This window comes from Idiomarina seosinensis (assembly GCF_003987275.1).
GTDB lineage: Bacteria > Pseudomonadota > Gammaproteobacteria > Enterobacterales > Alteromonadaceae > Idiomarina > Idiomarina seosinensis.
Genome location: NZ_PIQF01000004.1, coordinates 57,672 through 173,014 on the forward strand (window position 1 = coordinate 57,672; position 115,343 = coordinate 173,014).

General features: G+C 47.5%; 114 protein-coding genes (2 of these 114 cut by a window edge). 61 read left to right on the top strand and 53 right to left on the bottom strand.

The features are described 5' to 3' along the window. The 3 genes in view from CWI81_RS11180 to yjjG are tightly spaced (at most 15 nt apart) and all read left to right on the top strand, a layout consistent with a single transcriptional unit that may run on beyond the window. On the top strand, window positions 1-131 hold the 3' end of the coding sequence (locus tag CWI81_RS11180) for a PepSY domain-containing protein (RefSeq protein ID WP_126785397.1). 1,471 nt of this gene lie to the left of the window's left edge; the window shows 131 of its 1,602 coding nt (coding positions 1,472-1,602); its start codon lies off the left edge, out of view; its stop codon occupies window positions 129-131. 13 nt (window positions 132-144) lie between these two features. Then, on the top strand, window positions 145-585 hold the full coding sequence (locus CWI81_RS11185) for a nucleoside deaminase (RefSeq protein WP_126785398.1): 441 nt from the start codon (window positions 145-147) through the stop codon (window positions 583-585). A 15-nt stretch (window positions 586-600) separates the two neighbouring features. Continuing rightward, complete coding sequence (yjjG, locus tag CWI81_RS11190) at window positions 601-1,278, top strand: pyrimidine 5'-nucleotidase (RefSeq protein WP_126785581.1); 678 nt, start codon at window positions 601-603, stop codon at window positions 1,276-1,278. 2 nt (window positions 1,279-1,280) lie between these two features. Here yjjG and CWI81_RS11195 read toward each other — a convergent pair whose 3' ends face one another. Then, window positions 1,281-1,739 carry a methyltransferase family protein gene (locus tag CWI81_RS11195; RefSeq protein ID WP_126785399.1) on the bottom strand — a complete coding sequence of 153 codons (459 nt, stop codon included), beginning with the start codon at window positions 1,737-1,739 and terminating at the stop codon, window positions 1,281-1,283. A 15-nt stretch (window positions 1,740-1,754) separates the two neighbouring features. Between CWI81_RS11195 and CWI81_RS11200 the strand changes: the two genes are divergently transcribed. After that, a complete protein-coding gene (locus tag CWI81_RS11200) occupies window positions 1,755-2,303 on the top strand; it encodes a DUF1415 domain-containing protein (protein ID WP_126785400.1) in 549 nt (182 codons plus the stop codon). On the opposite strand, the gene CWI81_RS11205 is transcribed toward CWI81_RS11200, so the two are convergent. The 13 genes from CWI81_RS11205 to CWI81_RS11265 all read right to left on the bottom strand — a co-directional run bounded on the left by CWI81_RS11205 (window position 2,287) and on the right by CWI81_RS11265 (window position 13,748). After that, the gene (locus tag CWI81_RS11205; RefSeq protein ID WP_126785401.1) at window positions 2,287-3,315 is read right to left on the bottom strand and encodes a phospholipase A; all 1,029 of its coding nucleotides are present in this window, start codon (window positions 3,313-3,315) and stop codon (window positions 2,287-2,289) included. The genes CWI81_RS11200 and CWI81_RS11205 overlap by 17 nt on opposite strands. Window positions 3,316-3,393: 78 nt before the next feature. Further along, complete coding sequence (locus CWI81_RS11210; protein ID WP_126785402.1) at window positions 3,394-4,578, bottom strand: BaiN/RdsA family NAD(P)/FAD-dependent oxidoreductase; 1,185 nt, start codon at window positions 4,576-4,578, stop codon at window positions 3,394-3,396. 10 nt (window positions 4,579-4,588) lie between these two features. Continuing rightward, complete coding sequence (locus tag CWI81_RS11215) at window positions 4,589-5,068, bottom strand: peroxiredoxin (protein ID WP_126785403.1); 480 nt, start codon at window positions 5,066-5,068, stop codon at window positions 4,589-4,591. Further along, window positions 5,065-5,739 carry a class I SAM-dependent methyltransferase gene (locus tag CWI81_RS11220; RefSeq protein ID WP_126785404.1) on the bottom strand — a complete coding sequence of 225 codons (675 nt, stop codon included), beginning with the start codon at window positions 5,737-5,739 and terminating at the stop codon, window positions 5,065-5,067. Before CWI81_RS11220 ends, CWI81_RS11215 begins: the two co-directional genes overlap by 4 nt. Next, window positions 5,739-6,179, bottom strand: a complete 441-nt coding sequence (locus tag CWI81_RS11225) for a GNAT family N-acetyltransferase (RefSeq protein WP_126785405.1) — start codon at window positions 6,177-6,179, stop codon at window positions 5,739-5,741. Before CWI81_RS11225 ends, CWI81_RS11220 begins: the two co-directional genes overlap by 1 nt. Further along, window positions 6,176-7,036 (bottom strand): Dam family site-specific DNA-(adenine-N6)-methyltransferase, encoded by an 861-nt coding sequence (locus CWI81_RS11230; protein ID WP_126785406.1) that lies wholly within the window; start codon window positions 7,034-7,036, stop codon window positions 6,176-6,178. The genes CWI81_RS11225 and CWI81_RS11230 overlap by 4 nt, the downstream gene beginning before the upstream one ends. A 57-nt stretch (window positions 7,037-7,093) precedes the next feature. Next, window positions 7,094-8,599, bottom strand: coding sequence for an AAA family ATPase (locus CWI81_RS11235; RefSeq protein WP_126785407.1), 1,506 nt, complete (start codon window positions 8,597-8,599; stop codon window positions 7,094-7,096). Between the two features lie 22 nt (window positions 8,600-8,621). Then, window positions 8,622-9,692, bottom strand: coding sequence for a 3-dehydroquinate synthase (gene aroB / locus CWI81_RS11240; protein ID WP_126785408.1), 1,071 nt, complete (start codon window positions 9,690-9,692; stop codon window positions 8,622-8,624). 27 nt (window positions 9,693-9,719) lie between these two features. Further along, a complete protein-coding gene (gene aroK / locus CWI81_RS11245; protein ID WP_126785409.1) occupies window positions 9,720-10,250 on the bottom strand; it encodes a shikimate kinase AroK in 531 nt (176 codons plus the stop codon). Window positions 10,251-10,370: 120 nt separating this feature from the next. Continuing rightward, on the bottom strand, window positions 10,371-11,660 hold the full coding sequence (gene pilQ, locus CWI81_RS11250; protein WP_126785410.1) for a type IV pilus secretin PilQ: 1,290 nt from the start codon (window positions 11,658-11,660) through the stop codon (window positions 10,371-10,373). Continuing rightward, on the bottom strand, window positions 11,657-12,466 hold the full coding sequence (locus CWI81_RS11255; RefSeq protein ID WP_126785411.1) for a hypothetical protein: 810 nt from the start codon (window positions 12,464-12,466) through the stop codon (window positions 11,657-11,659). The genes pilQ and CWI81_RS11255 overlap by 4 nt, the downstream gene beginning before the upstream one ends. Continuing rightward, on the bottom strand, window positions 12,463-12,972 hold the full coding sequence (locus tag CWI81_RS11260; protein ID WP_126785412.1) for a hypothetical protein: 510 nt from the start codon (window positions 12,970-12,972) through the stop codon (window positions 12,463-12,465). Before CWI81_RS11260 ends, CWI81_RS11255 begins: the two co-directional genes overlap by 4 nt. After that, a complete protein-coding gene (locus tag CWI81_RS11265; protein WP_126785413.1) occupies window positions 12,960-13,748 on the bottom strand; it encodes a hypothetical protein in 789 nt (262 codons plus the stop codon). Before CWI81_RS11265 ends, CWI81_RS11260 begins: the two co-directional genes overlap by 13 nt. A 129-nt stretch (window positions 13,749-13,877) precedes the next feature. On the opposite strand from CWI81_RS11265, the gene CWI81_RS11270 reads away from it, so the two are divergent. After that, window positions 13,878-16,337, top strand: a complete 2,460-nt coding sequence (locus CWI81_RS11270; protein WP_126785414.1) for a penicillin-binding protein 1A — start codon at window positions 13,878-13,880, stop codon at window positions 16,335-16,337. On the opposite strand, the gene CWI81_RS11275 is transcribed toward CWI81_RS11270, so the two are convergent. After that, window positions 16,334-18,775 carry a bifunctional aspartate kinase/homoserine dehydrogenase II gene (locus tag CWI81_RS11275; RefSeq protein WP_126785415.1) on the bottom strand — a complete coding sequence of 814 codons (2,442 nt, stop codon included), beginning with the start codon at window positions 18,773-18,775 and terminating at the stop codon, window positions 16,334-16,336. The two genes, CWI81_RS11270 and CWI81_RS11275, sit on opposite strands and share 4 nt — an antisense overlap. 172 nt (window positions 18,776-18,947) lie before the next feature. Here CWI81_RS11275 and metJ point away from each other — a divergent pair, with 172 nt between their 5' ends. After that, on the top strand, window positions 18,948-19,274 hold the full coding sequence (metJ, locus tag CWI81_RS11280) for a met regulon transcriptional regulator MetJ (protein WP_126785416.1): 327 nt from the start codon (window positions 18,948-18,950) through the stop codon (window positions 19,272-19,274). Here the strand turns inward: metJ and CWI81_RS11285 are convergent. Together CWI81_RS11285 and rpmE are read right to left on the bottom strand one after the other, a co-directional pair. Next, window positions 19,271-20,515, bottom strand: coding sequence for a malic enzyme-like NAD(P)-binding protein (locus CWI81_RS11285; RefSeq protein ID WP_126785417.1), 1,245 nt, complete (start codon window positions 20,513-20,515; stop codon window positions 19,271-19,273). The two genes, metJ and CWI81_RS11285, sit on opposite strands and share 4 nt — an antisense overlap. Window positions 20,516-20,770: 255 nt before the next feature. Then, window positions 20,771-20,983 (bottom strand): 50S ribosomal protein L31, encoded by a 213-nt coding sequence (rpmE, locus tag CWI81_RS11290; RefSeq protein WP_126785418.1) that lies wholly within the window; start codon window positions 20,981-20,983, stop codon window positions 20,771-20,773. A gap of 169 nt (window positions 20,984-21,152) precedes the next feature. Here rpmE and priA point away from each other — a divergent pair, with 169 nt between their 5' ends. From priA to hslU, 5 genes are all read left to right on the top strand, one after another. Further along, entirely contained in the window at window positions 21,153-23,345 is a 2,193-nt protein-coding gene (gene priA, locus CWI81_RS11295; RefSeq protein ID WP_126785419.1) for a primosomal protein N', read from the top strand. A 74-nt stretch (window positions 23,346-23,419) separates the two neighbouring features. Next, entirely contained in the window at window positions 23,420-25,162 is a 1,743-nt protein-coding gene (gene argS / locus CWI81_RS11300; protein WP_126785420.1) for an arginine--tRNA ligase, read from the top strand. A gap of 4 nt (window positions 25,163-25,166) precedes the next feature. Further along, the gene (locus tag CWI81_RS11305) at window positions 25,167-25,736 is read left to right on the top strand and encodes an SPOR domain-containing protein (protein ID WP_126785421.1); all 570 of its coding nucleotides are present in this window, start codon (window positions 25,167-25,169) and stop codon (window positions 25,734-25,736) included. A 93-nt stretch (window positions 25,737-25,829) separates the two neighbouring features. After that, a complete protein-coding gene (hslV, locus tag CWI81_RS11310; protein WP_126785422.1) occupies window positions 25,830-26,375 on the top strand; it encodes an ATP-dependent protease subunit HslV in 546 nt (181 codons plus the stop codon). 17 nt (window positions 26,376-26,392) lie between these two features. Then, complete coding sequence (gene hslU / locus CWI81_RS11315) at window positions 26,393-27,745, top strand: ATP-dependent protease ATPase subunit HslU (protein ID WP_126785423.1); 1,353 nt, start codon at window positions 26,393-26,395, stop codon at window positions 27,743-27,745. A gap of 3 nt (window positions 27,746-27,748) precedes the next feature. Here hslU and CWI81_RS11320 read toward each other — a convergent pair whose 3' ends face one another. Continuing rightward, on the bottom strand, window positions 27,749-29,824 hold the full coding sequence (locus tag CWI81_RS11320; RefSeq protein ID WP_126785424.1) for a putative bifunctional diguanylate cyclase/phosphodiesterase: 2,076 nt from the start codon (window positions 29,822-29,824) through the stop codon (window positions 27,749-27,751). Between the two features lie 176 nt (window positions 29,825-30,000). On the opposite strand from CWI81_RS11320, the gene rraA reads away from it, so the two are divergent. Next, on the top strand, window positions 30,001-30,486 hold the full coding sequence (rraA, locus tag CWI81_RS11325) for a ribonuclease E activity regulator RraA (protein WP_126785582.1): 486 nt from the start codon (window positions 30,001-30,003) through the stop codon (window positions 30,484-30,486). Further along, window positions 30,483-31,532, top strand: coding sequence for a formimidoylglutamase (locus CWI81_RS11330; RefSeq protein WP_126785425.1), 1,050 nt, complete (start codon window positions 30,483-30,485; stop codon window positions 31,530-31,532). Before rraA ends, CWI81_RS11330 begins: the two co-directional genes overlap by 4 nt. Here CWI81_RS11330 and hutI read toward each other — a convergent pair. Further along, window positions 31,495-32,715 carry an imidazolonepropionase gene (hutI, locus tag CWI81_RS11335; protein WP_126785583.1) on the bottom strand — a complete coding sequence of 407 codons (1,221 nt, stop codon included), beginning with the start codon at window positions 32,713-32,715 and terminating at the stop codon, window positions 31,495-31,497. The two genes, CWI81_RS11330 and hutI, sit on opposite strands and share 38 nt — an antisense overlap. 113 nt (window positions 32,716-32,828) lie before the next feature. Here hutI and hutC point away from each other — a divergent pair, with 113 nt between their 5' ends. From hutC to hutH, 3 genes are read left to right on the top strand one after another with little or no spacing between them, the layout of a single operon-like run. After that, window positions 32,829-33,548 carry a histidine utilization repressor gene (hutC, locus tag CWI81_RS11340; RefSeq protein ID WP_126785426.1) on the top strand — a complete coding sequence of 240 codons (720 nt, stop codon included), beginning with the start codon at window positions 32,829-32,831 and terminating at the stop codon, window positions 33,546-33,548. A 16-nt stretch (window positions 33,549-33,564) separates the two neighbouring features. After that, entirely contained in the window at window positions 33,565-35,241 is a 1,677-nt protein-coding gene (gene hutU, locus CWI81_RS11345) for a urocanate hydratase (RefSeq protein ID WP_126785427.1), read from the top strand. 9 nt (window positions 35,242-35,250) lie between these two features. Then, window positions 35,251-36,780 carry a histidine ammonia-lyase gene (hutH, locus tag CWI81_RS11350; protein ID WP_126785428.1) on the top strand — a complete coding sequence of 510 codons (1,530 nt, stop codon included), beginning with the start codon at window positions 35,251-35,253 and terminating at the stop codon, window positions 36,778-36,780. 10 nt (window positions 36,781-36,790) lie between these two features. On the opposite strand, the gene CWI81_RS11355 is transcribed toward hutH, so the two are convergent. Genes CWI81_RS11355 through CWI81_RS11365 form a run of 3 tightly spaced genes read right to left on the bottom strand, consistent with a single transcriptional unit; the run spans window position 36,791 to window position 38,989 of the window. Then, window positions 36,791-37,699, bottom strand: coding sequence for a bifunctional GNAT family N-acetyltransferase/hotdog fold thioesterase (locus CWI81_RS11355; RefSeq protein ID WP_126785429.1), 909 nt, complete (start codon window positions 37,697-37,699; stop codon window positions 36,791-36,793). Beyond that, complete coding sequence (dtd, locus tag CWI81_RS11360; protein ID WP_126785430.1) at window positions 37,699-38,139, bottom strand: D-aminoacyl-tRNA deacylase; 441 nt, start codon at window positions 38,137-38,139, stop codon at window positions 37,699-37,701. The genes CWI81_RS11355 and dtd overlap by 1 nt, the downstream gene beginning before the upstream one ends. Window positions 38,140-38,143: 4 nt before the next feature. Then, a complete protein-coding gene (locus tag CWI81_RS11365; protein ID WP_126785431.1) occupies window positions 38,144-38,989 on the bottom strand; it encodes a virulence factor BrkB family protein in 846 nt (281 codons plus the stop codon). Window positions 38,990-39,061: 72 nt separating this feature from the next. Here CWI81_RS11365 and CWI81_RS11370 point away from each other — a divergent pair, with 72 nt between their 5' ends. The 4 genes from CWI81_RS11370 to CWI81_RS11385 all read left to right on the top strand — a co-directional run bounded on the left by CWI81_RS11370 (window position 39,062) and on the right by CWI81_RS11385 (window position 41,310). Then, a complete protein-coding gene (locus tag CWI81_RS11370; protein ID WP_126785432.1) occupies window positions 39,062-39,778 on the top strand; it encodes an SDR family NAD(P)-dependent oxidoreductase in 717 nt (238 codons plus the stop codon). Between the two features lie 82 nt (window positions 39,779-39,860). Beyond that, a complete protein-coding gene (locus tag CWI81_RS11375) occupies window positions 39,861-40,100 on the top strand; it encodes a YqaE/Pmp3 family membrane protein (RefSeq protein ID WP_126785433.1) in 240 nt (79 codons plus the stop codon). Further along, window positions 40,097-40,741, top strand: coding sequence for a DUF2959 domain-containing protein (locus tag CWI81_RS11380; RefSeq protein WP_126785434.1), 645 nt, complete (start codon window positions 40,097-40,099; stop codon window positions 40,739-40,741). Before CWI81_RS11375 ends, CWI81_RS11380 begins: the two co-directional genes overlap by 4 nt. A gap of 56 nt (window positions 40,742-40,797) precedes the next feature. Continuing rightward, window positions 40,798-41,310 (top strand): NADPH-dependent FMN reductase, encoded by a 513-nt coding sequence (locus tag CWI81_RS11385; RefSeq protein ID WP_126785435.1) that lies wholly within the window; start codon window positions 40,798-40,800, stop codon window positions 41,308-41,310. Here CWI81_RS11385 and CWI81_RS11390 read toward each other — a convergent pair. Continuing rightward, entirely contained in the window at window positions 41,307-41,927 is a 621-nt protein-coding gene (locus CWI81_RS11390) for a TetR family transcriptional regulator (protein WP_126785436.1), read from the bottom strand. The two genes, CWI81_RS11385 and CWI81_RS11390, sit on opposite strands and share 4 nt — an antisense overlap. 186 nt (window positions 41,928-42,113) lie before the next feature. Between CWI81_RS11390 and CWI81_RS11395 the strand changes: the two genes are divergently transcribed. After that, window positions 42,114-42,395, top strand: a complete 282-nt coding sequence (locus CWI81_RS11395) for a DUF3081 domain-containing protein (protein WP_126785437.1) — start codon at window positions 42,114-42,116, stop codon at window positions 42,393-42,395. Then, window positions 42,392-43,057 carry a PAQR family membrane homeostasis protein TrhA gene (trhA, locus tag CWI81_RS11400; protein ID WP_126785438.1) on the top strand — a complete coding sequence of 222 codons (666 nt, stop codon included), beginning with the start codon at window positions 42,392-42,394 and terminating at the stop codon, window positions 43,055-43,057. The genes CWI81_RS11395 and trhA overlap by 4 nt, the downstream gene beginning before the upstream one ends. Window positions 43,058-43,105: 48 nt before the next feature. On the opposite strand, the gene typA is transcribed toward trhA, so the two are convergent. Next, a complete protein-coding gene (gene typA, locus CWI81_RS11405; protein WP_126785439.1) occupies window positions 43,106-44,944 on the bottom strand; it encodes a translational GTPase TypA in 1,839 nt (612 codons plus the stop codon). A 344-nt stretch (window positions 44,945-45,288) separates the two neighbouring features. Between typA and glnA the strand changes: the two genes are divergently transcribed. The 6 genes from glnA (at window position 45,289) to CWI81_RS11435 (ending at window position 52,376) form a co-directional block, all read left to right on the top strand. Beyond that, entirely contained in the window at window positions 45,289-46,698 is a 1,410-nt protein-coding gene (gene glnA / locus CWI81_RS11410; protein ID WP_126785440.1) for a glutamate--ammonia ligase, read from the top strand. Window positions 46,699-46,782: 84 nt separating this feature from the next. After that, on the top strand, window positions 46,783-47,865 hold the full coding sequence (gene glnL, locus CWI81_RS11415) for a nitrogen regulation protein NR(II) (RefSeq protein WP_126785441.1): 1,083 nt from the start codon (window positions 46,783-46,785) through the stop codon (window positions 47,863-47,865). After that, entirely contained in the window at window positions 47,849-49,261 is a 1,413-nt protein-coding gene (ntrC, locus tag CWI81_RS11420; RefSeq protein ID WP_126785442.1) for a nitrogen regulation protein NR(I), read from the top strand. The genes glnL and ntrC overlap by 17 nt, the downstream gene beginning before the upstream one ends. A gap of 80 nt (window positions 49,262-49,341) precedes the next feature. Further along, complete coding sequence (locus CWI81_RS11425; protein WP_126785443.1) at window positions 49,342-50,019, top strand: response regulator transcription factor; 678 nt, start codon at window positions 49,342-49,344, stop codon at window positions 50,017-50,019. Further along, entirely contained in the window at window positions 50,016-51,371 is a 1,356-nt protein-coding gene (locus CWI81_RS11430; RefSeq protein ID WP_126785444.1) for a sensor histidine kinase, read from the top strand. Before CWI81_RS11425 ends, CWI81_RS11430 begins: the two co-directional genes overlap by 4 nt. A gap of 15 nt (window positions 51,372-51,386) precedes the next feature. Then, on the top strand, window positions 51,387-52,376 hold the full coding sequence (locus CWI81_RS11435) for an alpha/beta fold hydrolase (protein WP_126785445.1): 990 nt from the start codon (window positions 51,387-51,389) through the stop codon (window positions 52,374-52,376). Here the strand turns inward: CWI81_RS11435 and fieF are convergent. Continuing rightward, the gene (gene fieF / locus CWI81_RS11440; protein WP_126785446.1) at window positions 52,366-53,283 is read right to left on the bottom strand and encodes a cation efflux pump FieF; all 918 of its coding nucleotides are present in this window, start codon (window positions 53,281-53,283) and stop codon (window positions 52,366-52,368) included. The two genes, CWI81_RS11435 and fieF, sit on opposite strands and share 11 nt — an antisense overlap. Before the next feature lie 77 nt (window positions 53,284-53,360). On the opposite strand from fieF, the gene CWI81_RS11445 reads away from it, so the two are divergent. Then, window positions 53,361-53,825, top strand: a complete 465-nt coding sequence (locus CWI81_RS11445; protein WP_126785447.1) for a tRNA (cytidine(34)-2'-O)-methyltransferase — start codon at window positions 53,361-53,363, stop codon at window positions 53,823-53,825. Here the strand turns inward: CWI81_RS11445 and CWI81_RS11450 are convergent. Beyond that, on the bottom strand, window positions 53,822-55,147 hold the full coding sequence (locus CWI81_RS11450; RefSeq protein WP_126785448.1) for an ABC transporter substrate-binding protein: 1,326 nt from the start codon (window positions 55,145-55,147) through the stop codon (window positions 53,822-53,824). The two genes, CWI81_RS11445 and CWI81_RS11450, sit on opposite strands and share 4 nt — an antisense overlap. Before the next feature lie 130 nt (window positions 55,148-55,277). On the opposite strand from CWI81_RS11450, the gene CWI81_RS11455 reads away from it, so the two are divergent. Beyond that, a complete protein-coding gene (locus CWI81_RS11455) occupies window positions 55,278-56,957 on the top strand; it encodes a cyanophycinase (RefSeq protein WP_126785449.1) in 1,680 nt (559 codons plus the stop codon). A 55-nt stretch (window positions 56,958-57,012) separates the two neighbouring features. Here CWI81_RS11455 and pyrE read toward each other — a convergent pair whose 3' ends face one another. Further along, window positions 57,013-57,657: an orotate phosphoribosyltransferase gene (gene pyrE, locus CWI81_RS11460; RefSeq protein ID WP_126785450.1), complete on the bottom strand. Its 645-nt coding sequence runs from the start codon at window positions 57,655-57,657 to the stop codon at window positions 57,013-57,015. Between the two features lie 36 nt (window positions 57,658-57,693). Beyond that, window positions 57,694-58,407: a ribonuclease PH gene (gene rph / locus CWI81_RS11465; protein WP_126785451.1), complete on the bottom strand. Its 714-nt coding sequence runs from the start codon at window positions 58,405-58,407 to the stop codon at window positions 57,694-57,696. Window positions 58,408-58,544: 137 nt separating this feature from the next. Here rph and smrA point away from each other — a divergent pair, with 137 nt between their 5' ends. Together smrA and CWI81_RS11475 are read left to right on the top strand one after the other, a co-directional pair. Further along, the gene (gene smrA / locus CWI81_RS11470; RefSeq protein ID WP_126785452.1) at window positions 58,545-59,132 is read left to right on the top strand and encodes a DNA endonuclease SmrA; all 588 of its coding nucleotides are present in this window, start codon (window positions 58,545-58,547) and stop codon (window positions 59,130-59,132) included. A 15-nt stretch (window positions 59,133-59,147) separates the two neighbouring features. Continuing rightward, a complete protein-coding gene (locus CWI81_RS11475; RefSeq protein ID WP_126785453.1) occupies window positions 59,148-60,011 on the top strand; it encodes a YicC/YloC family endoribonuclease in 864 nt (287 codons plus the stop codon). 21 nt (window positions 60,012-60,032) lie between these two features. Here the strand turns inward: CWI81_RS11475 and CWI81_RS11480 are convergent, their stop codons facing one another. Both CWI81_RS11480 and CWI81_RS11485 read right to left on the bottom strand, forming a co-directional pair. Beyond that, a complete protein-coding gene (locus tag CWI81_RS11480) occupies window positions 60,033-60,797 on the bottom strand; it encodes a phytanoyl-CoA dioxygenase family protein (RefSeq protein ID WP_126785454.1) in 765 nt (254 codons plus the stop codon). A 48-nt stretch (window positions 60,798-60,845) separates the two neighbouring features. Next, window positions 60,846-61,874, bottom strand: coding sequence for a sodium:calcium antiporter (locus tag CWI81_RS11485; RefSeq protein WP_126785455.1), 1,029 nt, complete (start codon window positions 61,872-61,874; stop codon window positions 60,846-60,848). A 125-nt stretch (window positions 61,875-61,999) separates the two neighbouring features. On the opposite strand from CWI81_RS11485, the gene CWI81_RS11490 reads away from it, so the two are divergent. The 4 genes from CWI81_RS11490 (at window position 62,000) to CWI81_RS11505 (ending at window position 65,693) form a co-directional block, all read left to right on the top strand. Then, entirely contained in the window at window positions 62,000-62,296 is a 297-nt protein-coding gene (locus CWI81_RS11490; RefSeq protein ID WP_126785456.1) for a hypothetical protein, read from the top strand. 17 nt (window positions 62,297-62,313) lie between these two features. Next, a complete protein-coding gene (locus CWI81_RS11495) occupies window positions 62,314-62,733 on the top strand; it encodes a nuclear transport factor 2 family protein (protein WP_126785457.1) in 420 nt (139 codons plus the stop codon). Window positions 62,734-62,859: 126 nt separating this feature from the next. Then, window positions 62,860-64,728 (top strand): DUF885 domain-containing protein, encoded by a 1,869-nt coding sequence (locus tag CWI81_RS11500; RefSeq protein ID WP_126785458.1) that lies wholly within the window; start codon window positions 62,860-62,862, stop codon window positions 64,726-64,728. 53 nt (window positions 64,729-64,781) lie between these two features. Next, the gene (locus CWI81_RS11505) at window positions 64,782-65,693 is read left to right on the top strand and encodes a prenyltransferase (protein WP_126785459.1); all 912 of its coding nucleotides are present in this window, start codon (window positions 64,782-64,784) and stop codon (window positions 65,691-65,693) included. Here CWI81_RS11505 and CWI81_RS11510 read toward each other — a convergent pair. The 4 genes from CWI81_RS11510 to CWI81_RS11525 are packed head-to-tail and all read right to left on the bottom strand — an operon-like array spanning window position 65,671 to window position 68,435. Beyond that, window positions 65,671-65,949, bottom strand: a complete 279-nt coding sequence (locus tag CWI81_RS11510) for a peptidylprolyl isomerase (protein WP_126785460.1) — start codon at window positions 65,947-65,949, stop codon at window positions 65,671-65,673. The two genes, CWI81_RS11505 and CWI81_RS11510, sit on opposite strands and share 23 nt — an antisense overlap. A 14-nt stretch (window positions 65,950-65,963) precedes the next feature. Continuing rightward, window positions 65,964-66,569, bottom strand: coding sequence for a methyltransferase family protein (locus tag CWI81_RS11515; RefSeq protein ID WP_198678678.1), 606 nt, complete (start codon window positions 66,567-66,569; stop codon window positions 65,964-65,966). 11 nt (window positions 66,570-66,580) lie between these two features. Continuing rightward, complete coding sequence (gene upp, locus CWI81_RS11520) at window positions 66,581-67,210, bottom strand: uracil phosphoribosyltransferase (RefSeq protein WP_126785461.1); 630 nt, start codon at window positions 67,208-67,210, stop codon at window positions 66,581-66,583. Between the two features lie 49 nt (window positions 67,211-67,259). Next, the gene (locus CWI81_RS11525; RefSeq protein ID WP_126785462.1) at window positions 67,260-68,435 is read right to left on the bottom strand and encodes an MFS transporter; all 1,176 of its coding nucleotides are present in this window, start codon (window positions 68,433-68,435) and stop codon (window positions 67,260-67,262) included. A gap of 72 nt (window positions 68,436-68,507) precedes the next feature. On the opposite strand from CWI81_RS11525, the gene CWI81_RS11530 reads away from it, so the two are divergent. Further along, window positions 68,508-68,765: a YkoF family thiamine/hydroxymethylpyrimidine-binding protein gene (locus CWI81_RS11530; protein WP_126785585.1), complete on the top strand. Its 258-nt coding sequence runs from the start codon at window positions 68,508-68,510 to the stop codon at window positions 68,763-68,765. Window positions 68,766-68,768: 3 nt separating this feature from the next. Here CWI81_RS11530 and CWI81_RS11535 read toward each other — a convergent pair whose 3' ends face one another. Then, a complete protein-coding gene (locus CWI81_RS11535; protein ID WP_126785463.1) occupies window positions 68,769-69,785 on the bottom strand; it encodes a GGDEF domain-containing protein in 1,017 nt (338 codons plus the stop codon). A gap of 74 nt (window positions 69,786-69,859) precedes the next feature. Continuing rightward, window positions 69,860-70,306, bottom strand: coding sequence for a nuclear transport factor 2 family protein (locus CWI81_RS11540; RefSeq protein ID WP_126785464.1), 447 nt, complete (start codon window positions 70,304-70,306; stop codon window positions 69,860-69,862). 83 nt (window positions 70,307-70,389) lie between these two features. Here CWI81_RS11540 and CWI81_RS11545 point away from each other — a divergent pair, with 83 nt between their 5' ends. After that, window positions 70,390-70,809, top strand: a complete 420-nt coding sequence (locus tag CWI81_RS11545) for a secondary thiamine-phosphate synthase enzyme YjbQ (RefSeq protein ID WP_126785465.1) — start codon at window positions 70,390-70,392, stop codon at window positions 70,807-70,809. Window positions 70,810-70,814: 5 nt separating this feature from the next. Here CWI81_RS11545 and CWI81_RS11550 read toward each other — a convergent pair whose 3' ends face one another. Further along, complete coding sequence (locus CWI81_RS11550; RefSeq protein WP_126785466.1) at window positions 70,815-72,125, bottom strand: methyl-accepting chemotaxis protein; 1,311 nt, start codon at window positions 72,123-72,125, stop codon at window positions 70,815-70,817. A 70-nt stretch (window positions 72,126-72,195) separates the two neighbouring features. Here CWI81_RS11550 and CWI81_RS11555 point away from each other — a divergent pair, with 70 nt between their 5' ends. Then, window positions 72,196-73,101 (top strand): LOG family protein, encoded by a 906-nt coding sequence (locus CWI81_RS11555; protein WP_241970426.1) that lies wholly within the window; start codon window positions 72,196-72,198, stop codon window positions 73,099-73,101. Between the two features lie 9 nt (window positions 73,102-73,110). On the opposite strand, the gene CWI81_RS11560 is transcribed toward CWI81_RS11555, so the two are convergent. The 7 genes from CWI81_RS11560 to CWI81_RS11590 form a co-directional block, all read right to left on the bottom strand. Next, complete coding sequence (locus CWI81_RS11560; RefSeq protein WP_198678679.1) at window positions 73,111-73,881, bottom strand: SDR family NAD(P)-dependent oxidoreductase; 771 nt, start codon at window positions 73,879-73,881, stop codon at window positions 73,111-73,113. Window positions 73,882-73,903: 22 nt separating this feature from the next. Beyond that, window positions 73,904-75,055 carry a poly-gamma-glutamate system protein gene (pgsW, locus tag CWI81_RS11565; protein WP_126785467.1) on the bottom strand — a complete coding sequence of 384 codons (1,152 nt, stop codon included), beginning with the start codon at window positions 75,053-75,055 and terminating at the stop codon, window positions 73,904-73,906. Window positions 75,056-75,067: 12 nt separating this feature from the next. Further along, window positions 75,068-75,643: a poly-gamma-glutamate biosynthesis protein PgsC gene (gene pgsC, locus CWI81_RS11570; protein WP_126785468.1), complete on the bottom strand. Its 576-nt coding sequence runs from the start codon at window positions 75,641-75,643 to the stop codon at window positions 75,068-75,070. Then, window positions 75,640-76,845 (bottom strand): poly-gamma-glutamate synthase PgsB, encoded by a 1,206-nt coding sequence (gene pgsB / locus CWI81_RS11575; protein ID WP_126785469.1) that lies wholly within the window; start codon window positions 76,843-76,845, stop codon window positions 75,640-75,642. Before pgsB ends, pgsC begins: the two co-directional genes overlap by 4 nt. A 97-nt stretch (window positions 76,846-76,942) precedes the next feature. Beyond that, on the bottom strand, window positions 76,943-78,151 hold the full coding sequence (locus CWI81_RS11580) for an alkaline phosphatase family protein (protein WP_126785470.1): 1,209 nt from the start codon (window positions 78,149-78,151) through the stop codon (window positions 76,943-76,945). Between the two features lie 24 nt (window positions 78,152-78,175). Then, window positions 78,176-78,514 carry a zinc ribbon domain-containing protein YjdM gene (locus CWI81_RS11585; protein WP_126785471.1) on the bottom strand — a complete coding sequence of 113 codons (339 nt, stop codon included), beginning with the start codon at window positions 78,512-78,514 and terminating at the stop codon, window positions 78,176-78,178. A 62-nt stretch (window positions 78,515-78,576) separates the two neighbouring features. Continuing rightward, window positions 78,577-79,941: an SLC13 family permease gene (locus CWI81_RS11590; protein ID WP_126785472.1), complete on the bottom strand. Its 1,365-nt coding sequence runs from the start codon at window positions 79,939-79,941 to the stop codon at window positions 78,577-78,579. Window positions 79,942-80,016: 75 nt separating this feature from the next. Between CWI81_RS11590 and CWI81_RS11595 the strand changes: the two genes are divergently transcribed. After that, window positions 80,017-80,916, top strand: a complete 900-nt coding sequence (locus CWI81_RS11595) for an ATP-grasp domain-containing protein (RefSeq protein WP_126785473.1) — start codon at window positions 80,017-80,019, stop codon at window positions 80,914-80,916. Between the two features lie 50 nt (window positions 80,917-80,966). On the opposite strand, the gene CWI81_RS11600 is transcribed toward CWI81_RS11595, so the two are convergent. Further along, on the bottom strand, window positions 80,967-83,108 hold the full coding sequence (locus CWI81_RS11600) for a TonB-dependent receptor family protein (protein WP_126785474.1): 2,142 nt from the start codon (window positions 83,106-83,108) through the stop codon (window positions 80,967-80,969). A gap of 170 nt (window positions 83,109-83,278) precedes the next feature. Here CWI81_RS11600 and CWI81_RS11605 point away from each other — a divergent pair, with 170 nt between their 5' ends. Genes CWI81_RS11605 through CWI81_RS11620 form a run of 4 tightly spaced genes read left to right on the top strand, consistent with a single transcriptional unit; the run spans window position 83,279 to window position 86,501 of the window. Beyond that, window positions 83,279-83,785 carry a GAF domain-containing protein gene (locus tag CWI81_RS11605; protein ID WP_126785475.1) on the top strand — a complete coding sequence of 169 codons (507 nt, stop codon included), beginning with the start codon at window positions 83,279-83,281 and terminating at the stop codon, window positions 83,783-83,785. 30 nt (window positions 83,786-83,815) lie between these two features. Further along, window positions 83,816-84,745 (top strand): META domain-containing protein, encoded by a 930-nt coding sequence (locus tag CWI81_RS11610; RefSeq protein WP_126785476.1) that lies wholly within the window; start codon window positions 83,816-83,818, stop codon window positions 84,743-84,745. 27 nt (window positions 84,746-84,772) lie between these two features. After that, window positions 84,773-85,210, top strand: a complete 438-nt coding sequence (locus CWI81_RS11615; protein WP_126785477.1) for an Rrf2 family transcriptional regulator — start codon at window positions 84,773-84,775, stop codon at window positions 85,208-85,210. Window positions 85,211-85,232: 22 nt separating this feature from the next. Beyond that, a complete protein-coding gene (locus CWI81_RS11620) occupies window positions 85,233-86,501 on the top strand; it encodes a metal-dependent hydrolase family protein (protein ID WP_126785478.1) in 1,269 nt (422 codons plus the stop codon). On the opposite strand, the gene CWI81_RS11625 is transcribed toward CWI81_RS11620, so the two are convergent. The 4 genes from CWI81_RS11625 to CWI81_RS11640 all read right to left on the bottom strand — a co-directional run bounded on the left by CWI81_RS11625 (window position 86,502) and on the right by CWI81_RS11640 (window position 93,726). Continuing rightward, a complete protein-coding gene (locus CWI81_RS11625; protein ID WP_126785479.1) occupies window positions 86,502-87,395 on the bottom strand; it encodes a MaoC family dehydratase in 894 nt (297 codons plus the stop codon). A gap of 4 nt (window positions 87,396-87,399) precedes the next feature. Further along, window positions 87,400-90,468 (bottom strand): AAA family ATPase, encoded by a 3,069-nt coding sequence (locus tag CWI81_RS11630; protein ID WP_126785480.1) that lies wholly within the window; start codon window positions 90,466-90,468, stop codon window positions 87,400-87,402. Next, entirely contained in the window at window positions 90,465-91,607 is a 1,143-nt protein-coding gene (locus CWI81_RS11635; RefSeq protein WP_126785481.1) for an exonuclease SbcCD subunit D, read from the bottom strand. Before CWI81_RS11635 ends, CWI81_RS11630 begins: the two co-directional genes overlap by 4 nt. Window positions 91,608-91,686: 79 nt before the next feature. Then, window positions 91,687-93,726, bottom strand: coding sequence for a BCCT family transporter (locus CWI81_RS11640; protein ID WP_126785482.1), 2,040 nt, complete (start codon window positions 93,724-93,726; stop codon window positions 91,687-91,689). 153 nt (window positions 93,727-93,879) lie between these two features. On the opposite strand from CWI81_RS11640, the gene CWI81_RS11645 reads away from it, so the two are divergent. Next, on the top strand, window positions 93,880-94,470 hold the full coding sequence (locus CWI81_RS11645; RefSeq protein WP_126785483.1) for a TetR/AcrR family transcriptional regulator: 591 nt from the start codon (window positions 93,880-93,882) through the stop codon (window positions 94,468-94,470). On the opposite strand, the gene CWI81_RS11650 is transcribed toward CWI81_RS11645, so the two are convergent. Then, entirely contained in the window at window positions 94,471-95,679 is a 1,209-nt protein-coding gene (locus CWI81_RS11650; RefSeq protein ID WP_241970427.1) for a cyanate transporter, read from the bottom strand. It lies immediately after the preceding gene. Between the two features lie 149 nt (window positions 95,680-95,828). On the opposite strand from CWI81_RS11650, the gene gmk reads away from it, so the two are divergent. From gmk to CWI81_RS11670, 4 genes are all read left to right on the top strand, one after another. Beyond that, window positions 95,829-96,455, top strand: coding sequence for a guanylate kinase (gene gmk / locus CWI81_RS11655; RefSeq protein ID WP_126785484.1), 627 nt, complete (start codon window positions 95,829-95,831; stop codon window positions 96,453-96,455). A 68-nt stretch (window positions 96,456-96,523) separates the two neighbouring features. Next, a complete protein-coding gene (rpoZ, locus tag CWI81_RS11660; protein ID WP_126785485.1) occupies window positions 96,524-96,796 on the top strand; it encodes a DNA-directed RNA polymerase subunit omega in 273 nt (90 codons plus the stop codon). A gap of 112 nt (window positions 96,797-96,908) precedes the next feature. Beyond that, complete coding sequence (gene spoT / locus CWI81_RS11665; protein ID WP_126785486.1) at window positions 96,909-99,014, top strand: bifunctional GTP diphosphokinase/guanosine-3',5'-bis pyrophosphate 3'-pyrophosphohydrolase; 2,106 nt, start codon at window positions 96,909-96,911, stop codon at window positions 99,012-99,014. 2 nt (window positions 99,015-99,016) lie between these two features. Then, window positions 99,017-99,409 (top strand): RidA family protein, encoded by a 393-nt coding sequence (locus CWI81_RS11670; RefSeq protein ID WP_126785487.1) that lies wholly within the window; start codon window positions 99,017-99,019, stop codon window positions 99,407-99,409. Window positions 99,410-99,442: 33 nt separating this feature from the next. Here CWI81_RS11670 and CWI81_RS11675 read toward each other — a convergent pair whose 3' ends face one another. Continuing rightward, window positions 99,443-100,792 (bottom strand): Na+/H+ antiporter NhaC family protein, encoded by a 1,350-nt coding sequence (locus CWI81_RS11675; protein WP_126785488.1) that lies wholly within the window; start codon window positions 100,790-100,792, stop codon window positions 99,443-99,445. A 121-nt stretch (window positions 100,793-100,913) separates the two neighbouring features. Between CWI81_RS11675 and CWI81_RS11680 the strand changes: the two genes are divergently transcribed. Genes CWI81_RS11680 through hemB form a run of 12 tightly spaced genes read left to right on the top strand, consistent with a single transcriptional unit; the run spans window position 100,914 to window position 113,270 of the window. Further along, window positions 100,914-102,443, top strand: coding sequence for a bifunctional GNAT family N-acetyltransferase/carbon-nitrogen hydrolase family protein (locus tag CWI81_RS11680; protein WP_126785489.1), 1,530 nt, complete (start codon window positions 100,914-100,916; stop codon window positions 102,441-102,443). A 39-nt stretch (window positions 102,444-102,482) separates the two neighbouring features. Continuing rightward, on the top strand, window positions 102,483-103,166 hold the full coding sequence (gene trmH / locus CWI81_RS11685) for a tRNA (guanosine(18)-2'-O)-methyltransferase TrmH (protein WP_126785490.1): 684 nt from the start codon (window positions 102,483-102,485) through the stop codon (window positions 103,164-103,166). Beyond that, window positions 103,167-105,254: an ATP-dependent DNA helicase RecG gene (recG, locus tag CWI81_RS11690; RefSeq protein ID WP_126785491.1), complete on the top strand. Its 2,088-nt coding sequence runs from the start codon at window positions 103,167-103,169 to the stop codon at window positions 105,252-105,254. 59 nt (window positions 105,255-105,313) lie between these two features. Next, on the top strand, window positions 105,314-106,069 hold the full coding sequence (gene ubiE, locus CWI81_RS11695; protein ID WP_126785492.1) for a bifunctional demethylmenaquinone methyltransferase/2-methoxy-6-polyprenyl-1,4-benzoquinol methylase UbiE: 756 nt from the start codon (window positions 105,314-105,316) through the stop codon (window positions 106,067-106,069). Next, on the top strand, window positions 106,069-106,680 hold the full coding sequence (locus CWI81_RS11700; protein WP_126785493.1) for a ubiquinone biosynthesis accessory factor UbiJ: 612 nt from the start codon (window positions 106,069-106,071) through the stop codon (window positions 106,678-106,680). The genes ubiE and CWI81_RS11700 overlap by 1 nt, the downstream gene beginning before the upstream one ends. Then, the gene (gene ubiB / locus CWI81_RS11705) at window positions 106,673-108,325 is read left to right on the top strand and encodes a ubiquinone biosynthesis regulatory protein kinase UbiB (protein ID WP_126785494.1); all 1,653 of its coding nucleotides are present in this window, start codon (window positions 106,673-106,675) and stop codon (window positions 108,323-108,325) included. Before CWI81_RS11700 ends, ubiB begins: the two co-directional genes overlap by 8 nt. 15 nt (window positions 108,326-108,340) lie before the next feature. After that, window positions 108,341-108,589, top strand: a complete 249-nt coding sequence (gene tatA, locus CWI81_RS11710) for a twin-arginine translocase TatA/TatE family subunit (protein WP_126785495.1) — start codon at window positions 108,341-108,343, stop codon at window positions 108,587-108,589. 3 nt (window positions 108,590-108,592) lie between these two features. Continuing rightward, window positions 108,593-108,937 carry a Sec-independent protein translocase protein TatB gene (gene tatB / locus CWI81_RS11715; protein ID WP_126785496.1) on the top strand — a complete coding sequence of 115 codons (345 nt, stop codon included), beginning with the start codon at window positions 108,593-108,595 and terminating at the stop codon, window positions 108,935-108,937. After that, window positions 108,934-109,680 (top strand): twin-arginine translocase subunit TatC, encoded by a 747-nt coding sequence (tatC, locus tag CWI81_RS11720; protein WP_126785497.1) that lies wholly within the window; start codon window positions 108,934-108,936, stop codon window positions 109,678-109,680. Before tatB ends, tatC begins: the two co-directional genes overlap by 4 nt. Further along, window positions 109,619-110,485, top strand: coding sequence for a TatD family hydrolase (locus tag CWI81_RS11725; protein ID WP_241970428.1), 867 nt, complete (start codon window positions 109,619-109,621; stop codon window positions 110,483-110,485). Before tatC ends, CWI81_RS11725 begins: the two co-directional genes overlap by 62 nt. Continuing rightward, window positions 110,482-112,251 carry a sensor domain-containing diguanylate cyclase gene (locus CWI81_RS11730; protein ID WP_126785498.1) on the top strand — a complete coding sequence of 590 codons (1,770 nt, stop codon included), beginning with the start codon at window positions 110,482-110,484 and terminating at the stop codon, window positions 112,249-112,251. The genes CWI81_RS11725 and CWI81_RS11730 overlap by 4 nt, the downstream gene beginning before the upstream one ends. 17 nt (window positions 112,252-112,268) lie before the next feature. Then, window positions 112,269-113,270 carry a porphobilinogen synthase gene (gene hemB, locus CWI81_RS11735; protein WP_126785499.1) on the top strand — a complete coding sequence of 334 codons (1,002 nt, stop codon included), beginning with the start codon at window positions 112,269-112,271 and terminating at the stop codon, window positions 113,268-113,270. A 7-nt stretch (window positions 113,271-113,277) separates the two neighbouring features. Here hemB and CWI81_RS11740 read toward each other — a convergent pair whose 3' ends face one another. Beyond that, the gene (locus tag CWI81_RS11740) at window positions 113,278-114,204 is read right to left on the bottom strand and encodes a Ppx/GppA phosphatase family protein (protein ID WP_126785500.1); all 927 of its coding nucleotides are present in this window, start codon (window positions 114,202-114,204) and stop codon (window positions 113,278-113,280) included. A gap of 1 nt (window position 114,205) precedes the next feature. Continuing rightward, window positions 114,206-115,343: the 3' portion of an ATP-dependent RNA helicase RhlB gene (rhlB, locus tag CWI81_RS11745; RefSeq protein WP_126785501.1), read on the bottom strand. 131 nt of this gene lie beyond the right edge of the window; only the last 1,138 of its 1,269 coding nucleotides appear in the window; its start codon lies beyond the right edge, outside the window; the stop codon is at window positions 114,206-114,208.

Consider the following 115,343-nt stretch of genomic DNA (forward strand, 5'->3'; position numbering starts at 1 on the left):
AGAACGTTGGTGTGGACAAAGTGGATGTTTATCTTTGTGGCCCACCGGCTATGCTTAACCAAACGTTGAATGGGCTGCGTGAACTTGGAGTGCCCGCTGAGCGGGTTCGTTACGACGACTTTGGTATTTAATGAGGAATTATTTATGGATAAGTTTATGGAAGCCGCATTAGCTGAAGCCAAGCGGAGTATGGAAACTGGCGGCATCCCGATTGGCTCAGTGATAGTGCATGACGAAAAAATAATTGGCCGGGGTCATAACCAGCGGGTACAAAAAGGAAGTTCGGTACTTCACGGCGAAATGGATGCATTAGAGAATGCGGGTCGGCAACCGGCTTCGGTCTATAAAAATAGTGTGCTATATACCACACTGTCGCCCTGCCCTATGTGTACTGGTGCGATTCTACTTTACGGGATTCCGGAAGTGGTTATCGGCGAGAATCAAACCTTTATGGGCGAGGAGGAACTGTTAAAATCGCGTGGAGTAAAGGTGACGGTTTTGCAGGCGGAACCATGTACCGCTTTAATGAAACGCTTTATTGAGCAGTCGCCGCAGCTGTGGAATGAAGATATTGGTTGTGAATAGATTACGGGAGTTATGATGTCGTACGATTGGGTGGTGTTTGATGCCGATGAGACTTTATTTACGTTTGATGCAAGAAGAGGTTTGAGCACTCTATTCGGTCGTTACGGTATGGATTTTGATGATCAGGTTTTTCACCAGTTTAAATCCGTTAACCAGCCACTCTGGAAAGGCTTTCAAGATGGAGAGCTGACCGCTAAGGATATTAAACAACGCCGTTTTGTTCCGTGGGAGCGAGAGTTTGGTAAGTCATCGGAAGCTATTAATACCGAGTTTATGAGTTGTATGGCGGGTATCACTGAAACTATTGAGGGAACGGAGCAGTTGCTGGATAGCCTGCATGGTAAGGCTAAAATGGGCATTATTACCAACGGCTTTGTGGAGTTACAGCAGGAGCGACTGGAAAAAACCAGTACCCATCATTACTTTGACTTTTTAGTGGTTTCCGAAGCAATTGGTATCGCCAAGCCAGATCCTGAGATCTTTCATCATGTTCATAAACACTATATGCAGGAGCAACCTGCGCCAGAGCGTATTTTGATGGTGGGGGACAACGCGCATTCAGACATTCTCGGCGGATTAAATGCCGGCTGGCATACCTGCTGGTTTAACCGGGACGGTAGTGACAAACCCGAAGACATAAACCCACACCACACCATCACCCATCTCGATCAGCTGACTCGTTTACTGAGTTAGCGTTAGAACCAGCGGTTGGCGGTTTTACGGTAGTCTGTGTATTGCTTACCGAAAAGCTGAGTTAATGCTCGTTCCTCCGGTTTTATCTGAAATTGATTGAGATAAAACATGTACAGGGGCAAGCCGAGGAGAGCAGCCATATTACCGAGCCATAAACCCCAGGCAAACAATAGTAATAAGAAACCAAGGTACATAGGATTACGGGTATATTTGTAGACTCCCGACGTTACCAGACTAGAGCTCTTATCTGGAGTTCTCGGATCAGGAGTCGTCTGTGCCCGCTTAAAGCTAATGACACCCAGTAATGGCACAACAATACCCAAAAAGCCGATGACCGCGATGGTCCAAAGAGGCACAGCGGAAAAGCTGACCTGCGGTGTGAATAGCATTACAAACCACATTAAAATGGCGATAATGGCAACGACAATTACCGGTGGTATTTTTAATTCTAAAAACTTCATGGCAGCAGGACTTAAATGGCAAGCGATAATGAAATTATGAGGCAGACCCAGGCCTGGGTTCAACAATTGATTGTTAAATATAACATTTGCCCATTTGCGCGGCGCGAAGTTGAGCGTCAATCAATTCGTTATGCTGTGAGTCATGAGAGTGATTTTGAGTCGACTTTGGATCGGGTGGTCGCCGAGTGTCAGTTTTTAGACGAGCATGTTGATACCGAAACGACGATGTTAATGCTCCCTGCGTTTACGTCATTCGATGAGTTTCTTGACTTGATTGCCGTTTCACAGCAACTGCTATCGATGAGCGGTTATGACGGCGTTTATCAGCTAGCTCACTTCCATCCTGACTATTGTTTTGAGGGAGAGCAGCCGGCCGACCCAGCTAATTATACCAATCGCGCCCCCCACCCCACGTTACACTTTCTGCGTGAGGCATCAATGGAAAGGGCATTAATGGCTACTGAAAACCCGGAACAAATTCCTCAGCGGAATATTGAGTTTGCTCGCCGCCGCGGCAGCGAATTTTTTAAACGAATTTTAGCTGACGTTAAAGCACGTTATTAAGCGCGATACCGATACCAAACCGAGTTTGTTTATGGTTGTAATCGATTAGGCTCTCGCCGTAACCGGTAAATAAAGATGTGTAGCCAATAAATTTGCCCCATAACGGAAAGGTCCAGTTAAGTTCTGCGGAACCGCGGCCGGTCTCTATGGCATGTTTTAAGCGGAATATGTATTCAAAGTCACCATCACTGTAGGCGGTCGAAAACTCGTAATTACCTACGTAGTCTTCAATGTTCGGATTATCATCACCACTGGCCTCTAATGGATCGCTTTTAGCGTCCTCTTGTAGGCGAATCCATGGCTTAACGGAAAATACGAAGTCACCTTTTTCAACAATTAGTTGCGCATAAAACCGGTTCCAGCTTCTCGACAGAGGCTGGCTTCTGCCATTGGACAGATGTTCAGCGCCAAACACTAAAGCGGTATTGGTACCTAGCGGATGCCAGCCTGTTGGTGTCGCATAAAAGAACTCGGGCATGTAGTTAGTTTCGCGGAAGGGCTTAGAGATATTATCCGAGTAAATTTGCCACCAAGACTGAACAGTAAACCCAAAGAATAACTTGTCACCTTCAAACAGCAGGCTTTCCTTATTAAAAGGAACCTTAAAGCTCATCTGAAATTTTGCTTCGTAGTCCTCCAGGTTCCCCCGGTAACCCTCGAGCTCTGCGTACTGTATTCGGTTTATGTTGTTGCTGCTCAGCACCGGCAGCATATAATTGCGTCGGTGAGGCGTTAATACATAAGGGTCGAACTGGGTAACCTCTTCGCTTTGTACACGTCGTGTTAATGCGCCGGGCTCAGATTCAACCGCATCAAATTCTACCACCTCGTTATCTTTTGCCGCTCGAAGCTGTTGTTCGCAGCTAGCACGAATGTCAGCCACTGTGGTCTGGGCATCCGTTGTGTTCATTTTATCCAGCAAACATTGCTGCATGTCGGAAAGATCCTGGGCACTTACCGATAGGGCGCTTAATGCAAATGGCAACGATGCCAGCCAAACTGATGTTTTCATGGTATTACTTTCCCGACTAAATTTATTTACAGCATAGCCATCATACGTTAAATAATCGCTGTAAAGATCGTTTTTACACTAAACAGCCTCGGCTGCTGCGTAGGCACTTGCCCAGGCCCATTGGAAATTATAGCCGCCTAGCCAGCCGGTAACATCGACCACTTCGCCAATAAAGTACAGTCCCGGTTGCTTCTTACTTTCCATTGTTTTCGAGCTGATTTCATCGACGTTGACGCCACCTATAGTCACTTCTGCGGTTCGATAGCCCTCTGTGCCATTAGGTTTTAATTGCCAATGGTTCAGTGTTTCGGCGACTGCCTCTAGTTGAGCGTTGGAAGTGTCGGCAAGCCTTTGATCGACTGGCCATTGATGCTCATCGGCCAGTGCCTGCATTACCCGTTTCGGGAAGTGGGCCTGGATTACGGTTGCCAGGCGAGTTTTAGGTTGTTGCGCTTGTTGCTCTTTAAGCCACGGGTAGGCTTCGATATCCGGTAAAAGATCGATGCTAACGCTCTCTCCCGGCTGCCAGTAAGACGATACCTGTAAAATAGCTGGACCGCTAATGCCGCGATGGGTAAACAGCATAGATTCACGGAAATACCCGTCATTAGCAGCGGCAGTAACCGGTACGGAGACCCCCGAGAGTTCACCGAACCGCTGCTTTTGTTGCTCATGCAGGGTAAAGGGGACCAACCCTGCGCGCACCGGCACAATCGAATGGCCGAACTGTTCGGCAAGCTGATAGCCAAAGGGGGTTGCCCCCAGCTTCGGCATGGATAGACCACCGCAGGCAACGACAAGCTGGCGACTATTGTAGTCACCCTGGCTGGTGCTAAGCCGGTAGTTGTCGTCGTTATAGTCTACGCCCAGCACTTCTGTTCGCAGCTGCACTTTGGCACCAAATTTTTCGCACTCAGCCAGCAGCATTTTAACAATGTCTTTGGCTGAGTTGTCGCAAAACAATTGGCCCAGAGTTTTCTCGTGATAGGCAATATCGTATTGCGCGACCAGGTTGATAAAATCCCACTGCGTATACCGGCTTAATGCTGATTTACAAAAGTGAGGATTGCTGGATAAGTAATTTTCGGGACTGGCGTATAGATTAGTAAAGTTACACCGCCCACCGCCGGAGATAAGAATTTTTTTACCAGCCTGCTTAGCGTGATCAATCAATAGCACACTGCGGCCGCGTCGGGCTGCGTTGGCAGCACAATGAAGGCCCGCGGCTCCGGCTCCAATAATGATCACATCGTATTTCTGCATGGCTGACTTACTAGCTCAATTGCTCAAGTACATATTCTGCTTTACTGACGTCGAACTGCTTATCGTCCTCTACGAATAGATGTTCAACGATGCCATCCTCAATGACCATAGCGTAGCGCTTTGAACGAATACCACCAAAAGCACCAGTGTCAGAGGCGAGCCCAAGCTTTTCGCTGTATTCGCCATTACCATCCGATAATAACCGAACCTTATCTCCGATCCCCAATGATTCGCCCCAGGCACGCATCACAAATGCGTCATTAACGGCCAGGCAGTTAATACTTTGAACGCCTTTAGTAGCCAACTCTTCAGCGAGATCAACGTAGCCAGGTAAATGCTTCTCCGAACAGGTCGGAGTAAATGCGCCCGGTACAGCGAATACAATATGACGCCCTTTAGCGAAGAGTTCCTTTGGATCGTAATGTTGAATACCTAACTCGCCTTTGCTGGTTAATGTTCCGCTGGGGAGTTGGTCGTTTTCGTTTATCATGAGTTGAATCCTTGATTGATATATATGTCGAAACGATGTTTCTTACTCTTTAGCTGACGGTTTGGTTCAGTGCCAGCCAGGTAAGGAGCACTCGCCGGACGTTTTACCACGACTCGATAGCGAGCGACAGATAGTGCGGGTTGCAGTAAAGTGTCGGCGTCTTCGTCCTGACCGACAAGCTGCTGGAACATCTGCATATCTTTTTTAACTTGCGCCTTTTGCTTGCCTGTCTTTGGGTACATAGGGTCAAGATAAACCACATCGCAGCTATCCGGATCTAAGTCAGCGATATGCTGTTGATTGAGCAGCTCCATGCGCTGTGCCGCTAACCCTATATTATCGGACATTAGCTGCGCTCGTTGCAAAGCATCGGCAAGTAACTCTCTAACCATTGGGTGGCGCTCAATAAGTTGAACATGACATCCGAACTGGGCCAGAACTAAGGCATCACGCGCTAAACCGGCTGTGGCATCGATAACGGACGGTTGGAACTTTCCTGTCACCCCGACGGCTTTAGCAATGGCTTCCGACTTAAGTGATGAGTGTTGCGCCCGGTAGGCTGCTTTGCCCTGATGGAAGTCGATAATTAAGGGGCGCATTGGCTGCGAAGCCTCTCGCCAAAATAAACCCAGGCCGTCTTCCGTTTGTTTCAATTCAAAAGCATTTGCCATTAGCGGTCCATATCAACATGGGGGATATCATCCTCCAGGTACTCTGGGCCAATCGCTTTAAAGCCAAAGCTTTGGTAAAAGGCTAGCAAGTATGTTTGAGCACCGACGCGTATGGTTGCTTGAGGAGCCTGTTGCTCCAAATAATCGATCGCTCGTTGCATCAGCTCCCGGCCTAGCCCACTGCGTCTTACCGACGAATGCGTAAGTACACGACCGATCCGGCCATAAGACTGTTGTTCATCGGGTTTATAAATACGGGCATAGGCCACTATCAAACCATCGTCGTCAGTAGCCACTAGGTGCAGCGCCTGTTCGTCTTCGCCATCAGCATCTAAATAAGGACATGTTTGTTCCACCACAAACACTTCTTGGCGAAGTTTAAGAATCTGATAAAGCTGACGTAGCGAAAGCTCGTCAAACGCGTAAATAAACCAGTTCATGTACCTACTTTCTGCATCTTTTGAGTGAGTGGAATGACATTCGTTGTTGAATAAAGCGCTAACAGCTCTCCCACCGGTTTACGGCAGTCACCTTTTTGACTGATGCTTCTGGACACTGATAGCTGTTGCAGCTGTGCTTTCTCGTACAGAGCTCGCGTTAACGGGGTATCGTGGTTACTGATCAATACCGGGATGTGCCTCTTATGAGCCGCTCTCAATGCGTGCCTGGCTAGCTCACTTTGATCGCCTAAGCCAAAGCCGCCGGTTGCGTAACTGGTAAAGTTAGAGCTTTGAACCAAGGGCGCATAGGGAGGATCACAGTAGATGACATCGCCTTTACGAGCACGCCTGAATACTTGCTCGAAGGAGCTGCAAATAAATTTTGCGCGCTTGGCTTTTTCCGCAAAAAACTCAATTTCTGCGGCAGGGAAATAGGGCTTACGGTAATCGCCGAAAGGTACGTTAAAAATGCCTTTACTGTTGTATCGGCAAAGCCCGTTATAACCATGACGGTTCATGTATAAAAATAGTAGCGACCGGTAATAGGGATCAACGGACTGGTTAAACTCTTTCCGGAGGGCGTAATAGGCGTCACTGCGATTATTGCGGTCACTGAACAACCGTCGCGCGTCTTCAATAAAGGTTTTGGGCCGGCGCTTAACGAATTGATACAGCGTAATTAGGTCAGGGTTTATATCGTTGAGCAGATATCGGTCGTAATCGGTATTCAAGAACACTGAACCCGCCCCGACAAAAGGTTCGATAAGCTTTTTACCCGTCGGCAACTGGTTCTTGATGGGCTCGACTAGTGAGTATTTACCCCCTGCCCATTTTAAAAAAGCCCTGTTCTTCTTCATTGACCGACCTATGGTGAAACTTAAAGCTAGTGTAACCGAAAGGCCGGACGATGAAAATTACTGTGCTTGAGACTGAGCGATTTCTTTTTGCATGGTGCCGGTAGATTTTGCCCACGGTTCCATACTCTGCACGTTAGCGGGCAACTGCTGTACCGCCGACCGAGCTTGATCAAGCGAGTCAAAGTTACCGTAAACGATGACATAGGCACCGTCATTGCGCTGATAGACATCGGTTATGTCGGTTAGCTGATAATCCTGACGGAACTCGGTCAATAACTGTTGATTACTGATTATTGCTATTTGCAGAGCGTAAGACTCCGGATTTCGGTCTAATATTGCAGCTGACTGGAAAGGTAAATTTAGGGCCTCGGGAGCCTGCTCCGCAGGTTCAGGAGTCGTCGCTTTTTCCACCTTTTCTGAAGGCTGTTTTATCAGGCCAACTTCAAGCTCTCGTGGATCATTCTCTGCGGCGGCTCCTCTGTTTAAGTTGTCCAAAGCTTCGCGATAAGAGATCGCTAAATCTTCTGGCATCAATGCCAGGCTTTCTGCCGTTATTGGTTCAAACTCCGGTAGTTGATTGACTGCAGCTGCTGGCTCAGCAACTTCGGCAGTTTCAGCTGGTTTATCAGTTTCAGTTGGATTTGTTTCTTCTTCGGTACTAGTAGCAGGCGTATTGGCTGTGCCTAAGTAGCTGATTAAAGTGTCATGATTTAGGTAACCCGCGGCAGCAATACTTAATAACGCTGCGATTAGCAACACGACACCCAGTTTAACCGGGCGGCCTGAACCTTCAGTGCTGTTGTTGAGAGAAACCTGGTCATCATCAAGCTGCGTTTCATCATCAACTGTGGTGGATGGCTGGTCTTCTTTATAACGTTGCGCTTGAGTTGCAAGGGCTAACTGTAAGCGCTGTTGTATTTCTCCAGGATAACCATTAATGGTGCTGAGAAATTGTTGAATTCTATCCAAGTTCCAAAGGCGGCGCTGTCGCTCAGGTAGTAATGCCTGAATGAACCGCACTTGCTCTTCTTTGCTCATCGGTTGAACTTCGAGCATGACCGGGCCTTGCACGCGCAAGTGTGGCGCTGGCTTTTGTTGATAGGCCCAACGGCTGTCTGCGACTACAACAACACTTACTTTCTGGCCAATTGCAGATAGTTGATTAACGGTAGAAATACACTCGGCTAAAAAGCCGTCGGGTAGTTTTTCGCCGCTATCAATAACAATGACGGCATGACGGAGGGGAGCCTGACGCTGAATCTGCCGACTTAATGTCTCATCACTTAAACTGATGGTGCCGAATAACTGATTCAGAATTTGAGCGCGCAGTCGATCCACCGTCGAACGATCATTGGCGGTAATAAAAGCACATTCGGCATAGTTTGAGGCTTGCTCTAAAAATAGCTCGGCAATCGTAGTCTTACCCGAGCCGTCACCACCGTGCAGCATGATCAAAGAGTCATTTTGCTGACATTGCTGATGCAATTGTTCAATGATCGCCTGTTGGCTAGTTTTTACTTTTACCGGTGCTGCGACAATATGTTGTTGAGCCACTGCTTGCATAACTGTGTTCCTGTTTGATGCGTTAGCAACATTCAGTGATCACAGCCGCTATCTTGTTTTCATCCAAGTCTTTAAAGACTGCTGCAGAACCAATACTGGTTGGCAGAATGAAATGCAGTTTTCCGTCTTTTACCTTTTTGTCCCGTTGCATATATTCAAGCCACTGAGACCATTCCATGTGTGGGCCTTTTGTCGGCAAGCCAAAGGCACTCATTAAGTCATAGATTCGACGGAAATCTGACGCTGACAGTTGCTGTGTCACTTCCGCTAACTTCGATGCAATAATGGTGCCAGCAGCAACAGCTTCGCCGTGAGTCCATTCGCCATAGTGAGTCGCAGCTTCTATCGCATGACCGAAGGTGTGTCCTAAATTAAGCAAGGCTCTAACACCTTTTTCGCGCTCATCCAGCGCTACAATTTCAGCTTTTATTTCGCAACTGCGTTTAATGGCATAGATAAGCGAGTCGGTGTCGCGGCTTTTTAGCTCTGACGTATGATGTTCAAGCCAATTAAAAAAGTCATTGTCATAGATAATGCCGTATTTGATGACTTCGGCAAGGCCACTTTTATAGTGTCGTTCGGGTAATGTTTGTAGGCAATCGGTATCGATTAATACCGCCTGGGGTTGATAAAAAGCGCCGATCAGGTTTTTCCCTTGCGGATGATTGACTGCAGTTTTACCGCCGACAGAAGAATCGACTTGTGCCAATAAAGTGGTGGGGATTTGATAAAAGTCGACACCGCGTTGAAAGGTGGCTGCAACAAAACCTGCTAAATCCCCAACAACTCCGCCACCGAGCGCAACAATTGCCGAATCGCGATTAAACCCAGCATTAATGAGCTGATCCATGACTTCACTATAAACCGAGAGACTTTTGTATTGTTCACCATCTGGCATCTCAAAGACAGTGACGTGGTGCTCTGCCAGTTTATTAAGTAAAGGGTGCAAATAGTACTGGGCAACGGTGGGGTTAGTGATAACGCAGATTTGTCGATTTTTGTCGGGTATTGAAGTGCTGAGCTGCCCCAACTTTCCAGCTTCGATGTAAATAGGGTAGCTGCGCTCATTTAGGTTAACTTTTACGGTTGCCATGGCGCAGCTCCTTATTGTTAATTGCTATTAACTTAAACCGTTAATGCCAAGTTGTTCTATAATTTCGTTAACCACAACTTTAGCACTTTGCTCGTCGGTTCTCACCGTGATGTCAGCAATCTCTTCGTATAAAGGATCGCGTGCCTCGGCTAGCTCTTCTAGCACTTTACGTGGGTCATCAGCCTCAGCGATAAGTGGACGACGCTTGTCGCGCTGGGTTCTGGCCAGCTGCTTGTCGATAGTGGTTTTCAGGTATACGACCACGCCGCGCGCAGAAAGTCGATTACGGCTTTCCTTGCTCATTACCGAGCCACCACCGGTTGCCAGCACAATGCCCATGTTTTCAGTGAGATCTTCGATTACTTTTTCTTCTCGTGCACGGAAGCCTTCTTCGCCTTCCAGCTCGAATACCCAGCTGATGTCAGCACCAGTGCGGCGCTCAATCTCAGTATCAGAATCGTAGAAATCTAGATGGAGTTGTCTGGCGATTTGACGACCAATCGTACTTTTGCCGGCGCCCATAGGGCCAACAAGAAAAATATTACGTTTCTCAGCCATATTCCTGCTTACGTCACTGTTAAAATTAGCTGTAACTCACGAATCCGGAGTGTCTAGAGACGTCCCCCAACCCAACGAAAAGAAGCGCGATTATCGCAATTCAGCTCCACTTTAGCAACTCTATTCGGTATCCGCTAAAATCGTTGGCGTCACAAATATTACAAGCTCCCGTTTCTCTTTGTGATATTGCTGGTGTTGGAACAGCGGTCCAACAATTGGCAATGCCGATAAAATGGGTACAGAACTGTCATCATTCAACTCCAGAGTTTGAAATATTCCGCCCAGTACGATGGTTTCGCCATCTTTAACCAGCACTTGTGTTCCCATCTCCTGAGTATCAATCGCGACAGCCGGTCCTGTCGGGGTAGAAACCGTATCGCCCCGCGTATTTTGAGTAATGGTTAAGTCGAGTAACACATGGTTATTCGGGGTGATTTGAGGGGTAACACGTAAGCCCATAACGGCTTTTTTAAACTGTACGGCGGTCGCTCCCGAAGCGGCGCTCTCAACATATGGTATTTCAGTACCTTGCTCAATGTAAGCTGGCTGCTGGTTGGCGGTGAAAATTTTAGGACTGGCAATAATGTCTCCCTTGTTTTCTCGCTCTAATGCGGTCAGCTCCAGATCCAATAACAGGCTATCGCTCAGTCGAGCAACGTTTAAACCAACCGTTGCTGCGGGCTGCACTGCTGGCAGTGAAATCTGCATACCTTTAATAAAGGTCGAGGCCGACTCTGGTGGTGTTTTTAAGCCAAACTCTGATGCGCCCCAGCGTACCCCGAACTCTTCAGCAACATTGGTTTTTAGGCTGACCATTCGGGCTTCTATCATTACCTGTCTGACTGGCCGGTCGAGGCGTTTAATCAGCGATTTAATGACGTTTAGCTGCTGCTCTTGCTCTGTAACGATTAGCGTATTTGTTCGTTCATCTACGGTGATCGAACCGTTTGCTGATAAAAAACTTTGTGGAGAGCCTTTCAACAATTCGGCGAGTTCGACTGCTCGGGCAAAGTTAATAGTAATTAGTTCTGTCGAGGTCTTTTCGCTGTGTGTCTGGGCTTGCGGCTGCGTGCTTATCCACAGCACATTGCCATTAATATTGACGAACAAACCATTACTCGACGCCAGGCTGGATATAGCATCGACCCAGCGAACATTTTTTAGCTGTAAGCTTGAACTACCGTTAATGGTATCGCCCATGATCAGGTTTAATGCCAATTTATCAGCGAGAATTTGGAAAATCTCGCGCAGCGGGGTGTCTGCTAAGGTAAGGTCGACTTTTACCTGTTGTTGCTCAGGAGACAACAAATGCTCCCATGTGGCCGTTCCGGCGTTACTGACGGAAGGTAGAAAAGTTAACAGAATAGAACCGTAAATAAGGTTTTTGAGCGTTGCTGGCAGTTGCCTCATAAAACATCCTTTAAGTTTAATTCAACCTTGTGATTGAGCCAGCACTGGCTTTGTTGTCGCCATTGCTGCAGCAACACGTTGTCGTTGTTAATAGCGATGATCTGGCTGAGCGGCTGTTGTAACCAGTCACCTTTTTGTAGTGCCAGCCAATGACCTTCTGTATTTAAGAAATAGGCTTGGGCTGCGTCGTGTTTGGCGCGATTACGCACCACCGCGATTAATCGAAGGTTATTGTATGTTGGCAGGTTTTGCCGATGCACTGGCGTTAAAAAAGCTGGCAAAGTTTGGCATGTAGCGTGGTTATCAGTATGAGTTAAAGTGGTTAGCGGCTTTATAAAAGCGCTCTCGGAGTTTTGACTAAAATGCCATTTTAACTGGCCCTGGTTATCATTGGTGCGGGTCAACGAGAGCATTTGGTGAGTATAAGGTGTCGGTTGATATATACGCGTAAATCTGATGAACGAGTTGAGGTATTGGAATAGCTCTGAGGGTTGGCCGGCAATCGTTGCCCGAAAACTGGCATGGCTGGCGGGGTCGTGTTGCAAGGTTAGCTGAAGGCTAAACTGATCGGCCCACTCAGCGAGCAGCCATTCGAGTGCTGGAGTCGCAGCCTTAGGTGTGATGGGTTGCAGCGCGGATGACGCTGCTTGCACTGAAGCAAGCCGTTTTAACTGTTGTCGTTGTAATGACAGCTGTTCAGCAAGCTGCTGCTTGTGCAGGTGAGTGTAAAAATAGGTCAGCGCAATGATGACCGACACAGACATGAGTAAAACAATAATAGAGGCGTAGTTGCGACTGATGATCACTGCGATGGCTCATCTCTCTGAATCATCGAAAAATAACCATTACGCGGGAAATCAACGTTCACCACGCTATCTTGCCATGCGTCACGCAATGATGCGGCAAGTGATTTAACGGAGCCGATAGCCTGATAGGTGCCGGTTATTTTGAGCTCGCCCGGAAGCCAGGTTAGGTCTTGCAGCTGTAGATCTTCAATAGTAGCTGTGTTGAGCGAGATAAAATGTTGGAGTACCGATATTTGTTGGCGGTTGGCTTGCTCGGTTTGTTGTTGCTGTTTCAGCGCATTTGCCGCTTGCTGGTAGCGCTGCTCCAGTGCTGCTAAATGTTCAAGCCGTGCTTGATTGGTCAATACCGCTTGTTGCAACGGTTTAACTAAGGGCTGATAGCTTACGCTGTATACTATTCCAATAAGAGTTATGCACAGCACACAATAACCTAGCCATTTCTTTTGAATCGCCAGTTGATGACGAAAGCCAGGTTGTCGCCAATTAATTAAATTTAGTGATGCCACTGATTAAATCCTCGCAACGCCAGACCCAGAAGGGGAATGTGCTTGTCTGCGGTTAGCGATGTTGAGTCGGTGCTTAACTGAGCCGGAATTTTTAGCTGAATAAACAGTGGACTGGTCACTAGTTCAGCGAGGGTTCTGCATAAGTCGCTAGGGCCAAAGAAAAATATCGGGCAATTTAATTGGGTTAGAGCGCTTACCTCGCTGATGGAACTAAAGTTCAGCGATTGCAGGTCGCCGCGTAAGCAGTTCATAACAATGGCCAATGGTTGAGCGAGTTGGATGACTAACCATTGTTGGCAAGGATATTTTAAATAGCGGGTTGGCCAGTGTTCTGGTAACAGAAAATTGACGGCGCGTAATACCGATTGAAAGGCTGGTTCTACGACTGTTATAGGCTTATTTAGTAACGCAAGTAGTTGTTTTTTCTTAGCGACTTGCGCCGGATGACCGGTAACGACAACCGTGTTTTCAAGCTGTTGTTGATGATCAATGACCATTGGCTGGTCGCCGGTTGGAGTAACACCAAGCGTTTCGGCAACAACTTCTCTGACTTCATTTGCTGATGGTTTACTCGCTATTTGTTGGTAATGAACTGCTCGATGTTCCATCACCGTCATTAGCGATTGGCAGTTCAGCTTTTTGTTGAGTGGTTGGTCTAGTGGGTGTGAAAAGAGCTGGTGAACGCTAATGGCGCTACCAATCGCTTTAAGCTGCAGTAACACCAATTTCTCGTCGACAATATCTACTGCCAGCCGATGGCTTAAAGAGATAGCCATTGTTCACTCCGTAAAGGTTTAGAAAATAATCTGCAAGCGTAGTGTTTAGCGCAAAAATCAGCCATAATTAGAAGTCGTTAAAGCTTGTATGAAATTAAAGGGCGCGGTTGTCTTAAATGGAGTCTGCGATTGAAGTTTTTTAAACGCCTGATCATAGTATTTATCGCACTTGGGATACTCGGTGTTACGGCCGTCGCGGGTCTATACTTTTACCTGAAGCCAGAGTTACCAAGTGTTGCGACGCTAAGGGATGTCCAGTTGCAAACACCAATGCAGGTGTTTACTAAAGACGGTGAACTTATTTCCCAATTTGGCGAAAAGCGGCGGATCCCGGTTGCTCTGGAAGATGTTCCGCAGGACATGGTAGATGCTTTTCTCGCAACGGAAGATAGCCGCTTTTATCAACATTTCGGTGTCGATCCTATCGGCGTGATGCGCGCATTTTGGGTGCTTCTTACTACCGGCGATATTAAAGAGGGCGCTAGTACCATAACGATGCAGCTGGCGCGGAACTTCTTTCTGAGCTTTGACCGTGCCTGGATGCGAAAAATCAAAGAGACCTTTATTGCACTGCATATTGAACAGCTGTTGGATAAAGATGAAATACTCGAGCTATATTTAAATAAGATTACCTTTGGTCACCGAGCTCATGGTATCGGTGCCGCAGCACAAGTTTATTACGGGAAGTCGTTAGAACAACTAACTCTGGCGCAAATAGCGACCATTGCGGGTCTGCCCAAAGCACCTTCCAACCTTAATCCCATTAGCCACCCGGAAGCATCGAAAGCCCGTCGGCGTGTCGTGTTGCTGCGGATGCTGGACGAAAATAAAATTACCCGAAGTGAGTTTGAGCAAGCCGCCAGCGCTCCTGTAACGGCGCGTCGCCATGGTGCCGAAGTTACTGTAGATGCGCCTTATCTGGCGGAGATGGTTCGGCAGGAAATGATTGACCGCTATGGTGAAGAGAAGGCATACAATGCGGGTTATAACGTTTATACAACGGTAAACAGCCGTATTCAGTTAGCTGCTCGCCAAGCGGTTTGGGATAATCTGCATGCGTATGATGAACGGCACGGCTATCGCGGACCTATCAGTATTTTGTGGTCCGCAGAAAAAAATGAAAGTCCTTCATCAGCTGAACAAATTAGTGCCTACCTGGAACAGTTAAAGAGTATTGGCATGGTAACACCGGCAGTCGTTACCGAAGTCGCTGAGCAATCAGCAACATTAGAGGTCAAAGGGCATGGCGCCATCACTCTTCCCTGGGAAGGCATGCATTGGGCTCGAGAATATATTAATGAGGAAAAGCAGGGGCCCGCTCCTGAAACGACTAAGGATATTATGCGAGCTGGGCATGTAGTTTGGCTTCGGCGAGCAGGAGAAGAAAATAACTGGCGCTTAGCGCAGTTACCAGAGCCCAGCTCCGCGATTGCTTCGCTACAGCCGGATGATGGCGCCGTTGCTGCGGTGGTTGGTGGCTATAGCTTTACTTTAAGTCAGTATAACCGCGCGTTACAGGCAGAGCGGCAGGTCGGTTCGAATATTAAGCCGTTGATTTATTCGGCGGCATTTGAAGAAGGTTTGACCTTGGCAACTCTGGTCAATGATGCGCCTATAAACCAATGGAATCCGGGATCTGGAATTGCCTGGAGACCAAAAAACTCGCCAGATGTCTATGAAGGCCCGATTCGCCTTCGGAAAGGTTTAGCCAAGTCTAAAAACGTGGTTTCGGTGCGATTGCTACGTGAAGTTGGCGTGGAAAAAACAGCGGATCACATTGCTAAATTTGGCCTGGATCGGAGTGATGTTCCGGAAAACGAATCGATATCGCTTGGTTCATTGTCTATGACTCCCATGCAAGTGGCCCGTTCTTATGCGGTATTTGCTAATGGTGGTTATTTAGTTGAGCCTTACGTGATTGAACGTATTGAGCAAGGTAATGGAGAGGTGATCTTTGAAGCCAATCCCAAACGGGCATGCACAGACTGTGACAACCCGGCTCCCCAGATTATCTCCGAACAAAATGCATTTTTAGTCGCTCAGGCGATGAATTCTGCCGTGTGGGGCGGCGGGAGCTGGGCCCACGATACGGGTTGGAATGGCACATCGTGGAGAATTCAGCGCTCTAAACCGATTATTAACGAGGTTGGACGGGCGATTGCCGGTAAAACAGGTACCACTAATGATGTCAGGGACACTTGGTTTTCTGGTTTTACTAGTGGCCTGGTGACAACTACGTGGGTAGGTTTTGACGATGTCTCACGGCAGCTTGGCAGAACGACAATGCATCCACTTTTGGATAGCAAACAGCAATCCATATCGGGTGGTGAAGCGGGTGCTAAAACAGCTCTCCCCGGCTGGATATTATTTATGGAGGAAGCCGTATCGGCCTACCCTTCTGATAATTTAATGATCCCACCAGGTGTGGTTAATGTCCGTATTGATTTGGAAACGGGCAAGCTATCTCATCGAACGGACTATACGACACGGTTTGAATACTTTATCAGCGGTACCGAGCCGAAAGAGTACATCGATCGTAGCGAATCAAACGGTAATATTTTCGATGACGATGGGGACGGACTGTTTTAGTTAGCCGCGCCCAACCTTGCCAGCAGTTGGTTTAAATCTGACTGGACGCCGCCGGCGGTAACATGCTTACCGGCTCCGGGGCCGCTAATAACAAGCGGCATTTCAGAGTACCAGTCGGTGTAAATAACAAAAATATTTTCGCCGGGAATTAAGTTAGCCAACATATCGCCCTTAGGGATGTACTCCACCCCTATCTGCGCTTTTACACGTCGCTCTTCGGTTACGGAAAAGCTTGCTAACAAACGTGGCACCTTACCATCCACTGCGGCTTCCTCTAGCATGGCATTCATCGGCTTATCCAGCTCGTCTAAGCGTTGCATAAATTCAGTGGCGCTGATATCTCGCAAGTGCTCTGGTACCAGGCTATTAACTGTTATGTCTTCCCAGTCCAGGCGCAGACCTATTTCGCGGGCGAGAATGAGTAACTTGCGAACTAAGTCCTGGCACGATAAATCTTCCCTCGGATCCGGCTCGGTAAAGCCTTGCGCTTTTGCCTCAGCAACCAACTCGCTAAACAGTGTATCTTTGGTAAAATTCTCAAATAGCCAGGACATAGTTCCTGAGAAAATGCCTGAGATACTGCGTATCTCATCGCCCTGGCTACGTAAGTCATTAATCGCATAATTTAACGGCAATCCAGCCCCGACGGTGGTGTTGTATAGCCATTGCCGTTTATATTCATGTTGAATGGTGCGGATTTCACGGTAAAGCGGTTCTTCTGCAGATCCAGCGCGTTTATTGGCACTAATAACATGCAGGCCGTTAGCAAACAGACTGGGGTATAGTTGAGCAATGGGCTTGGCGTCGGTTAGGTCCAGTAACACCAGTTCGTCGTAGGGAGCATTGGGCAGTTCACGCAGCAGCTCTGTCAGTACGTAAGGTCGCGACAGACGGTCGAAACTCGTTGACCACTCGTTAAGTTCAACACCGCTATAGTCAAGCCATAGCTTTTTCGAGTTAGCAATACCAATGACCCGCACATCCATCATTTGATTGATGCGGTCACGTTGCTGTTTAAACAGCTCCAGCCAGGCGCTGCCAATATTGCCTCTTCCTAATACCAAAACACCAAGGCTACGCCGGTAATTAAACAACTGGCTGTGTAAGCGATTTAGCAAGCGACTGTCTAGCTGTTGCTCGAGAATCGCAATGGCTGAATTGCCATTGTCACCCATCCCAAAACGCCGAACTTTTTGTTCGCCTAATTGCAGCTTAAAGGTGGTGTATTGGTCGGTTTCCTGAATTCGATTGCCTACCAATGCCACCATGGAGTAGCCATGAATCTCGGTAATCGCATTACCCATATCAAGCTGTTCGAGCCAGCGACGCATGTAATCCAGGTGGTTTTGATGAAACACCAGATATTGGTGATGCTGATCCGGCTCGGTCCAACTGAATAGTGGCTCTAGATCAAGTTGTTCGAGTTGTTTTACTAACTTACGATCGTCCAGTTTAACTTTAAACAGCACGACTTCTGATAGTGATGTAAAGACCTTACCTCTGGGCTCTGTATGCTCGAATTGACCGATACGCGTTTGCTGGTTTTCGACTTTCAAGCTGGAGCGTACAGAGATCACCATACGTTCTCGATCCACCGGTTGGAAAGTACGGGGGTGCAATACGGGACTGCCCAAACGAGCGAGCTCCTCAGCTTCAGACCAATCCAGAGATGGTAAGCTGACGACACGTTCAATTTTCCGAGGGTCGGCAGAGTACACACCGGCAACATCTTTCCAGATAGTGACCTGTTTAACGTTGAGTAGGCTGCCGACAAGGGTGGCGGAATAATCACTGCCATTACGCCCCAAGGTCAGACTCTCGTCGTTTAAACCGCGCGCGATAAAACCAGTTACGATAAAGCGGGTGCCGGGGAATGGTGCGACACGCTCAAGTATAGCGTTACGCGATTGCTGTTGCTGGATAATCGGCTCGGGCGCGTCTTCGGCACGAAGAAAGTCGCGAGCATCTATGTGCTCTGCTTTGGTGCCCTGTTTTTTAAGCAGGGCAGCCAACAATCGTGCTGACCATAACTCGCCGTAGGCCAGTAACTCGGCATCGTGAGATATTTTTTCTTCCCCGGCGATAACCTTTCTAAAACGTTGAAAGTCTTGTTGGGAGACAGTAATCAACTGTTGCTGTAAGTCACCGCTGAGCAGCTCTGTAATTAATCCAAGTTGAAAGCTCTCAAGTTGATCGAGCAAAATTTCGGCGGTATCACCGGGATGTCGTAAGGCATTAATAATTGCCAGGATCCGGTTGGTGGTATCGCCGGCAGCTGATACTACGACCAAGTCGCTGGCACCAGCATATTCAGTAACGATACGAGCTACGCGTCTATAGCAAAAAGCGTCGGCTAAACTACTACCGCCAAACTTATGAACCTGCACGTTATCCGCCGCAGTCTGAATTTGTGCTTCGCTTAGCCCTTTTATGCCCATTTACAGAGTCCTCTTTACCGCGCTATTCGTTTGCTTATGAGTAAGGCTAAAATATTGTGTCGCAAATGTCAGCAACTTTTGGCCATCTAGATGGATAAAATTTGACGTAGCGATGGGATTGGGTACAATTCATTATATCTTATAAGGTTTTTTTATACAGCAGGATAAAACAATGAAGTGGAACGGTGAGTACATTTATCCATACGCAGAACATGGTCGTAAAAGCCAACAGGTTAAAAAGGTGACTGTCTCAATCCCGACGCGAGTATTGAAAGTACTGACTGATGAGCGTACCCGGCGTCAAATCAATAACTTACGCCATGCTACGAATAGCGAGCTACTGTGCGAAGCCTTTTTACACGCTTTTACCGGCCAGCCCTTACCGACGGACCAGGATTTGGATAAGTCTAACCCGGAGAAAGTACCGGAAGACGTCCGTAAGGAACTGGAAGCACGTGGCTTACCGGTTCCTACAGACGATGAGCTGGACCAATCTTAGTCGTTCATATAGTTAGCTGGGAGATCAATTCGCGCTGCGCCTGAGCTCACCGCAGCTTCTGCGACGGCCCGGGCCACACGCTGACACAAGCGTGGGTCAATTGGTTTTGGAATAATGTAATCTGGGCCGAATTGTAACTTGTCGACGCCGGCAGCTTGTAACACGCTGTCAGGAACCTCTTCTTTGGCAAGTTGACGAATCGCTTCTACCGCTGCGACTTTCATCTCATCCGTAATAGCGGTTGCTCGCACGTCCAGCGCCCCGCGGAACATGAACGGAAAACATAAAACGTTATTCACCTGGTTGGGATAATCGGAGCGGCCAGTACCAATGATAACGTCTGCTCTGGCCTGCTTTGCAAGCTCTGGTTTTATTTCTGGATCAGGGTTCGAGCAGGCAAACACGATGGGCTTGTCAGCCATTAATTTTAGCGTTTCTGGCTCTAATAGGTCAGGGCCTGAAACGCCTAAGAATAAGTCGGCACCTTCAATCACATCTTCCAGGGTTCTTTTGTCGGTGTTATTGGCAAACAGAGCTTTATACTCGTTTAAATCATCACGACGAGTGTGAATAACACCTTTTGAATCGAGCATATAAATGTGTTCGCGTTGAGCGCCACATTTAATTAATAGCTCCATACAGGCAATAGCAGCAGCACCGGCTCCCATGCAAACGATGTGCGTGTTTTTTAATTGCTTACCTTGAATTTCAAGAGCATTAAGCATGCCTGCTGCGGTTACGATGGCGGTACCGTGTTGATCATCATGGAAAATAGGCACATTGCACTTTTCAATCAGAGCTTGTTCAATTTCGAAACACTCAGGTGCTTTAATATCTTCCAGGTTGATGCCGCCAAAAGAGTCCGCGATATTCGCCACCGTATTGATAAAGTCCTGAGTGGTACGGTGAGTTACCTCGATGTCTATAGCATCCAATCCCGCAAAGCGTTTAAATAGTAAAGCTTTGCCCTCCATAACCGGTTTCGATGCCAGCGGACCGAGGTTGCCGAGACCCAGAATCGCGGTGCCGTTACTGATGACGGCGACCATGTTGCCTTTTGCCGTATATTTGTACGCATTATCTGGATCTTCCGCGATCTCTCGAACAGGCTCAGCGACGCCGGGGCTGTAAGCAAGCGCTAAGTCTTTGCTGGAGTTTGCGGGCTTAGTTAATTCGACAGAGATTTTGCCTGGAGTCGGGTATTGGTGATAATCCAACGCTTGCTGGCGGAAGTCAGACATAGAAGTAAAGCCTTATATCGCAAATAAGTAATGGCTTTATAGTCTAACGACTTCGTCGATAATAACAAATCTTACCTGATGAAATGGACTTATGGCTGGGGTCTAACTTTTAACGTGTTTAAAAAGAAACCAGTTAACTTTTCTTTAACATTGCAGGGTGTAGCCAACTAGCCCAATAAAAAAGGCGCTAAATAGCGCCTTTTTTGGAAAACTCTCACAGAAGCTTTATTTTCCGAAGTTTTGTTTTCTCGGTGATTATTTCTTACCGAGTGAACCGAAACGCTTCTTAAATTTGTCGACACGGCCACCAGTGTCCATTACACGTTGCTTACCAGTGTAGAATGGGTGGCACTCTGAACATACGTCGACCAGTAGGTCTTCGGTGCGAGTAGAACGTGTTTCAAACTTGTTGCCACACGAACAAGTAACCGAAATGGCCTCGTACTTAGGGTGGATATCTTTTCTCATGGGATTACCTCAATTATGGGCCGCATCGCTATCCGATCATATACCGCCGGACACCATGCGTAAAAAAACAACAGTTATCAAGAGCGCGGCATTCTATGTGATCAGCGGCTATTGATCAAGTAAAATATCAACGCTTGTATTATCAAAAAGGGCAACCCAAAATAGCGCTATGACAGCGACTCAACGATTTTTCGAAGTTTCTTTGCCGGTGCCGTTGCGGCAAACCTTTAGTTACCAGACAGATAACCAGGGTTTGCCAATCGGAGCCCGGGTGCGCGTGCCTTTTGGTCAGCGGCAGTTAGTCGGCTATGTGGTCGCAGAACAAAGCGCTGACGATCTTGGCGAGTATCAGGTTAAAGAAATTATCGAAGTTATCGATCAGCAAACCATCTGGACCGACGATATTTGGCAGTTGATCGTGTGGAGCGCTGATTATTATCATCACAGCTTAGGTGAAGTTGCTGCTAACGCACTGCCGGTGCTGCTCCGTAAAGGGAATGAGGCAAGCTACCCGGCGACTGAGTATTGGCGCTTAACTGAGGCTGGTAAAAAAGTTGATTTAGAGGGTCTAAAGCGCGCGCCCAAGCAAATTAAGCTGTTACAGACGTTGGCTGAAAGTGCCTGTACCCGCAGCTCGATCAGCGAGCAGGGGATTAGCCGAACAGTGATGACGGTTGTTGCCGACAAGGGCTGGATAACATCATTTACTGAACGCGATTCAAAGACCACTTCGGGGTGGGAGTTTGGCAGTGCTAATCAACCGTTAACTTTGAATAAGCAACAAGCAGTTGCGGTAACCACCATAAATCAGCAGCAGAGGTATGCCGCCTTATTATTACAAGGGGTCACCGGCAGCGGTAAGACAGAAGTCTATTTGCAGGCAATGACGGATGTATTGCAACGGCAACAACAAGTACTAGTACTTGTTCCTGAAATTGGCTTAACTCCCCAAACATTGCGTCGCTTTCAGCAACGTTTTGATGTGCCGATTGTTATGCTGCACTCGGGATTAAGCGATTCAGAGCGCTTAAAAGCGTGGCTTGATAGTCGGTCAGGTAAGGCTGCTATTATCATCGGTACTCGGTCAGCGGTGTTTACGCCGTGTAAAAACCTGGGAATGATTATTATTGATGAAGAGCATGATTTATCGTTTAAGCAGCAGGACGGGTTTCGGTACCACGCGCGTGACGTTGCCGTAAAGCGAGCTCAGTTGCTTGATATCCCGATTGTATTAGGCACAGCAACGCCTGCGCTTGAAACATTAAACAACGCAGTAAATAGTCGTTTTCATTGGCTCAAACTTGATCAGCGAGCAGGTGGTGCAGAAAACGTCAAACACCAGGTGTTGGATTTAAAACAGCAGACTATTGAGGCTGGTGTATCGGCGCCGCTACAAAAACAAATCGGCAGCGAGTTAGAGCGTGGTAACCAGGTTCTGCTATTTCTAAATCGTCGTGGTTTTGCACCAGCGCTGATGTGTCATGAATGTGGCTGGATAGCGCAGTGCAAACGATGTGACGCCTACTACACAGTGCATAAGACTTATCACCAGCTGCATTGCCATCATTGTGGAAGCCAGCGACCGATTGCTAAACAGTGCGGCGATTGCGGTTCAACTCATTTGATTACGCATGGCGTGGGTACTGAACAGCTCGAGCAAAGTTTACAGAAGCAATTCCCCGACTATGGTGTGTTGCGAATTGATCGAGACTCAACTCGTCGTAAAGGTGAGCTAGGGCGACAACTTCAGGCTGCAACGGATAATCGTTACCAGATCCTGGTCGGTACCCAGATGCTGGCTAAAGGGCATCACTTTCCCGATGTCACGCTGGTTGCATTGTTAGACGTTGATGGTGCTTTATACAGTGCCGACTTCAGAGCTTCCGAACGGTTGGCACAGTTATTTACTCAAGTGGCTGGTCGCGCTGGGCGAGCCCGCAAAGCCGGAAAAGTCGTGCTGCAGACACATCACCCTGAACATGATTTAATCCAGGATCTACTTAATAACGGCTACCAGGACTTTGCACTGACGGCATTAGCCGAACGGCAGATGAGCCTGTTACCACCATTTGGACATATGGCGTTGTTTCGGGCCGAAGCGGTTAACCGTCAGCATGTGGTCACTGCTTTGCAAGAGTTAGCTCAGTTAATGCCGATCGCTGATGGTGCTCAACTATTAGGGCCCATGCCAGCACTAATGGAGCGAAAAGCCGGGCGCTACCGCTATCAGTTAACATTGCATTGCCGTAGTCGTAAACTACGTTATCAGTTACTGGAGCACTTGTTGCCACAGATTAATGAGTTGGCATCTTGGCGAAAAATTCGCTGGTCGCTCGATGTTGACCCTCAAGACTTCACATAACGACCAGAAAACGAGTAAACTAACCGGTCTGGTACTTATCTTTTTTTCCGTTAATTTTACAGGTAGTCGAGTCGATGAAAGAACAACTGGAACAGTTACTAGCTGATGCTATTGGTCAAATAAAAGCCGATGGCGTGTTGCCCGCCGATCAAACGGTCAATATTCAGCTCGACCGACCTAGAGATAAGTCTCACGGTGACTTTGCAACCAACTTGGCGCTGATGTTGGCGAAGCCGGCTAAGTCTAATCCACGTCAATTAGCTGAGCAGATTATTGCGGCGATTCCGCAAAATACGTTGCTGGAAAAGGCCGAAATTGCCGGTCCCGGGTTTATTAATTTCAGCATTGCTCAGGATCAGCTTAAAGGCCAGTTGCAGGCAATGTACGACAGCAAGCGTATGGCAGTCGCAGAAGCTGAAAATAAGCGTACTATCGTTATTGATTACTCCTCTCCTAACCTAGCCAAAGAGATGCATGTTGGGCACCTCCGCTCAGCGATTATTGGTGATGCCACATCTCGTGTTGCAGAGTTCCTGGGCCATAAAGTCATTCGCCAAAATCATGTTGGCGACTGGGGGACTCAATTTGGGATGCTGCTGGCGCATATGGAGCAATTGGATAATCAGTCGGCAGAGTATGAGCTTAGTAATTTGGAAACATTTTATAAAGCAGCAAAACAGCGGTTTGACGATAGTGAAGAGTTTGCCAACCGAGCGCGCGAACTGGTGGTTAAGCTGCAATCTGGTGACGACTACTGCCTGCGCCTTTGGAATCAGTTTATTGAGGTATCGTTGAGTCACTGTCAGGAAGTTTATGACCGGTTGGGGGTAAAACTGACGCGTGACGATGCTATGGCTGAAAGCGCCTACAACGACAAGTTACCTGGCGTTATTGAACACCTGCGAGAGAAGCAGCTGCTGGTAGAGGACCAAGGGGCACAATGTGTCTTTTTGGATGAGTTTAAGGGTAAAGAAGGTGAGCCTTTACCGATTATCGTGCAGAAAAAAGGTGGTGGTTACTTGTATGCAACTACCGACCTGGCCGCCATTGAATATCGTCAGAAGCAGCTTGGCGGTGATTACTTGATGTATTTTGTCGATGCCCGTCAATCACTGCATTTTGAACAGATATTTACCCTGGCCCGCAAAGCCGGCTTCATCGAGGGTGATATCCGTACCGAACACTTTGGTTTTGGTACCGTAATGGGACGGGACGGCAAACCCTATAAAAGCCGTGATGGTGGTGTGACTAAGCTGGCCGATCTTTTAGATGAAGCAGAGCGCCGGGCTTTATCGTTGTTGCAACAAAAAGACAGTGATTTGAGCGAACAACAACAGCAACAAATAGCCAAAGTTGTTGGCATCAGTTCCGTTAAGTATGCGGACCTATCGAAAAACCGTACCAGTGACTACATCTTCGACTGGGACTTAATGTTAACTTTCGAGGGTAATACAGCGCCTTACCTATTGTACGCTTATACCCGAGTTAACAGCATCTTTAATCGTCTCGGAGACAGCGGTTTTGATCAGGGTGCCGAATTTGTTCTGAATGATGAACGTGAAGTTGCATTGGCGAATCAACTGGTGCGTTTTAACGAAGTTGTTCATCAAGTTTACGATAAAGCGATGCCACACTTTTTATGTGGTTACTTATTTGATCTGGCGGGCCGTTTTTCGAGCTTTTATGAGGCCTGTCCGATACTCAACCAAGAGGATTTGGCTATTCGCAATAGTCGCTTAAAGCTTGCGCGCTTAACGGCCAATACTTTATCGCAAGGGTTAGAACTCTTGGGTATTCCAACACTGGAAAAAATGTAAGCGAATGGATTACGCCAATCGCAAGCCTAAAAAAGCCCCTAAGAAAGGGGCTGGCAAAAAGCCTAAAAAGCAGACGCAGCGTGGAGCAACCAGCCGCAATACAGGGCAACGACAAGTTCCCTGGTTGATTATCGTGATAGCTGTCGCATTGATTGCAGCCTTTACCTACAGCTTGATCAAAATAAATGGTAGCTCTGGTTCAGCGGAGTCGACGCCGGTTATTCAACCGCCACCAGAGGACTTACTGCCAGAAAAACCGGAAGAGCGCTGGCAGTATATTGATGAACTCGAGCATAAAGAAGTTGAGGTGGATGTGCCCGAGCGTGAGTTGGGTCCTCCTAAACTGATGCAATGTGGTTCTTTTCGACAAAAAGCCGATGCTGACCGGTTGCGTGCGCAAATTGCAATGGTTGGTCTGGAAAGTCAGGTTCGTGCAACCGAGGGCAGCAACGGTCTCTGGTATCGGGTAATATTAGGCCCTTACGAAACAAAACGAGACGCGGAGCGTGATCGGCATAAGCTGCAACGTGCTCAGGTCTTTGGTTGTGCTATCTGGAACTGGAATTTAGATTAGCCAACACCTTGAAATCCTCGCTTTAGGCCCTCAGATAGTTGTCAATGACGTCGCGCAGCGACACCATAGGAATTAACTAAAGAGGGCCAAACATTGACTACGATAGTATCTGTTCGCCGCGATGACAAAGTTGTTATTGGCGGAGATGGTCAAGTGTCACTGGGTAATACAGTGATGAAATCTAATGCGCGTAAAGTACGCCGCTTATACAACGATCAAGTGCTAGCAGGGTTTGCTGGCGGCACCGCTGACGCTTTCACTTTATTTGAACGGTTTGAGTCGAAACTCGAGCAGCATCAAGGCAATTTGATGCGTGCGGCGGTAGAGCTCGCCAAAGACTGGCGGACTGATCGGGCATTACGCAAGCTAGAAGCCTTATTAGCCGTTGCGGATAAGGAAACATCATTAATCATTACCGGTAATGGTGACGTGGTACAACCTGAAAATGATCTTATTGCTATTGGTTCTGGTGGTCCATACGCACAGTCGGCTGCTAGGGCTTTATTGGAAAATACCGAGCTGGATGCGCGCGCTATTGTAGAAAAGGCATTAACCATTGCCGGAGACATATGCGTTTACACCAATGGCAGTCAAACTATTGAAGAGCAGCAATCGATAGCTGCTTCCAAAAATAAATAAACAGGGGAAAATAAACGATGTCTGATATGACCCCGAGAGAGATTGTTGATGAACTTAATCAACACATCATAGGGCAAGATAAAGCAAAGCGTGCTGTCTCGGTTGCATTACGTAACCGCTGGCGGCGCATGCAGTTGGATGACGATTTACGACAGGAAGTGACGCCTAAGAACATTTTAATGATCGGCCCAACCGGGGTTGGTAAAACCGAAATCGCCCGGCGTCTGGCCAAGCTTGCTAATGCTCCGTTCATAAAGGTTGAAGCGACTAAGTTTACCGAAGTTGGTTACGTGGGCAAAGAAATAGAGTCCATTATCAAAGATTTGACCGACGTAGCCGTTAAACAAAAGCGCGAAGAAATGATGAAGAAAGTTCGTTATCGCGCAGAGGAAGCGGCCGAAGATCGTATTTTGGACGTATTGTTACCTCCGGCACGCTCGGCGTCGTCAGGTTGGGGTAAAGAACAAGACTCGGCAGCTCCTAGTGAAGAAGAACGGAAGTCGCGGCAGGTATTCCGCAAGAAATTACGTGAAGGAGAGCTCGACGATAAAGAGATTGAGCTGGATTTAGCGATGTCGCAGATGGGTGTGGAAATAATGGCGCCTCCGGGTATGGAGGAAATGACCTCTCAACTGCAGAATATGTTCCAGAACATGGGCAACGATAAAACCAAAAAACGCAAAATGAAGATAAAAGATGCGTTTAAGCAGTTGGTTGATGAAGAAGCTGCGAAATTATTAAATCCCGATGAGGTTAAAGAAGCCGCGATTAATTCGGTAGAGCAAAATGGCATCGTCTTTTTAGATGAGGTCGATAAGATCTGTAAGCGCGGAGATACGTCAGGGCCGGATGTTTCGCGTGAGGGTGTGCAACGGGACTTACTGCCGCTGGTAGAGGGAACCACGGTCAATACCAAGCACGGTATGATCCGCACTGACCATATCTTATTCATAGCGTCCGGTGCTTTTCAGATGAGCAAACCGTCCGATCTGATCCCTGAATTGCAAGGGCGGTTGCCGATTCGGGTCGAGCTGGATGCGCTAACAAGCCATGACTTTGTACGTATCCTGACAGAGCCTAACGCATCGTTAACCACTCAGTATCGAGCGCTGCTGAACACCGAAGGAGTAAAAGTAGAGTTTACTGATGACGGTATCCAGCGTATTGCGGAAATTGCCTATCATGTTAATGAAACGACAGAGAATATTGGTGCTCGCCGCTTACATACCGTGTTAGAAAGGCTGATGGAAGAAGTTTCATTTAACGCGACCGATCACTCGGGTGACACTATATCGGTTGATGCGGATTATGTAGAGCAACACATTGGTGAATTGTCTAAAGACGAGGATCTAAGCCGCTTTATCCTGTAACAGCTAAGCTGGGGTGGTCGCTGCTAAAGAATCGCGCAGTGGCTCTCTCCCAGCCTCTAATTCCGACTCTATCATCTGTTCTGCAAACTCAATACGCATTGGTGGCGAATAGAAATAGCCTTGCATCATATCGCAACCGAGCTGCTGCAGAATGTTCTGCTGATCGTCTGTTTCTATCCCCTCTGCGATAACTCGTTTACCCAAGCCGTGTGCCAGACGAATCATGGCTTTAAGAATAGTGGCGTCAGTACGGTTCTGCTGCAGTTCACTGACAAAGCTGCGATCGATTTTTATCTTGCTAATCGGAAGTGAACGCAAATAGGCGAGTGACGAGTGACCCGTACCAAAGTCGTCGATGGCCACCGTAAACCCAAGCGTGCGTAATTTGTTGATAACACTCATGCCGTTATGTAGATCCGACATGGCTATAGTCTCTGTAATTTCAAGCTCAAGGCTACCTGGGGTGATTTGATATTTTCTGATCAAACTTTGTAATTGATCGATCAATTGAAAGTGCTGGAACTGTTGCGCAGACAGGTTTACAGCGATGGGCCAGCAGTGCGCAAACTGCTGCTCCCATTTTCGCAGGATTGAGGCTGTCTTTTCCAAAACCCAGGTATCTAAGGTTTCAGTCAAACCCAGTTGCTCTATGTAGGGTAGAAACTCAGCGGGTGCAAGCAAACCGCGCTCAGGGTGTTGCCAGCGAATCAAAGCTTCGAAACCGCACAACTGTTGATGATCGAAGTCAAACTGAGGCTGCAAGTACAGAACGAACTGGTCTTCTTTAAAAGCGCGTTTTAGTACTGGCTCCATATCCATTAACTGAGCAAACATATCGTCCATTCCGCGTTCAAAGAAAACCACCTCCGTTTGGTGCAATTTCTTCGATTCGGTAAGGGCAATGGTTGCCTTATTTAGCAGTATTTCAGCATTAGTGCCATGCTGCGGATAACGCGAGATACCGATGCCGACAGCAATTGTTATCGACTTCTCCCCTATTTCCATGGGCTCGTTAAGGGTTTCTTGTAATTCCAGGCCTAAATCGCGTATCAATTGCCGACTTTTTAAATGGTCGAATAAAACCGCAAAGACATCACCACTGATGCGAGCTACCGCGATAGGTGTTTTATTAAAGTGTTGCAGCCTTCGAGCAACTTCTTTTAACACCTGATCGCCGCCTTTGATGCCAAAACTTTCGTTGATTGATTTGAATCGTGAAATTCCAATTAAGCAAACCGTAAGATGGCGGTTGTTGGAACGGCAAAAATCAATCAGCAGTGGTATTTTTGAAACCAGCTGCGGACGGTTTGAGACACCGGTGAGGGCATCATGAGTATGCAAATATTCGGCTCGTTGCATTGCCCGAATGGAGGTGCTGCGCTCCGATTCTAGCAACCAAATGATGATACCGATCATCACTATCGCCAGGAAGATAATGGTAAATACGGGCTGCACGCTTACAACCCAGTCTAGTGCTGGTGGTATTAAGGTTAACTTGGCGAGCACGACGAGAAAGTTTTTAATGGCAACAAATAAAAACCCGAAGGCGACAAGTCGCGGGCCAATCCCTTCTTTGACACGCAACCACATCGGTAACCCAATAGCGAGAAACATTATGGCAGGTATCAGAAAGCGCATAACACCGTCGCTGGTACCACTCATTGCAAAAGAAATGCTCGGTGTTACCCAGAAAAACGAGCCGATACCGGCGAATAGCGCAAAAAAGTAACCGATGTTACGCCAAATACGTTTAGGAACCTGTTGTTTCATAGCATCGGCGGAGCCGATTGCAACATAGATGATAGCCAGGTATTGCAGCGTTAAAGCGGCGCTTTGCGTTATCGCAGCCCAACTAATAGATTGCTCAGGGCTGTTCATTGCCATAGCCGCCAGACAGACTCGAAGTAGCTCACTGCCGCCGTAAGATAAGCACGCAAAAGACCAGTATCTAAGGTAGACACGGTCGTAGGATACAAAGTAAAAACGCAGTAAAGCCGCAAAGCCAATGAGTAGCAGCGTTTGTACAAAGTGAGTAATGGTTTCGATCGCCAAACCGGTGATCAAATCGAGAGTCGGCATGTCATCTTTTATAATTATTGTTATTTCTTTCCTAGAGTAATGTGGTTAGCCGTTATAATTCAAGTATTGATTACGTCAATTGGAGTTAATTGACGACAAATCTTGATTTAGGTTTTTGAATGACGCAAGAACCGTTATACTCACTGATAGTCTCTTCCTACAGCGTGGACAAAGCCATGGAATACAATACCTCAGAACTGTGTGATCTTTATCCGGATATGGTCGACGTCGTCGAACCTATGTTCGAAAATTATGGTGGGCGCACGTCATTTGGTGGTCAGCTAGTCATTATCAAGAGTTACGAAGATAAAGGCCTGATTGAGGAAACACTAAACCAAGATGGTGGTGGCAAAGTCTTATTAATTGACGGAGGCGGCTCGGTCAGACGCGCGTTAATTGATTTAGCGATTGCAGAACAGGCATTTGATAACGATTGGGAAGGCATTGTTTGTTACGGTTCAGTGCGCGATGTCGATGCACTCGAAGAACTTGATATTGGTATCTTAGGGGTTGCCTCTATCCCGGTCGCAGCTACTAGCGAAGGCACTGGTGAAGTTGATATTCCGGTTAACTTTGGTGGTGTAACCTTTTTGCCGGAAGACCACATCTACGTGGATAGCACCGGCGTTATCCTCTCTCCAGAGCCGCTTGATATTGAATGATGAGTGACGTTTCGTTTTTACAACTGGTGGATGCTGCAGCCTGGGTTAAAGTTCGTGAACACGAAACAAAAATAGGGCAAGCCATACGTTGTCTGGACGTCAAGGGCAGTTACCAGCAAAGCCTTGCCGATGCATGGCAAGAGGGGCAACGGGTTGCAATCGTCGGTGTCCCGGAGAGTATTGGCGTTAAGGCCAACTTAGGTCGCCCAGGTGCTGAAGGTGGCTGGCAGGCATTTTTACAAAGCTTTTTGAACTTGCAAAAAACCGGCCTTCTTTCGAGTCATGAGTTGCTGCTTGTCGGTGCTGTCGATTGCACCGATTTGATGCAACAAAGTGAGGCGCTTGACGTGTCCGATAAGCATCAGCTAGCGGAACTTAGAGCTCTATGTTCACAAGTTGATGCGAGAGTCTCACAAGTTATTCAGCCGCTATTTCAGCAAGGGTATGATGTTATTTTGATTGGTGGCGGACACAATAATGCCTATCCGCTGCTAACCTCTTTGTACCAATTTAGTGAACAGCCGGTGGCAGCCGTTAACCTTGACCCGCACGCCGACTTTCGAGCAATGGAAGGCCGTCATAGCGGCAATGGCTTTAGTTACGCGTATATGGATGGTGCGCTTGAGTATTATCATGTAGTCGGTCTGCATCCTGGTAAAAACTCTGCTAGTAGTCTGCGTCAGTTAAACGATGCTGGAATGCGCTATCACTCTCTACACCGTTTGTTCGAACGTTCCTTCAGCGAAGTGATGGATGAGGTTGTGGCGAAAGCGGACTCGTGGCAACGGCCACTAGGTATTGAGTTAGATGTTGATGCGCTAACGGGGGTTCCGGCCAGCGCAATAAATTACAGTGGTTTATCGCTGGCGCATGGGTTTCAGTTTGTTAAACGCTTAGCAGAAGTGACAGAGACACGCTATTTGCATTTGGCTGAGGCGGCGCCGGCACTCTCAAGCACCGGCTTCGAGGAAGGTTTAAAGCAAACCGGTCAAGTTTTATGTGAACTGACTACCGCGTATCTGCATGGGCGTGAACGTCGCCGTTAAGCCAAAGTTGAGTCAGTGGGTTAACCCCAAACTGATACGTGAGCTCTGCCGGATCCTGAATATCCCAAAGAGCCAGATTGGCCGTCATGCCCTCCTTAACCTGACCCATATTAGTTTCGATGCCGAGTGCCTTGGCAGCATTGACTGTTACCCCTCGTAGGCACTCTTCTGGCGTCAAACGAAATAGAGTAGCCCCCATTTGCAGCATTAGTGGCAAATTATGAATAGGTGATGAGCCTGGATTAGCATCAGTGGCTAACGCGATTGGCACGCCGTACTGCCGCAACAAGTCGATGGGCGGTATTTGAGTATCGCGTAAAAAATAAAAAGCCCCTGGCAATAGTACTGCGACCGTCCCGGCCGTTGCCATAGCTTTTACCCCAGCCTCATCCAGTTGCTCTAAATGATCTGCCGATAAAGCTTGGTAGCGTGCCGCCAGTGCTGCGCCGTTTTGATTAGTAATCTGTTCGGCGTGAAGTTTTATCGGTAAGTTTAATTGCTGTGCGGCCTGAAAGACTCTTTCGGTTTGCGCGGGAGTAAAGCCAATGTTTTCGCAAAAGGCGTCGACTGCATCGACTAAGCCTTCATCTGCCAGCGTCGGCAGAATAGTATTAACAATTTCGTCAATATATCCGTCGGCGTTATCTTTAAACTCAGGTGGTAACGCGTGCGCTGCCAACAGTGTTGTTTTTACTGTTATTGGCAGACGGGCTGCAATTTCTCTGGCTACCCGCAGTTGTTTACGTTCGTTATTTAAGTCAAGACCGTAACCTGACTTTATCTCGACCGTGCCAACACCTTGCGAAATCAAGGCTTTTGCACGCTTCTCGGTGAGTTGTAACAGTTCTTCAAAAGAGGCTTGTCGAGTGGATGTTACGGTACTCGCAATACCACCGCCGGCTTCCGCAATCTCGGCATAACTTTTACCGTGTAAGCGCTGTGAGAACTCATTAGCCCGAGAGCCAGCCCAGACTAAATGCGTGTGACAGTCGATCAAAGCCGGGCTCAGCAGTTGCCCCTGACCATCAAAAACATCGGTTGCCGCGGTTGCCGGCGCTTGGTGTTCAGGGCCTGCCCAGTATATTTTCTTCCCCTCAATTATGACGACTGCATCATCGATAATGCCGTAGCCTGAGTCTTCCTCAGCCATTGTGGCCAGCCTGATGTTTTCAATTCGTTGCATGGTCATTATTCGGTTTCTCAAGTGATAACTTAAGCATAGCAACGCCAAGCTGTCTTGTATAGACAATCTGTTTGTTCTACACTCATAGAGGGTCGGCAACAGTGGACAGTACCATGGCTAAGTTCTCAAGCATTAAGCAACATATTTATCAAAAGATTGAGTCGGGCGAATGGCCCGAAAATCACCCGGTTAGCTCTGAAAACGCCTTGGCGCAGCAATTTTCTGTGAGTCGTATGACTGCCCGTCGTGCGCTTCAGGAGCTGGCCGATGAGGGATTGGTTATCCGCACACAAGGCTCGGGAACCTTTGTTGCGCCAATCAAGTCACAAACCTCGTTTATGGCCATCCGTAACATAGCAGATGAAATTCGTAGTCGCGGAAATGATTACCGGGCGAAAGTTCATCATCTAAGAGTGCAGGACGCCTCTAGTCAGGTTGCCGAGGCTTTAGCTTTAGCGCCCGGATCGACCGTATTGCACTCAACTATAACGCACTATGAGAATGATGTGCCGGTGCAATTAGAAGAACGTTATGTAAACCCCGAATTGGTACCTGATTATCTTAAGCAGGATTTCACTAAAGTGACGCCCCATGAATATCTATGTGTGGTCACGCCCCTAACTGAAGCTAGTCACCAAATTGAGGCGATAATGCCCATTACCTCGGTTTGCCAGTTCCTGTCTGTCGATCGGCATGAACCCTGCTTGCGCATTATTCGTCGGACCTGGAGCTCTGGTGGTGTTGTTAGCTATGCGTTACTGACGCACCCAGGCTCTCGTTTTAAGCTGGGCGGCCACTTAAATTTTGCCGGAAGTAGTTCTCAGGTAGTGTAGTAATAAGGAGATAGTAATGACTCATCAGCGACTGGATAAATCACGTAAAATCAAGGCAGACCATGGTACTCAACTGACTACCGCAAACTGGCAAATAGAAGCTGCTAAACGAATGCTCATGAACAACCTTGATGATGAGGTGGCTGAGCATCCGCAGGCCTTGGTGGTTTATGGCGGTATCGGTCGTGCTGCGCGTAATTGGCCATGTTACGACAAAATAATTGAGACGCTGGAACGACTACAGCCGAATCAGTCATTACTTATTCAGTCCGGTAAGCCAGTCGGAGTGTTCCCGACCCACGAAGACGCGCCGCGAGTTCTTATTGCTAACTCTAACCTGGTGCCAGAATGGGCTAACTGGGACCACTTTAATGAGCTGGATAAAAAAGGCCTGATGATGTACGGCCAAATGACGGCAGGATCGTGGATTTATATTGGCTCGCAAGGGATAGTGCAAGGCACTTATGAAACATTTGGTGCGGTGTCACGTCAGCACTTTGATGGTAACGCCAGTGGCAAGTGGGTGTTAACGGGTGGTTTAGGCGGCATGGGCGGCGCGCAACCGTTGGCAGCAACCATGGCGGGTTTTTCAATGCTGGCCGTTGAGTGCGATGAAACACGCATAGACTTTCGCCAGCGCACCGGTTATGTCGACCACAAGGCGACGGATCTTGACCAAGCTCTGCAACTGCTTGATGAGGCTAAAGCAGCCGGTACAGCGACCTCGGTCGGTTTATTGGGTAACGCGGCTGATGTATACGCTGAATTGCAAAAACGTGGCATTGTACCGGATGTCGTTACTGATCAAACTTCTGCTCACGATCCATTACATGGCTATCTGCCGCAGGGCTGGACGCTGAGTCAATATCGACAGCAGCAACAAGAGCAACCTAACGAAACAGTTGCCGCTGCTAAGCAGTCAATGGCAGTGCAAGTGCGGGCTATGTTGCATTTTCAGCAGCAAGGTTCTGCTGTGCTTGATTACGGTAATAATATTCGACAAATGGCTAAAGATGTTGGTGTCGATAATGCGTTCGACTTTCCCGGGTTTGTCCCTGCCTACATTCGACCGTTATTCTGTGAGGGAATTGGTCCATTCCGCTGGGTTGCATTGTCTGGAGATCCCGAAGATATTTATAAAACTGATGAAAAAGTAAAACAATTAATTCCGGATAATCCTCACCTGCATAACTGGCTGGATATGGCCAGGCAGCGGATTTCGTTCCAGGGCTTACCTGCGCGAATTTGCTGGATTGGCCTAAAAGACCGAGCGCGAATTGCTAAGGCTTTTAACGACATGGTGAAAACTGGAGAGTTAAAAGCTCCAGTCGTTATTGGTCGCGACCATTTAGACTCCGGATCGGTCGCCAGTCCAAACCGAGAAACTGAAAGTATGATGGACGGTTCCGATGCTGTCTCCGACTGGCCTCTATTAAATGCGCTATTAAACACTGCTGGTGGTGCAACCTGGGTTAGCCTGCACCATGGTGGCGGCGTCGGCATGGGCTACTCACAGCACGCCGGTGTTGTGATTGTAGCGGATGGCACAGAGGCTGCGGGTGAACGGATTAGCCGCGTGCTCTGGAACGACCCGGGAACCGGTGTTATGCGGCATGCCGATGCCGGCTACGATATTGCCAAACAATGTGCACAAGAACAGGGGCTGGATTTGCCCATGTTGGAAAACCAGTAAGGAGTTGTTATGAGTAGTTTTCCATTAAACCCAGGTCAGCTAAGCCTGGAAGAGCTGCGCCAATGGTACTTCACGGCACCCCAGCTGGAGTTAAGTGAGCAGGCTATTAGTGATATTGATAAGTCGGCTGAGACCGTACAGAAGGTGCTGGAACGGGGACAGGTTGTCTATGGTATTAATACCGGCTTTGGACTGCTGGCAAATACTCGAATACCACCTGAACGCTTAACGGACCTGCAGCGGCGTATCGTGTTATCGCATTCGGTAGGCACCGGGGAGCTGCTGAGTGACTCCGTTGTTCGATTAATGCTGCTGTTAAAAGTAAACTCCTTGTCACGTGGTTTTTCCGGTGTACGGTTAAAGTTAATCAATGCCTTGGTAGCGTTATTAAATAATCAAGTTTACCCTTGTGTACCGAGTAAAGGTTCGGTAGGCGCCTCGGGCGACTTAGCCCCACTGGCGCATATGGTATTGCCGTTATTAGGTGAGGGCGAGGTCCGGGTTAATGGTGAAATTCTACCGGCTACAGAAGGGCTCAAAAAAGCCGGCCTGGAACCGTTTGAGCTTGCCCCTAAAGAGGGCCTGGCCTTATTGAACGGGACGCAAGCGTCAACGGCGCTGGCACTGGCTGGTCTATTCAAGATTGAACGAGTTTTCCATAGTGCATTATATGTAGGGGCTATGTCGGTCGAAGCCGCCATGGGCTCTCGCTCACCGTTCGACGCTCGTATTCATCAGGTACGCGGTCAGCTGGGGCAACAGCAAGTTGCAGCTGCCTTCCGTGATATTTTGACTGAGAGCTCTGAAATCGCCCAAGAGCATGAGAACTGTGAAAAAGTACAGGATCCTTACTCGTTGCGTTGCCAACCGCAAGTGATGGGCGCTGTGTATGATCAATTAAAACACGCCGCTGGTATTTTGGAGCGGGAAGCCAATGGTGTAACGGATAACCCGCTGGTGTTTAGTGACGAGCAGGATATTTTGTCGGGTGGTAACTTTCATGCAGAACCGGTTGCTCTGGCTGCCGATGCTATTGCGATAGCAGCTAGTGAAATAGGTTCAATTTCTGAACGCCGCGGCGCACTGCTGATTGATAAACATCTGAGTAATTTACCACCCTTTTTGGTCGATGACGGCGGTGTCAATTCAGGCTTTATGATGGCACAGGTAACGGCTGCGGCTCTTGCATCAGAAAACAAAAGTCTGGCGCACCCGGCGTCGGTGGATAGCATTCCGACGTCTGCTAACCAGGAAGACCACGTGTCGATGGCAACTTTTGCTGCGCGGCGGCTAACTGATATCGCTGATAATATTGCTGACATTGTTGCTATTGAATGGCTTGAAGCTGCTCAGGGAATCGATTTTAGGCGGCCGTTAAAAGCATCTGAGAAGATAGAGCAAGCTTATCAGTGTTTGCGTGACGCTGTGCCATTTTACGCCGAGGATCGTTACTTCGCTCCGGATATCAAAGCTGCCAGTCAGCTAATAAAAAGCGGAGCCCTGGGAATGACGTTGGCAGACTTTACACCGCTAACATAAAACCACTCGGTTATTTTTTGTCACGGTTAGCAAGTATCACGAAGCGGCCGGTAAACTCTGCTACCGGCTGCTCGTCATCTAAAATTTGTGACTTCAACATTAAGCGGGCATTTTTGCCCTCTTTTAGCGCCGAGAAATCGCCCGTTACATCACTCAGCCGCGCAATACCGCGTGGCTCTTGAGTAACTGGCTTATGATAATGAATATTGCCGTCACCTAATACAACTGAGCCATCCAAACCTCTCTCCAGCAGCTGCAAATGCAAAAGCCCCCAACAAGTTAATGTTCCCAGAGAGTAAATGCTTCCTGCGAACATGGTGCCATGCACATTAATATTGCGTGACAATACGGCTCTGGTCTCAAACATGCGGCCCGTATATTGCTGGATTTTAATGCCCATGGCGTCAGATATAGGAATCTCTTGTTGCCAGGTCTGCTGCAGTTCGGCACACCATTCGGGCCGATAGATAATGCGATTTTTTTCACTAAACGACTTACGCAATTGGTGTTCAGCCATCGGATTATTTACGGTATCGGCCTCTTCGGCAACCTGGTAACCACATTTTTTATAAAAGCCAATCGTATTATCGCGGGAGTTAATCACTACGTGCTGCGCGCCATCGTTGCGAGCCGCCAGCTCCAACGCGTAAATAATTGCAACGCCGTGTCCTTCACCCCGATATTCAGGAGCGACAGCCATAAACCTAATTTGTGCTTCTTCCGGGCTATTAAAGTGCAGTCTGCCAACAGCCACCGCCTCGCCCGCTTCATTGATGACCATACGATGATGACCGACTTGGTCATAAGCGTCTTGCTCCGACCCGAGAGGGCGTTGAAACGGCTCGCGCAGCACCCGCCAGCGTAAATGATAGTATTTCTGCAGTTGCTGCTCGGTTTCAGGGGTAATGACTTTGTACATTAATCCACCCTTAATTCGAAAGTAACGGGCCCATCATTGGTCAGCGAGACTTGCATGTCGGCTCCAAACTGGCCAGTTGCTACTGGCACCCCTAATTGTTCCAGTTCCTTGCAAAACGTTAGATATAATTGTTCCGCCTGGTCGGGGGTGGCTGCGCACGAAAAACTGGGACGACGACCTTTGCGAGTGTCAGCGGCCAGCGTGAACTGTGAGACGACCAGAGCCGATAAACGTTTATCGAGTAGGCTGAGGTTCATTTTATCGTTGGCGTCGGCAAAGATACGGTAATTAGCGACGCGTTCAGCTAACTTACGAGCTCCTGCTTCGGTATCCTGATGCTCGACCCCAAGTAAAATCAGCAAGCCACTGCTAATTTCACCCACTGTGTTTTGTGCAACGGTGACTTTTGCGTTTGTTACTCGTTGAATCAATCCAATCATAAGGCTATTCGGCTCGCTTTTTCTTGCGTAGGTACTGGTATTCTTCAAGGCTAACGGTAAGTTCGGCTCCTGATAACACAATGGTCCAGGACAAATAAATCCAAACCAACAGGATAGGAATTGTCGCTAATGCGCCATAGATTGCCTGATAGGTTGGAAAGTAGGTGATGTACAGAGAGAACACCTGTTTACCCAGCTCGAACAGAATAGCAGCTATACCCGCGCCGAATGCCGCATGACGGAAGCGGACAGTTCGGTTAGGAACTAACTGGTACAACAGTACGAATGCAATAAAGCTAGTAATCACCGGGACAAGCCATAAGGCAAAACTACGAACCCCTGAAATGTACTCTTCGGCAAACTGAGTGAGTGAAATTAAGTAAGACGTAGCTGCTAAGCCCGAGCCAATTAGCACCGGGCCAAGGGTCAGGATCATCCAGTATATGGCGAGAGAAACCGTTAGCCGGCGCTTGCTCGTATCGCGCCAAATACTGTTCAGAGTGGAGTCGATCGCCGAGATTAACATCACGGCGACAACGAATAAAAAGGCAATACCAATACCGGTCATTTTAGAAGCGTTCGCGACAAACTCGTCAATATAACTTGATAGCTGCTCCCCCGAGGTTGGCAACAAATTAGCGATTAACGCTTCTTCTATGTTGCGTTGCAGCTGCTCAAATACCGGAAACGCAGAAAAGATGGTAAACATCACCACGATAAGAGGCACCAACGACAGCAGACTGACGTAAGTTAAATGCCCAGCCGTAATATTAATTTTATCCGCCGAGCAGCGTTGCCCGAAGTACTTAAAAAACTTTACCGAATGATGCGTTGCTTGACGCCAATCCATATATCTACCTTGACCTAAAAGCAGCCCAGTTGCGTATTATAACGTATCTTATCATGTTGGAGTTTCATCGCCATGGCAATGGTTGTGTTTGGTGCCGCCGGAGGATTGGGGCTGGCGCTCACCGAAAAGTTACACGCGACGTACCCTGAACAACAGATTATTGCGATATCGCGCAAGCCGGTTTCTAAAAGGCTCGCTGGCGTTAACTATGTGACAGTCGGCGACTACAGCGACGCAACTCTTGCTGAGTGGGCTAGCGACTTTAAAAAATCCGGCGGGCAACTGGACGGAGTCATTTCGACGGTTGGTATGCTGCACGATGACAGTACGTTTCCCGAGAAGCAACTGACTGATATCAACCCCGAGGATTTGGAAAAGCTGTTTCATGTTAACGCGATAACTCCTCTGCTCATTCTAAAACACTGCCAGACCCTTTTTGATAAAAAACAGGCGGCTTTTTTTGTACAGTTATCGGCAAAAGTAGGGAGTATCGAGGACAACTATCTGGGTGGATGGTATAGCTACAGAGCGTCTAAGGCGGCACTCAATATGTTATTAAAAACGGCTTCGATTGAGCTCAAAAGGTCACATAAACAGTTGATTGTCGCAGCTATACATCCAGGCACCACCGATACTGGGCTGTCAAAACCGTTTCAAAAACGTGTCCCCAAGGATAAACTTTATTCGGCTGAACAGTCTGCAGAGCGAATTCTCTCGGTCATTCGTGAACTTGAGCCTGCACAATCTGGCAGTTTGTTTCATTGGGATGGGACGCGCTTGCCTTATTAAAGCACCATTATTTTTGATGACAGCGTTGCTTTTAGGCCGCGACTCGTTCTAAATTGATAAGAACGCGACCGAGGAGAACCCTATGCTTTATATCTTAGCTATTCTATTACCGCCACTGGCGGTCTTATTTACTGGTAAAATATTCCAGTTTATTTTCAATTTAATCTTGGCCGCTGTTGGCATCGTTTTGGCGATATTTACCCTGGGTACCTTCGGGCTGATATATCTACTCGCCATTGTTCACGCGATTATTGCGGTTCACAGCTACCGGCAGGATAAGCGCGACGAGCGTCTGGTACGTGCTGTTCGGGGTGACAAATGATAAAACTGGTAGTCAGTTTAGCGGCTGTGGTTATGTTAGCTGGCTGTCAGACCGCATATTATTCGACCATGGAAAAACTAGGGATCGAAAAACGCGATATTCTGGTGGATCGCGTTGACGACGCTAAGGACTCTCAGGGAGAGGCCCAGGAAGAGTTCCGTTCAGCTTTAGAGCGACTCGACTCGATGTTAAGCATCGACGGGGGGGAGCTAGAAGAGAACTACAAAGCGTTAAAAGATGACTATGAGGCCAGTAAAAAATCAGCGGAGCAGGTACGCGAGCGTATCGATGCTGTTGATGATGTTGCACAAGACTTGTTCGATGAGTGGAATGAAGAGTTGGAGCAATACTCTAACGAAACGCTACGCCGTCAAAGCGAACGACAATTACGCGAGACCGAGCGACGTTATAGCCGCTTAATTGCTACTATGGAGCGTGCTGCTGGGAAGATGGATCCGGTGTTGGCAAAACTTCAGGATAATGTTCTCTACTTAAAACATAATCTCAATGCCCAGGCGATTACTGCAATCCGCGGTGAGTTCGATACATTGCAGGCTGACATAAGAGTGCTCATCGAGGAAATGGAAACAGCCATTTCGGAATCGAACGAATTTATTGAAGCGATGAACTCAGGTGGTTAGTTAATACGTAGTCACTAAGGTATTAACGTAACCACACTGAAAAAGGAAAAGCATCTATGTCGATTTTACTGATTGGTGGCAGTCGCCGTAAGGACTCACTCAACTCGAAAGTTAAGCACCGTATTGCAGAGGTTGCTGATAAATTTGGCATTTCTTATAAGTTGCTCGATGCTGATGCGTTAGATGCGCCGATTTATCATGGTGACTTTGAGGACGCTGAAGGAGTTCCTGAGTCGATGCAGGTGCTGGCCAGAGAGATTCAGGCCGCCAGTAAAGTAGTGCTGGTAAGCCCCGAGTACAATTCATCGGTTTCGCCGTTAGTAAAAAACGCTATTGACTGGGTATCGAGAGTTAAAGGCGATGCATGGAAAGATAAAAAAGTGCTACTGGGAGCTGCCTCTCCGGGCGGACTGGGCGGCATCAGAGGGCTTATGCATTTGCGTGACATACTCGGTAATGTTCAGGCCTGGACAGCACCCAATTTTGCAATCTGCCCTAATGCCAATGACCAAACAATTGCATCAATGGATGAGAATTTTTTGCAGGGCTTTTTGGTACAAGGTGACTAGTCGGCACTGGCCAAGCCATCAATGAATGTGTTGATGGCTTTGTTGCCATAGCCGGTAAGTTCAAAGTAGTCACTATCCAGTAACCAGTTGTAAATCAAACCATCGACCAATCCAAATAAGCCGATAACTGCCATCCTGGAATCAGTGGCGGCTGGTAATTGACCATCACGCTTGGCTTTTTCTAAGAGCTCTTCAAAATCATCAATACAACGATTACGGCCGCTGACATGGCGGAGTTTGATTGGGTTAACTTCGTCGATATATTCGCATTTGTGCAGCAGTATACTAGCAAGAGCCTGAACGCGCTGATTAGTCTGGATGCGGGTTAAGAACTCAGTGGTTCTTTGCCGTATTTCTTCAAGAGCATCAAAGTCATCCAGTTCGGCAATTTGCTCACGCATTTCGTCGATAGGCAGGCTGACCCGGTCCATCAACGATTCAATGAGATCTTGTTTGTTGCTAAAGTGGTGATAAATTGCGCCACGAGTGACACCAGCGTGTTCAGCAACCTGCGCCATTGACGTGTGGGCAACACCGTTCTGACCAAATAAATGCTCGGCCGCATCAAGCAACTTTGCTCGTGTCTCCATCGCATCTTCTTTTGTACGTCTTACCACTAGTCCGCCCCATCTTGCTAAATTCACTCTATTGTAACGCTTAATGATTAAACATGCATCAATGTATGTAAGCTGTCTATGTCAGTTTACCAACAATTTAATAAGTAATAAGCTTGTCCTACAAGTCTAGCTATGCCGATAATACGTAGTACAAGGCAAGTATTGCCAAAACCCACGGAGGTGTTTATGAAAAACGAAATTGATTTTCGCCTGGTGTTGGACGCTTATGAGAAAATTCACGAGCATGGTGAAGCTAAGCAAGGGCAGCATGTTCTGGATGGTATTACGGCCTTCACTGACCATGATGGTTACACCGTCTTTATTGAAGGTCATGGTGTAAAAATGAGACTGGAGTTTCATAATAAATATCATCTGGATTATGACAACGGTGATCAGTTGGATAAGTTCATTCGGGCATTAAAAAATATTTCCGAAGGCTATGAGACGCCTGGGTTAGAGCGAGGATGAGTGGTAAGCACTATTCTGCGCTGGAAGAGCTTGCCCATGCATTAACCCACGGCATTGGCGCATTGCTAAGCGTCGCGGCCTTGGTGGTTATGGTGTTATGGGCAGGTGCTTACGGTGATACCTGGCACGTCGTTGCAGCCAGTATCTATGGAGCTAGTTTAATTCTGCTTTATACGGCATCGACGCTGTATCACTCATTCCCATGGCCTCGGGTTAAAGCTTACTTTCAGCAGCTTGATCACGCAGCCATTTTTATACTTATTGCCGGAACCTACACCCCTTTTATGTTAATAAACCTTCGGGGTCCTTGGGGTTGGTCGTTTCTGGCCGTAGCCTGGACAATAGCTATTGTTGGCGTTGCTATTGAGTTGTTTGCTAAGAATCCGCCTAAATGGCTGTCACTTACCTTATATTTAGGTCTTGGGTGGATGGCGCTAGTGGCTATAAAGCCGATGCTGGATAACGTTGAAACGACAGGGCTATTATTACTGCTCGCCGGGGGATTGGCTTATACCCTTGGCGTGGTTTTCTACGTTTGGCATTCACTGCCATATCATCACGCGATTTGGCACTTGTTCGTGCTTGCCGGAAGTGCCTTTCACTTCTTTGCTATTTTTTACTTCGTGTTACCACAACCGGAATTATTGACGGTTAGTCGATAAAAAAATGCCCGCTGGTGAGCGGGCATTTAATCTAGACCTTTAAATCACTTAGGATTTTGGTTCGCGACTTGCGCGTTTGCGCTCATTCTCAGTCAATGCGCGTTTACGAATCCGGATTGATTGCGGGGTTACTTCCACAAGCTCATCATCGTTAATAAACTCTAGCGCCTGCTCAAGCGTATAACGAATCGGTGGACTCAACACCTGAGCGTCGTCGGTACCTGAGGCACGAACGTTGGTCAGCTGCTTACCTTTCAGGCAGTTCACGGTCAAGTCGTTGGCACGATTATGAATACCGATAACCTGGCCTTCGTAGACTTCGTCACCGTGAGCGGCAAATAATTTGCCTCGCTCTTGTAAGTTAAATAGAGCGTAAGTAAGGGCTTTACCTGTGGCATTAGAAATCAACACGCCATTAACGCGCTGGCCGATAGTACCGCCTTTGTGTGGACCATAATGGTCGAACGTGTGGTACATCAGACCGGTACCAGAGGTCAACGTCATAAATTCGGTCTGGAAGCCAATCAAGCCACGGCTTGGTACTTCGAAGTCTACCCGTACGCGACCTTTGCCATCTGGCGTCATATTAGTCATTTCAGCTTTACGCAAGCCAAGCTTTTCCATGACCGCACCCTGGTGTTGATCTTCGATATCAACAGTCAGACTCTCGTACGGTTCCATTTTCTGACCGTCTTCGTGCTTGATAATAACTTCTGGACGAGAAACCGCTAGTTCAAACCCTTCACGGCGCATGTTCTCGATTAAGACACCTAAGTGCAGCTCACCACGTCCGGATACCCGGAACTTATCAGGGTTTTCTGTTTCTTCAACACGCAGTGCTACGTTATGCACTAGCTCCTGCTGCAAGCGCTCAAGAATCTGACGAGAGGTAACAAATTTACCTTCTTTACCGGCAAACGGAGAGGTGTTTACCTGGAACGTCATAGTAACGGTAGGTTCGTCTACGGTTAGCGGCTTCATAGCCTTAGGCTTGCCATACGCACAAACTGTATCGGAGATTTTTAGCTCACCCAGTCCGGTAATTGCACAGATATCGCCGGCGTGAGCCGCTGTCGTTTCAAAGCGGTCAAGGCCAAGATAGCTGAACACCTGGCCGACTTTGCCGCTACGGGTCTGGCCGTCTGCACCAACAATAGTTACTTGCTGGTTCACTTTAACGCTACCGCAGGTAACGCGGCCGATACCAATAACGCCAACATAGCTTGAGTAGTCAAGCTGTGAAATTTGCATTTGCAGCTCGCCTTCGGGATCGGCGTCTGGATGACTTACTTCACTAACGATGGTTTCGAACAGCGGCGTCATGTTTTCGCCAACGGTTTCCTCTTCGCGAGTTGCCCAGCCATTTAAAGCGGATGCGTAAACGATAGGGAAGTCCAACTGTTCATCAGTTGCGCCTAAGTTGTCGAACAAATCAAAAACTTGATCCATGACCCAATCAGGGCGAGCGCCTGGACGGTCGATTTTATTAATCACGACAATTGGGTTTAAGCCGTGCTCGAACGCCTTTTGCGTAACAAAGCGAGTTTGAGGCATAGGGCCGTCAACTGCATCGACGAGTAGCAGAACTGAGTCAGCCATTGATAAAACACGTTCTACCTCACCGCCAAAGTCGGCGTGTCCGGGAGTGTCCAGAATATTGATGCGGTAATCCTGCCAGTTAATAGCGGTGTTTTTAGCAAGGATTGTAATACCGCGTTCTTTTTCAAGATCGTTTGAATCCATGATGCGCTCTTCGAGTTCACCACGGCTTTCTAAAGTGCCGGATTGCTGTAGTAGCTTGTCGACCAGCGTTGTTTTGCCATGGTCTACGTGCGCAATAATTGCGATATTGCGTAATTTATTAATATCAAATGCCTGAGTTGTCATTAAGAACAGCCTGTATTTGTCGGTTTGAGTTAATCGTGCACCCTGCCGACAGGGGTTTTATGAAAAATAGCGGCGTATTCTACCTGTTTGCGCGCGATTAAAAAAGGGCTTGTTCGTTTTTTATACGGATTGTTGTGCAGCGTCACCGCAATGATCGGTTTGCACCAAAATAGTGTATAATGAACCATAACAGTGCATTAATGATTGTGTTTAAGCTTCTTAATATGAACAATTAAAGTGCAAGCCAATGAAAGATATAAAGAAATTATATTTGGCACACGAGTTGCTACCGTAAAGGAAGTTCAAAAATTCGCTAACAATCGATGATTCCGTTGGAGGAAAACATGTCAGCAAGTAAGATTTTAGACAGCATCAAAGAACATGACGTTAAGTTCGTCGACTTACGTTTTACCGATACCAAAGGTAAAGAACAGCACGTTACTATCCCTGTGTCACAAATCGACGACGACTTTTTTGAAGAAGGCAAAATGTTCGATGGCTCGTCAATTTCTGGCTGGAAAGGTATTAATGAATCCGACATGGTATTGATGCCAGACCCAGACAGCTTAGTGTTAGATCCTTTTACTGACGAAATGACGCTAAATGTTCGTTGTGACATTCTGGAGCCCGAGACAATGCAGGGTTACAGTCGCGATCCGCGCTCTATCGCAAAACGAGCAGAAGAGTTTATTCAGTCTTCAGGTATCGCGGATAGCGCGTTATTCGGTCCAGAACCAGAATTTTTCCTGTTCAACGACGTACGCTTTCACACCGACATGAGCGGGTCATTTTACAAAATTGATGCCGAAGAAGCGAAGTGGAACTCAGGCCGTGAATATTCCGAAGGCAACCTGGCTCACCGACCTGGTGTCAAAGGCGGCTACTTCCCAGTACCTCCTGTCGACTCAGCTCATGATATTCGCGGAACCATGAGCTTGGTAATGGAAGATATGGGCTTAGTGGTAGAAGCACACCATCACGAAGTAGCTACTGCTGGTCAAAACGAAGTAGCAACCCGGTTTAATACATTGACTGCAAAAGCGGATGAGCTGCAAATCTATAAGTACGTGGTTCACAACGTAGCTAACTCTTATGGCATGACCGCAACCTTTATGCCAAAACCGTTGGTTGGTGATAACGGTTCAGGTATGCATGTTCATATGTCGTTGGCTAAGGATGGAAAAAATATTTTTGCCGGCGACCAATATGCCGGTTTAAGTGAGACGGCCTTGTATTACATTGGCGGTGTGATTAAGCACGCACGAGCTATTAATGCATTTACTAACCCGTCAACTAACTCTTACAAGCGTTTGGTACCGGGATTTGAAGCGCCGGTAATGTTAGCTTATTCAGCACGTAATCGCTCTGCATCTATTCGTATTCCGCTGGTATCAAGTGCGAAAGGACGTCGTATCGAAGTACGGTTCCCGGATCCTAGTGCCAATCCTTATCTTTGCTTCACTGCACTGCTCATGGCAGGGCTGGACGGAATCCGTAATAAGATTCACCCAGGTGATGCGATGGACAAAGACTTGTATAACCTACCGCCAGAAGAAGCGAAAGATATACCGACCGTATGTCACTCGCTGGAAATGGCGCTGGAAGCGTTGGATAAAGACCGTGAGTTTTTAAAACAAGGCGGCGTTATGGACGACGATATGATCGATGCCTACATTGATCTTAAATACAATGAAGTTGAAACACTGAAGAAAACAACTCACCCAGTTGAGTTTGATATGTACTACAGCTGCTAATCACGGCTGTTTAAGGGAGGGTTATCCCTCCCTTTTTTAGCTGTAGCAATGCACCAAACTAGTGCGTCCGAAGCGGAGTAAAGTGTGCAGCATAACGATATTCTTGACGCGTTAAATACAGCCATTGTAATGATCGATGAGCAGTTTTCGATCCGTTACGTTAATGCTGCGGCAGAATCCTTACTTGACCACAGCGCCCGACGGCTGATTAATGAGCCATTAGCAAGCAGTTATGTTTCAACCAATTTACCCACTCATAGTTTTGCCAGTTGTTTCTCAGATGAACAAACGGTGATTAATGCAGAAGCTGAGTTTGTTCTTCACTCAGGACAGAAGGTTACTGCAGAAGTCAGCGTTCAATGCTTAAAGCCACACCTTTCTGAAAATCACCACAAGCTCTTGCTACTGGAGCTGCGGCAGGTAGATATCCAACGGCAAATTTCGCAAGAAAACTCGCAACGCCAGCAGTTGCATGCCACGCAGAATTTACTGCGGGGTATGGCGCATGAAATTAAAAATCCGCTGGGTGGTTTACGCGGCGCCGCGCAATTGTTAGCCCGGCAATTAAAAGAACCCGGGTTAACAGAGTACACTGACTTAATCATCGCTCAATCTGATCGGCTAAGGGGGTTGATTGATCGGCTCTTAGGGCCGGCAAAACTTGAACAACCAGATGCCGTTAATTTACATCAATTGTTGGAACGAGTGGCGCAGACGGTTGCTTATGAATATAACACTGAGCTTATGATTAAGCGCGACTATGACCCCTCGCTGCCGGATTTGCGCGGAATTGGTGATTTGCTTGAACAAGTCTTTTTAAATATTACGCAAAATGCTGCTCAAGCTCTTGAGGGTAAAGGCCAAATCACTCTAAAAACGCGAGTGGAACATCAACTCACTTTATACGGAAAGCGCTATCGTCAATGCGCGGTGATATCGATTATTGATAATGGGCCTGGCATAAGCGATAGCTTAAGGCCGCAAATATTTTACCCGATGGTCAGTGGGCGCTCGGAAGGCACGGGCTTAGGTCTATCATTAGCGCACAGCTTGGTGCATCAGCATGGCGGCAAAATAGAGTTCGAATCAGAGCCGGGACACACCTGTTTTTGGGTTTACTTACCTTATCGAGTAGAAGAGGACGTATTAAATGACTCAGTCAGCTGAACTATGGGTTTTAGACGATGACTCTTCTATTCGTTGGGTATTGGAAAAAACCTTTGCCGATACAGAATTTACGGTATCAAACTTTAGCCAGTCAAGTGAATTGTATGCGGCCCTGGAGAAGTCTACACCAGACGTGCTGTTAAGCGATATCCGTATGCCCGGAGATGATGGCCTTAAGGTGTTAAAGCGGCTTCAGCAACAACACCCTAAGTTACCAATCGTTATTATGACCGCCCACTCAGATTTAGAAACAGCCGTGAACGTTTTTAAGGGAGGAGCATTTGAATACTTGGCTAAACCATTTGACTTAGATGAAGTGGTAGCGATGGTTCGTAAAGCGGCTCAGCATGCGCGGGCAAAGCCAAGCGGCCCTGCGGGGCAAGTTAAAGCGCCGCAATTGATTGGTGATTCGGGTGCTATGCAAGACGTTTTCCGAGTTATCGGAAGGCTATCAAACTCCAGCGTCAGCGTATTGATTACCGGTGAAACCGGCACTGGTAAAGAACTTGTCGCGCGTGCTTTGCACCAGCATAGCCCACGTTCGGAGCAGCCGTTTGTGGCGCTTAACATGGCCGCCATTCCTCAAGACTTGATTGAATCCGAGTTGTTTGGTCACGAACGGGGCGCGTTTACCGGAGCCGATAAGCGACGCACCGGGCGGTTCGAACAAGCAAACCAAGGCACGCTATTCTTGGATGAAATTGGTGATATGCCGCTGTCGGTGCAAACTCGCTTGCTTCGTGTATTAGCGGAAGGCCAGTTTTATCCGGTGGGAGCTCATCAACCTATTGCCGTTGATGTTAGGGTTATTGCTGCGACTCACAGGGATTTAAAACAAGCGGTCAGTCGTAATCAGTTTCGTGAAGATCTATACCATCGCCTAAATGTGATACAACTGAAATTACCTGCTCTGCGTGAGCGTGAATCGGACGTTCGCCAACTCACTCAGTTTTTCTTAAAACAAGCCGCCAGCGAGCTTGGCGTTAGCGGTAAGCAGTTAAGCGCAGCTGCGATGAAAGCATTAGAGAACTATTGGTGGCCGGGCAATGTCAGACAATTAGAAAACGTATGTCGTTGGTTAACTGTTATGGCACCAGGGCATACGGTGCAGCGTTCGGAGTTGCCCGAGGAAATTATCAGTCCCACAGCGTCGGCGGAAAAGTCTAAATCTGAGCAACCAGACTACACGCCTTCAGACTGGACTGAAGTTATTAACCAGGAGTTAAGACGTCGAGCGGCTGACACCGATGTGCTAAATGCACTAACCGGAGAGCTGGAGAAAACCGCATTACAATTCGCTTTGCATAAATATAATGGGCATAAGCAGCAAGCAGCGCGCTGGTTGGGTTGGGGGCGAAATACCCTAACCCGCAAAATGAAGCTATTATTAAAGTAAATCTTTTGTAAAAGGCATCGCCCTTAGCGCTTGGTTTATAGAAGATAGGCACAGTAGTCATACACAAAAAAAGGCTGAAGATGCACTCTGTATTACTTATTGATGACGATCATGAAATGTCAGCAATGTTGCTGGAGCTTTTTAAGCGTGAATCGATAGAACTAACTGTTGTCGATGACGGGGTTAAAGGACTGGATGCAGCACTTAACGGCGACTTTGAGCTGATTCTGCTGGACGTTATGCTGCCCGGTATTGATGGCATGCAATTACTACAACGGCTGCGGCAACAGCATCGAGATACCGCCGTGTTAATGCTAACCGCCCGGGGTGACGATGATGATCGCGTGATGGGCCTTGAATTAGGCGCAGACGACTATCTACCCAAACCATTTAACCCACGTGAGCTGGTCGCAAGAGTAAAAGCGTTATTACGGCGGACAGCCAATACTACGATGCAGTCCGAGAAACTAACCGCCAGCGGCTTTGAGCTCGATCCGGGCAACGCTCAAGTGAGATGCGACGGTGAGCCAATTGTCATAACTCCGACTGAATTCGATATTTTACGTTGTTTGATGCAGCAGGCCGGACAAATGGTTAGCAAAGACCAGCTTTCTGTTGCGGCATTAGGCCGCAAGATGGGGCCCTTTGACCGAAGTCTTGATGTACACATTAGCAACATTCGTAAAAAGTTACCGAATAATCCCGAACGTATTCAAACCGTCCGGGGTCGGGGGTATCGGTTGACCAACCAAGCATGAAACCGAGGCAAGGCAGGAAAAGTCGTTGGTATCAGTCGCTGACTCTGCGACTTTTACTGCTGTTTTGGGCATTACTATTTTTAACGGCAAGCAGTGGTTACTTCCTCGCTGTCTGGAATCGCACGGCAATTGAACCGCAACCGGTAGCTGATCCAATTCGCCGCACTGTCGAACCTCTATTACTGGATCCCGCCACGTTTTTGTCATTAGAGCCTGGACGTTTATTGGCTGGTAACTACCGTATTGCGGCAAGAGTTATGGACAGCGGGCAGCAGCGGTTAATGCTCGATGAGTACTTAGGTGAGCGCTATAAACCAACGTTGCTTAGGTTTTTGAATTTTTCGCAAACAATGCAAATGCCGCTTGAAGATCGTTTGCTCATAGGGCCGTTTGAGCTTAGTGGTAATAAAGTATTGATTACTCGTCCTTTAAAAGCACAAGAATGGCGTGATCAGGCTGCGGCCGAGCGGGAACTGACGGAAGCCCGAACCTGGACGCTGATTGTAGGTAGTGGCGTCATCGCTATTTTATTAGGTTTCTGGCTTATTCGACCTATTCGGCGACTAAGCTCAGCGACACGGGAGATTGCCGAAGGCAGTGCCGAACCTGATTTAGCGAAATTACCCCATCGTCGCGATGAGATTGGTGAGTTAGCGCGGGCTCTGGCTCAAACTGCAAGAGATCTGGCAACGTCTCGCGATGCCCAGCGCCGCCTATTGAGTGATATTTCACATGAGCTGCGGTCGCCGATGGCTCGTATGCAGGTTGCCCTCGACTTAACAGACGCAGCGCAGGATGATGCTCACATGCAACAGTTAAGACGAGATACCGAACGGCTCAATTTAATTATTGAGCGGATATTGTCACTGTCTAAATTAGAGAATGGCTTAGTGACTTTGCAGCGCGAAGCAGTGAATATCGGCAAGCTTGTAGAGCAGCTGGTAGCAGATATTCGTTACGTTCAGCCAGAAGCCGGAGGTCGCCTTAAAGTCATGCCAGGTAACTGGCCGACAATAGAAGCGGATAACGAATTACTGCGTATGACCTTAGAAAACATTGTTCGTAATGCATTGCATTATACCGATGACAACGTCGAGTTATCTTACGATTGTAATGAGAGTCACCACTTCATACGGGTGCGCGATTATGGGCCAGGAGTGGCAGACGACTTACTGGGCAAATTGTTTGAACCATTTTATCGAGGCGATCCGTCCAGAAACCATAAAGCCGGAGTTGGCCTAGGTCTGGCATTAAGCCAACGAGCCACTGCCGTTCTACATGGACAGTTAAGCGCAAAAAATCATCCCCAAGGTGGCCTGGAAGTTGTGTTAGAATTACGTAAAACTGACTAAGCAAAGACACTTCTTTTGTCCAAAAAACTCATCGTTATTGATCGCCCGAAAGACGATTCCGAACACTGGCGGGGCTTTTATGCTGAGCAGGTAGAGCCGTTTTGGCGAACTGTTGAGCAGCGCAACTTTGTCGGTGTTGGCGAAAAGCGGATACATTGGGTTTTTTACAAAGTTTCTGAATACGCGCCATTAATTGTGATTAGTCCGGGACGGATTGAAGCCACGGCTAAGTACCAGGAGTTAATGTGGGAGTTGGCGCAAGCGGGCATCTCCAGTGCCGTGATTGATCACCGGGGTCAAGGGCAATCCGAACGCTTGACAGAAAACTCTCACCAAGGTCATGTCGAAAAATTTCAGGATTTTGTCGATGACTTTGCTTTATTCCATGAACAGACCGTAAAAGAGTTTCCTAATGCGGTTAGGCGCTGGCTTGTCGGTCACTCGATGGGAGGAGCTATCGTTTCGCAATTTTGCTCCGATTATCAACACCCATACCAGCGCTTAGTATTAACCTCACCCATGTTTTCGATTAATACCGCGGGAATACCCATTGCAGTTGCTCAAGCCGTTGTTAAAGCTGGCGCGAGACTGAACCGCTGGCTAAAGCCCTCAAAACCTTGGTACTTTTTGGGCATGGGAGACTATAAGCCCGTTGTGTTTGAAAAAAATGACCTGACTCACAGTCTCGCCCGCTACCGTTTGTTTCGTGAGCAATATCAGCAGTCACCAGAGCTGCAACTTGGCGGGCCTACCTTTACCTGGTTGGATGAAGCTTTGCGAGTTTGTAAACGATTAACCGCTGTAAAACTTTCTATCGATATTCCGGTAACTTTGTTTCAGGCTGGCGCAGATTCAGTCGTCAGTGCCGACGGTCAGAACCGTTTTGCAGAACTAAATACAGTGGTCAATAAACGCGTTATTGCTGGTGCCCGACATGAATTGCTGATGGAAAGTGATGAATATCGCCAACCGGTAGTGGATGAGCTATTGCGGATTAGCGGTTAGCTAGCGAACCTTCAACTTTGGCAACAATCTCTGGGTCCATATGAACAATAATATCGGCGCTGGGGAAGCTTTTCATTAATTCGGCCTCGACACTGTCAGAAATAGCGTGTGCCTTAAGTAACGACAGTTTATCGTCAAGCTCAATATGTAACTGAATGAAGCGTGTTGGACCAGCCTCTCTGGTTCGCAGCCCATGTAGACCTTTGACACCCTCAACAGAACTCGCGATTTCAATAATTTGTCGTTGGGTTGCTTGTGAAAGCTCTCGATCCATGAGTGAGTTAAAAGCTTCTGAACCGATACTTATGGCACCACTAATAAGGTAAACAGCAATACCAATAGCAAATACGCTATCAGCCCATAGGAACCCCCAGCTGCTGAGTAGCAAGGCAATAATAACAGCGACGTTAAGCAGGATATCCGATTGATAATGCAGGTTATCGGCCCTAATTGCCTGCGAATTGGTGTGCCGTATCGCCATGCGCTGAATTGTGATCAGCACTACTGTAAAGACAATAGCAATGATTGACACCCAAATGCCAACATCCACCCGGGGTAGCCTGGGCCCTTGGATGAGCTGCTCGACGCTGTGAAATATAAGCAGCATACTGGAACCAGCGATAAAAGCACTTTGTGCTAAAGCGGCTAGCGATTCGGCTTTGCCATGACCGAAGCGATGCTCTTCATCGGCCGGCTGCAGCGCATAACGGATTGCAAAAAAACTAAAAACTGAGGCGCCACTATCCAGAATGGAATCAGTCATAGAGGCAAGCATGCTGGCAGACTCGCTGTGTAACCAGGCCATTAGCTTCATGACAATTAAACTAAAGGCAACGATCACCGAGGCTGAGCTGGCTAGCTTAACCCAAAATGAATAGTTGGTGCGATAATTAGATTCTGGTTTCACTAAGTTGTCACAGTTTTGAGCATGCGGTGGATCATTTCTGCTATTCTATCTCTTTTTTCAATATTGATAAAATTATCATGCTGCACTTAGTGTTATTTGAACCAGAAATACCTCCGAATACCGGCAACGCAATACGGTTAGCGGCAAACACCAACACGAAGCTGCACCTGATTGAGCCTTTAGGCTTTCAGCTGGATGAAAAAAAAGTTCGGCGCGCGGGGCTCGATTATCGTGATTTGGCCGCTGTGACGATTCACCAAAGTTGGTCTGATTTTTTAGAGACAGTTGAGTACAACCGTATTTTTGCGTGTACCACGCGTGGTAAAACGCGGTATACGGATACTGATTTTCAGCCCGGCGACGTGCTTTTGTTTGGACCCGAGACACGCGGTTTGCCGCTAGATGTGTTGCAAACCTTTCCCGAGAAAAATTGGTTGAGGCTGCCGATGGCAGGTAATAGTCGTAGCTTAAACTTGTCCAATTGTGTTGCTATATTTGCCTATGAAGCTTGGCGACAGCTTGGCTTTGAAGGCTCGGTTTAATAGTTTACTAAAGAGTCGCTAGTCAATTCGAAATGTAGCTTCAAAAGGTGTCCTAATTGAGTTTTGTTAAACGCAACGTAAAGTGGAACCGGCTCGCTTAAACGTTGCTGCTGGTAAGGTTTGTCGGTCCAATCTGGTAGGTTGTCCTGATAGTCAATTACTCCGTTAACCCGTCCCAGATCAAGCATGGCAAAGCAATCGAGAGGGGTATTGGCGCGGTAATAGGTGACATTGTTGGGTAACAGTTCTTTTTGATAATCCCCCTCAGAGATACATACGGTAAAGTCATCGGAGGTTATCGGCAGCCCTTTGCCGGAAGCTTCATTGGTGGTAAATAAATACAGTGCATCATCTGTTCCTATGGCGGTTTCAGAGTATAAGAACTCTTCAGAAAACTGTTCTTTTCTAACGCCAACCATTAGCTGTGCCCGTTCATTGCGCATTAACGTGTGGGCTCGGGGCCAGTTACTGGCCGAGATGTTGATATCGATATTAGCGTTGGCAAAGGCACGGTTTAGTTTGTCCCATAGCTCACCGCTACCATCGGCATTGGTTAGCCCAGGATGAAGAGCACTAACGGCCATTAACTGGTCGGGTAACTCTGTTGGTTTTAGCGCTTCCGGAAGAGTTAAGTTATGTTGTTGCCTTAGCTGTGCGAGTCTGCCGGAACCTCTCATCGCATTCAATTTGCCGTAGAGAGGCTCTACAAGGTGCTTAAACTTATCGTGTAAATAGTGGTAGCCGGCTTCGCTACGCATGCTATAAACGACAAAATCCTGAGTGTTCTGCAGCTGAAGGTTGCGCAGTTGAAAGTCGCCCAGTAAAGCGCCATCGATGCGCCCTGAATTTAATAATTTGGCAACTTGATCAAATTGCGTTTGTTTGAATACAGGGTTCGTAAAGTTATTTTCTTCAATAACCTGTTCCGGAGCGCGCATGCCGCTAACATGAGCTAAGCTTTCAATAGTAGGAAGCGTACAAAGTCCGCATTTTTTAGTGTTTGCGACCAATACAACAGAAAACTCATAGAGTTTAAAAGGAACGCGGTTGAGCGAGGGGATTTGCTGTTCGAGTCCATCCAGCCTGCCCAGCTCGCCAGCTATTTTTCCTTTAGCCGCCAACTGTTCGGCGCGTAATCGCGGCAATGGGCGGTACTCAAGCTCCACACCCAGGTCATGATAGGCCTCTTCCAGCACTTGAGTGAGAAAGTCGACCATGGGGCCTGGTTCTGGTTCACGAAAGGTCAGCTTCTGTTGAGCCAACGCATTGTGTGTGTGTATTAGCAGCAAACAACAGCTAAAAAGCAGAGCAACAAATCGCATACTACAACATTAATTTTTTATCGGCTGGATAGTATAACAGTCTGTGTGGTCATAATTCTATCAGTGACAGACTATAGCCGTTATAATACCTATTAAATCAATGAACCGAACGAAGTAGAGGTTGAGTTCTATGTTAAAGAACATTACAGGGTCCATCGCCTTGGCGATGCTGACCGCCTCAGGTGCGTCATCGGCGCAAGGGCAAGAGCAACACGATAATTATCGGCACTTGTTTATGGCTGGTGGCGGATTAGAGCTATGCTCGAGTTTCAGGTCCAATCAATGTGACGATGCGGATTGGATAGATAACGAGACAATGCGTACTGACCGGTACATTGACCTATCCAGTAAAAGTTTGGAAAAAGTGACATCTGATCGTTATTGGTCTGCTTATCGAAAAGACGCACAAGAAGAAGTAAAGGATGCGTTGCAACTGATTCATGAGCGGATCAACGAAGATCGCATGTCAGAGCGAGTGTTTGAACGAGAGTTTACGCGTCGAGCGACGTTGCCAACGTATAACATGTTATCTGATGCAGAGTACGCGAAAATTATCGATTTACTGGAAGTAACGATGTCCAGTGATTTGCCCGAAGTGGTCGATGTTGATGAATCACTGAACAAAAAGTCGGCAGAAATTTACCGCCGCTTTATTGAATTCACTCGGCAAAATGTTGAAGCTGGTGAGCAGCCATTAGTTTATTTCTCGACTGCGGGAGACCGCGACCCTTATGCAAAAATCGACTTTTATCGCAGTACGTTTGAGCAGTTAGGCGCTGACGCACGCTGGTTACCATTAGACTCTGCTGTGGTAAAGGCGCGAGCGGAAAATCGCTGTGAGGAGCTCAACGAAATTCAACAAGAAGTACAGGGTGCTTACGATCGGGATCGGGTGTATCGCGACTATTACCAGCAACAAGTCGCATTTTGTAAGGCTGGAGATACTGAATACGAGATGTTAAACGACGCTGATGCGTTGTTTCTGACAGGTAGCGAACAGGATCTAATCCGCAATACCTTCGTACAAGATGATAATAGCGCGACAGACTTATTGCGTATGATTGTCGCCCGAGTGCAGCAGAAAAAGCTGTTAGTTGGCGGAACAAGTGCAGGCACAACGGTAATGACGTCTAAGCCAGTGATTTCGAACGGTACCACTGCATCAGCCATAACAGACGGCGGTGTCGCTACTAACCCGCCACCCTACGGTTGCGACTTAGACAATACGTGTCCACAAAACACCGGACCGGACACGCTCACGTATCACCCGTTTGGAGGGCTTGGGCTGTTCCATTTTGCCAGCTTAGACACGCATTTTTCTGAGCGGGGACGACATGGTCGTTTAATGCGTTTGGCTGCTGATAGCTCGACGCCTCTATCCATTGGTATTGATGAAAATACAGCCATGCTGACTAACCTGGAAAAGGGGTCTTTCGACATTATTGGAGAGCGCGGCGTATTTTTCGTGGAAAATGCGCAGGGCACACCAAATGCAGTTGCCTCGACTTTTCATTATTTGGTATCAGGCGCGTCGGGCATGATTAGCCCGTTTGGACTACAAACCGCAGAGTTTGCAGAAGGAGAGAATATTGTACAGGCCGAGCCAACGACCAACTACTTGACCGACCGTGGCTTTATAGATTCGATGCGGGTTCTTTGTGGCGAGCGCACCGAGATGACGCTCCTGAATAAAGAGTACAGACTGGTTGCGCAGTTGGATGACAGCAGCCGGACAGCGTCTGCTGGCGGTGAGTGTCAGATCATTAATGGTAAGCTGGGTATCGCGCATCAACCTGAAGAAGCGCTTTAATAATTAAAACACGGGTACTCGAGTTTATGACACGAGTACCCGTGTTCCAGGCTTATTATTTAACGCCGTATTGCTCGCGGTAAGCTTGAACCTTCGGCAGATGCTGCTGAAAGCTAGAATCTTCGGCTAAAAACTCAATAATGTCGTTTAGGCCAACAATCGCAATGACCGTTGCGCCAAAATCTTGCTCGACTTCTTGAATCGCTGATAATTCGCCTTTACCTTTTTCCTGCCGGTCTAAAGCAATTAGCACGCCAGCTAAGCTGGCACCATTTGCCTGAACAATTTCCATGGATTCACGGATAGCCGTGCCTGCTGTAATCACATCATCAACCAACATGACTTTACCATTCAGTTCCGAGCCGACTAAGTTACCGCCCTCGCCGTGATCTTTCTTTTCTTTGCGATTAAAGCAGTATGGCGTATCTTGCTGATAGTGGTCATAGAGCGCTACGGCCGTGGCGGTGGCAATAGGAATACCCTTGTAAGCCGGGCCAAACAGCACATCAAAACTGATACCGGAGTCGACCAGCGCGGCGGCATAAAAGCGGCCTAAGCGGGCTAAGTCAGAACCTTTATTAAAAAGCCCTGCATTAAAAAAGTACGGGCTGGTGCGGCCGGACTTTAAGGTAAATTCACCAAACTTTAATACGCCACGCTCTATGGCAAACTCAATAAACTCTTTTTGATACGCTTTCATTGCCTGCTTATTCCTCGCTTACGTTTATACTGAAGCTTACGCTAACGCTTGTTTCTGAATATCAATTAACTCGCGAATGCTGTGACGAGCCATTTCGACCAGACTGTTCATTTCGTCAAAACTGAAGGCTTCGCCTTCGGCTGTGCCTTGAACCTCGATAAACTTGCCGGCTTCTGTCATGACTATGTTCATGTCGGTATCGGCTTTTGAGTCTTCAATGTATTCCAGATCGCTGACCGGTTCGCCGTCTAAAATTCCCACTGAAATTGCCGCGACCATTTCTTTTAACGGGTTTACTTTGACCATGCCCTGGCCGCGCATCCAGTTCAGCGCGTCAACTAAAGCGACACAAGCACCGGTAATAGACGCGGTACGTGTGCCGCCGTCGGCCTGAATCACGTCACAGTCGATAGTAATGGTGTGTTCACCTAAAGCGCTCATGTCGATGCAGGTACGCAGCGAGCGACCAATTAGGCGCTGAATTTCCAAGGTGCGACCACCTTGCTTACCGCGGGACGCTTCACGGGCAGAACGAGTGTGAGTTGCGCGTGGTAACATGCTGTATTCAGCGGTAACCCAGCCTTGTCCTTTACCTTTTAAAAAGCGAGGAACGCCGCGTTCTACCGACGCATTACAAAGCACTTTGGTTTCGCCAAACTCAATTAAAACTGAGCCTTCTGCATGTTTGGTAAAGTTACGGGTAATGGTTACCGGTCGAATTTGTTGTGCCGTACGGCCACTTGGACGCATGTCATCTCCTTACTGAGTGAATGTCGCAATGTATGAAATTGGGCGCAATTGTAGCAGAATTGCACGATTAATGGATCGCGATTCGCGCAGCAACGTATTACACTAGACCGAGCAAAAAAATATGAACGGGAGGCAGTATGTCGCGTTCAGGTGACGAAGAGTTTGAACTGTTTCGGCAGGAAATGAATGATGTGACGCCGCTGGTCGGTGATGAAGTTGCCGACATTCGGACCGCATTTGAGCCAACGTTGGCGCAAAAAGAGCGGCGTCGCGCTGCAGAAGCCGAAGAGCAGGAAAACGCTAATTTTTTATCGACGGAATATGTTGAGCTGGTTGAGCCTAACGAGGTTATCGAATTCCACCGTGATGGCGTGCAAGCGGGCGTCTTCAAGCGCTTAAAACAAGGCCGTTATACCATGGAAGCAAGTCTTAACTTGCACCATCATACACTGCGTGAAGCACGCACAGCGGTATTTAATTTTATTCAGGACTGCCATCAGGCAGGCATTAGAACGGCCTTAATTATTCATGGTCAGGGTAAACATTCTAAGCCACACCCTGCCTTAATTAAGAGCTACGTTAATAAGTGGTTGCGAGAAATGCCACCTGTGTTGGCGTTTCACAGCGCACAACGACCCCATGGCGGACGCGGTGCGGCATATATTATGCTCAAGAAAAATGCTGAGCAAAAACAAAAGAACCGTGAGCAACACGCAAAGCGGTAAGGTAAAGGAAAGCACATGATTCAAAGTATGACGGGTTATGCCCGCTACGAGCACAAAGCCGACTGGGGTACCGCGGTTTGGGAAATCCGTTCAGTCAACCAACGGTATTTAGAAACTTATTTTCGTTTACCAGAAAATTTTCGGTCATTGGAAAACACCCTGCGCGAGCAATTTCGTAAGAAGTTACAGCGTGGAAAAGTTGAGTGCAAACTGCACCTACACATGGAAGACAGCAAGCAGTCCGCATTATCCATAAACGAAGACCTGGCAAAAAGCGTGATTGCCAGCGCCAAATGGGTCAGTCAGCACTCTGCCGCCGGCCAGTTAAACCCTATCGACGTATTAAAGTGGCCGGGCGTAGTGGCAGCGCAAGAGCAGGACATGGACGCCTTGCAGAAAGAACTGTTAAGCGCGTTAGATAAAGCCACTGCGGATTTTATAGATAATCGCACAAGCGAAGGTGCCGCCATTGATAAGATGTTACAAGAACGTCTTGATGGTGTCAGTCAGCAGGTCGCCTTTGTGCGTGAGCGCATGCCAACCGTTATAGAGTGGCAACGTGAGCGCTTACTTACCCGGTTTGAAGAAGCCAAAGTCGAATTGGATCCGCAGCGTGTTGAGCAAGAAATGGTCATGCTGGCGCAAAAAGTTGATGTGGCCGAAGAGCTCGACCGGCTTGATGCGCACGTTGCCGAAGCCCGCAAGATATTGAAAAAAGGCGGAGCCTGCGGACGCCGGCTGGATTTTATGATGCAAGAGTTCAATCGTGAAGCCAACACCCTGGCGTCTAAATCGATTAATTCCGAAATCACCGCCGCCGCAGTCGACCTGAAAGTCTTAATTGAGCAAATGCGTGAGCAGATCCAAAACATCGAGTAACTCGTGTCCCTGACACGAGCCTTACAAGGCGTCAGGGTAATGCTGTTTTAGTAACTCATCGACCACGGCCAGGTTTTGCCCGAGTTTCTTTAGCGCCAACAAACGTGTTTTGTTGAACTTGGCATCTTTGCGGACCAGGCGCATGATATAGGCTGAGCGTTTGCCGTTATGCACATCCTCTGACTTATGGAAAAAGGCGTTGCAGAAAAGCAGTGCATCGCCAGCGTCGAGTGAAGGCGTCACCTTTGTTCGCTCCAGGTAATCATATTCTTGCTGGGTTATTTGAAACGGAGGATGTGCAGGCACTGATGAATCGACGACCCGCACCAGGGAATGCAATTGGTTCGCTTCCCGAATGAGGGATAATCGCACGGCTCCTTCTTCCATGACAATAGATAGCTGTCCGGAGCCGGCCTCTTCTACCGGGGTTAACGGAATCCAAACCGTCAGCATATCTTCCGGGTGCTCCATAAAACCGATAGAGTCAAAGTCGGTGTGGAACGGAAAGCCCTGGTCATCCGGCGTTTTCTCCAGGTAGAGATCGGACAGAATACGGTAATTGGGTAACAGCTTTTCTATGGTCTTGATGATGTTTAATTCTGGGTCTCGGAACACCATTGGTCCATAGATAGCCTTTTGATAAATATCGGCATACCACGTCTGCCCATTGGGCATAACGTCTAGCTTGGCGGCCAATGTCTCACGTGTTTCTTTGCTTAGCACGTTGCGTAACACCTCACCATGATGCGGAGAAATGTTCTTTAGAAAATCGAAACGGTCGTGCATATGAACTCCTTACTGGATGAGTGCGGAATTAAGCCAGCAATTAAACGTTTAGCTGAGCAACAACCAGGCGCCGCCAAGATAAAGCACGGTAATCAGTACGCTCTCCAGACCAATACGGCCAGGACCTTCACGTTCTCGGCGAATCAGCCCGATCATTAGAACAGCCGACATCAGCAGCGTCAAAGAAACCCAGAAAAGCGTGCCGTTGGTCATGGTGTGATAGATCGAACCGTCGCGGTAGGCAATATCCGAGGCTGCGGTAAATAAAGTATCAAATGCATTGCCACCGATAATGCCGCCAACTGCCAGGGTTAAGGCGCCACGGCGAACGGCCGCAACAGAGGTAACCAGCTCTGGAATGGACGTGCTAATGGCGGTTAGCATGACGCCAACGATAGTTTGCGTGAGCCCGGTGTTTGCGGCAATGGTTGTTGCAGCCGGCTCTAACATATACCCCGCAACACCAAGCACGAAAAACAGTACCAGAAATTCACTGGTAAGCTTCACCATCGATGGCATGCGGCTTATATCGTCCGGTTCATCTTGGCGTGTTTCCCGAGTTTTAGTCGGTGCCCACATGGGGGCGTGATGTGCTCCATGTACAAGATGAATGCCGTAAATATAGACAATAAAAAGCATGGGTGTCGCTGGATGCACGCCCCAGACCGTCACATTTGGCAAGAGCGGAGTCATGAGAATGACGGCAAGTAGCATGATAAGCAGAGCATTCTGCATCATATTCGGGACAGACGCTGCTGCATGCTCAAGGTTAGCCCGACGGTAGACCATATCCGCCACTGCCAGGAAAAAGGTTTGTACCGCGATGCCACCCAGGGCATTACTCATGGCCAGTTCGGCATTGCCGTTCCATGCTGCGGTAACAGACAGTACTGAGCCACCAATGGATGTGGTACCACCAAGTAACACTGCGCCTGCAGCCGCTTCTCCAATACCGGTGCGGTCGGCAAGCTGATCTACAATGCGGGTAATGCGGGTACCGGCAATAGCAATGACCAACGCACAAAGCGTAAATGCCGCCAGCCCCTCAAATAACGTCCAGCTATCGGGGTTTAACAAACACCCTCCTAACAGCAACCAATAAAACGAGTATAGCTAGCTGAGTAGGCGGGTCAAACGCCAGTCAGGGCAACATCGCTGTTATTAGGTTATCCTATGGCTAGAAAGTGATTAAAGGTGTATGTATGCGAAAAACGGACAAAAAGTTAGAACGTGAGATCATTCGTGAACTCACTCAGTTGTGTGAAGCAGCAAAATTCGATCACGAAGGCTTTATCTGGTTAACTCATGAGGTCGACTATCGGCAGTTTCCACAAAGTTTAAAGGTGACGCTTGTATTCAACGAGGGTGTCAGCAAAGATATGTTACTGACTGAGTTTCAAGCATTAATTCCAAAAGTGCAGTCATCATTGGAACCCATAATAGGTGAGCCCTTAGCGGCTGCGCAAATTGAAGCCTGTCGGGAACATACACTGCAGTAACTGGAAAAGGGGTCACCATGCGTCATTTAGCTTACTGTTTCTTGTTCTTTTGCTGTGTCTCGTCGGCCCCCAGCCTGGCGGCTTCGAAGCGCTCTGAACAAGTTAAGGACTTCGTGGCCGCGTATAATGCGCACGATGCGGAGCTAATGTCACAATACGTGACCGACGATATTCAATGGCTGTCTGTTAATGGTGATAAAATAGCGGTTGAAACCAGCGGGAAAACTGAGCTGATTAAAGTGATGAGCGGATACTTTGAATCTTGCGCGTCGTGTCAAAGTGAACTAACCGATATAACCGTATTGAGAAATCGTGTCAGCACAATAGAAGAGGCAAGCTGGCGGCAGAACGGAGAGCTGAGGTCGCAGAAAAGTCTGGCGGTTTATGAATTTAATAATAGTCTCATCCGCCGGGTTTATTACTTTCCTGCGGGATAAGTTATCCCGCTAAGATGCTCGAGTTATTCCAGACGTTGGGCGTAGCTATCACCCTTGCCGTCGTCTCTTCATTGACATCCCGTGCTGCACACGCTATCAAGTTGATGAAACAACAGGAGATAACACATGTTTGAATATAAAAAAATTGCACTGGCGGTTTCGCTAGTGTTAATGACAACCGCTTGCTCTGATGCTTCCAAAGAAGAAGCGACTACTGCCAAGGCTGAGTCGCAAACGGCGACCACTGAAAATGTGACCCAGAATGCGGAACAAACAGAGTCTGAGAAAGCGAATAAGCTGTTCGAAGAGATTTTCATGGAAAATGTCATGCGCAGCCCAATGTATCAGTCTTATCTTGGTATTAAGGAAGATCAGGATCAATGGGACGATATTTCTGAAGAGAGCGCCAAAGAAGAACTGGCGTTACAGAAAGAGCATCTTGAACAAGTAAAGGCCATTGACGAATCAAAGCTGGATGGGCAGACCAAAATAAGCTGGATGCTGATGAAGCAGAATTTGGAAAATGAAATTGCGGACTTTAAATGGCGTCATCATAACTACCCGGTGAATCAAATGTTCGGTTTGCACTCGTCGGTTGCGTCACTGCTTATCAATCAGCACGGTATTAGTGAAGTAGATGATGCAGAAGATTACATTGCGCGTCTTAATAACCTGCCAGGATTATTTGAACAGTTAGCAGAAAACCTCGAATTGCGTGCGGAGAAAGGCATTATTGCGCCAAAATTTGTCTATCCGTATGTGATTAGCGACAGCAAAAATATCATTACCGGAGCGCCGTTTGATGATGGTGAACCGAGCGCGCTGTGGGAAGACTTCTCGAAGAAGCTGGAAGGATTAGAAATTGATGAAAGCCAGCATGATGAGTTAATGGCGTCTGCCAGACAGGCAATGTTGGAATCGGTAAAGCCAGCCTATGAAAATTTAATTACTGCGGTAGAGGGTATTGCTGAGCAAGCCACGACCAAAGATGGCGCCTGGAAATTCCCAAGCGGTGAAGAATTTTACAATAACGCGTTAAAGCGTACTACCACGACTGACTTAACCGCCGAAGAAATCCATCAAATTGGTTTAAGTGAAGTTGAACGTATCCATGAACAAATGCGCGGTATTATGGAAGAAGTTGGCTACGAAGGAACACTGCAAGAATTCTTCGTCTACATGCGCAAAAATGATGACTTTATTTATCCAAATACCGAAGAGGGGCGCAAACGTTATCTGGATGAGGCAACAGCGTACATCGACAATATGCGCGGACGTCTGGATGAACTGTTTATCAATAAGCCAAAAGCCGACTTAATTGTGAAAGCGGTTGAGCCTTTCCGCGAGAAGTCTGCCGGAAAAGCATTCTACCAGCAGCCTTCGATGGATGGTTCTCGTCCCGGAACCTACTACGCCAACCTTTATGATATGGCTTCAATGCCAACCTATCAGATGGAGGCCCTGGCCTACCATGAAGGAATTCCCGGACACCACATGCAAATTGCGATTCAGCAAGAGCTGGAGGGAATTCCTAAATTCCGTCGCTTCGGACGTTATACCGCCTACAGCGAAGGTTGGGGGCTTTATACCGAGAAGCTGCCAAAAGAGATTGGCCTTTACCAAGACCCATATTCTGACTTCGGTCGTTTAGCAATGGAGCTTTGGCGAGCTGTGCGTTTAGTGGTTGACACCGGTATCCACGATAAAAAATGGACGCGTGAAGAAGGTATTGATTTTTACGTAAACAATACGCCTAACGCGAAAGCTGACGCAGTGAAAATGGTTGAACGCCATATTGTTATGCCAAGCCAGGCAACAGCTTACAAAATTGGTATGAATAAGATTTTAGAGCTGCGTGAAAAGGCAAAATCAGAGCTTGGTGAAAAATTCGATATTCGTGAATTCCACGATGTGGTGTTAGGCAGTGGCCCGGTACCGCTGAATATTCTCGAGCAGTTTATTAACGATTATATTAATGAAAAGAAAGCTTCGTAGCCTTATTACGAGAATGAAACGCTACCCGCCAACGCCTGTTGGCGGGTAATGATATGCCGCCCATTATCGGGGTCTTTAGACCCAAATTCTTAACTCTTCCACTTGTCTGTATATTTGCTGGTTATGCGGTCAGCTTGGGGCACTTTACTCAAGCCTCTTGGTTAGATCTGATGCTGGTTATTATTCTTGGCCTCACTGCTCATATTAGCGTTAATGCCTTCAACGAATACTTTGATTTTAAATCGGGTCTTGATTTTACGACTAAGCGGACGCCGTTTAGTGGTGGCAGCGGGACTTTAGTTAATGCACCACACTTAGCCAACACGGCCAAAACGCTCGCGGTCGCTGCGTTAGTAGTGACTAGTGTTAGCGGGCTGTTGCTTGTATGGAGACACGGTTGGCAGTTGCTTACTTTAGGCTTGATCGGGGTTGCTGTTATTTATACTTACACTCAATATCTGAACCGCTCTCCGTGGCTTTGTCTTATTGCGCCCGGTATCGGCTTTGGACTATGCATGACGCTGGGCGCCGCTTGGGTGTTGAGTGGGCACTTGCATCCTGGTGCCTGGATAATGGCTACTTTAATGACATTGCTTGTTGTTAATCTATTACTCCTAAACCAGTTTCCGGATGTTAATGCTGATCGAGCAATTGGGCGCCGGCATTTTCCGATTGTATTCGGCCTTCGGACCAGTGCCAGGCTCTTTGCCCTACTTCATACCATCGCCTTTTTGCTGGTTCCTGTTGCGGTAGCAGGCGGTTACTTGTCCGTGGGTGCTTTGCTAGGTTTATTCGCGGTTTTTCTATTAGGGCCGCTGCTGTGTGGTGTTTTGAAACGACCAGAGGCGGTTGCTCATAATACGGCCTTGCTAGGACTTAATGTTGCATTCATCCATTTATTGCCATTACTAACTGGATTGGGAGTTCTGTTTTTTCGGGACGCTAGCTACGTGATAATGTCTTAATCAAATGCCAGCCGAAGGCTGTTTTTACGGGGCCGTGGACTTCTAATGTTGGTTTACCGAATACCACTTTATCGAAGGCTGGCACCATTTCTCCTCTGCGGAATTCACCTAGGTCGCCACCTTTTTTAGCCGAGGGACAGGTAGAGTGTTTCCGCGCCAGGTCGGCAAATTTCGCGCCGCCAGCCAGCTGCTTTTTTAATGCTTCGGCTTCCTCTTTGGATTTAACCAGAATGTGTAAAGCGTGTGCTTTTGCCATTTAGCCTCCTTTGTTCATAGCCAACGGTTCACCTGTTGTTGATAACGTTGGTAATCTTCCCCGTAAAGCGCTGCTAGCGCAACCTCTTCTTTTCCAGCTTGTAGGCGGATCATAACTACACCAGTGATCAAACAAAGTAATGTGAAGACGCTTGGCAGCGTCAGAAATAGCCCAAGCTGACCCAGCATAATGGCTAAAAACATTGGGTTGCGCGATCGTGCAAACGGGCCTTTGGTGAGCAATGGCCGTTGATTATCGCTATCAATTCCAGAGCGCCAGTCTTGCCGCATGTAGGCGTGCGTATAACTAACGAAACCAAGCGATAAAAGTAGTGTAACCATACCCAAACTAAGAAGGATCGGGTGATACAGTAGGTCAATAACGCCTAACCAGGGATCAATAGGAAAGCCGATGCGAGCGACACAGACAATCAGAATAAGCGCTCGAAAAAAGTTAAATGTTTGTCGGACCCACCATGTCGCACTGCCTTTTTTACCATAGCTGATGTGGCTATAATCCGTGCGTTTAACCAGGCCCATGGCGGTGCTGGAATAATGCACCGCAATAAAGACAAAGTAGAACGCTAAAAAGTGACGACTAAGTAGCTCGATATCTAGCAAATAAAACTCCTTTACCGTGTACCAAATATTTTATCGCCGGCATCACCCAGACCAGGCACGATATAACCTTGCTCATTTAGATGGCTGTCTAATGACGCGGTATAAATACGAACATCCGGGTGCTTTTCTAAAACCGCTTCTACTCCTTCCGGAGCAGACACCAACACTAAAACTCGGATGTCTTTACAGCCCTTTTCTTTGAGCATATCAAGTGTGGCGATCATGCTGCCACCAGTGGCCAACATAGGATCGATAACAACCGCAATGCGTTTATCGATATCGCCGACAAATTTGTCAAAATAACTGACTGGCTCTAGTGTTTCCTCGTTACGATATAAGCCAACCACACTCACTTTGGCGCTGGGGATCAGGTCCAGCACACCGTCAAGCATGCCAATGCCAGCCCGTAATATAGGAATAACGGTGACTTTTTTACCTTTCAGGCGCTGGGCCTGGATTGACTCACCGTTCCAACTTTCTATCGAGTAACTCTCTAACACAAAGTCGTTGGTCGCTTCGTAAGTGAGTAAAGTGCCTAATTCGTTGGCAAGTTCCCGAAAGCTTTTGGTCGATATGCCGGATTTTCTCATTAACCCCAGTTTATGTTGTACAAGGGGGTGTTTGATAACTTGTAATCCCATACTGCTCGCTCAAAATTAATCGAATAACTTTAATATTATCAAAAGATAGCTAAAGCCGCGGTAATTTTCTCATTGCCCATAGACCAATCACAGGCCCGGGTAACAACAACAACGTGACCCATTCACTATAAAGTGGCCATAAACTGCTGGTTAACCAAATGGCAGGAATGGTTAACGAAAAGCCAATTGCATTCATTATAGCTAATGCTGAGCCGATTGTTTGCCTGGGGGAAAATTGTGCTGCAAGAGCAGAGAACTGTGGAGAGTCTGCAATTACCGTTAAGCCCCAAATGAATAGTACGACAAGTACTAGCCATCCAGGAAGGCCGTCAATTAATGGATAAGCCAAACAAATTAAGCCTGAAGTGAACAACGCTATTCTGGCAACGTTAACTCCACCGATTTTTTTACTGACCAAGCCCCCGGCAATACAGCCCACCGAGCCAATTGCAATGACTGTGAATGCTAGCCAGGGTAGCAATGTCATTGACAGATTCAGCTCCGCTAAGGGTTGTAACAACAGCAGCGGTGCCAGCATCCAAAAGGCGTAAAGCTCCCAGCAGTGTCCAAAGTAGCCTACAGCAACGGCTTTGAAGCTGGGGCTTGAGAACGCCTTTAAGCCAGATTTTAATGCTGCCGCGCTGGCCACTGAGGGTAAATGAGGACCATTTCCGAGCCAGCCAACTATCAGGCCACCGGAAATAGCTAACACTGAAGCCAGCAGTAGAGGGAGTTCCCAGGCGAAATTTATAGTCGCGCCTCGCATCAAATGGGGAAGAGCCGTGCCTAATGTTAGCATTGCTAGTAACCAGGCAAGCGCACTGCCAGCATAGCGGGGCACCCAGGAAATCACCAGTTTCATACCCAAAGGATAGATACCCGCCAGACAGAGCCCGGTAAAGAAGCGTAGCATCCAGCCGGTGGTGAAGTGCTCTATGCCCACAATAAATAGCGCGTTGACCAAAGCGCCTGCAATACTGGCCACTAAAAATATGCGACTGGCACGATATTTATCAGCGAGACCTGTCAAAGCAATAGTTAAGGTACCGACAATGAAGCCTAATTGAACGGCTAGCGTTAAGCTGCCTAAATCTGCTTCGGTTAGCTGCTGTTGTGCTGCTAACGACAACCAGACACCGTTAACACTGAACCATAATGAAGTGCCGAGCAGTTGTGACAGGATAATGAGGGGTAAAGCAAGTTTCTGCCTGACGTCCGATGTCATTGTTTTACCTCGTTTGTAGCCTGACAATCTGCTAATTTATGCTATTTAACCAGCATTTTAAGGAGGTCTATGATGAAACTGACCGTCGAAATTAGCAAGTATCCTTTAGCAGATGACTATCTTGGTCCAATAAAAGGTTTTATTGATGAGCTGAATAAAGATAGCGAGCTGAAAGTTATTACTAACACCTTAAGTACTCAGGTATTTGGTGACTACGACGATGTAATGGCCGCTTTGCAGCGGTGCATAAAATGGTCCTTTGAGCGCTATGGTAAAGTTGTTTTCGTGTGTAAATTTCTACACGGTGACTTGAGCCCAGAGCAGGACTAGCAACTAGGTTCGCATCGGTATGACGCGATTGCGGCCAAGCCGTTTCGCGTCATATAGGTGACGGTCAGCGGTTTCCAGCAGGTCACTGCGACGCATCCCCGACTCCAGAGCCGCAACACCAAAAGACGCGGTAATCCCTTCAATGGTTTGGTTACGGCGGCGATCATAAACCGTTACTTTTTCTAATGCCCGACGAATGTTTTCCGCTTGATGTATTGCTTCTGAGAGACTCGTATCGCGCATTAAGACGGAGAACTCTTCTCCGCCAAAACGAAAGGGAGTGGCTTTTTCTTTGCACTTTTCCTGTAATCGCTTGGCAATTGCTTTGAGTACTCGATCCCCCATCTGATGACCGTATTTATCGTTAATGACTTTAAAGTAATCGACATCGATCATTATGAGCGAGACTTTCTGCTCCAGTTTTATGGCGGCCAGCTCACTGTCAAGGTACCGGCGGTTGTATAACCCAGTGAGTGCGTCATAAAACACATCTTTCTGACTTTTCTGAAGTTCAGCACGCAACCGGGTAACTTCTTGTTCCGCGCTTTTTAATGCAGCCGCGAAGTCTAATGTGGAATTACGAATAAACTGCGCTTCTTTTACCATGGAGCGAACCAAGTGCATCACTTCGTCCATAGACCAGCCTTCTTTCTCAACTTTACTGAGATCTTCAAGCCGAGAGTCCATAGACTGTTTAAAGCCCTCTGTATCGGTTTGAGTGTCGAGGACCGTTTGCGAAAACTCAGTGAGCATCGCTTCAACACTTTGGCGAAGTTGCCAGGCATTAAGCTCTTGTTTGTCAGCCACATGTTTGCGGTAAAGCTCTCGAGTGTATATGTCGGAAAAAGCGCGACCCTCAGCGAGTGCCCCTTCAATTTCCTGGTTAAGCTCGCTGTTCTGATTATCTACATAAGCATACCAAAGGGCATAATTGGTGGGGATAGCCGGCATCTTATGTTTAAGCAGCAGTGGAATCGTCTTTTTTAGTGTTTTAAACGACCGATCAAGCGAGTCATTCATCGCAAACCCTCTTAAAGAGTCTATTAATTATCATCCTTACGTTAATAGACAACCGGTTAGATTACTTTGCTCATTTAATTAGGCTTGTCTTTTGCGACCGTGGCGTTCCAGTTAATAGCCTGCCAGCGATCGTTACGATGAACAAACACACCGGTGTTGTAGAACCGTGCAGTAACCTTGTCATTGGTTGCCGAGGTTAAAGTAAAGTTGACGATAACTGCTTCACCCAGTGGTTTAATCTCAATATCTTCTGCGCCGTACCAGGTGTTTACCTCTTCTGGGTTAGTGGCTTCAACGCCCTGGAGACCATTCATTAATGTATCTTTGTCGTATCGGCTGCCGCGAGAGCTGGTGTAGGTTAGTCCGTCGGCCCAAAACTGAGCATGGGCTTTTGGGTCATTGATGCTGGCGCCATATAAAAACGTTTCGATAGTTTTAGTCAGTTGCTGTTTAAGGTCGGCTTCAGCAGAGGCAGTCCATGAACACAGGCTGATTAACCACAACAGAATGAGTTTGCGCATATTAGAATTCACTTTGTTACACTGATAAGCATTAAGGCTGGCACTTTCTCCCGGCAAAAGCAACGCTTTCAGAAGGAACTCATATGTACGCTCAAACTCAGCTAAACCTGTCGCCACATCACCGCGGTTTTCATTTGATTAGTGCCGATATTGAGCGCGCTATTACAAAGCTGCCTAAGATTAACTGTGGGTTGCTACATATCTTTATTCAACATACATCAGCATCATTAACCATTAATGAAAACGCGGATGCAACGGTTCGAGAGGATTTTGAAAGCCATTTTAACCAAATGGTGCCAGAAAATGCGCCTTACTATAAGCATACTTTAGAAGGGCCTGATGATATGCCGGCGCATTTAAAATCAAGCATTCTGGGTAGTAGTGTTACCGTACCGGTAACTGATGGTCGTTTAAACTTGGGAACGTGGCAGGGCATTTACTTATGTGAGCACCGCGATCACGGGAGTCCCCGGACCTTGGTGCTTACGTTACATGGAGAGTGACAGGTCTAAGTTGAAATAAACTCATCGAGCAAACCAACGACACGGTCCGAGGTTGCGATTAACTCTTCTACCATTGCTTCAAGCCGATCGTGGCCAACATTCTGCTTGGCTTGCGCAAATATTTCCCGGCCTAACTGATGAACTTTAGGGTGAACATTATTATACAGTTCCGAAAAGTTCGGCTTATCGGACAATAGTTCCTGACCGTGACGTGAGTCGAGAAATTTTCCAAGTCGACATTGAGTGTGGTCTTTTAACTCAGCGTCGGTCAGTGATGTTTGGCCGAAAATTGCGTAGCGAATGACCTTATCGACCCAGACAATATGATCGGATTTAGCCAGCCGTAATAGCATTGCTGGCTCAGTATCTGGTAAATACTGGAGCGCTGTTAACTGATTTTCCCTTAGCTGGCGCATCACCTTTGCAATGTCGTTAAAAGAGCTGTTGGCGGTCTTAACCGCATCAGAAACATGTTGCAAGCGGCTAGCCATCTCGCCAGCGACATTTGATTGCTCTCGTGTAGCAGATGACACTTCCGAGGTCGCCGATAAGCTCTCCTTTGCAGAGTTCTTTGCGCGCTCCAGGATGCTACACACCTGTTCACGGTCCTCTCTGGACTCTGATAAAGCTTGATTGCTGGTTTCAATAACGGACTCTATGTCACGCGCGCCCTTGACCACGTCATTTACTATAGTATCAATTTCTGTTGCTGCCTCGGAGCTGCGGTTGGCAAGTTCCCGGACGGCATCGGCTACGACCGAAAAACCTCGGCCAGCTTCACCGGCTCTGGCTGCTTCAATTGCTGCATTCAACGCAAGCAAATTGGTTTGATCGGCTATTTCATTGACGGTTTGAGTGAGGTGAGTAATGCGTTCGGTTTGACTGACAAATGCACGAGTGTGCTCGGTCACTTGCGAAACGGAGGCTTCGACATCACTCATGTGTTGTACTAGCGTTTTTAGTTTGGCTAATCCGTTGTCTGCGTCTTGAGCCGATGTTTCAGCCGCACTAAGGACTTGTTCAGCGTAGGCGGCAACCTGCGTCGCTGACGATGACATTTCTTCGACAGCGGTGGCAAGTTGTTCAGAATCAGATTGCAGGCCACTTATTTGCTCTTGAAACGTTAGGCCTTCACGACCAAAACGCACTACATTACGTATAGAATCAATATTAGTGTCAGCAATTGAGGCTAGGTTAGTTTTAGATTGCTGATTTCTATATAGTGGCTGCATCCAGTCTGGAGCTTCGGATTCCGGTAATGTTCCTTGACTAAAAGCTTCTAAATAGGATTTTACTTTTCCCTTGGTTAACAACATTATCGCGACCTAAGACCTTACTAATATTAAGGTTATTGTGTCATAATGAGTCAGTTTAGCCAATTAAATAATGAGAACAAAAACGATGGATAGTGACGACTTGCACCGCCGACGGCTGACGTCCGCTAAAGACTCGGATGCGGCAATAGCGAAGATTCAAGGACAAGGGTCTTATAAACTGGCCTTTGCAGATAACGAGTTTTTATTACAGGACGATTTACGTGCCGTCCGTTTGCAGTTGGAATATCTAAAGCCACAATTGGTGCTGGAAAAGCATCAAGTCGATGCCACTATCGTGGTATTTGGTAGTGCCCGCTTTCTACCACCGGAGCAAGCCCAGCATGACTTGCGGATAGCGCAGCAACAGTTAGAAAAAGATCCAGCTAATGATCAGTTAAAGGGCAATGTAAAACGCGCTCAGATAGCCGTGAAAAATAGTGGGTTTTATCAACAGGCTCAGGAGTTTTCCCGTATCGCTACTGAGCACAACTTGCAGCATGAGGATGAAAACCTGATGATTGTTAGCGGCGGCGGTCCTGGTGTAATGGAAGCTGCTAACCGCGGCGCGATGGATGCTGGAGGTAAAAGTATTGGGCTTAATATAGTCTTACCCAGAGAGCAAAAGCCTAACCCTTATATTACACCTGAGTACTGTTTCCAGTTTCATTACTTTGCCATTCGAAAAATGCACTTCTTGCAGCGAGCCCGTGCACTAGTAGCTTTCCCCGGAGGGTACGGCACTCTGGACGAACTATTTGAAACATTAACCCTGGTGCAGACGAAAAAATCAGAGCCGGTTCCTATCGTATTGGTGGGCTCTGACTATTGGCGACGGTTAATTAACTTTGAGGTGCTGGTCGAAGAGGGAACAATCGACCAGCGAGATCTGGAACTATTTCAAGTGGTCGATACCGCAGAAGAAGCCTGGCAGGCGATCTGCCAGTGCTATGCGTTAAAAAATGGAGGTCGAGACTGAACTCGGCGATCAGCTAGCGCCCATGCCGCCGTCAACGCGATATTGGCTGCCGGTAATAAAACTGCTCTCGTCAGAGGCCAAAAACAGTACCAGGTTAGCGACCTCCTCCGACTCGCCATAACGACGTAATGGGATCCCGCGCTCGAGCTTCTGTTTCGCCTCTGTGGCATGGCCCGGGCTAAACAGTTCCTCGATAGAGCGCATCATTCGCGTATTAATTGGGGATGGATGAACCGAGTTAACCCGGATGCCCTGAGCTGCCACTTCTAGCGCCGCGCATTTCGTCATACCCACTACCGCATGTTTAGAAGTCACATAAGGAGCCGCCGTCGGTGTGCCATCGAGGCCGGCGACCGAAGACATGTTAATGACGCTACCGGAACCGGCTTTCTGCATTGCGGCTAACACGTACTTAAGACCCAAGAAAGAGCCGCGCACGTTAACCGCCATTAACTGGTCAAAGTCTTCCATCGATTGTTCGGTGATTGGACCTATCTTACCCTCGACACCGGCATTATTAAAAAACACATCGATACGGCCAAACTGTTCAATGGTTTTAGCCACGTAATTACTTACGGCCTGCTCATCAGCGACGTCCGCAACAAGCCAGATAACATCCTTTGAATCTAAGTTTTCGGCGGTCTCTTTAAGAGCTTGTTCATTCACGTCGACCAGCACTAGCTTGGCCCCATGTTTTAGAAAAAGCTCTGCGGTCGCTTTGCCTATACCCGCAGCGGCACCAGTAATAATGGCCACTTTACCGTTCAAACGCTGTTCCATTATTTGCATCTCCTGAAAAAAGTTAAACCATTGGCTTAGTACCTTTACCACTATTACTGGATCGTTGCCAGAGGCTTGTAATACGGGCCGATCTAACAATGAGCCAAGTCAATCCAAATAGCCCGATCGCTAAACCAAGTGCGAGCCAGCGGTTGTAGGTTGTTGCTGAATAAACCCCGCCATTACCGACTGGAACGGCTTGTTGCGGCATTAATGGTAAGCCATGACGTTCGGCCATGGTCTTAATGCCAATAAAATGAATGCCGGGAATGCTTTCTTGCAGGAAGTACCCCATCACCGTTTCTACGGCAAATGCTCTGGCAGGTGCATCGGTCTGTAACCCTGAGCGGAACATATCATCAATACCCGGGGGTCCAACCACAGTTGCACCACCACCCACGTTAATATAGGCGGCATAATTGCGCTCGGTTGAATACTCCCTGAAAATAGCAATACGGTCTGCCACTGCTTCCTGATAGTTTGCCGGATCGATAAACTTAACATCAGCACGTTCGATAGTTCTGCGAATAGAGGCTATACCTTGATCAGGGATACCAATACCTCTGTCTTCGATTCCGCCAATCGAGGCATACTGGGTCTTTAACGAAATAACACCGGCATCGCGAAGTTGACGCTCCATATCAAGCCAAAGAAAGTTAGGAACATTAGCCCCCCATTGCGAAGAAGAAGCCGAAGCAACAATAACCGCGTCGGCCTCCATAGCCTCCAGAGCGGAGTAAACCGCAAGATTCAATGCTGGAAAAGAGCCTGATACAGTTGTTGCAACGAGGTCGCCTTTTTTGACTCCTGCTTCTGCAAGTAACTTAGCGGCAACTGCGGCCCAGTTCGGGTTAATCGTGGTCTGCTTGGATTCCCGGCCACCATGGTTGGTGGTGACGATGCTATTCTCCAGTCCGACAAGCCCAGAACGTTGCGGATCGAACTCGGGATTTATGGGAGATATTTGTGCTCGTAAAGGCTGCAATACTTTCATGCCTTCGCGCATGATTTTTGCGGCGTTTACCATGGTTGCATAGTTTTCTTCGACAACCGGATCACGCTGTTTCATTTTTTCTGCCGCTACCATCGCGATGATAGCCATGACGATTAAAAATATAAGCCCCCAAGTAGGAACTCCGGACGAACGCCAATATATTTTTGTAAAGCTACTCATTAGGAACTCCTGTTACCAACCGGGCATCTGAAATGCTTGGCTTGCTTCGTACATTTGCAGTGATTCTGGCATGATGACTATTAACGCCAGGCGAACTAATATTGCTGTAACAGCCAGCCCGCATAGCGTCTGCAATACGCCTTGTCGCTCAAACCAAATGGCGATTAAGCCGGGAATGATATAGCCGATGATGCTGCTCTCCATAACTGACATCATAACGGTTGATTCCAGCATGCCCACTTGAGCCTGAGCGCCACCACCGCCCGCAATCATTTGTAAATCGGCCCAAGTCACCAGGTTCCCGATAAACAAATCGAATAAGCCGGCAATCAGGTACCCGGTTAAAATCATGATGATGGTCTGACGACGCCCGTAAATAATGGCGAAACTAGCAATTACTTTAACGATTAGATAAGTCACTAAGGCGGCGAACAAAGTTAGTGACAAACTGAGAGGGTCGGTTAATTGCAGTGCAACATAGCCTGGGACAACAAGCCCTCCAGCGGCCAGACCTAAAGTCTGAGTGAGCAGTAAGGTAAAAAATAAACCAATACCGATAGCTACGGCCAGGATATTAAGCGCAATCATAATTCTTCCTCTTTTACGGCACGGTTTTGGAAAAAGCGAGCGACCTCTTCGCCGCCACCATGAATATTACACATGCCAACAACCAGCGCTTTGCCGCCGGATTCTTCTAATATTGTTTCAGTGATATCGGTAGTTTCCGCGTTTTCCATAACCAGCAACTTCTCTGGGTCAAGGCCATGCTTGACGGCATTGCGGACGAAAATAAAAGAGCCTGAGCCAATCAGGATATATTTGTCGGCTTTTGTCCAGTTGACGGTTTCTACGGCCATTTGCTGAGACCGGTGAGGGCGATCGGCGCGACAGTTAATAAGCATGATTGTTCGTCTGTCTTCGCCGTATTTACTAACCATATTCTCCCATATCCGGCCTGTTGATTCGGGATCGTTAGCAGCAAATGCGTTAACAAAGATAATTTCGCGGCGAAAATAACTGATGTGTAAAACCTGCATTGCGCCCGCTTCAGGTTCTAGCTGAGTCATGCCCTCCAGAGCTTTATCACGGTCAACACCTAAGTATTCACAGATATTCAACGCCAAGGCGATATTCTCTGCGTGCTCAGCGTAGCGAAACTTATTCAGGGTATCTTCAGAAATAGCGGAGACTTCATCTTCGCTGACCCCATGCAGTTTGGATTGACGATCTTTGCAGGAGTGCTCAAAGGTGCCCAGTAGATTTCGCTCGGCGGTGAATAGATTTCCTTTGACCGGGGTGCTTCCTGCCAATGCCAGCGCTACTTCTTCCTCTCCTGGTCCCATTACATCCAGATGGTCGGCCCGGGCGTTGGTGATCACGCCGACATTGGAATGAACCATGCGCAGCTCGCTCAGTGATTGATATTGAGGCTGCAAGGCCATGCATTCCATGACCACAACTTCTGGTTTTAACGAGGCCATGCGTTTTAAAGTGCGCATTTGCTCGATAATATTGGCGCCACTAATACGATATATCGGGAATTCGCGACCGTCGGGGTCGGTAATGGCGGCGGCTGAGCCAGTTGTTTTAGCACAGGTGCGCTTGCCTCCGGCTCTCAAACCGGCCGCAATTAAACGAGTCACACTGGTTTTACCGCGAGTTCCGTTGACATGAATCCGGACCGGAATTTTGCGCACTAGCAGTCTGTGCTTGAATGCTTCAAGTCCACCCGCAAGGACTAGCACCAGCCAGAGACCCGCAACAATGGCAAGCATTACTGGAATGTCCATAAGCGCCCTCCTTAACATACAAAAGTGTATGTTAAGGTTTTAGCGAATTTCGATAGAAAAGACCAATGACTTTAGCGATCTTTACAATAAATAGAGCCTAGTTATTGTCTAACAGCGGGGCTAAAACCTCCGGGTCACCGTCAATTTTGGTCATTAGTTCCAGCCCGAGTAATTGAGCCATAAAAGGATAAATATGAATATTGCTAAAGCGTGGCAACTCGGCTTGTGTGTTTAAGCCAGGGCCTGCAGCAATAAATATACCGTCCATCTCGCGTTGCGAGTGATACCCGTGAGTTCCGCCATCCGAGCGCTTTTCCGGTGGGCGAGTGGCAAAGGTTACCGGCGCGTCAGTACCAAGAATAATTGCGGGTTTTCTCGGGCCGTCTCCCACGCCAAGCTCCGTTAACACGGATGGTGGTTCGATATAAAAGCTCTTTTCCGGCATTGCACTCAGTTTCGTTTTAAGCTTTTCGATATCTTCTGGAGTTGTCTGCGAGCGCGGATAAATTAAAAAACGCGTTTGTGAATTCACAGTTTCGAACAGTTGCGGATTTATTGGTAATGACTTGGGTTCAATCATCGCCGCGGCGGTTATTTCGCTCATACCGTGGTCTGAGACTAAAATTAAATTAACCGGTTCATCGATCTCGTTGTTCAAACGCTGCCAGAGCTCTCCGATCAGTTGATCAATGTGCTGAACCGCGCCTTTTACTTGCTTAGAGTTGGGGCCAAAGCGGTGCCCCATTGAATCAACAATGGAAAAATAACCGGTAACTACGCGGGGCCGGGCTGCTTCCGGTAGTTTTAACCAGTCGATAATTTGATCGACCCGCTGACGGTTAGGTGTCGGCGTACTGTAATGGTAAAAGTAACTTGGCGTCCGGCCGTTAATTCGAGCCGATGATTCGGGCCAAAAGAAGGTGGCCGCCTTGACGCCCTGAAACTCGGCCAGATTCCAAATTGGTAGTGTCGTTAACCAGCTGCTGTCCTCAACACCATCACCCATTCTATAATGTTGTTCGCGTTCCATATCGTAAAAATTGTTATCGACGAGACCGTGATTCGAGGGGTACTGGCCAGTAACAATCGACAAATGGTTGGGAAAGGTTTTAGCAGGGTAGACCGGGATTAGCCCGTCGCTACGTACCCCGTTACTGGCGATTTCAGCGATATTTTGGGCGTCATGTTTTTCAATATAATCGTGGCGAAAACCATCAATCGAAATTAACACCACGGTTTGCTCTTCGCTGTTAGCCTGGCTGGTGAGAGTTATCAGTAGCAGCATTACTGCAGTTAAAAGTCGCATTATTCATCCTTACCGGGGTTAGCACTATGCTTTTTTAACAAATTCAGATTTCAGTTTCATGGCACCAATGCCATCGACTTTACAATCAATATCGTGATCGCCGTCTATCAAGCGAATATTTTTTACCTTGGTGCCTACTTTGACCACGGTAGAAGAACCTTTAACTTTTAGGTCTTTAATCACTGTTACGGTGTCACCGTCAGTCAGCGGTGCGCCATTAGCGTCTTTATAAATGGGTTGTTCATCGGTGCTGGCCGGTTCTTGATCCGACCATTCATGAGCGCACTCTGGGCAAACGAGTAAGTTACCATCGTGGTAAGTATAGGTTGACTGACACTCCGGGCAAGCGGGGAAGTCGCTCATGATTGTTTCCTTGAAAATAAAAGACGGCAGTCTACTCTACTTTAACCTTAACGTCAGCGTCTTCAGACAAACACCAGTACTACGACTGTGGTAACGATGGCGAGCAATACGTTGAGAACTGCGCCTTCGCGCGCCATTTCTTTTATCGTGATTCGGTTGGACGCGAAAATAATTGAATTTGGTGGTGTTGCCACTGGCATACAAAAAGCACAGCTACAGGCGATTACGGCCGGTATCATTAATATTTCGATGGGTAAATTAAGGGCGCTGGCGGTTGCCGCAAGTATTGGCATTAGCAAAGTGGCAGTAGCTGTATTCGATGTCACTTCAGTTACAAAAGATACAGAGACAGACAGGATAAAAATCAGCAGCCAAATGGGTAATCCACCCAGTGCGGTTAATGATTCACCAATCAGTTCTCCCAAGCCACTTTGCATAACTCCTTTGGCGAGACAGATCCCGCCCGCAAATAGCAATAAAATGCCCCACGGAATATCTTTGGCTAAACTCCAATTAAGCAGTTTTTGTGTAGGGCCCTTGCCAGATGGAATAATAAACATCGCGACGACACCGGCTAAAGCAACAGTGGCATCGTTTAGGCTGGATAATCCTAAGGCCGCAGTCCAGCCTCCAAACGGGCTGGTGCGAGTTACCCATAAAATAACGACTCCGGCAAACACCAGCAAGACACGCTTTTCATAAGAACTGATTGGGGGGTTATCGGGTAACACCAGAGGCTTGTTGAGCTTTACGTTACGCGTTAGCCATAATGCGATAATGGGTAAGCCAAGTATCACAATCGGTAGCCCGATACCGAGCCAACGGGTAAAGCCGAATTCGTTACCCGAAATATTTTGGTAGATGGAGGCAAAGATTAAATTGGGCGGGGTGCCAACTAGCGTCGCGATTCCTCCTAGCGAACCGGAGTAGGCCAGGCCTAATAGTAACGCTCTTTGAAAGTTGGCGTCATCGCTGGCATCAATCAAGGCCAGAGCAACGGGTAATAATGCTAAAACACTGGCCGTGTTTGATATCCACATGGATAAAAAGGCAGTGGCAAGCATAAAGGCAATAACCACTTTTTTACCGCTACCCGCTCCAATTTTGCTAACCAACCCTAATGCAATGCGCTTGTGTACACCGCTGGCTTCAACGGCTTTCGCCAGCATAAATGCGCCCATAAACAGAAGGATGATATTATCCCCCAGAGCGACGGCGGCTTCGGCCGGATCCAAAATTCCAGCTACCGGCAGTAAAACAAACGGTAGCAGAGAAGTTACCGGCAATGGAATGCATTCACTGATCCACCACCATGCAACCCAGATTACAACGGCCAGTGTTAGTGCGGCTGGCGCTGGCATCGCTAATGTGGTGCTGACTATAAAGGAAATAGCGGCAAGTACTGGACCAAGAATAATATGCTTCATGATTTCTTTAATTGATCATTACTCGTCTGTCGAGTGTAATGTAATGATTGTAAAAAGAAACCAGAAGAGGTGCTCGTGAGAGAAATCGTTGTACTGCATGAGAACGAAGAATGGTTGGTACCATTGCGTGAAGAGCTTAAAAAGCGTGGCGTAAAAGCCACCGAGTGGTTTTTGAACGAAGGGCGGGTGCCTTACACCGAGCTGCCGGAAGATTCCGTTTACTATAATCGCATGAGTGCGTCTTCTCATACGCGTGGGCACCGCTATGCTCCAGAGTTAACAAAGTTAGTGCTTACTTGGCTGGAAAGCAAGAACAGAACCGTTGTTAATGGTAGCCATGTACTAGCCTTGGAGATTTGTAAACTATCACAATATGCGGCGCTGGAACGAGCGGGGTTACGAGTTCCAAAAACTCACGCTGTGGTCGGTAGCGGTGAGTTACTAGCTGCGGCAAAAGCATTTAATCAATGGCCATTAATTTTGAAACCCAACCGCGGTGGCAAAGGACTTGGTGTGCAGCGGTTCGGCACACTCGATGAATTTGCCAAGTTTCTAGAACACGAGTCATTAGACGAACCGTTAGATGGTACTTGGTTGCTACAGGAATATATACAACCGAAAGCACCTCATATTACCCGTGCAGAATTTGTCGGTCAGAACTTTGTTTATGCGGTGCAGGTAAATACTCAGGGTGGCTTTGAATTATGCCCGGCGGATAACTGTGCCATTGAAGATAAGTTCACTATTACCAAGCGTTTCAATGATCATGAGATTATTAGAAACTTAGAAAGCTTTTTACGCAGCAACGATATTGATGTAGCAGGTGTTGAGTTTATTGAGAACCAACAGGGAGAACTGTTTGTCTACGATGTGAACACTAACACCAATTACAATCAGGCAGCGGAACAACGTGCAGCGGTTAAAAACACCGGCATGGGGGCTTTGGCTGAATACCTCATTGATTTAGCGGAATAATAAAATGGCCCCGCTAACGGGGCCATCTTATCACCAGGGAAAAGCTTTACTTAAAAGTTGTATTCAAAACCAAGCGAAGCGGTTTGTGGTTTGTTCGGACGCGCTCCGTGTGGTGAACGAGCAACAATCTTTTGCTGATCAAAGACATTTTCTAATTTAAAGAAAACACTCATATTGCTGTTAAGTTCGTAACGGCTGACCAAATCAGTCACAAATAGTGACTCCGTTTTATTAAAACGATTGTCGTCTCTGTTGCAGCCGACGTTAACGCACATATCGTCGATGTACTTAGCAACGACGTAGTTTACCCAACCTTTGTTGTTGTCCAGAGTGACTCGCGCGCTAAAGGTATTTTGTGGGATATCGTTAAGCTCATCACCATCACGCAGGCCAGCAGCGTTATTCTTACTAATCTCACCGTTGGTGTAGGTGTAGGCGAGCTCTACCGGCATCAAAAACTGACCCAGTTCAAAGGTGTTGCTAGCCTGAAGCTCAAGACCTGAAACTTCTGACTCACCCAGGACATAAGAGCCTGATTCGGCGCCGTTTTCGCATGGGTTTGCAATAGAGCATTGCTGAGTCGTATCGCTAAAGTCACTGTAAAAACCAACTGCTTCAGCGAAAAACTCGCCTTGGGTGAAACGCAATCCGGCTTCATAATTGGTGCTGGTTTCCGGTTGTTGGTTAGCCTTAGCGCCGCCACCTAGCGGTGAAAAACCCTTATGCACGCCAGCAAGCATTTGCCACTGTTCACTCACATCATAAGTGAATGAGACGCCAGGCAGCCACTCGCTGCTGTCATTAGAGCGCGTGCTATCTAACTGATTGCGTTGAGTATCAGCGAACTGGTTACGATAGGACTCGACGTCCTCGTAGCGCAGTGCCATATGCACGGTTAGAGCCTCGTTGGCCTGCCACCGGTCGGTTAACCAAAAGCTCATTGCGTCAGCACCTTCCAGTCGGTTATTGCCACCAGTAGGAGCGATCTCATTTTGATAGACAAGGCTGCCATTAATTTGGTCATAAACCGCAACTGGCTGGAAGCGATCCATTTCGTCGCTGTGATCGCGAAGTCCAGCTTCGATAGTATGAGCGTCAAGCGCCCATTGAGCGTTAACTTCCAGGCCTTTTGACTCATAGCTACGGTTGTTGTTTTTGTATTCTAAGCCCAGTTCGTCCATTTGCCCGCGTAAAATGGCGAGTGCTTGCATATCACCATTATTAGCAGCAGAAACGTAAGCGTTACCGCCGTCGAGCTTGAACCAGTTGCGAGCGAACTCGTTATAATAACCAACGGCGTTAAGTGTTAAGTTGTCTGTTGCGTCAAAGCTGTAATGAACACTGTAGCCTTTGTGCGAATTGTCCATTTGGTCAATTTCGGACAAACCATAGCGCCGATTTTCGTTTGCAGCAAAATCAATGTCGGCTAGTCCTAAATAGGTTTCGTTACTCTCTTCTTCGGAGTATTGTAACTTGGTCATCAACTGACTGCGGTCACCGGTCCACTGCAATTTGGCAACGTAATCTTGAATTGTAAAGCCAGCATCTCGCTCTGAACGGTCGATATTTTTAAAGCCATCGCTATTGCGCTGAACCGTTTCTATTAAAAAACCGAATTGGTCATTGGTACCGCCGACATGGGCATGCAAATCTTGGCTGCTGTGCTCACCAAATTGTGTCATTACCTGACCACTAAAACTTTCCGGAATTGGAGTCGATACTAAGTTCAGGACACCACCGGTTGTTTGCGGACCGTAACGTAATAAAGGCGCGCCTTTTAATACTTCTACCGCGGACATGCGCAATGTAGTCGGAAAGTAATAAGCTGCTGGATTCGAGTAAGGTGCAGGAGCCATCATAATGCCATCTTCAAGCAGTGTTACTTTACTAACACGCCCGGCTGTTGCGGCACGAATACCAATATTAGGTCGCAAGCCCTGTCCGTCTTCTTCACGGACGTAAATGCCCGGAATTGTTTTCATCAATTGGTTAATATCGGTTGGTACTTCAATGCGCATTTGTTCTTCGTCAATGACTGCGCTTGAGCCTGCAGTGCTGCGAGAGTCTGTTTTAGTGCCAATTATTTTTATTTGTTCAATTGAGTCTTCAACTGAAAGGTTATCATCGGGGCCCGCAATAGCAGCGGTGCTTAATGATGCCAGAACGGCTAAAGCAATGGTGTTTTTATTCATCGTTAACCCTGTTTACGCTAAGTTAAAAGTGGTTTTAGTTTTATGAAATCGGGCGTAATAATAATCACAATGAGAATAATTCGCAATAGTGTTTATTGATGTTCGTCTAAAATTCCTTTCTTAACGTAGTGGTAAACAGTAAAATTGCGATTTAACGAGAAGGAGTTTATGTGAAAACGGCAGGACTAGCGGATAACGAGCAACACCGTACGGAATTATTAAAACAACTAAATATTCTGGATAGTCAAAAAGATACGGGTTTCGACCAACTAGTGGAGTTAACCGGATTACTTTTTTCAAGTTCTATGGTGGCTGTCTCTTTTGTTGATAAAGAACGGCAGTGGTTTAAGTCTTCGATAGGGCTGAATATCTGCGAGACCACTCGTGATGTGTCATTCTGTGCGCATATTGTTGAGAAACCGCAGGTAATGGTGATAGAAGACGCCATGCTCGATGACCGGTTTTTTGATAATCCATTAGTCACCGAACAACCATTTATCCGTTTTTACGCAGGCGCTCCCATCAGACCTTTCGACAATGAAGTGCTGGGAACTTTGTGTCTTATGGATGATAGGCCACGTACATTTAGCGCTGAAGAGCAGCGTGTTTTAACACTTTTAGCGGCACAAGCTGAGCAGTTAGTGCAGCTGCATTCAGCACGGTTACAGATTTCATAGTCGGCTTTTAAAACAAGCAAGGGGACAAGCGTGTACAGATTATATATGGGTTTGATAATCATGTTGCTTGCCGGCTGCACTCAGACTGGGTCTGAAAATTCCACCGGTATAACTTATCATTGCGGCCTTCAGTCATTAACGGCAACCTTTGATCAGAACCAGGTGGTATTGAATATGCGTGGTGGGCAGCAGCAACTGCAACAACTGCCGGCGGCCTCTGGTAGCAAGTACCAGAACAAAGACGGTACTACCGTTTTTTGGTCTAAAGGGCACGAAGCTCAGGTAACCTGGCGCGGCGAACAACTCCCATTATGTATCGAATCCAGTTACCTACCGAATAATGTTGCTTTTCGTGGTAATGAACCGTTTTGGTTACTGACTTTTAATGGTCAACAGGCAACGCTTACCACTCCCGAAAAGGAGCAGCAATTTTCATTAGCAGGCGAGCGGCAAAAGGCGACTAACATAAACTCTGGTGATAACCAGTGGCAGATTGAAACGACAGCCGGCCACCAGTTAGAGGTCACCGATAAACTTTGTTACGACTCAATGAGTGGCATTGCATACCCTTATCAGGTGACCCTACTGCATGGTGGCAATCAACTGAAGGGTTGCGGTGGACAGACTGAACAACTGATTCAAGGTAAACCACTGTCGGTAAAATCTATGTCTGGTTATACAACGACAATAGCCCAAACAGCAGAGCTGCAATTTTTACCCGACGGCCGGCTAGTCGGTTCGGATGGCTGTAATCGTATTTTTGGACATTACAGTCTTCAGGGGGAAATAGCTCGGTTGAATATTGCTGGCAGTACCAAACGTATGTGCTCCGCTAAAACCATGGCATTTGCACAAAGTTTTACCGAACTATTGAATAACATTTTAAAAATTGACATAAAGGAAAAGGATATAGTGATCAAGGCACAGCAGGGTCAGCATCTTACCTTGAGTAGTCAGTAGATAGCGAAACCGCAGGCGAGGTTACTAGTGCAGTTAAAAAAATATACCGATTACGGGCTCAGGGTGCTGATATATCTGGCGGCTAAGCAAGAAGCTCGTCTGGTGACTATTGATGAGCTAAGCCGTACTTTTAATGCGCCACGAAACCATTTGAATAAAGTCATACATCAACTGGGCAAGGAAGGGTTTATAGAAACTCGCCGTGGTAAGAATGGTGGTTTCCAGCTGGGCATGAAAGCTGAAGATATTCGATTGGATCGCTTAATACGCACGCTGGAAGGCGATGAATTCTGGATCGACTGTCACAATCCTGAGTGTAGTATTTTTCCAGTCTGTGAGTTAAAGCGCATCATTAATGAGGGCAAAGAAGTTTTCTATCGTCACTTGTCCGAATACACTGTGGCTTCGTTGGTCAGTCAGCCCGAAAAAATACGCATATTGTGGCAAACCGAAGCCACTGAATAATAAGCCTTTGGAGGCAAACATAATGATAAAAAAAATAGCCTTAGGAATAACAGCCGCTCTGTTAACAAGCCAGGCGTCAGCCGCTGATTGGCTGCATTGCGGAAAAGTCTTTGATAGTGAATCTGGCGAGCTTAAAGGAGAGCACTACATTCAGGTTGAGGACGGTGAGATTAAACAGTTAACTCAACAGCGCCCCGAAGCTGCCGAGTTAACCGATCTTAGCGCTATGACGTGTTTGCCAGGCTTGATTGATTTGCATGTTCACCTAGACGGACAGTCTGGGCCACAATCCTATTTAAACCGATTTACCGAAGGCCCTGCAGATCTGGCCTTGATTGCTCAGAACTATGGCATGAAAACTTTAATGGCCGGGTTTACTACTGTTCGCAACCCGGGCGACTCTTATAATGTAACTATAGCTCTGCGGGATGCTGTCAATGCGGGCACGGTAATGGGCCCACGGATATACACTGCGGGTAAATCGTTGGCTACGACCGGTGGGCACGCTGATCCAACAAATGGTGTCAAAGATGACCTAATGGGTCGTCCGTCGCCGGTTGAGGGAGTGATTAACAGTTCGGAAGATGCAAAGGAAGCGGTAAGGCAACATTATAAAGAGGGGGCTGACTTTATTAAAATTACCGCCACCGGTGGTGTTTTAAGCATGGCTTCTAGCGGCGAAAATCCGCAATTTACCGAAGATGAACTAAAAGCGTTGATCGATATTGCCGATGATTATAACTTCCACGTTGCTGCTCACGCGCATGGTAAAGAGGGTATGCTTCGTGCGGTCAAGGCGGGCGTGAAAACGATCGAGCATGGTACCTACATGGATGACGAAGTTATCGAGGCGATGAAAGAGCGAGGAACCTACTTAGTTCCTACAATTCTTGCGGGTAAATTTGTTGCTGAAAAAGCGAAAATTGATGGTTACTTCCCCGCCGTGGTGCGGCCCAAAGCAGCAAAAATTGGTCCTTTAATTCAGCAGACTTTTGCAGAAGCTTATGAAGCTGGCGTAAACATTGCGTTTGGCACCGACAGTGGTGTATCGGCGCATGGTGACAATGCATTGGAGTTCCAGTATATGGTTGAGGCTGGGATGCCGGAAGCTGAAGCGATTCAGGCAGCGACTTCGGTAGCGGCCGGAATTCTAAAAAACGACAAGTTGGGTGTTATTAAAGAAGGCAACCTAGCTGACATAGTCGCCGTAAAAGGTAACCCACTGGAAGATATTACCACATTGCAAAACATCGGTTTTGTGATGAAGAACGGCGATATCGTTAAACGTTAGTTAGTCGTCCGAAAACTTAATTTTACCGTCTAATTGGGCGTGGGCATGGTCAGCACTGCGAACTTCGTAGCGGTGCTCATCATCGTCTTCATGTACCCATAGCTGAACTCGAGCTGGTAATACTACTGGACGTTTAAAGTTAACATCAATATGAGTAGCGGCTTGGCCCACTTGCCGCTCGATTTCGGCTTGAGCTCGCGCCATCATGTACATACCGTGAATTATCGGCTTTTTAAAACCAAACCAGCGAGACGTTAAAGCGTGCAGGTGAATTGGATTAAAGTCGCCGGAAACCCTCGCGTAGCGTCGACCCATCCCAGAACCAAGTTGCCAGTGACAGTGGTTTACCCAGCCCGGCTGGGGTTCAAATGCTTTTGTCGCTGTTTTCCGATTGGGTGTCGAAGAAGTCTGCCTGCTCATCACTTGATAGGTGCTCTTGCAAGTAACAACGAGCTGCTTAGCTTGATAGAATTTCACGATAAATTGTGGACGTAACCGGCGTGGCGAGACATCAGGGCCGCGGGCTGGTAATTTTACTATCGCGTCAAGGTTAAAACCGGCCTCTGGATCTATGCGACTATGCTGTTCAAGGGAATTATTAACATGAACCAGCCCGGGAGCTGGCCACGGAAAGCTGTTGTCCAGCATTTGCGCAAGGTGTGTGCGTTGCGCAAGGCAATAGAATAACGCCAGAGGGATGTCGCTGATAAAGCCGCCAAACATCTGTTGGTAGGTGCTTAGCTTTTTATTATCAATTTTTTCGATAAAAAACTGATGCTGTAGCTCAGCTTTTTCGGCTTGCGTATTATCGACGCGATTTAATGTTAGCAACGATTTAACTAACATACTCGGCATAGCGGGTAAGCGTTTATTTGAATTGGCCGGCGTTTCCATTGCGTTACTCTGTCCTCATCATAATTTTGCTACCACCACGCTGACGAATCACATCAATCCGATCGTGCAGTCGATCCTTTAATTCTCGCACATGCGAGATGATTCCAATAGTCCGACCACTGGAGCGAAGCTCCGCGAGTACATCGATAGCGGCATCCAGTGCTTCATCGTCCAGGCTGCCAAAGCCTTCGTCGATAAACAATGTGTCCAGCCGGATTCCCCCGGCATAGCTTTGCACTACATCTGACAGCCCCAGCGCCAGCGCAAGAGCCGCCATAAAACTTTCACCACCAGACAGCGTTTTGGCACTTCGCTGCTGCCCGGTATAGGTATCCTCAACTAATATGGTTAAGCCCCCTGCAGAACGTGCGTCGCTAACAGATTCGTCGCGAATCAGCTGATAGCGTCCGTGGGTCATTTTGGTCAAACGTTGAGACGCAACGCGTAGCACGTCGTCAAGCAGTACGCCGAGCACAAACCGATGCAAACTAAGTCGCTGAGGGTTGGTGCCAGAGGCAACATCTGCCAGAGTTCCACTAACAGCATACCGTTTATGTAGGGTGTCTGCTCGCTTTTTAGTTAAACTTAGCCGCTGCTGCATGTTTTGTAGCTGGCTTTGCTGATCACGTGCCGTTAGCCAACGACTTTCGGCCTCAGAAAATGTTTGCTGCAGTTCGTCCTTAGCTTTCTCTAAAGCAATAGTATCGGGCCGCTGCACACCTTTTAACTGTTGCTCAAGTTCAGCTAAAACACTAGTTACGGTATGTTGCTGTTGCCGAAAAGATTGCAGCTTTTTTTCCAGCTGCTGGCGCTGCTCAGAAGTTAGTAGCGCTTCTCTATACTGCTGCTGTGAGGAAAACCCAAGTTGTTGCCGTTGCTGTATCAGTTGCTGTTCAAGTTTTTCAGCTTCCGCGTTTAAGTCGGCAAGTTGCTTCTCGCCTTCGTTAACCTGTAATTTTTTGGCGGATAGCTGTTGCAGTATTTCTTGCAGCTGCTGGGTTGCTTGCTTTTGCCGTTGCTGATTATCTTGTAATTGTTGCTGCTGCTCTGCTAACCGCTTTTGTAACGCATCAGCATCGCGCATTGCTTCTGGTACTTCTGCTTGTAGCTGCTGCAGGTTTTGGGCAGTCACTTTAAGGTCAAGTTGTTGCTGGTGCAGCTGGTGTGTTTGTTGGTCTAACTGCTCTGAGTCATTATCAGATTGCTGGCGCTGTTGTTTTAGCTGCTTTTGCTCGGTTGATAATTGCTCAAGCTGTTGCTGTTGTTGGTGCTCTTGCGCAGACAGTTGTTGCTCGAATTGTTCAAGCTGTTCTGCGCTTTCTAGCTTGCCAAGTTGCTGTAACTGTTGCTCTAATAACTCTATTTTTTGTTGGGTTTGGTACAGCTCCTGCTCTTTATTCTGTTGCAGCAGCTGTTGTTTTTGGAACGCTTCTCTTGCTTCGATCACTTGCTGATGTTCAATGACTTCATGTTCGTTCGCTAAACTAGGTTCGGGGTGTTGCCGCGAACCACAAACAGGACAGGGCTGACCGGACTCAAGTTGTTGTGCCAGGTTGCTGGCCTGGCTTTGGTACCACAGTTGCTCGAGTTGCTGACTGCGTTGTCCGGCCGCCTGCGTTTGCGATGCAAGTTCCTGTAATTGCTTTTGCTGTTGAGCTGCTTGATCGACAAGAGGTTGTCGTTGTTCGCTTAGCTGTTGATGTTTTATCAGCTGTTGTTTTTGATCCGTTAATCGTTGGCGTTTGATATCTGTATTTTGGTGCTGCGTGATACTTTTTTCGAGCGTTTCGATGGTTTGTTCGGTGTGACTAATTTGCTCTTTTCGCTGTTGCTTTTGTTGCTTAGCCTGATCCACCTTCATCTGCTGTTGATGAACGGCGTCAGCCTGTTGCTGATGTTGTTGTTGCAACTCGGTTAACGATTTAAGTTTGGGCAGCCATTGCTGTTGTTGCTGAATTGATTGAGTCAACTGGCTGTTTTCTTGTTCAAGCTGATCAGCCAGTGCTTTTTCCTGCTCTGCCTGTTGCTGCTTTAAGTCGAGTTCTTCAAGCTGCTGCTGCCAACTGTTAAGCGCTTGCTGCTGTTGTTTTAACCGCTCTTTAACCAGCGTCAGTCGCTGTTCATATGGAACCAGTTGCTGGGCCTGATTCGCACGCTCGAGCTGCTGCTGGATAGCATCAAATTCAGGTTGGCGTTGCTCGAGCTCTGTTTTTTGTTCAGTTAAGCGCTGCTGTTGATTGAACTGTTCAAGACAATGCTGAGCTGCCTGCAATTCTGATAACTTTTTCTGAAACCTGTCAGCTAGCATCTTTTTGTCATTTTCTAATGCTTGTACCTGCTCAGAAAATTGGTTTAATTTCCAGTTCAGCTGTTGCTCATCTTCAGCATCTGCCTCATCCAATAATGCCGCTAGGGTCTGCTGATGTTGGCGCATTTGCTGGCGAATATCTTTTGCCTGTTCCTTAAGTTGTTCTTCGATATGTTGGTAGCGGTGAGTTTGAAAAAGTTGAGCAAATATATTTTCGCGTTCGCCAGCGTCAGCGGTCAGCAGCTCTCTAAATTTGCCCTGGGGTAACACAACAACTTGTCTAAATTGATCCGCTTTTAGTCCAATTATTTGTTCGAGCTGAGCTGTTACCTCATTAACTTTTCGGCTTGCCAATAACTGTTTGTCAGCCGCATCAAGCTCTAGCGTCGGCTCTACGTCTGTTTTGATTTGCCAGAGATTAGCGCTGGCTCGTTCCTCTTTATAACCTTCGCCACGAAGCTTAGGGCGTTGCTGAGTTGGTGTGCGTTGTACGTGATAACAGCGGTCGCCTATCGAAAAAACAAAGTTAACCTGGGTGATGAGATCGGCGGCCGCATGATGGCACCGCATTTGTTCACCTTGTCTTTCAGCACCGGTTGTTTTGCCAAATAGTGCGTAGCTGATTGCGTCAAGTATCGTCGTTTTTCCGGCTCCGGTAGCACCGTTAATTAGAAAAAGTGGGTGCTCACCCAGCTCATTAAAGTTAATGTTCTCGGTACCGGCAAAAGGCCCAAATGCTTGCATGGAGAGTAATAGCGGCTTCATTCATTACGCTCCTGTTTAGCTATATCTTCAATTAGAGCTGCGAGATGTTGGCGCTGCTGTTCTGAGATTGGCTGTTCCTGTACCTGGTTGAAAAAGTCGGCAAACACATCCAAATCGGAACGTTTTAGTTGTTCGCGTGCAGCGGCGATGGTGTCTCCGACTTGGGCCTGAAAACGCTGTTTTCTAAGCTCGAGCACATTAGGGTAAACTTGCCGAAGCCTGGCCATTGGGTTTAGTAGTGCTTCCTTATCGGTTAACACCACTTGCAGGTAATCGTTGCGGGCATTATCGTGCTCTGCTCGTTCAATGAGTTCCGTCAGTGACCCCGTTAACACTCTAACATCGTGTTTTGGAATGAGCGCTAACTGCTCGGTTTTTACCTCACCGTCTTTATTAATATCGACTTTAGTTAGCGCTTTTTTATGGTGTTGTTCAGAAAAGCTGTATTTCATTAATGAACCACTGTAACGGATGTTGGTTTGACCCTTATACTGTGGCTGGTGAAGATGGCCCAACGCGGTATAGTTAAAGTCTTTAAATAACTGCCAGTCGACTCTATCAGCCCCGCCAATAGATAATGGCCTTTCTGATTCTGATTCGCTGGCACCGTCGAGGTAGCAATGACTAATTAGCACGTTTCGAGCCGTTTGCTGATGGCTTAAATGGGTAAGCAGTGCCTGATGAGCTTGATTGTAGTCTTTTACAGTTTGTTGCGTAAATTGAGCAACTTGCGCAGGGTCGTGAAAGGGAACTCCCCAAAAATAAACCGGGCCGTGCTGATCCTCAAGGATAACCGGTTCAAGCATCTGCTCAAACGAGGTAATTAAGTGCAGCCCAGACTGTTTAAGCTGGTTAGCGGCAAAGCCTAAACGCTCGGCGCCGTCATGGTTGCCTGAAATCGCAATTATTGGCACCTTGTAATTGGTCAGGCACTGATTAACAAACTCATTGAATAGCGCAACTGCTGCACTGGGTGGAACCGAACGGTCGTAAATATCACCAGCAATAACGACAACATCGGGCTTATATTGCTCGATGTATTGTAATACCTGATCAACACAGTAGCGTTGATCATCTAGCAGTGATAGCTGATGGAAAAGCCGTCCCAAATGCCAATCGGACGTATGCAGAATTCTCATCCGTTAAATCCTGTCCGCAAAAAACATATATTACCACAATAAAAAAAGCCGCCCGCAGGCGGCCTTAATTACTTGGTTGTTACTTCTTGGTTTCCATATCCTGCAAATCCTCATCATGTTTGTCCATCTCCCAAGGCAGCACGCCCGGGCTGTTGTGTCGGAAGTGCAGGTAGTTTTCAAACTGGTTAATAACGTCGTTAATAATATCAGTCCTTTCCCATCCGTAGAGGTTATAAGACTGTCCCCCCTGACGCAGAAACACTTCCGCACGATAATATATTTCGCGGTTCTTATCGTTAGTTAGTGCAAACTCTGGTAGCAGGTAATCGCGCAGCCTGATCTCGTAGGCAAAGTCCAGCTCCTTGCCCCGTTCTACACTCAGTATAATGCGGTTGTGGTCGCGATCCTCGCTAAACTCTGCCGGCCAGCCTGAATCTTTCAGTTCATCCCGAACATGTTTTAACGACTTCTCTGCGGTGCCATAGATGAAGTCGAGCACCGGCTCTTCTTTCGGAAAGTCGACTAACCCGGATAAACGCTTTTTCCAGTAGTCCGGGCCTTCGTTAACGCCTCGGCGGTGAGCGTGTCGGTGACTTTGCAGACTATTATATTGATGGCCTTCTATGACTAACGCTCGCCACATACCGACGGCGGATATTAAGATAATGACTGCGAACGGCAAGGCGCTGGTGATTGCCGCAGTTTGCAGTGCGCCCAGTCCTCCGGCCAGCAACAGTACTGATGCAACAATACCTTCCGTCGAGGCCCAAAATACTCGTTGCCAGACCGGTGTCTCCAGCATCCCTCCTGAGGATAAGGAATCAATAACTAATGAGCCGGAATCCGATGAGGTGACAAAAAAGGTTATGATCAGAATAACCGTGGCAAAACTAATTATGCTAGTTAATGGCAAGTTCTCATACAGCTTGAACAGCGCTATCGCCTGATTATTTTGTACTTCGCCGATTAGCGAGGTATAACCTTCGTTCATAATCATGTTAAGCGCGGTGTCGCCAAATACAGCAAACCAGAAGAAGGTGAATATCGACGGTACCAGCATAACGCCAAAAACATATTGGCGAATTGTCCGGCCGCGGCTAATTTTGGCGATAAATAGACCGACAAACGGCGCCCAGGCGATGGTCCAGCCAAAGATAAAGAGTGTCCAGTTACCGATCCAGTCGCTGCGGGAATATGCCTGAAGATTAAACGTGCGCTCGACAATTCCGCTTAAATAGGCGCCGGTATTTTGTAAAAATGTCTCTAGTATGTGGACGGTCGGTCCGGCAAAGAAGACAAACAGCAATAAAAACATGACCAATGTCATATTCAGCAGCGACAAGCGCTTAATGCCTTTATCCATACCGGCCACAACTGAGCCTATAGCCGCCAGGGTAATAACTGCGATGGCTATAATCTGGACCGTCGAGCCAATGGGAATGTCTTCCCACAAATAGTTCAGACCGGTATTAATTTGAATCACCGATAAACCTAGAGTGGTAGCAATACCGAACATGGTACCCAGTATTGCAAAGGTATCGACGGCATGTCCGGCAGCGCCGTTAATTTTGTCGCCAATTAACGGGTATAACGTGGAGCGCATGGAAAGTGGTAAACCGTGCCGAAATGAGAAATAGGCCAAAACCAAGCCAACCAAACCGTAGATTGCCCATATGTGGAAACCCCAGTGGAAGTATGCAATCTGCATGGCTTGCTTTGCTGAGCTAACCGATTCGGCGGCGCCGGCCGGGGGTTCGGAATAATGTAAAACTGGCTCAGCAACACCGAAAAATAGCAGTGCGATACCATATCCTGCGGAAAACAGCATGGCAAACCAGGAGGTAAAACTATATTCCGGTTCACAATGATCAGGGCCTAGCTTTATCCGTCCCCATTTAGAGACCCCGACCCCAACGATAAACATTAAGAACAGTGCTACGGCCAGCATATAAAACCAGCCGAAATGTGTGGTTATGGCTGCTAGTGTACTATCGAATAACTCACCAGCTTTTTCAGGTGCACTTAAGGTTCCAATCACCAATAACGCGATGACAAAAATGGCGGGTAAGAACACCGGAAATAGTATGGCATGATGCCAGGGCTTTTTTTCGGTTGACATGTAACACTCCTGTTTGTCGGTGTTATTTCCTTAGTGATAGTTATAACGTACTAATGAAAAAGCATAAAAGCTCACTTTATTTTAACAACCCGCTTTAAAGGCGGTAATCGCTTGTCTATACTGTCGACACCAAATAACCAACTGGGAGCAAAAATGGCTAGGAAGCCACAGTTTGAGCGAGAAGCTGCATTAACCAATGCCATGAATTTATTCTGGAAGCAGGGCTATCATGCAACTTCGATGAAAGATATTGAACTGGCTCTCGATATGCGCCCAGGAAGCATCTATGCGGCGTTTGGTAGTAAGCAAGAGCTATTTCAGGAAGCGATTGTTTGCTATGGCGATCAGACACGAGAAATGTTTGCTGAAGTGCTGGCGTCAGGAAACAGCGAGCTAGAAGGGCTTAAGAACTTATTGCTCGGAACTGCGCATCGTTATCACGAACACATACCGAGTAAAGCTTGTATGTTGGTTAAGACGTTGCTGGAGCTCAGTAATCAAGATACTGTCGACAGTCAAAGCGTCAAAAGCTATATGAATGATCTACAAGAGATGTTCGAAGTGAAATTCCAGCGTGCTATTGATGCTGGTGAAATTTCCCAACAAGCGAACGCTAAACGACTGGCCCACTTGTTTCAAACTAACGTCATTGGCCTTAGCGTCATGGCTCAACGCGATGTTTCAGTAGGCAAAATTGAACAACTTGCGGAAGATATGGTGCTACATATTTTACCCATAGGATAATTACTTCCGCTCAGTTAGCACTTGGCGGTAGCGCTTAGGGTTAAACTTGAACGTACAGAGTAAAATTATTGCACCAACGGCAATGTGCAGTTGCCAACCCAACGAATAGTTGCCACTGAAATCACGAAACCAGCCGGTTAGTAATGGCATCAAGCTGGCGAACATAAACCCGATTCCTTGCATAAATGACACTAGCCTGCCGGCTTGCACAGGATTATCGAGATGGTCCAGCGCCATCACGATGCACAATGGGAAAGCCCCACCCAGTCCAAAACCACATAACGCAGACCATAACCAGGGTGATGCATTAGGCCAGAAACTGAGTCCTGCAAAGCCGATCATTTGTGTTATTACTGCAATAACAAGCCATAATCGACGGTCTTGCGAGCGGGAGAGTGCAGGGAGTAACAAGGCTCCTAAAACCTGAACTAAAGAGAACAGTGCTAATAAATTACCTGCTTGCTGCGCTGACCAGCCGAACTCTCCGTAAAAAGGCGCTATCCACGCAATAAACCCCGCATAACCGGCGTTGACTAAGGCAAAGTACGCGCCCAGAAACCAGGCGCGCGGATACCGGTGGGCACGTAACAATTTGTGCCGCGGCGGAATGTCTGCAGTGGGTACCTTATTTTGAGGCAGCCACCAGATCAGCAGGCTAAGCAGTGCAAAAGCAGCCCAGCAAGCTAATGCGTAATAGCGCTCTGACAAAAGGTTGGCTAACCATGGAGTAATAACGGCACCGAGAGCGGCTCCGCCCATTAAGGCTGCTGACCAGAGTCCAGTCACTAACCCCAGGCGGTTTAAATACTGATGTTTTGTTAGCTCAGGGATAATAATATGAAGCAAGGCAATACCAAAGCCGCCGATAAAAGCGCTTAGTAATAGCAGCGAAGTGGTTGGCGGAAATGCTCGTAACAGAAGCCCTGCTGTCAACACAATTAACCCAAGGCTGATGCCTTTCTTGTAGCCTAACGCCATGGTTAAACGACCGGCAAATAAAGCTAGCAAGCCAATCATTAAGATGGGCACTGTAGTCAATAAAGAAATATGACTGTAGGAAGCGTCGGTAGCGTTAACTAGTTCATCAGTCAGTGGGCCAACAGACGTTAAAAGAGGCCTTAAATTGAGTCCTAACAGAACCAACAGGAACAGCCCAAAAGCAATACCTATCTTAGCCTGCGGTGTTTTTGTCAGAGCGTGGTTAGACAACCGACTTTATTCCTTGTATTGATATTTTAGCGGTAACTGTACTGGTTTTTTACTGAATAGTGAATGATGCGCTTTTACCAAACACCGACAAGCGTGTTATTCTTTACTGCCATTATCAACAAGTAATATAGCCTTGATGGCGACACATTATGACGACTCAATCGGGTAATCTTTTTATTATTGCCGCCCCCAGCGGGGCCGGGAAATCAAGTTTAATCAAGGCCTTGTTGGATCGACATGCAGATGGTTCGATGCAGGTTTCAGTCTCCTCGACCACTCGGGCGCCCCGCCCCGGGGAGCAACATGGTGTGCATTACCACTTTCTGGATATGGCTGAATTTGAACAACGGATTGCAGCCGGCGAGTTTTACGAGTGGGCGAGCGTGTTTGATAACTATTATGGTACTTCCCGCCGGGTCGTCGAAGATCTGTTAGAGCGTGGGATTGATGTGTTTTTAGACATCGACTGGCAGGGGGCTCAGCAAGTTCGAGAGCATCATCCGGAAACACGGTCGGTATTTATTATTCCGCCGAGCCTTGAATGCCTGCAACAACGCTTGAGAAACCGCGGGCAGGACAGCGATGAAGTTATTGCTAAGCGAATGGCAAAGGCACAAGCCGAAATGTCGCACTACCACGAATTTGACTATTTGCTGGTGAATGATGATTTTGACCAGACTTTGTCGCAGCTAGAGCATATCGTGTTGGCACAACGCAACAGAATGCCGGTACAACAAGTCGTTCATGCAGAAACTCTAAAGGAATTGCTTGGCTAACGGGCCGCTTTTCCGTATAATTCTTAACCTTTCGAAAAATAACACTCAGGCATTATTGGGAGTAAACCATGGCTCGCGTAACCGTTGAAGATGCAGTAGACCGCGTTGGTAACCGTTTTGATTTAATTTTATTAGCTTCGCGTCGTGCTCGCCAGTTGGCGGTACAGGGCAAAGAACCTCTGGTCGAGGTGAAAAACGAAAAGCCAACTGTCATCGCTTTGCGTGAGATAGAGCGTGGCTTGATTGATAACGACCGTTTAGATGCTGAAGACCAACAAGCTCAGCAGCAAGCTGATGCTGAAGAATTGCAAGCAGTGAACGCTTTGCGTGGTGTTGAGTAAGCAGATCCTGCCAACGGTAACCCTATCGTTGGCTTTTTTCTCTTTTCCTCGTATTCTGTCATTAAGTTCCGATTCCAGGTTTTCCTTTACGTATCTGTCGCGGGGATAGCAGGTGTATCTATTTGAAGGCTTGAAAACTCAAATTAGTGAGTATTTGCCTGCTGAACAAATTGAGCAGGTTGAGCAGGCATTTATTGTTGCTAATGATGCGCACAGTAGCCAAAAGCGCAGTAGCGGCGAACCTTATATTACCCACCCAGTAGCTGTTGCCAGCTTGTTAGCCGATATGCGGCTCGATCAAGAAACCTTGATGGCGGCGCTGTTGCATGACGTGATCGAGGATACGGAAACTCAGCGAGAAGATTTAGCGGAATTGTTCGGTGCGACGGTCGCTAACTTGGTTGAGGGAGTGTCTAAGCTCGATAAGCTGCAGTTTGATTCAAAAGAAGAGGCTCAGGCGGAAAACTATCGCAAGATGATCATGGCGATGGTGCAGGATATTCGAGTTATTTTAATCAAGCTGGCAGACCGTACGCACAACATGCGTACGATTCAACATTTACGTCCCGACAAGCGACGTCGCATCGCCCGCGAAACATTAGAAATTTATGCGCCATTGGCGCATCGCCTCGGCATCCACGATATAAAAAACGAGCTTGAACAGCTTGGGTTTTGGGCTTTGTACCCTTGGCGGGCAAGGCTTTTGGAGTCGGAAGTCAAAAAAGCGCGAGGCAATCGTCGTGAATTTGTCGAGCGTGTGCATAGTGAAATTGAATCCCGGCTAGAGGGCAATGAAATTAGCGCCCGGGTACTTAGCCGCGAAAAACATTTACACAGCATATATCGCAAAATGCAAAATAAAGAATTGCGTTTTGGTCAGGTCATGGATGTTTATGCCTTCCGGGTTATCGTCGACAGTGTCGATACTTGTTACCGGGTACTTGGTGCACTGCACAATTTATACAAGCCGATAGAGACGCGCTTTAAAGACTATATTGCGATTCCAAAATCGAACGGCTATCAATCATTGCATACCTCGCTCAAAGGTCCGCATGGAGTGCCGGTTGAAATCCAGATTCGCACCGAAGAAATGGAGTTAATGGCTGATCGCGGTGTGGCCGCCCACTGGCTCTACAAAAATACAGATGATGCTAGTACTACCGCTCAGGTTCGGGCCCGAAAATGGATGCAAAGCTTACTTGAATTGCAACAAAGTGCGGGCAGTTCATTCGAGTTTATTGAAAACGTTAAGTCGGATCTTTTCCCTGACGAAATTTACGTATTTACTCCCGATGGTCGTATTATTGAGTTACCGCAGGGTGCTACCGCGGTTGATTTTGCGTACGCGGTGCATACTGATGTTGGTAACACCTGTATTGGCGCTCGCGTCAATCACCGGACCTACTCACTAAGCAAACCGTTGGAAACCGGGCAGACGGTTGAAATAAAAACGGCCGCGGGGTCGCGACCTAATATTGCGTGGCTTAATTTTGTGGTGACCGGTAAGGCGCGCGCAAAAATACGCCAGTATTTAAAAGGACAGGAAGCGTCAGAAGCGCAACAGCTTGGCGAACGGTTACTACGCTCAGCTTTGGGGCCGGTTAGTTATGATGACCTGCCAGACACAGAGTTTGCGCGGGTCTTAAAAGAGACTAAAATAGAAAGTAAAGCTGACCTGTTAAAGCAAATTGGCTTAGGCAATATGATGTCAGTCGCTATTGCAAAACGCCTACTGGGTGAAATCCAGCCCTTAAAGGATGACGCAGCTTCTCAAAAAAGCCTGTCAATTAAAGGTGCTGAGGGTCTACTGGTTAGCTTTGCCAAATGCTGCCGGCCGATTCCGGGTGATGATATTATTGCCCACGTTAGTCCGGGCAAGGGCCTTGTTATACATCGCCGGGAGTGCAAGAACGTACGAGGTCACGAAGACGAACCTGGACGTTACTTCCCGGTCGAGTGGGATAATAAGCCAGAGTCAGAATTCATTTCTGAAATACGCATTGAGATAGTTAATCATCAAGGCGCACTCGCAAAATTGACCTCTGCTATTGCAACGACAGGTTGTAATATAGACGGGCTGAAGACCGAAGAAATTGATGCCAATATTTATTTTATTGATGTTGCACTTACGATAAAAAATCGAAAACATCTTGCCGATGTTATTCGTCATATTCGTAAGATGCCTGATGTACAGCGCGTGACGCGTTTAAGGAAGTAATCATGTCAAAAGTTATTATTGCCACGGAAAAAGCCCCGGCCGCGATTGGAACCTATTCGCAAGCGGTTAAAATTGGAACGACGGTTTACCTATCGGGGCAGATCCCGTTAAAGCCCGACACTATGGAGCTTGTAAGCGAAGATTTTGCGCAACAGGCGGAGCAGGTTTTTAAAAACTTGTCGGCGGTGTGCGAGGCTGCCGGAGGCGAACTGCAGGATATGGTAAAAGTACAAATCTACTTAACCGATTTATCAGAATTTGCCATTGTGAATGAGGTAATGGCTAAGTTTTTCAGAACGCCTTATCCGGCACGCGCAGCGATTGGCGTTAAGCAGTTGCCGAAAGGTTCTCAAATTGAAATAGACGGTATTTTAGAGCTGCCCAGCACTAATTGATTTGGGCAGCCTGTAAATATTCAGAGAAGCGGCTTATGCAGCCGCTTCTTGCTTTTCGGGCTCCCGATCTTCCAGCGGTCGGCGCCAAATAATCATGACCAATGCTACCCCGCCTAAAATAAAGCAATAACCAGTATTTAAACTCACTGACAGTGGTGAGATACCAAAACTTGCGCCCATTAGCAGCGCCTGCGCGCCGTAAGGCAGTGCGCCCTGCACTGTACAGGCAAAGATATCCAGTAAGCTGGCGCTTTGCCGACGAGCAAGGTTACCTTGTGTTGCTAAGCGTTTGCTAACCTCGCCAGCGAGCAGGATACTAACTGTATTATTAGCGACACAAAAATTTGTTAACGAAGTTAGGCCAGCGATACCAAGTGCCGAGGAGCGCTGTTTGTGTTTACTCACTCGACCCGCAACGGATTCAACAAAGCGGGCTAGAAAGGCAAGTCCGCCCTGTTGCCGAATTAAGCCCGAAAGCCCCCCTATCAGCAAGGATAGGAGGAAAATCTCTTGCATGCTCGAAAAGCCGTCGTACACATCTTGGCTAAATTTCACCCATTGGTAGTCGACTGTCACCATACCGAATGCAGCCGCCATCACGATACCAAGACCCAGCACAGCAAATACGTTTAACCCCATCACAGCAAGCACGATAATTGCAAAGTAAGGTAGACATAGCCACAGGTTTGCCTCTGGAATTTTAAGCGGCACACCACTAGTGTCGTAGGACATTAACCAAACCACGGTAAGTATGGCCGCGGGTACGGCGATTTTTAAGTTAGCCCGAAACTTGTCGCGCATGCTACAACCTTGAGTACGAGTTGCGGCAATGGTTGTGTCGGAGATAATTGATAAGTTATCACCAAACATGGCGCCGCTGACTAAGACGCCGGCTAGCAGCGGTAAGCTAATGTCAGTGGCCTCACCAATTCCTAGTACCACCGGTGCCAGCGCGGCCAGAGTTCCCATCGATGTTCCCATGGCAGTAGAAATAACACCGGCGATTAAAAATAGCCCGGGAATCAGGAACCAGGCAGGAATTATATTTAAGCCCAGTGCGACCATCGCATCGACACCACCAGTGGCTTCGGCAACGGTAGAAAATGCTCCGGCTAACAAATAGATCATGCACATGGTTATGATGTTGCTATCACCAACACCAGCAACAAAGGTTGCTATGCGCTCTTCGAAGGCTTGTTTGCTGAGTAAAATACCCAACACGATAGCCGGCAAAATGGCAACTGGACTAGGCAGTTGGTAAAAGGCGTATTCTACCCCTTCACTTTGAAAGTAAATTCCAGTTCCCAAAAACAGAGCCAGAAATAGAGCGAGCGGCAATAGCGCTATAGCACTTGGGGGCTGAGCCGGGGCCGTTGAGTTCATGCGACTTCCTTTATTGTTTTTATTTAGACGTCCAGAAGTTTATACACCTAATGGTTCTGGTGCAACCCTGATCAAATTACGTGTAAACTACCTATAACATGGTTTTACAACTGGGGCAGCTATGAGTCCGGACGAGTTACATTTACAAATACGCAATTTACGGCTGGAGGATTATCCTCAGCTAAAAGAATTAATGGACGCGGTTTATACCGATATTGGCGGTGCCTGGAGTCAGTTTACGATCGAGAAACTGATTAAGGACTTTACCGAAGGGCAGTTCTGTCTCGAAGACAACGGTAAAATCGTAGGGGTCGCGTTGACCGTAAAGGTCGCTTATAACAAGTTTTCCAACCCACATACCTATGATGACTTAATTGGTCACAGAGAAGCGATTCTTAACGACAAAAAGGGTGACGCTCTTTATGGGCTAGATGTTCTTATTCACCCGGAATACCGAGGGTTTCGCTTAGGTCGGAGACTTTATGATGCGCGCAAAGAGTTGTGTCGTCAGGCTAACTTAAGAGCAATTCTTGCGGGTGGCCGGATCGTTAATTATCACAAGTACTTTAATGAATTAACGCCAAGTCAGTATTTGGATAAAGTGCAACGGCGTGAAATTTACGATCCGATTTTAACTTTTCAATTGGCCAATGACTTTAACGTTAAGCGGTTGCTTGGCAAGTACCTACCCGAAGACGAAAAATCACGGGGCTTTGCGACTTTACTCGAGTGGAATAACTTTCTCTATGATCCCTCCACCAGTATTTTAACCACTCGTATACAGAATGTGCGTGTGGGTGCAGTCCAGTGGCAAATGCGCTCGGTAGAGTCAGTAGACGAGTTGCTGCAGCAGGTTGAGTACTTTGTTGATGCACTGTCGAACTACCAAAGTGACTTCGCTGTGTTCCCTGAATTTTTCAATGCGCCGTTAATGGGCCTGACGGATAAAAGCCAGCAAATGAGCGCGATTCGTTTTCTGGCCGATTATACCGAGCACTTTAAGCGTGAAATGTCACAGATGGCAGTGAGTTATAATATCAATATTATAACTGGCTCAATGCCGCTGCAGGAAGGCGATACTATCTATAACGTATCGTATTTGTGTCGTCGCGATGGCTCAATTGAAGAACAGGCTAAATTGCATATCACTCCGCATGAAAAGCGCGACTGGGTTATTTCAGGTGGCAATGACGTGAAAGTATTCGATACCGATGCAGGCCGTATCGGTATTTTAATCTGCTACGACGTTGAGTTTCCGGAGCTTGGCCGAATAATGGCGGAAGAGGGTTTGGAAATCTTATTTGTACCGTTTTGGACTGATACCCGTAATGCGTATTTGCGCGTACGTCACTGTGCTCAGGCGCGAGCCGTTGAAAACGAGTGCTACGTGGTGATATGTGGCAGTGTAGGTAATCTACCCGAAGTCGAAAGCCTGGATGTTCAATATGCCCAGTCGGCCGTATTTTCGCCGTCAGATTTTGCTTTCCCACATGACGCGATAATGTCAGAAACGACCCCAAATACGGAAATGTTAATGTTTTCGGATTTAAACTTAGACGAGTTACGCTACTTGCATCACGAAGGGTCGGTGACCAACATACAAGACCGTCGCACGGATATTTATGAGGTATCGCGGAAGAACCGTAGCTAATTAATTGTTCACGAAAAGTATGACAGGAAGCCAGAGTCGATGAGTCCGGAGCGATTTGCGCGAATTAATGAACTGTTAGACAAACGTCAGCTTGACCTAACAGTCGTCATGGAAAATGTGCACAAAAACCATAACCTGTCGGCAGTGATACGCACTGCCGATGCGATTGGCGTTCATGCAATGCATGCCGTCTGGCAATCTCGAAAAACCAAGCTCTCCCGGAGTACTGCGTCAGGCAGCCATAAATGGGTGGGTGTACAACATTACTCCGAGCTGGAGTCAGCAGTCGCTAATGTGCGGCAACAAGGCATGCAGCTTATCGTCACGCATTTAAGCGATTCTGCGGTTGATTTTCGTGACGTTGACTACACTAAGCCGACTGCTATTTTATTAGGTCAGGAGAAGCAGGGCGTTAGCGAACAGGCACTAGCCATGGCTGACCAGCATGTCATGATTCCGATGCTGGGCATGGTTCAGTCGTTAAATGTCTCGGTGGCGGCTGCGGTTATCCTATATGAAGCACAACGACAGCGAGAACAAGCCGGGCTTTATGGAATGCCTCAGATCAGTGAGCAGGAGCGTTACCGGATTTTGTTTGAACGAGGACACCCAGTGTATGCGAAAGCTTGTCAACGTAAGGGGCTTGGCTATCCGCAACTCGATCAGACGGGGCAAATTATTGCGGATGACAATTGGTGGCAGGCAATGAGAGCAGCTAAGTAGATGAATTCAACCGCAGCGCCATTAGCTAAGATACCACTTACCACTTTAAAAGGAGTGGGTGATAAGGTGGCTAAAAAGCTGGCGAAACTTGGTTTGAAAAGTGTTCAGGACGCTGTTTTTCATCTGCCACTGCGTTATGAAGATCGAACTCGAATCGCGCTGATTGCCGAACTGCGGCCAGGCCAAAGCTCGAACTTAGAAGTTGAGGTACAAAACGCCGATATAAAATACGGCCGTAAAAGGATGCTAATCGTCCGGGCAAAAGATCCGAGTGGCTCTATCACACTTCGGTTTTTCCAGTTCAGTGCAGCCCAGCTTAAGCAGTTCTCAGCTGGCACTCGACTGTTGGTGTTTGGCGAAATTCGGCACGGTATGGGAGGCGCCGAACTAGTGCATCCCGAGTATTCGGTATTAAAGGCGACCGAACAAGTGAAACTTGAATCGCATTTCACACCCGTTTACCCAACCACAGAAGGTGTCTACCCAACAACCTTAAGAAAAATTATTGAGCAGGCATTAACGTTTTTGTCCGAGCAAAGCGTGGAAGAGTTATTACCTGACTCGATACGACCTCATAACTTGTCACTGGTTGCCGCATTAAAACTATTGCATCACCCTCCTCTCGATGTGTCATTGCAAGCACTGGAACTTGGCTCGCATCCTGCGCAACAAAGGTTGGCAATGGAAGAGCTAATCGCTCATCAAGTGAGTTTGTTGCAACTGCGGCAGCAGCGACAGGCCGAGGGTGGTATTGCGATAAAACAGCCCGGCGTGCTGCAACATCAGTTTTTAGAACAGTTACCGTTTCGGCCGACCGCGGCTCAGCAACGAGTCGTTAACGAGTTAAGCGCTGATATGCAACAGCCGCAACCAATGATGAGGCTGGTGCAGGGAGATGTTGGTTCGGGGAAAACATTAGTCGCAGCGCTGGCTGCGTTGCAAGTGATTGAGTCAGGTTTTCAAGTGGCTTTAATGGCACCTACGGAGCTTTTATCCGAGCAACATGCATTGTCGTTTAAGCAATGGTTACAACCGTTAGGTATTAACGTTGGTTGGCTAAGTGGACGCACCAAAGGTAAATCACGGCAACAGCTACTCGAGCAAGTGGCTGAGGGAAATATTCAATTGTTGGTTGGTACTCACGCGCTTTTTCAGGAGGACGTGAACTATCAGCGGCTAGCGTTAGTAATTATTGATGAACAACATCGATTTGGTGTTCATCAGCGACTGCAGTTGCGCGAAAAGGGAGTAAAAGCAGGCTTTCAACCCCACCAGTTGATTATGACTGCAACCCCTATTCCGAGAACTCTGGCAATGACAGCTTATGCCGATTTAGCAACCTCGGTTATTGATGAATTGCCGCCGGGCCGAACGCCTGTCACCACGGTAGCAGTCTCTGATACTCGCCGAGAGCAGGTAATTGAGCGAGTCCGTGACGTTTGTTTAACCGAAAAGCGTCAGGCTTATTGGGTATGTACTTTGATTGAAGAATCCGAGGCGCTAGAGTGTCAGGCAGCCGAGGATACCGCCAGCGAGTTACAACAAGCATTGCCGGAATTAACGGTGGGGTTAGTCCATGGGCGCTTGAAAGCCGAGCAGAAAGAAGCCGTTATGCAAGCGTTTAAGGCTGCTGAAATTGACCTGCTGGTGGCTACCACTGTGATTGAAGTTGGCGTAGACGTGCCGAATGCATCGTTGATGATTATCGAAAATCCGGAACGTTTAGGTTTGGCGCAATTGCACCAGTTACGGGGACGTGTTGGGCGGGGTTCTGTGGCGAGCCATTGTGTATTGCTTTACAAAAGTCCGTTATCAAAACTAGCGGCAGAGCGGCTGGCCGTTCTAAGAGAAAGTAACGATGGATTCGTCATTGCCCAACGCGATCTTGAAATCAGAGGACCGGGCGAATTATTGGGGCACAGACAAACTGGTTTGACGCAGATGAAGGTTGCAGATATTGAGCGTGACGCAGAGTTGGTCCCTGTGGCTCAGCAGTTAGCCGATCGTCTGTTGCAGAAATATCCGCAAGCAGCCAAGGCACTCACTGACCGTTGGTTACCGCATAGAGATCATTATGCGCAGGTATAACTGCTGCATCCCGTGGTCGCTTGAAGTACACTAGGGAAAATTTAGTTCAAGGTGTTTACATGAACGATAAAAAAAATGATTCGATTGACTTTGGCTACCAGCAGGTAGCTCGCGATCACAAGAAAGGGTTGGTTGCGAACGTGTTTAGCTCGGTAGCTGCTAAATACGATGTAATGAACGATCTCATGTCGTTTGGCATACATCGCTTATGGAAGCGCTACACCATTGATTGCAGTGGCGTTCGCAGTGGCATGAGAGTTTTGGATATCGCGGGTGGCACAGGTGATTTAACGGCTCAGTTCTCGCGCCGTGTCGGTGCATCCGGAGAAGTTGTGCTCGCCGACATTAATGATTCAATGTTAAAAGTGGGCCGCGAAAAACTCCGTGACAAAGGCTTCGTTGGAAACATTCGGTATGTTCAGGCAGACGCCGAACAGTTGCCGTTCGAAGACAATAGTTTTGATATTATTACCATTGCCTTTGGGCTGCGCAATGTCACCGATAAAGATGCTGCGCTGCGGTCAATGCTCAGAGTATTAAAGCCGGGTGGACGCTTATTGATTTTAGAGTTTTCAAAGCCCATCGCGCCAGGTTTGAATCAGGTTTACGATTTTTACTCGTTTAATGTGTTACCTAAAATGGGTCAAGCGGTCGCCAATGATGCCGAGAGCTACCAATATTTGGCCGAGTCAATTCGCATGCACCCCGACCAAGATACGTTAAAGCAAATGATGCATGACGCGGGCTACGAAAATATAGACTACCAAAACCTGACCGGTGGTATTGTAGCGCTGCATAGAGGGTACAAGTTTTGATGAAAAGCCTGGGTTTATTGCCGTGGATGTTATTGGAAAAGCTGGTCAATGAGCTGTTAGAGCGGGATCCCAACTCGGTAAGCCGCCTGCAAAAATTGCACGGTAAAACGCTACGTTTTGATATTAAAGAGCTGCCGTTTGAACTGACAGTAGCGGTCGACGAGCATGGCATCCGGTTGTCGACAGTCGCCGATGAAACAGCTGACTGCTGGATACAGACTGAGCTTGGTGTGCTACCCGAGCTAAAGGATACGGCGAACCTGACTCGCTTGATCAAGGCCAATAAGTTAGATATTGAAGGTGACCCGGTGCTGGCTCAGCAATTGGTGTCATTAATCCGGGATCTTGATATCGACTGGGAGACGGAGTTGGCTGCAAAGATTGGCGATACACCTGCGTACTGGTTGAGTAACCTTTGGCAACAAAGCCGAGACCGGGCAAAACAGTCTTTCGACTCTCAACAGCGGTGGCTTGCCGGTGCTGTTATCGAAGAAAAAAAGCTATTGCCAGCTCGTATCGAATTTGAACAATTTAAACAACAGCTGCAGCAATTGCGAGCTCATGTAGAACGCCTGGAAAGGCAGCTGCAGAATGGAGCTAGTGATGCGTAGCCGCCGCTTATATGCTATTGCTAAAACACTACTTAGCTACGGCTTAGATGACCTGATTCCTGCTAAATGGCTGCCTTGGTCGATCCGTATTGGTCGCCATGCGTTATTTTGGTTGCCTAATCGACATAAAGACAAAACCCCGGGCATGAGGTTACGGCTGGCGCTGGAAGAACTTGGTCCAGTTTGGGTTAAGTTTGGGCAGATGCTCTCTACTAGACGCGATTTGTTGCCACCGGAAATTGCTATTGAACTTGCGTATCTGCAGGACAGAGTAGCGCCATTTGACGGTGTGGCCGCCAAAGCCATTATTGAAAAGTCGCTTGGTCTTGTAGATATTAGCGAGCAGTTTGCTGACTTTGATACCATTCCACTGGCATCAGCCTCAATTGCTCAGGTTCACACAGGAACACTCTGGTTAGCGAACGGCGAGAGAAAAGACATTGTTATCAAAGTTATTCGTCCTGATATTCGTCGGACCATTGATGCTGACCTGGAGTTAATGGAAGCGTTTGCAGCTGTTATGGCGCGGCACCTGCCAGACGGGCGCCGGTTAAAACCGAAAGAGGTGGTTAAGGAATATCGAAAAACCTTATTGGATGAATTAGACCTTTCTCGAGAAGCGGCTAACGCAATACAACTAAAACGCAACTTTGAAGATTCCGATTTATTGTATATCCCGACTGTCTATAGTGATTATAGCCGTCATAATGTGATGGTAATGGAACGCATAGACGGTATTCCGGTAAGTGACGTAGAAGTGCTAAAAGCACGTGGCGTGGATATGAAAAAGCTTGCCGAGCGTGGTGTTGAAGTGTTCTTTACCCAGGTGTTCAGAGATAGCTTCTTTCATGCTGATATGCACCCTGGCAATATTTTTGTCGCGAAAGATCACCCACGAAACCCGCGCTATATAGGTATCGACTTTGGCATCGTAGGCACCCTTAACAGAGAAGATAAGCGCTACTTAGCGGAAAATTTCCTGGCCTTCTTTAACCGAGATTACCGGAAAGTTGCAGAGCTTCATGTGGATTCTGGTTGGGTGCCACAGCACACTAATATTGAAGAATTTGAATCCGCTATTCGCACTGTGTGTGAGCCTATTTTTGAAAAGCCTCTTGCAGAGATTTCTTTTGGTCATGTGTTGGTTAATTTATTTAATACGGCTCGGCGTTTCGAAATGGAAGTACAGCCCCAGCTGGTGCTATTACAAAAAACGTTGCTCTATATTGAAGGTCTAGGCCGACAGCTTTATCCAGAGTTAGACTTGTGGAAAACCGCCAAACCTTTCTTAGAACGTTGGATGAATGAGCAGCTTGGCTGGCGAGCCGTTGTTCGTTCAGTGAAAGAAAACGCGCCTTACTGGGCTGAGAAATTACCAGAACTACCAAATTTGTTGTTTCAAAGTTTGGATTCTCAACAGCACTTACAGCAGCAGTTAGAGCAGCAGCACAAAGCGCAGCTACGGCAACAGCAACAGGCCTCAACCAGCTCTTTTTGGGGGGTGTTAGCTGCCAGTGGAGTTGTCAGCACTGCGTGGCTCACGACAGAGAGCGAAAGCATGGTTTGGCCGATCACTTCTGCGGCTATTACTGTTATAATTTGTACACAAGCATGGCGAACACGTCCGCGCGTAGACAAACATTAATGTTATAGGTGAATTATGGGCATCAGTCCTTGGCAACTTCTTATACTTTTAGCGATTATCGTGCTGTTATTTGGTACCAAGCGGCTGCGTAATATTGGTAGCGATGTTGGTAGTGCTGTAAAAGGTTTTAAAAAGTCGATGAGTGACGACGATAAAGGCTCTGAAGAGGATCAGACAGAAGAGGATAAACTGGCTGAGAAAGATGCTTCTGAACCATCTTCAGATGACAGCAAAGCGCCAGACAAAGAGCAGAAACGGAAGTAATCGATGTTTGATATCGGCTTCTGGGAGCTATTATTAATAGCTATGGTGGGGTTGTTGGTGCTCGGCCCTGAGCGACTCCCCTCTGCCTTAAGAAGTTTACAAAGAACCGTCGGTGGAATAAAAAGCTACAGTCAGCGAATGCAGAATGAGCTAGATAATGAGCTACGAATAAAAGAACTACATGAAAATTTAAAAAAAGCCGAAGCACAGGATTTTAGCGATCTCAGCCCGGAGCTTCAGCGGTCGATCGTTGAATTACAGAACGCCGCTGCCGATGTACAACGGCCCTACCAGAAGAAATCCGATAAGACAGAGACAGATGATAGTGATGATTCGGACAAGCAATGAGTGATTCCCCTTTAATCGATCATTTGCTGGAGCTTCGCAACCGATTATTACGCGCTGTTTTAGTTATCGTTGCGGTATTCGGAAGTCTGGCATACTTTGCCAATGATCTTTATCGTCTATTGGCAGAACCACTGATCCGACATTTACCGGTCGGAACACAAATGATAGCGACGGATGTTGCCGCTCCTTTCTTTACCCCATTTAAACTTACATTTGTTATTGCAGTGGCACTGGCGGTTCCGTTTTTGCTCTGGCAAATATGGGCATTTATTGCACCGGGCTTGTATCGTAAAGAAAAGCGACTGGTAGTTCCTTTATTGGCAAGTAGTACGCTTCTTTTTTATGCTGGCATTGGCTTTGCTTACTTTGTCGTGTTGCCTCTGGCGATGGGCTTTTTTACCAGCGTAGCGCCCGCGGATGTTGCTATTGCGACGGATATCTCCCGTTATCTAGATTTTGTTTTAGCAATATTTATTGCTTTTGGTATTGCCTTTGAAACCCCAGTCGCTATTGTATTATTAATCTGGAGTGGCGTAAGCACGCCTGATTCTTTGAGGAAAAAGCGACCGTATGTCATCGTAGGGGCGTTTACTCTTGGGATGTTACTAACCCCTCCAGATATCATATCGCAGACATTGTTAGCCGTTCCAATGTGGTTGTTGTTCGAATTAGGGCTGATCATTGGGAGCTTTTATAGGCCGACGCAAAAGCAATCCGGGCAAAGCAACTCAACCGAAGAATAACGATAATAAAGATATGTGGTTTGATGCGGGAGTTAACTTAACTAACAAGCGTCTTCTAAGTGACTTAGAAGGTGTTTTAGCTCGTGCCCACGACGCCGGTGTGGAGCGAATGTTAGTTATTGCTACTAATGAGCAAGAATCACAACAAGCCATTAACCTCTGTGAGCAATACCCGGGACGACTAGTCGCAACGGTGGGTGTGCACCCTCATGACGCGAGTGAGGTTAGCGAAAACTACGTCGACATACTTGAAGAGTTAGCCCGTCATCCGTCGGTTGTTGCTATTGGCGAGTGTGGTCTCGACTTTAATCGAAACTACTCACCGGCGGCGGATCAACAGCAAGTTTTTACCCAGCAGGTGTTGCTTGCCAACCGCTTGGGACTACCGCTATATTTGCACGAAAGAGATGCTCAGCAACAGCAGCTAGAGATTCTTAATCAGCATTGCGCTGAGCACACAGTGTGTCTATCGCATTGTTTTACTGGCGGGCCGGAACAGGCGCAAGCGTATATAAAAAGAGGCCACTGGTTTGGCTTAACAGGTTGGCTTTGTGATGAGCGAAGAAATAAGGAACTGCTTGAGGCCTTGCAATTATTACCAAGAGATAAAGTGGTGATAGAAACCGACGCGCCGTTTTTATTGCCCAGAAACATTAAACCCAGGCCCAAGATGAACGAGCCTTCTTTATTGCCGTTTGTGGGGGAAGGGCTGGCCGAAGGCTGGTCAACAGCTCTGGAGGAAGTGGCACAAGTTACTCTGGATAACAGTACTCGGTTATTTAATTTGGCGGAGTTACGCGGATGAGCCGCTGGATCTATAGCCTAGCCGCATTGCTAGCGGTTTTCTTGATCGGCCTTTGGTATACCGCCAATGCACAAGTTTCCGGGTCGGCGAGTCAGGAACCCATTAGCCTATCTTACCTAAGTAGTGATGAGCCGCTGTCGTTGTCGGATATCTATGAAAAATCGCGCGCAGACTGGCAGCCACTTGCTTCAAACCGCGCCTCCTTTGGCTACACCGATGATCAATACTGGCTGCGAGTCCAAATTGAGAGAAAAAGCTACGACCGTATTTTACATATTGGTTATCCACTTTTGGATGAGCTTAATATCTACTGGGTGCAGTCTGATAATGTTAAAACCTATGCGCTTGGCGACCATAAACCGTACTACGAACGACCTATACTGACTTCCGAATTTTCGGTGCCTTTACCGGCGGGCGAGTCGGGAACGCTTTATATGAGTGCTCTTACTGAAAGCTCCATGCGGCTGCCAATCAGTATTCGCAGTGAAACCCAATTTTTTGATGCGCAGATGCAAAAACGGCTGGCTGAAGGGATCTATTTTGGCGTCTTACTGTGTATGGCGGTTTACAACCTATTTGGTTTTGTAGCCTCGCGCGAGCCGGAGTTTGGCCTGTATTCGTTATACACCCTTTTCTTCGGTGGATTGATGTTATCCCTTGATGGCCTTGGGTTCCGTTACTTATGGCCTGAGTCGTTATTTTTGCAAGACAAAGGGATCCCTATTTTTGGTAGTTTAACGTTTTTAACGGCAGCGCTGTTTGCTTATCAGTTATTACGTTTAAAACAGTACCGTACTACGCTGGCCCGTGGATTATTCATCATGGCCGGGCTGTCCATCTTTACGTTGTTACTCGGTATTTTTGCCAGTTACAAAGTCAGTATTCATGTATTGCTCATTTTTGCTGCCCCAGGCTGTCTTTACTTGCTTATTGTCGGCGCTTACCTGTGGCGCAAAGGACTGGTTTACGCGAAGATGTTTACCATTGCGTGGGGTACGTTGTTAGTCTCTGTTATCGCTAACTCCCTCGGGTATCTTGGGGTCATCGATAGTATGTTTATTCAACGGCACGCAATCATGCTTGGCTCGGGGATTGAGATTTTATTATTATCCTGGGTGTTAGCAGTCCGTTACAGCGAACAGCGACGAGAAAAGTTAGAAGCGCAACAGCGCTATAATGAAGAGCTTGAAGACAATGTGGCAGAACGTACCTTTGAATTGCAGATTGCCTTACGCGAACTTCAGGACGTGAATTCAGAACTGGAGAAGAAGAACTCTGAAGATTCTCTGACAGGACTTTATAATCGTCGTTACTTTAGCCAGCAGCTGGAAAAAGAATACCGGCGGGCGTACCGCAGTAAAGTGGGATTGTGCTTATTAATGATTGATATCGACCACTTTAAGAAGATCAACGACAACTATGGGCATTTTATTGGTGATCAAATTTTAAAAGGATTAGCGCAAAGACTCAAACAAAGCGCGAAGCGTCCAGCCGATGTTGTTTGTCGCTATGGTGGCGAAGAGTTTGCGATTATTTTGCCGGATACAACGCGCCAACATGCGGAGATATTCGCAACCCAACTGGTAGAAACTATCCGTGATAACCCGTTCCCTACCGATTCTGGCGAGCGTAGCATCACCATCAGTGTTGGTATTGCTGAGCTTAATAGCCTGGCTGGACAATCCACAGAAAGTTTATTTAAGACGGCTGATGAAGCCCTTTACCGCGCCAAACGTGATGGCCGTGATAAAGTCGTTACTATTTAGTTTTAGGAGTTTTTTAAATGTCAGATTTTGGCCAGTTCCCTTCTTCTCGAATGCGTCGCAACAGAGCGACGGATTTTCGTCGTCGACTGGTTGCGGAGAATCAGCTGTCAGTGAACGATTTAATCTTTCCGATGTTCGTTGTGGACGGCCAACAACAACGACAAGCAGTTGCTTCAATGCCTGGCGTGGAGAGGCTTAGTATCGATTTGCTGTTAGCTGAATGTGCCGAACTGGTGAGGCTCGGAATTCCAATGATTGCGTTATTTCCGGTAACGCCACAATCCGCTAAGTCGTTGATGGCGGAGTCGGCTTATGACGATGATGGTTTGGCACAGCGTGCCGTTAAAGCAATTAAGCACGAATTCCCGCAGCTTGGCGTAATGACCGATGTGGCGCTTGACCCGTTTACTACCCATGGGCAGGACGGCATCATTGATGAATCAGGCTACGTGTTAAATGACATTACCACCGAGGTGTTAGTGAAACAGGCACTGTCTCATGCCCGGGTCGGCGCAGATGTAGTCGCACCATCCGATATGATGGACGGACGGGTTGCTGCTATTCGGCGTGGGCTTGAGGCGGAAGGTTATAGCAATGTGTCTATAATGGCGTATTCCGCTAAATACGCTAGTGCCTTTTATGGGCCGTTCCGGGATGCCGTCGGATCGGCGGGTAATTTGAAAGGAGCCGATAAGAAAACCTATCAAATGGACCCGGCGAATCGGCTTGAGGCAATTCGTGAGGTAGGGCTAGATATCCAGGAAGGAGCGGATATGGTGATGGTAAAGCCGGGTATGCCGTATCTGGACGTGGTACGTGAAGTGAAAGATCGTTTTGGAGTACCCACCTTTGCTTATCAAGTAAGTGGTGAGTATGCAATGCTTAACGCAGCAATTGAAAACGGCTGGCTTGGTCACGATGTCATCGAGGAGAGTTTACTGGCTTTTAAGCGAGCAGGCGCTGATGGTATTTTAACTTACTTTGCTAAGGCTGTAGCACAGAAATGGCAAGTTTCGTGAGTTTGAGTTAAGCCGTTACTTCAGCGGCTAACTCGGCAAGTAGCCCCTCGCGCAAGGCACCGTTGGTGACGCCAAATTGCTCTATGCCCAACTCCAGCAGCAGCCCGTAAAGAATAGAGATGCCGCCAGCCAGTATTGCTTTACGGTCTTCTCGCAGCCCGGCAAAAGAAAGTTTATTGACGGCTCCTGCTTTGATGCAACGATCGATTAGCGATCTCAACCAGTCACGGGTCAAAGCGGTTTGCCCTTCGGCTAGGGCAACTTCAGCCAATGCCCGAAACGTGCCCGACGCACCGAGTACCTGTTGCCAGCCAGCTTGCTGATAATCTCTACTGTAGTCAGCTATTTGTGCCTGGGCTTGACTGATGGCTGCTTCGAAGTTATCTGAAGTCAGCTTTTTGTCAGAAAAGTAGCTGTTCTGGAAAACCACACAGCCCATATCCAGACTTTTTAGTAGCTTGGGCTTCAGTGGCTTTCCAACGATGACTTCGGTACTGGCGCCGCCAATATCAATAACTAAAATGGGCTCTTGTTGCTCGGCGGCAGCGCAAACACCTGCAAAGATAAGAGCGGCTTCGGTTTCACCACTAATAACATTAATTGAGTAACCGAGAGCTTGCTCCAAACCAGGGATGATATCGGCTTGATTAGCAGATTTTCTAAGCGCCGCAGTGGCAACAGCCCTCACTGCATCTGGCTTAAATCGCTTTAATTGGTCAGAAAAGCCTTTTAGGCAGTTCTTAGCTCGCGCTATCGAGGATGAGTCCAGCTGAAAGTTCGAGTTAAACCCGTCTGCCAGTCGAACCTTGTGCTTGTACCGGGCAACGATGCGGGGTTTGGGATAAAACCCCCGCATCGATACTTCCGCTAACACTAAATGGAAGCTATTTGAGCCCATATCGATGGCGGCAAGTCGCTTGTTAGTAACCGCCATGTCAGTTTTTGCGTTGTGCCCCTGGCTTGCGTTGCCGTGGCCGGCCTTTGCCACCCGAATTGTTGCGGCGCCTACGATGGGTAGGTCGTGGCCGGCGCAAGTCAGTCAATAACGCAGTTTCATCATAATTTGTGACTGGTATTGGATGACCGATATAGTCTTCAATAGCTGGCAAATTATAGACGTACTCTTCGCAGGCAAGGCTTATGGCTGCGCCACTTTCTCCGGCACGACCGGTGCGACCGATACGGTGCACGTAGTCCTCGCAGTCATCGGGCAAGTCGAAGTTATAAACGTGCGTCACAGCAGGAATATGTAGGCCACGAGCAGCAACATCTGTTGCCACCAGAATATCAAGCTGACCTTCGGCAAAGTCTTCTAAAATCTTTAAACGTTTTTTCTGTGGGACATCGCCGGTTAGTAGTCCAACCCGGTGCTCGTTAGCTGCAAGCCACTGATACACTTTGTCACAACCATGCTTGGTATTCGCAAACACGATTGCCTTGTCGGGCCAGTCTTCTTCGAGCAAGGTTAAAAGCAATGGCATTTTATCCGGTTTCGACGGATAAAATAATTCTTCGCTGATACGGACACCGGTTTTTTGTTCGGGTTCCACCTCTACTTTCGCAGGCGCATTCATGTGTTCATAAGCAAGTTCTTGAACGCGGTACGACAAGGTCGCAGAAAATAGTAGATTAAGGCGCTTGGCCGGTTCTGGCATTTTCGTCAGCAGATAACGAATGTCATCGATAAAGCCTAAGTCGAACATCCGATCTGCTTCGTCCAGTACCACCACTTCAATATTATCCAGCTTAAACAAACCTTGTTTGTAAAAGTCGATTAAACGGCCAGTGGTTCCTACTAGGATATCCGGGTTGTTGGCGAGTTGCTGCTTCTGAGCATCGTAGCCTTCGCCGCCGTATATCACCGCCATATTCAGGCTGCAGTGACTATTCAGGGGTTCGGCATCGTGCGCTATCTGAATTGCTAACTCACGGGTCGGTGCCATGATTAACGCGCGCGGTCCGGTACGTTCATTATCGGCAGGCGCCTTCATTAAACGGTTGAAAGTGGCGAGCAGAAATGCCAAGGTTTTACCCGTGCCTGTCTGAGCCTGACCAGCGACGTCTTGGCCAGCG

Bases quoted from the DNA above. Each gene is read 5' to 3' on its own strand.
- CWI81_RS11185 (WP_126785398.1), top strand. From the start codon at position 145: ATGGATAAGTTTATGGAAGCCGCATTAGCTGAAGCCAAGCGGAGTATG.
- yjjG (WP_126785581.1), top strand. From the start codon at position 601: ATGTCGTACGATTGGGTGGTGTTTGATGCCGATGAGACTTTATTTACG.
- CWI81_RS11195 (WP_126785399.1), bottom strand. From the start codon at position 1,739: ATGAAGTTTTTAGAATTAAAAATACCACCGGTAATTGTCGTTGCCATT.
- CWI81_RS11200 (WP_126785400.1), top strand. From the start codon at position 1,755: ATGGCAAGCGATAATGAAATTATGAGGCAGACCCAGGCCTGGGTTCAA.
- CWI81_RS11205 (WP_126785401.1), bottom strand. From the start codon at position 3,315: ATGAAAACATCAGTTTGGCTGGCATCGTTGCCATTTGCATTAAGCGCC.
- CWI81_RS11210 (WP_126785402.1), bottom strand. From the start codon at position 4,578: ATGCAGAAATACGATGTGATCATTATTGGAGCCGGAGCCGCGGGCCTT.
- CWI81_RS11215 (WP_126785403.1), bottom strand. From the start codon at position 5,068: ATGATAAACGAAAACGACCAACTCCCCAGCGGAACATTAACCAGCAAA.
- CWI81_RS11220 (WP_126785404.1), bottom strand. From the start codon at position 5,739: ATGGCAAATGCTTTTGAATTGAAACAAACGGAAGACGGCCTGGGTTTA.
- CWI81_RS11225 (WP_126785405.1), bottom strand. From the start codon at position 6,179: ATGAACTGGTTTATTTACGCGTTTGACGAGCTTTCGCTACGTCAGCTT.
- CWI81_RS11230 (WP_126785406.1), bottom strand. From the start codon at position 7,036: ATGAAGAAGAACAGGGCTTTTTTAAAATGGGCAGGGGGTAAATACTCA.
- CWI81_RS11235 (WP_126785407.1), bottom strand. From the start codon at position 8,599: ATGCAAGCAGTGGCTCAACAACATATTGTCGCAGCACCGGTAAAAGTA.
- aroB (WP_126785408.1), bottom strand. From the start codon at position 9,692: ATGGCAACCGTAAAAGTTAACCTAAATGAGCGCAGCTACCCTATTTAC.
- aroK (WP_126785409.1), bottom strand. From the start codon at position 10,250: ATGGCTGAGAAACGTAATATTTTTCTTGTTGGCCCTATGGGCGCCGGC.
- pilQ (WP_126785410.1), bottom strand. From the start codon at position 11,660: ATGAGGCAACTGCCAGCAACGCTCAAAAACCTTATTTACGGTTCTATT.
- CWI81_RS11265 (WP_126785413.1), bottom strand. From the start codon at position 13,748: ATGGCTATCTCTTTAAGCCATCGGCTGGCAGTAGATATTGTCGACGAG.
- CWI81_RS11275 (WP_126785415.1), bottom strand. From the start codon at position 18,775: ATGGGCATAAAAGGGCTAAGCGAAGCACAAATTCAGACTGCGGCGGAT.
- metJ (WP_126785416.1), top strand. From the start codon at position 18,948: ATGAAGTGGAACGGTGAGTACATTTATCCATACGCAGAACATGGTCGT.
- CWI81_RS11285 (WP_126785417.1), bottom strand. From the start codon at position 20,515: ATGTCTGACTTCCGCCAGCAAGCGTTGGATTATCACCAATACCCGACT.
- rpmE (WP_126785418.1), bottom strand. From the start codon at position 20,983: ATGAGAAAAGATATCCACCCTAAGTACGAGGCCATTTCGGTTACTTGT.
- priA (WP_126785419.1), top strand. From the start codon at position 21,153: ATGACAGCGACTCAACGATTTTTCGAAGTTTCTTTGCCGGTGCCGTTG.
- argS (WP_126785420.1), top strand. From the start codon at position 23,420: ATGAAAGAACAACTGGAACAGTTACTAGCTGATGCTATTGGTCAAATA.
- CWI81_RS11305 (WP_126785421.1), top strand. From the start codon at position 25,167: ATGGATTACGCCAATCGCAAGCCTAAAAAAGCCCCTAAGAAAGGGGCT.
- hslU (WP_126785423.1), top strand. From the start codon at position 26,393: ATGTCTGATATGACCCCGAGAGAGATTGTTGATGAACTTAATCAACAC.
- CWI81_RS11320 (WP_126785424.1), bottom strand. From the start codon at position 29,824: ATGCCGACTCTCGATTTGATCACCGGTTTGGCGATCGAAACCATTACT.
- rraA (WP_126785582.1), top strand. From the start codon at position 30,001: ATGGAATACAATACCTCAGAACTGTGTGATCTTTATCCGGATATGGTC.
- CWI81_RS11330 (WP_126785425.1), top strand. From the start codon at position 30,483: ATGATGAGTGACGTTTCGTTTTTACAACTGGTGGATGCTGCAGCCTGG.
- hutI (WP_126785583.1), bottom strand. From the start codon at position 32,715: ATGCAACGAATTGAAAACATCAGGCTGGCCACAATGGCTGAGGAAGAC.
- hutC (WP_126785426.1), top strand. From the start codon at position 32,829: ATGGCTAAGTTCTCAAGCATTAAGCAACATATTTATCAAAAGATTGAG.
- hutU (WP_126785427.1), top strand. From the start codon at position 33,565: ATGACTCATCAGCGACTGGATAAATCACGTAAAATCAAGGCAGACCAT.
- hutH (WP_126785428.1), top strand. From the start codon at position 35,251: ATGAGTAGTTTTCCATTAAACCCAGGTCAGCTAAGCCTGGAAGAGCTG.
- CWI81_RS11355 (WP_126785429.1), bottom strand. From the start codon at position 37,699: ATGTACAAAGTCATTACCCCTGAAACCGAGCAGCAACTGCAGAAATAC.
- dtd (WP_126785430.1), bottom strand. From the start codon at position 38,139: ATGATTGGATTGATTCAACGAGTAACAAACGCAAAAGTCACCGTTGCA.
- CWI81_RS11365 (WP_126785431.1), bottom strand. From the start codon at position 38,989: ATGGATTGGCGTCAAGCAACGCATCATTCGGTAAAGTTTTTTAAGTAC.
- CWI81_RS11370 (WP_126785432.1), top strand. From the start codon at position 39,062: ATGGCAATGGTTGTGTTTGGTGCCGCCGGAGGATTGGGGCTGGCGCTC.
- CWI81_RS11375 (WP_126785433.1), top strand. From the start codon at position 39,861: ATGCTTTATATCTTAGCTATTCTATTACCGCCACTGGCGGTCTTATTT.
- CWI81_RS11380 (WP_126785434.1), top strand. From the start codon at position 40,097: ATGATAAAACTGGTAGTCAGTTTAGCGGCTGTGGTTATGTTAGCTGGC.
- CWI81_RS11385 (WP_126785435.1), top strand. From the start codon at position 40,798: ATGTCGATTTTACTGATTGGTGGCAGTCGCCGTAAGGACTCACTCAAC.
- CWI81_RS11395 (WP_126785437.1), top strand. From the start codon at position 42,114: ATGAAAAACGAAATTGATTTTCGCCTGGTGTTGGACGCTTATGAGAAA.
- trhA (WP_126785438.1), top strand. From the start codon at position 42,392: ATGAGTGGTAAGCACTATTCTGCGCTGGAAGAGCTTGCCCATGCATTA.
- typA (WP_126785439.1), bottom strand. From the start codon at position 44,944: ATGACAACTCAGGCATTTGATATTAATAAATTACGCAATATCGCAATT.
- glnA (WP_126785440.1), top strand. From the start codon at position 45,289: ATGTCAGCAAGTAAGATTTTAGACAGCATCAAAGAACATGACGTTAAG.
- ntrC (WP_126785442.1), top strand. From the start codon at position 47,849: ATGACTCAGTCAGCTGAACTATGGGTTTTAGACGATGACTCTTCTATT.
- CWI81_RS11425 (WP_126785443.1), top strand. From the start codon at position 49,342: ATGCACTCTGTATTACTTATTGATGACGATCATGAAATGTCAGCAATG.
- CWI81_RS11430 (WP_126785444.1), top strand. From the start codon at position 50,016: ATGAAACCGAGGCAAGGCAGGAAAAGTCGTTGGTATCAGTCGCTGACT.
- CWI81_RS11445 (WP_126785447.1), top strand. From the start codon at position 53,361: ATGCTGCACTTAGTGTTATTTGAACCAGAAATACCTCCGAATACCGGC.
- CWI81_RS11450 (WP_126785448.1), bottom strand. From the start codon at position 55,147: ATGCGATTTGTTGCTCTGCTTTTTAGCTGTTGTTTGCTGCTAATACAC.
- CWI81_RS11455 (WP_126785449.1), top strand. From the start codon at position 55,278: ATGTTAAAGAACATTACAGGGTCCATCGCCTTGGCGATGCTGACCGCC.
- pyrE (WP_126785450.1), bottom strand. From the start codon at position 57,657: ATGAAAGCGTATCAAAAAGAGTTTATTGAGTTTGCCATAGAGCGTGGC.
- rph (WP_126785451.1), bottom strand. From the start codon at position 58,407: ATGCGTCCAAGTGGCCGTACGGCACAACAAATTCGACCGGTAACCATT.
- smrA (WP_126785452.1), top strand. From the start codon at position 58,545: ATGTCGCGTTCAGGTGACGAAGAGTTTGAACTGTTTCGGCAGGAAATG.
- CWI81_RS11475 (WP_126785453.1), top strand. From the start codon at position 59,148: ATGATTCAAAGTATGACGGGTTATGCCCGCTACGAGCACAAAGCCGAC.
- CWI81_RS11480 (WP_126785454.1), bottom strand. From the start codon at position 60,797: ATGCACGACCGTTTCGATTTTCTAAAGAACATTTCTCCGCATCATGGT.
- CWI81_RS11490 (WP_126785456.1), top strand. From the start codon at position 62,000: ATGCGAAAAACGGACAAAAAGTTAGAACGTGAGATCATTCGTGAACTC.
- CWI81_RS11495 (WP_126785457.1), top strand. From the start codon at position 62,314: ATGCGTCATTTAGCTTACTGTTTCTTGTTCTTTTGCTGTGTCTCGTCG.
- CWI81_RS11500 (WP_126785458.1), top strand. From the start codon at position 62,860: ATGTTTGAATATAAAAAAATTGCACTGGCGGTTTCGCTAGTGTTAATG.
- CWI81_RS11505 (WP_126785459.1), top strand. From the start codon at position 64,782: ATGCCGCCCATTATCGGGGTCTTTAGACCCAAATTCTTAACTCTTCCA.
- CWI81_RS11510 (WP_126785460.1), bottom strand. From the start codon at position 65,949: ATGGCAAAAGCACACGCTTTACACATTCTGGTTAAATCCAAAGAGGAA.
- upp (WP_126785461.1), bottom strand. From the start codon at position 67,210: ATGGGATTACAAGTTATCAAACACCCCCTTGTACAACATAAACTGGGG.
- CWI81_RS11525 (WP_126785462.1), bottom strand. From the start codon at position 68,435: ATGACATCGGACGTCAGGCAGAAACTTGCTTTACCCCTCATTATCCTG.
- CWI81_RS11530 (WP_126785585.1), top strand. From the start codon at position 68,508: ATGAAACTGACCGTCGAAATTAGCAAGTATCCTTTAGCAGATGACTAT.
- CWI81_RS11535 (WP_126785463.1), bottom strand. From the start codon at position 69,785: ATGAATGACTCGCTTGATCGGTCGTTTAAAACACTAAAAAAGACGATT.
- CWI81_RS11540 (WP_126785464.1), bottom strand. From the start codon at position 70,306: ATGCGCAAACTCATTCTGTTGTGGTTAATCAGCCTGTGTTCATGGACT.
- CWI81_RS11545 (WP_126785465.1), top strand. From the start codon at position 70,390: ATGTACGCTCAAACTCAGCTAAACCTGTCGCCACATCACCGCGGTTTT.
- CWI81_RS11550 (WP_126785466.1), bottom strand. From the start codon at position 72,125: ATGTTGTTAACCAAGGGAAAAGTAAAATCCTATTTAGAAGCTTTTAGT.
- CWI81_RS11555 (WP_241970426.1), top strand. From the start codon at position 72,196: ATGAGAACAAAAACGATGGATAGTGACGACTTGCACCGCCGACGGCTG.
- CWI81_RS11560 (WP_198678679.1), bottom strand. From the start codon at position 73,881: ATGGAACAGCGTTTGAACGGTAAAGTGGCCATTATTACTGGTGCCGCT.
- pgsW (WP_126785467.1), bottom strand. From the start codon at position 75,055: ATGAGTAGCTTTACAAAAATATATTGGCGTTCGTCCGGAGTTCCTACT.
- pgsC (WP_126785468.1), bottom strand. From the start codon at position 75,643: ATGATTGCGCTTAATATCCTGGCCGTAGCTATCGGTATTGGTTTATTT.
- pgsB (WP_126785469.1), bottom strand. From the start codon at position 76,845: ATGGACATTCCAGTAATGCTTGCCATTGTTGCGGGTCTCTGGCTGGTG.
- CWI81_RS11580 (WP_126785470.1), bottom strand. From the start codon at position 78,151: ATGCGACTTTTAACTGCAGTAATGCTGCTACTGATAACTCTCACCAGC.
- CWI81_RS11585 (WP_126785471.1), bottom strand. From the start codon at position 78,514: ATGAGCGACTTCCCCGCTTGCCCGGAGTGTCAGTCAACCTATACTTAC.
- CWI81_RS11590 (WP_126785472.1), bottom strand. From the start codon at position 79,941: ATGAAGCATATTATTCTTGGTCCAGTACTTGCCGCTATTTCCTTTATA.
- CWI81_RS11600 (WP_126785474.1), bottom strand. From the start codon at position 83,108: ATGAATAAAAACACCATTGCTTTAGCCGTTCTGGCATCATTAAGCACC.
- CWI81_RS11620 (WP_126785478.1), top strand. From the start codon at position 85,233: ATGATAAAAAAAATAGCCTTAGGAATAACAGCCGCTCTGTTAACAAGC.
- CWI81_RS11625 (WP_126785479.1), bottom strand. From the start codon at position 87,395: ATGGAAACGCCGGCCAATTCAAATAAACGCTTACCCGCTATGCCGAGT.
- CWI81_RS11630 (WP_126785480.1), bottom strand. From the start codon at position 90,468: ATGAAGCCGCTATTACTCTCCATGCAAGCATTTGGGCCTTTTGCCGGT.
- CWI81_RS11635 (WP_126785481.1), bottom strand. From the start codon at position 91,607: ATGAGAATTCTGCATACGTCCGATTGGCATTTGGGACGGCTTTTCCAT.
- CWI81_RS11640 (WP_126785482.1), bottom strand. From the start codon at position 93,726: ATGTCAACCGAAAAAAAGCCCTGGCATCATGCCATACTATTTCCGGTG.
- CWI81_RS11645 (WP_126785483.1), top strand. From the start codon at position 93,880: ATGGCTAGGAAGCCACAGTTTGAGCGAGAAGCTGCATTAACCAATGCC.
- gmk (WP_126785484.1), top strand. From the start codon at position 95,829: ATGACGACTCAATCGGGTAATCTTTTTATTATTGCCGCCCCCAGCGGG.
- rpoZ (WP_126785485.1), top strand. From the start codon at position 96,524: ATGGCTCGCGTAACCGTTGAAGATGCAGTAGACCGCGTTGGTAACCGT.
- CWI81_RS11670 (WP_126785487.1), top strand. From the start codon at position 99,017: ATGTCAAAAGTTATTATTGCCACGGAAAAAGCCCCGGCCGCGATTGGA.
- CWI81_RS11675 (WP_126785488.1), bottom strand. From the start codon at position 100,792: ATGAACTCAACGGCCCCGGCTCAGCCCCCAAGTGCTATAGCGCTATTG.
- CWI81_RS11680 (WP_126785489.1), top strand. From the start codon at position 100,914: ATGAGTCCGGACGAGTTACATTTACAAATACGCAATTTACGGCTGGAG.
- trmH (WP_126785490.1), top strand. From the start codon at position 102,483: ATGAGTCCGGAGCGATTTGCGCGAATTAATGAACTGTTAGACAAACGT.
- recG (WP_126785491.1), top strand. From the start codon at position 103,167: ATGAATTCAACCGCAGCGCCATTAGCTAAGATACCACTTACCACTTTA.
- ubiE (WP_126785492.1), top strand. From the start codon at position 105,314: ATGAACGATAAAAAAAATGATTCGATTGACTTTGGCTACCAGCAGGTA.
- CWI81_RS11700 (WP_126785493.1), top strand. From the start codon at position 106,069: ATGAAAAGCCTGGGTTTATTGCCGTGGATGTTATTGGAAAAGCTGGTC.
- ubiB (WP_126785494.1), top strand. From the start codon at position 106,673: ATGCGTAGCCGCCGCTTATATGCTATTGCTAAAACACTACTTAGCTAC.
- tatA (WP_126785495.1), top strand. From the start codon at position 108,341: ATGGGCATCAGTCCTTGGCAACTTCTTATACTTTTAGCGATTATCGTG.
- tatB (WP_126785496.1), top strand. From the start codon at position 108,593: ATGTTTGATATCGGCTTCTGGGAGCTATTATTAATAGCTATGGTGGGG.
- tatC (WP_126785497.1), top strand. From the start codon at position 108,934: ATGAGTGATTCCCCTTTAATCGATCATTTGCTGGAGCTTCGCAACCGA.
- CWI81_RS11730 (WP_126785498.1), top strand. From the start codon at position 110,482: ATGAGCCGCTGGATCTATAGCCTAGCCGCATTGCTAGCGGTTTTCTTG.
- hemB (WP_126785499.1), top strand. From the start codon at position 112,269: ATGTCAGATTTTGGCCAGTTCCCTTCTTCTCGAATGCGTCGCAACAGA.
- CWI81_RS11740 (WP_126785500.1), bottom strand. From the start codon at position 114,204: ATGGCGGTTACTAACAAGCGACTTGCCGCCATCGATATGGGCTCAAAT.